Raw genomic sequence first — 115,343 nt, 5'->3', positions numbered from 1 at the left:
ATGGCCATGTACATTGCCGCGCCAATGCCTTTGCCGGCAACATCCGCCATCAACAACCCGATCCGACCATCTGGTAATTGGATAAAGTCATAGAAATCGCCGGACGCATCACGGGCCGGCTCCAGGGTGACCGTGATCTGCCAGCCGGCAACTTCGGGGATGAAGCGGGGCAAAAAACTCGTCTGAATCTCGCCCGCCAGTTGCAGTTCGTGCCGCACCTGCTGGTAAGCCAGCTTTTGCGCGTAGGCCTCCGCCTTGTAGGATTGGGCAAACACTTCTTGTTGATATACCTGCGCCTGGTATTCGAGGACGCGGCGATGGCTCTGCACGCGGTAGCGGGCGGAGGCGATCTGGGCGGCGACGGATTGCAGTGCAGGCAGCCAGGTGGCCGGGTCTCCCAGGTGGCGGTGCATCACCAGGTAGATGCCGCCCACGCGCTCCGGTTCCTCCACGGCGACGACAATGGGCACGACAATGGCGTTGAGGGCGTCGCGCTGCACCTCGGCGCGGGCAACCATGGGCAGAAGGAGGAAGGGGGCGTGGCTGGCGCGCAGTTTTTGCCACACGTCGTCCTCCACGGGAGGCCAACCGCCTGCCTGCCGATAGAGACGTTCGTCGGGAAAAACGCGGACTTCCAGCCAACTGTGCCCGAAGATGGCGGGTATGTATGCTCTCAAAATAACGGGCAGGTCCGTATAATCGACGGGTGCGTTCAGGAGCGCCTGCGCCAACTGCTCTAGCTGGGAGAGTTTGCGCGACTCCTGGCGGTGCCGCTCCATTACCTGGCCGAGGGCGTAGGCGGCCAGCGTCACCAACCAGGCGCCGGCAACGTAGAAGAGAAAAACGGACGCGCCGCCCGCGCCGTAGAGGGCCGCGCCGGGGAGGGCGAAGGTGTAGGCGGCGACCAGGAAGGCGGTCGCGCCGAGGACGAGCTGCCACCAGACGTCGGTGTGCGGGGGCGTGCCGGCAAAACGACGTAAATAGGCCGTAATGGGGAGCATGTTGAAAATGGGCAACACCGCCATCACGACGGTAGCGGCAAATGCCGGCATCCATCCCCCCAATCGCCACCCAGGCAACGGCAGCCCCCCCCCCAACGCCTGGTACACCGCCAACGCGATCAACCCGGGCAGCACCACTACCGCCAGCGACTGTGACAATGCCCCCAACCGCCCCCACAACCGCTGTCGCGGCAAGTAGATCGGGTAGCGATGGGACCAGCGGAAGTGGAATAAGGGCCAGACAACGGCCAGCCACAGCCCATTGATGCCCACGGCCAATGTCGTGGCCCAAACCACCAGCGGCCACAACGTCACGACCAATTTCAGGCGGGAATCACCCGTTACATCAAGCCAGAAAACGGGCGCATAGCGGGCAAAGAGATAGCCCACCGCAACCAGCAACAGCAGCATACCGCCCTCGACAGAGAGTAAACGCCAATCCGTCGTCAGCAGCAGCCAGACGCCGGCCGCCAGCGCCAATGGCGCGGTGAAGAGCAGGGGCAGCATTTCGCCATACGCCTGCCGCCGTGGTTCTGCCGGCAAAGACGCCAACTCCGGTCGCAATCGCTGCGCCAACCGAAAAAGCCTATCGTGGGGCATGGTCGTCTGGGAATCGTCCATCACGTCCTTCGCGGGTGTCGTTCAAGCCGTAATCGTCATTTTGGCGTACAATTCCCCCACTGTGCGCATTGTACGAGCCTGAGGACAAAGCGGCAAGCCGGCAGCAACCTTCCGCAAGCAGACCTGACGACAACATGAGCAAAACGATGAGAGCAGCCACGCAATATCCTTTCGCCAATCTCGTTCTGACCGGCTTCATGGGCACAGGCAAGACGACGGTGGGGCGTCTGCTGGCGCGGGCGCTGGGCTGGGTGTTTGTGGATACAGATGCGTGGATTGTGGAACGTGCCGGCATTTCCATCGCCGACATGTTTGCTGAAGATGGCGGGGCGCGCTTTCGCCAATGGGAATCGCTGGCGGCGCTGACGTTAAGCCAGGGCGAGCGGCAAGTGATCGCCACCGGCGGGCGCTTGATGTTGGACCCGGCCAACGCCTTCGACCTGGGCCGGCGCGGCCTGACCCTCTGCCTCGCTGCGCCGCCAGCGGAAATCGTGCGCCGCATCAGCCTGGAGGAGGGACGGCGGCCCCTGCTGGACGTGCCAGACCCGGCGGCGCAAGTAGAGCGGCTGCTGCAACAACGCGCGGCGGCTTATGGACGGTTTCCACAAGTGGATACGGCGGGGAAAACGGCAGCCGCCATCGCCGCGGAAATTTTGAACGGCCTGGCGCAAAATCGCTGGTCGCCCACAATAGCCGACACGCACGAACTAACCGTCCACTATCCCGACGGCAGCTACGACGTCGTCGTGGGGCGCGGGCTGCTGCCCCGGCTACGGCAGTGGGTGACGGGACCGGCGGCACTGGTGACGGACAGCAACGTGGGACCGCTGCACGCCGCTCGCTGTGGTCTGGAAACGGTGATCGCGCTGCCGGCAGGCGAGGTGTACAAGCGGTTGGAGACGGTGCGGGGCATTTACGATGCGCTGCTGGCGGCAAACATGGACCGGCACGGCGCGGTGGTAGCCCTGGGCGGCGGTGTGGTGGGGGATATGGCCGGGTTTGCGGCGGCCACGTTCATGCGCGGCATGGGGTTCGCACCTTGCCCGACGACGCTGCTGGCGATGGTGGATGCCAGCGTGGGGGGAAAGACGGGGGTGGATTTGCCGCAGGGGAAGAATCTGGTGGGGGCGTTTAAGCAGCCGAATGTGGTGCTGGCGGATGTGGAGACGTTGGAGACATTGCCGCGGGTGGAGTTTAATGCCGGCATGTCCGAAGTCGTCAAACACGGGCTACTGGCCTCTCCCGCCCTCCTCCAACAAGCCACCCTCATCACCCCTGACAGCCCCGACCTGCCCTCCCTCATCCTGCGCGCCATCCAGGTCAAGCAGCAAATCGTGGAACGCGACCCTTTCGAGTCCGGGCAGCGAGCCATCCTCAACCTGGGCCACACTTTCGGGCACGCCATTGAGCAAGTGAGCCAATACCGCGTGCGCCACGGGGAGGCCGTCGCCATGGGATTGGTGGCCGCCGCAGACCTCTCTGCGCGCCTGGGGCACGCGGACGCGGCCTTGCCCGCGCAGATCGAATCGTTGCTGCGCCGATTGGGGCTGCCCACCCGCATTCCCCCATCGCTGCCCGTGGATGACCTGTTCGCCGCCATGGGGCGCGACAAGAAAAAACGGGGGAACGCGCTCCGCTTCATCCTCCTGCGCGCCATCGGGGATGCCTTCATCACCGACGACGCTCCCGCCACGGCTGTCAAAGAGACACTCCGCATCCTCAGGCGCAGTAATTAAACAGGGCCACAGAGTTGCTTCCTTACGTCTCCTTCCAACTGGCGCAATTCGCATCTTATTTCAGCGCGAATCTTCAACAAGTGGACATGATCGAAAATGGATTATCGAAAGTTGAGCAAGACGATTTCGCGGGCGCTGCGCCATGCGCCGGCAGATTTTGGCCTGGCATTGGACGAGGAAGGCTGGACGCCGGTTGCCGATCTGCTGACGGCGTTGGCACGGATGCGCCACCAGTGGCAGCATCTGACGGAAGCGGACCTGCGGGCAATGATGGCACAGGCGGCTAAACAGCGGTATGAGCTGCGAGATGGGCGGATTCGGGCGCTGTATGGGCATAGTATCTCCCAAAGAATCCAAAAGGAACCCACGCCGCCGCCCGCGCTGCTCTACCACGGCACGGCTCCGGAAACGGCGGTGATCATTCTGCGGGAGGGGTTGAAGCCCATGCGCCGCCAATATGTGCATCTGTCGCAAGATGTGGAAACGGCCCGCATTGTGGGTCGGCGGAAGGCGGCTCATCCCGTGATTCTGACCCTGGACGCGGCCGCGGCGGCGGCGGGCGGGGTGTTATTTTACCGGGAGAACAACGGCATCTGGCTGGCGGACTTTGTCCCCCCCGATTTCATCCACCTCCTTTCTTCGCCCTGAATTGTCAACGCGGCAGCCGCACTTTTATCACGCCATCTTCCTCCTTGACTTCATAGCAAGGAAGGCGGTAGACCTCATCCTCCGGCCACAAAATGCGACCGGTGCGCATGTCGAAGCTGTAGTCGTGCTCCGGGCAGACGATTTTGTGCCGCACCACACTACCCTGGCGCATGTCGCCCGCCGCATGGGGGCAGTAACGACCAAAGGCCAGCAGTTTGCCCTGGTAGCGCGTGAGCAGCAAGTGGCTGCCGTGGATGGTTGCCGGCGTGAGTTTGCCGGCAACAACGGCCGTAGTGGCGGCGACTTCGACAAATCCATCCGCATCGGGCACAGGTTGGGGGCGACGTATGCGCATAAAAACACCTGCCTGGCTTCCCACCAGGCAGGATTATATCCGATCACAAAAGATTGGCCCGCGAACAGGACGCGAACAAACGGGGAAGGACGCGGACAGGACGAACCAGGTGACGTATGCCACGCTCCTGGCAACCGCTATTGCCCGGGATCAGGCTCCGCCATGAGTGCCTCAATCGCCGCCGCCGTTTCGTCATACTGCCCTTCGCCAATGTGGGTGTAGCGCAGGTGGCCGTTTTTGTCGATCAGGTAGCGCGTGGGCCAGTAGCGCTGGTTGTAGGCGGCCCAGGTCTGACGGTCGTTGTCAATGCCCACGGCGTAGGCGATGTCGTGGCGGATGAGCGCCTCTTTTACGTTCTCGATGTCCCGCTCATAGCTGAATTCAGGGTAGTGGATGCTGGCAATGATGAAGTCATCACCCGCGTATTTCGCCTGCCATTCGTTCATGTAGGGAATGACGCGCTGGCAGTTGATGCAGCCAAAGGTCCAGAATTCCACCAGCACCACTTGGCCGCGCAGATCGGCCAGGCGCAGCACCCGACCGTCCGTGTTTAGCCAGACATCGTCGCGCAGTTCGGGCGCGGGGCCGAGGTCTGGCAGATCGGGGGCGGAAACAGCCGCAATTGTGGTTGCTGTAGGGGCTGCCGTCGGCGCGTCGGTTGGCCGGGCCGCCGCAGACGGTTCCGGTGCGTCCGCCGTCGGCGCGCAGGCGGCGACGCTAACGCCCAGTGCGCTGAGTAAGAGGCAGAATAGTAGTTTGAATCGGTTCACGGTTGGTCCTCCGGTCGGAAGTGGTCAGGGGTAGAGGGTAGGGTGAATGCCGGCATTATCCCCTCCACCCCTTACATGAACGTTATTCATTTCTTACAAAAGTGTGACAGGATCGCCTGGACGCAGGCATCACCCCTCCACGCGGCGGGCGCAACAATCGTGGCCCGCCTGCGTACAGGGTGTCAGGTTTGCCGTGGCGATCTGTCCACGGCACGTAACTGGAGCGGACATGATGAGCGATGAAAAGACGTATATGAAGATTGAGATTCCACAGGAAGAGGAAGAGAAGGGATTGCCGGCAGCGCGGACCGCGGAAAAGACGCGCCTGAATGAATTGGGGGATCAGATGGCGGAGGCGACGCGGCAGTTGGGGGACCAGGCGGCGGCCGCGGCACGCCAGGCGTGGCGGGAAAAGGGGCGTCCGGCGGTGCGGAAGGGGTTGCGATGGGGGGGACGCAAGGTGGCGGAGCAGTCGGGCAAAGTGACGACGGCGGTGACGGATCGGGTGACGGCGGAGGTGAAGCGGGAAATGGCGGAAATGCCGGCAAAACTCACGCGCGATAATGTCCAGGAAACAGCCACGACTGCCGCCCGGCATGGCCTGCGCTGGCTGAGCCAGGCGCTGGCCCGTCTGGCAAAGCGCCTGGAGGAATAGACAGTGGGGCGGGCGTAAGACCCGCCCCTTTTGTTTTTACGGGCGCAGGTGGGCGGCAAAGAAATCAACGATAGCGTTGTAACAGCGCACGCGGTTGTCGAACTTGAGCACGTCGTGCCCCTCGTCCGCGAACATGAGGTAATCCACCTCTTTCCCCATTCCGCGCAGTTCTTCCACCAACTCACGCGACTCCTGCTCCCACACGCGGGGGTCATTTTTCCCTTGAATCACCAGCAGCGGACATTGAATCTGGTGAATGTAAGTGCTGGGGGAGCGTTCCCGCATGAAATCCGGTTCGGTGACGGGGTCGCCGACGAGCATGGCGATATACGGCTTCCAGGATTCGGGCACGCGGTCGGCGAAGGTGAGCAGGTTGTAGGGACCAAACATATCCACCGCCGCCGACCACAGTTCAGGATGGCGGCCTGCTTGCGTCAGCGTCATGAAGCCGCCGTAGGAACGGCCTACGACGCCCGCGCGGCTGACATCCAGGCGCGCATCCTGGGGCAAAACCTCGGTCATGGCGTGGACGTGGTCCAGGCGGTCCTGCCCGCCCCAGTCGCGCACCACGCGGTTCATGTATGCGAAGCCGTAGCCGGTGCTGCCGCGCACGTTGGGGACGAATACGGCAAAGCCGCGCAAGGTGAGGAACTGGATCAGGGGCATGGAGAACCAGGCGAAGTCGGGATGTTCCTGGCTCTGGGGGCCGCCGTGGATGTAGTAGACGAGGGGACGGGGGCCGTGGTAGTTGAGGGAAGATGCCGGCATATACAACCGCGCCGAAACCCGTAATCCATCAAACGACGTAAACGACGCATCCTCTCCCGGCGACAGCCAATCCGCCGGAATCCCCAACACCCGCTCCCGCGTCTGGTACGCCAGTTGGTCCCGATCCGCCCCCGCGATCACCACCAACTGCGGTGGGGATACCGCCGTCGTATACGACACCACGTACCGGTCGCTGCCCTTGTCGTAGTGATACCCCTTGAGGACACCCCCATGCAGCGGCGGCTGCCCCACCACTACCTTGTCCAGCGTCATCATCAGCGCGTCTGCGTCAAACACGCCCTCATACAGCCAACTGCACCCGTCAATGTTGTAGCCGATGAGGTAGCGATTCCCCGCCAGGTGCGCAAAATCACTCAACTCCCCCACGCCTTCATGCGCCTGCCCGGTAATGGCCACCGGGCGCGGATGGGCGGGATCGGCGAAGGTGAGCAGTCCCAGGCCATATTTGTCGTCAAAAATGGAGTTGTAGAAGAGTAGCGCCTGGTTATCCTGTACAAAATAGGCGTTGGAGAAGCTGTTTGCCGGCACATGCTGACCAGGCTGACGATCCGCCAGGGGCACGCCATAGAGCAGTTCCCGCTCCTCCACGCCCTTTTGCCAGAGATAGGCCACGTGGTCGCCCGCGCCATACGCTTCCATCACAATCGCCTGACCGTAATCGTCCGTCATGCCCACGGGGAAACCGCCATAGGTCGATTCCATCAACTGCACGATTTCGCCCGTAGCCAGATTGGCCCAGAATGAAACGGACAACGGCTTATCCCGCCACTCCGCCCAAAAAATGGCGACGTTGTCTTCCGGGAAGGCCTCGACCAGGTTTGTCTTGTAAGGGGCAAAGGCATTGGCGAAGGCGGGTTCGGGAAAGCCGCCGGAGAGAGGGATGAGCATGGGCTGGTAGTTTTCATCCCCGTTGTCGTCGATCATCACCATGATCTGGCCCAATTCGGGATACACCTGGAAGGATTTGCCATTCATCAATTCCGGGTTTTGCAGGGCGATGTGCGGCGGCAGCAGCGGTTCGGGCACGCTGCCCCCTTCGTCCATGGCGTAGAGGCTCATCCGCCCGCTAAGATTACTGATGAAATAGAGCCGATGGTCAACAAGCTGCGGCACGAGAAACAGTCGCGCGGATAAAAGGGATTCGATACGGATCATGGAGAACTCCTGTTTGGTATTTTCGTTCAGATTAGACCAATTTCACCAGAGAAAGTGGGTCCAATCTGGCCTGGTAGTTACTCACGGAGAATGAACCAATCTTGGCGCTAACGGAATCGGAGGGCTGAAGATTGGTCGTTTTCAGTTGATGGTTGTCAGTTGGAGGTGTCTAACGTGTCTTGAATCAAATGGACGGGATAAAAACCGACCGTCAGGCCATAGGGTCGCAGTTCCGCGCCGGATGTTTCCTTCTCACGCTCGTTTGCCGCCGCGCATTCTTCGATCTCTTGCAGCAGCGCCGTCAAGCGCCCCAAGTACGCCTGGAACTGCGTGGAGGTGAGCATGAAATTGGCCCGCCCCAGCAGGCGATCTGGCGGCTCGTCGCCGCGCGCCGGGGAGGCCAGGTCAATGAGGCCGGCATTGACACTGCGCCGCACATCTTCCTTTGCCGCGTCAAAAATGACGCTGAGGATGTCGGCCACGGTCTTGTCCGTAAATTCGGTCAGGGCCAGAAGTTGGTCGTCTACGCAAAAGTCGCGGGCGATGGCCTGGTAGGTCTTTTCGATGATGCCGGAGACGACGTTGGTGGTGACGATGGCGATCAGGCCGTGTTTTTCCAGTTGATTGACGTGGTAGTAGAGCCTGGTTGCCGGCATTTCCAACCGCGCCGCCACCTCTTTCACCGTCTTCGGCTTCAGCAGCAGTTGCAACACCTGCATCCGCAGCGGGTCCGCCAACACCTTCAATGTCTCCAGATCAGAAATCACCAACTGCTCCGCCTGGATAAACTCATCAAACATTCGACACCTCTCAACCATTTGAAAATAATTTAACGATGTAAGAGATTCTAATGGAAAACGCACCGCCTGTCAAGAATGATTTTTAGTAAGTGTGCGGGGAACTTCTGTTGATGACCCGCAAGCCAAAATCCTGCAAAGAAATATGAAGGAAAACCAGGGGTTTCTGCCAGGGTCGAGGGCGTCGCCTCGGCACTGTACGCCTGGCAACGCCAGGGAAAATCCTAAAATTCCCCGCGCGGGACAGCGTTCGCCCTCCAAAAACGACGGTGTCAAGAAGAACGCCACGCACCCTTTAGGAACGACTTGGTCCGTTGCCTGAGCCGGTCGAAGGCAACACGGGCTGCGACAAGCTCGCCACGAAAGGGTCAGTAGTCATAAATGTTACTATTCAAAAAATTTCAAACGGGTTGGCAAAAAAAGAACGCCTCCGTAGAGGCGTTCGCGCTGCTTTTTTGCCGGCATCAAGCGCGCCGACCTGATCCCAGTTTTTCTTTCAAGAAGGCTTTCACCACGGGCAAGGGAATTGCCAGCCCCACAAGGGGTCCGGCGATCATGGTATTGATGCCCACGAGTCGCCCGGCGACGTCCACCATGGGGCCACCGGAGTGTCCGGGGCGCAGTTGCAGGCCAACCTGGATCAGGTCACCGTCGTAGCCGGGGATTTCGGGCGGGGGGCCAATGGTGATCACAATGCCGGCACTCACCGCCCCCAACACGCCCCACGGATGCCCCAACGCCACCACCCAATCGCCCGCGCGCAGGTGTCCCGGCGGCGCAAGCTGCACCGTGGGCAAGTCGCGCCCATCAATGGACAACGCCGCCACATCCCGCCGCGGATCCCAGGCGAGCAAGCGCGCGGGAAACATGCGCCCATCCGCCAGCGTCACTGTCAGTTTGCCCGACTGCGCCCCGCCGCGCCCGGCCACAACGTGCGCGTTGGTCACAATGAGGCCATCGGAATGCCAGATCGTGCCCGCGCCCACGCCGCGCCGTCCGTTGCGAATCTGCACCAGGCTCGACCGCGTCGCCGCCACGATAGCGGCCATTTCTTCGTTTGCCGTTTGCAGAGCATTAAGCATGGTTTTATCTCTCAGGCGCGAGGCGCTTCTGAAGCGCCTCGCGCCTCCGGTCTATCAATCGCGCTCGCCGATGAGGACGTCAACGAGCTGCAGCGCACCACCGCGCAGGATTTGCGCGGGAGCCGACTTGCCCACGCGGTCGCCCGTGAGCAGGGAGATGAGGTCATCATGGCTGCGCACGGCCTGGTTGGCAAACTGCACAATCGTATCGCCCAACACCAGCCCGCTCTCGTCGGCGGGGCTACCCGCTTCCACAGACACAATCAACAGCCCCGTTTCCTGCCCCAACTCGTCTTGCAGCGCCTGTGGCAGACGCACCGCCTGGGTGCTGATGCCCAGGTAGCCGCGCTTCACTTTGCCATCGGACACGAGCGATCCCACGACGCGGTTGAGCGTGCCCATGGGGATGGAAACACTGACGCCACGGGCCAGCGCGGAGCTGTTCAATCCCACGACGCGCCCGTTGACGTCTACCAGCGGGCCGCCGGAAAAGCCCGGATACATGACGACGTCGGTCTGCAAATACCGGTCAATCACGCCGCCGCCGCCGGTGCGCCAGCTTTCGCCCAGGGCACTGATGATGCCCAGGGTGGCCTGTATGCTCTTGCCCGGACGCCCCAACGCCAGCACGAAATGGCCGACGCGCAAATCGGCGCTGTCTACGCGCCCCAGCAGGGGCAGATCGCCGGCTGCCGCGCGCAGCACGGCCAGGTCGGTGGTGGGATCGCGCCCGACAAGGGTCGCGCTCACGCTGCGTCCGTCCGCCAGGCCAACCTGGATGCCGCTATCGGCGCGGACGACGTGGTTGCTGGTGACGATCAAACCATCAGCAGACCAGACGAGGCCAGATGCCGGCATTCTCCGCCGCGCATCCACCCGTACCACACCTACGCCCGCCGTCGCCACGGCCCCCGCCAACCCCTCTGAAAATTGCGATAATGTTTCCGACATGAAAAAGCTCCTTACTAATAATTAATGGGTGAATGGGTGAATGGTCAATTTGCCACGTCCACAAGCCGCATTAACCATTCTCCCGCTTTTCCCCATTCTACGCCCCCGCGCACCTCCCCACATCCCCTATCCTGGCAGGCCGCACCTGGAAGAATGGGTAGGCCGGGCAAATTTTCAAGGGGTGAACGGGTTGATTCCTGAATGGTTAAACCGGGGCATCCACCAACCGCATTAACCATTCAACCATTCAACCATTCACGATTCTACAGGGTCAGCATCCCCAGCCGCGTCGCCCGCACCACCGCTTCCGTGCGGCTTTGCGCCCCCAGCTTGCCCATGATGGCCGTGATGTGGAACTTCACCGTATGCTCGCTGATCGCCAGCCGCAGGCCAATGGCGCGGTTGGACAGCCCCTCCGCCACCAGGCGCAGCACCTCCATTTCCCGCGTCGTCAATGCCTCCGCGGGGGCCGGCTCCGGCGGCGACAGCGGCAGCAGGACCTGGGCGAATGCCTCATCCACAACCACCAAACCCTGGCGCAGCGCAAGCAAGGCTGCCGGCATTTTCTCCGCCCCCATCTCCCGCCGCAACACACCACGCGCCCCCGCCGCCCACGCGCCCGCCACCATCTCCTCATCCGCCAGCAGCGCCGCCACCGGCGTCTCCAACTCCGCCACCCCCGCCATCACGTCGAAACGCCCCTCCTCCACCTCCCAGCCCATGTCCCACAGAACCACGTCCGGCTGATACACTTCCAGCGGCGTCGCTTCATCGCCGGCCACCGTCCAGGCCGCTTCCTCCACCTGCCCCACCACCTCTACGCCCGGCTGCTGCCCCAACGTCAGCGCCAGCCCGGCCCGCGCCAGCGGATCATCCGCCACCACCAGCACTCGCACCGTTTCATTTGCGGGAAACATACGCCTTCCTTTTTCGTAACGCCCCGCGTGCGGGGAAGCAGACATCTTTCAAGACGGCTCAGGAATCATTTGGTCAAATGCCGGCAAAAAGAACCCTCAGCAAAGCCCTCAGCAAAGCCCCCAGCAAAGCCCCCAGCAAAGCCCTCATCCATTGGTACTATTAGCTTGTGCCCCGATCAGGAGCCACTTATACTGTTAGCATCATAATTCCGCATGCATCATCATCTCGTATTGTCTCAATTTCCATTAATATCCGTTCCTTATCACATCGTAGGAGGAAACCATGCAATTTGTCAGACGCGAAGAAGGGCAAGGGCTGGTTGAGTACGCACTCATCCTCGTCCTGCTAGCCGTTGTCGTCATCTTGATTTTGACCGCGCTCGGCTCATCCGTCAACCTGGTCTATGCCCGCGTCATGGCCGGTCTGAATGGGCAGACCATCACAGGCGTGGGCGTGGAGCGCGTCGTCCTCGGGTTTGATCTTGAATTGACCGGGGGCGGGCCGCCCATATGCGATATTGTCATATCGAACGCTACCCTGGTCGTCCTGGAAAATGGAGAATTAATGGTCAACAGTCCGGTATCCGTGCCCGTTCTTGTAAACGGAGCAGGCGTCGGTGTGCTTTCCGGGGTAACCAATGCGCACGGCATTGCCACGACGACGAACACCATTTCCCACACAGCCGCATGCCCGGGCACAGTCACGGTCGGGGCCAGGTCGCAAGGCTTCTGAAGCCAACGGTGAGGCCGGGCCGGAGAATCGAATTGGTAACGATTCACGACCACCTTCCCGGAAGCTGTTTTGATGCCAAATGAGCTGAATCATGCGGCGTATTGCGCTTGAAATCGAGCTTCCGGGAAGATCTCTGGGGCCATATACCCTGGAGGCTGAATAGATACTCGAATTGTTTGTTTAGATGAATGAATCTATCGTGCCGGCATTTGGCAAATGCCGGCACGTCCCATGTGGATAGTTGAATGCTGCCGCCTATCTCCGCCAGCGGCCATTTACTTGTGTACCCAATGCCACGGCAAACACCCCATCCACCACCCAGCAACACCCCCGGCTATCCCACCCCTTCACAAGAACATCACGAAATTCGCAGGAACCAAATCGTATGAACAGAACCAGTCCCGTTCACCCCCATTTCCTCGCCTCCCTCCGCCGCCGTCTGGCGCGACGATTAGGCCCGGTCAGCGCCGTCATACTGCCACCGCTGCTCCTGCTGGCCATCCTCATCGGCTGGATGAGTCCCCCGCCATCCCTGGCCCAAACCCGCGCCCACAGCGGCAACATCCTCTACGCCAGCCCCACGGGCACAGGCAGCGCCTGCACCCTCGCCGATCCCTGCGCCCTGCAAACAGCCGTGAACATCGCCGTCGGCGGGGACGCCGTCCACGTCGCCGCCGGCACATACGGCCCGGATGGCGCCGCGCAAACCGTGCTGGTGAACAAAACCATCACCCTCACCGGCGGCTACAACGCCAACTACGACGAACCACCCGACCCCCTGCTCAACGAAACTGCCCTGGACGGCCAGGACGTGGCCCGCGTCGTGCGGATCGAAGGCGCAGTCAGCCCCGTCATCGAAGGGTTCTGGATTCGCCACGGCGCGGCGGACGATGGGGCCGGCATCTACAACGCCGGCGGCGCGCCTACCATCCGCGCCAACCGCATTCACGACAACGCCACCAACGGCGGCGGCAATCGTGGCGGCGGCATCTACGACGGCGGCGCAGCCCTGATCCTGGAAAACGAAATCTACAACAACACCGCCGCCGCCAAGGGCGGCGGCATCTACGTGGAAAACGGCGGCGGCGAGGCCAGCGTCATCCGGCGCAACCAGATTTACGGCAACACCGCCAGCGGCAACATCTCCTTTGGCGGCGCGGTCCTCCTGGAAAACGGCAGCCTCCTGCTAGAAGCCAACATCATCCGCGAGAACAGCGCCAGCTACGGCGGCGGCATGGGTCTCTTCAACACCGCCGCCAACGCCACCATTCAGAGCAACCTCTTTGACGCCAACCACGCCCTCACCGCCTCCGGCGAAGGGGGCGCGCTCTACCTGCGCGGAACCAGCAACATCTGGAACAACACCATCGTCGCCAACACCGCCAACGCCGACGGCGCCGGCATTCAAATCATCACCGGCGCGGTCACCAACATTCGCAACAACATCGTGGCGCACAACGAAGGCGGAACCACGGACGGCATCGCCGACGACGGCGGCACCGTCACCAGCGGCTACAACGATATTTTCGACGACGCCAGCGACGTCAACGACCCTACGGACTACAACCACAATCCAGGCTTCGTCGGCAGCGGCAATTACCACCTCTCCGGCGGCAGCCTGAACATTGACGCCGGCGACCCGGCCACACCGCCCACGGTCAATCTGGATTATGACGGGGACGCGCGCCCCAATGGATCGACGATTGACGTGGGCGCGGACGAGTATTACCCCGATTTCGCGGCCATTGTCTTCACGCCGGCGTTCACCGAGGGGTTCGTGGATCGCAATGACGTGGCGATCTATGAGCATGTAGTGGAAAATGCCGGCAACGTACCCGACACCTACTCCTTCACCTGCGCCAACGACCTCAACTGGAGCATCGGCTGCCCCACCCCCGTCGCCCTTGCCGCCGGCGCATCCGCCATCGTCAACACCGCCGTGCAAGTCCCCGACCTGCCCCCCTACACCACCGGCGTCACCGTCATCACCGCCACCTCCACCCTCGACCCCGACGTCACCGCCCGCGTCGTCGTCCGCGCCATCATCATCCCCATCCCCGGCGTCGCCTTCACCCCCGCCTACTCCCGCACCCTCCTGCCCGGAACCACCATCACCCTCAGCCACGTCCTCACCAACACCGGCGACTACACAGACACCTTCCTCGTGCAACTTCTCGACGACCCCTTTGGCTGGGCCGACCTGCTTCCCGAAAACAGCTTTGAGACGGAACTCGCCAGCGGCGAAAGCGAGACGGTGCGCCTGCGCGTCACCGTGGCCGACAACGCCGCCGCCGGCCTGGCGAATGAAATTCGCCTCGCGGCAACCTCCGGCATAGACCCGGCCCTCACCGCCGCGCTCACGGACACCATCACGGCGAAAGCCACCGCCGGCACGCGCTACGTCGCCCCCGGCGGCAGCAACAGCAACAACAACTGCACCCAATCCGCCACCCCCTGCGCCACCGTGGCCCACGCCGTGGCCCAGGCCACCTTCGGCGACGAAATCCGCATCGCCCGTAGCGAAACGCCCTACAGCGAGCCAACCATTGACCTGAACACCACCCTCTACCTGTCCGGCGGCTGGGACAGCAGCTTCACCACGCAGGGGAATGCCGGCCAGACCACCATCGAACCTGCCGGCAATTCCCTCATCTTCAACATCGCCCCCGGCTTCATCCAACCCACCCTCGGCAACCTCACCCTCAGCGGCGGCAGCGGCCTCAACGGCGGCGCGGTCTTCGTCGGCGCGGGGGCGCAGCCCAAATTCAGCGGCGTCATCTTCCGCAACAATGACGCCTCCCGCGGCGGCGCGCTCTACGTCAGCACCAACGCCATCGTCAACGTCAGCAAAAGCACCTTCAGCGGCAACAACGCCGCCCTACGCGGTGGCGCGGCCTACGTCGCCGGCGGCACGCTGTCCATCAAGCAGAGCCGCTTCATCACCAACACCGCCGGCGGCGGCAACGGGCACGGCGGCGGCGCGCTCTTCCTGGAAAACGGCTGGCTGCAAGCGGAAAACTCGCTCTTCCGGGAAAACAACGCCACCAACAGCGGCGGGGCCATTCACACCGTCTCCGGCCAGGCCACGCTAGGCAACAACACCTTCGTCGCCAACAGCGGTGGCAGCAGCGGCGGCGGCCTCTACAACAACGGAGCCAGCGTCACCCTGGGGAACACGCTCCTCATCAGCAACACGGCCACCGGCGGCGCCGTCTTCCAGCAAGCGGGCACAACCAACCTGGACTACACCCTCACCTGGGCCAACAGCGCCCCGGAAATCGTAGGCGCCACCGGCAACGCCCACCACATCATCGCCGACCCCGCTTTCCGCGACGACGATTTCCGCCTGGCCCCCGGCTCCCCCGCCGTGGACAGTGGTAATCCGGCCACAACGCTGGCCGTGGACTTCGAGGACGACTTCCGCCCCTCCGACCAGGGGTACGACCTGGGGTACGACGAGTTGGCCGGCTGCCGCGCCCGTCGCGGGCTGGATACGTTCGGTAGCATCCAGGCCGCCGTGGACGCCCCCTCCGCTGTGGCCGTGATCCAGGTCACGGGCATCTGTCGCGGCGTGAACGAGGCGGAAATCGGCGGACAAACGGTACGCCAGACGGTCATTATCACGCAGCCGCTGCGCATTGAAGGCGGCTGGAACGCCGACTTCACCGCGCGCAACGCGGACGAGACTATCATTGACGCGGAAGGCGCGGGGCGCGGCATCTATGTCACCGGCGGCGTCTCTGTCACGCTGGAGAAGCTCATCGTCATCAATGGCGCTGCGAACGCGCTCGGCGGCGGCGCGGGCGGACAAGACGCGGGCGGCGGCATTTACAACAACAACGCCAGCCTGCTGCTGCGCCAGGTTTCCGTCTTCACCAGCACGGCAACGTTGGGCGGCGGTTTCTACAACCACGCTGGCGACGTGATCATCACGGCCGTGGATGATAATGAAGTGGATGCGCTGAATGGGCGGAGTCGCTTTGGCGCGAACACGGCTAACATGGGCGGCGCACTCTACCAAAATGGCGGCGATCTGGTGCTGAATGCCGGCATGATCCTCGCAAACAATGCCGGCAGCAACGGCGGCGGCCTCTTCCACCACGGCGGCGGCCTGAACGTGAGCAACAGCGTCTTTTACGAAAACGCGGCACAAACGGGCGGCGGCATCTACAACGAAACAGGCGCGGCCACCTTCCTGCACCTGACCGTCTACAGCAACACAGCCCATAGCGGCAGCGGCGGCGGCTTCTACAACCTGAACGGGGACGCCACCATTCGCAGCAGCATCTTCCAGAGCAACCATGCCGGCAGCGGCCCAGCCATCTACGCCGCCGCCGGCACGCTGGACCTCGATTACAACTACTACCACGACTACGCTACCACGCCCGTGGTCAACGCCGACCCCGGCGCGCACTCCATCAGCAACAACAGCACGCCGCCGGGTCTGCTGGACCCCGCCAACGGTGACTTCCACCTGGCGGACGGCGCAGCCGCCCTGGACGTGGCCGATCCCGCCTCGCCATTGACCGGCGACTACGACGGCGATCTGCGCCCCTCCAACACCGGCTTCGACATCGGCGCGGACGAGTTGGGCGGCTGCCTGGTGCGCCTCAACGGCGTGGTCTACGGCAGTTTGCAGTTGGCGCTGGCCCAGGCGCAAGATGGCGACGTACTGCAAGTCTCCGGCAAGTGCAGCGGTAGCACGCTCTTTGATCCGGGCGGCGGCGGTGGCGGGGATCCCAATAGCTGCGCCGCGGCGGGCGCCGTGCCCACCACGCTTGTCATCCTACAAAACGTGACTATCAGCGGCGGCTGGGACGAGACATTCACAACACAAGACGACGTCACCTGGCTTGATGCGGAAGGAGATGGGCGCGTGGTCTACGTGGGACCGGGCGTGCAAACGACGCTGACGGGCTTCGACATCCTGCGCGGCAGCGTGAACGGCCCCGGCGCGGGCATTTGCGCGGACAACGCCACCCTGACCATCACGCACAACGCGCTCTACAGCCACACGGCGGTCAGCGGCGCGGCCATTTACGCCTACGACAGCAACCTGATCATTGACGGCAACCACATCCACGACAATCAGGCGACCAACGGCGGCGGCGTTTTCCTGTACAACAGCGTCGGCTACACCAGCACCGTCCAGAACAACTTCATCTATGCGAACACGGCCGGCGGCAACGGCGGCGGCTTCGCCAACATGGGCGGCGACCTGCGCCTGTGGCATAACGACTTCGTCACGAACACGGCCGGCAACGGCGGTGGCCTTTACCTGAACAACGGCGTGCTGGACGTGCGCGGCAACAACGTGATCAGCAACAGCAGCGGCATCTTCGCCGCCAACGGCCCCATTCTGACGCTGGACTACAACAACGTCTACGGGGGTGGAATCCATTATGGGGGCACGGCCACGCCCGGCCCGCACGCGCTGAGCGTTGACCCGCTATTCGCGGACATGGGCGAAGGGGATTTCACAATTGACATTGATTCGCCCGTGGTGGACCGGGGCGACCCGCGTCTGCCGCTGCTGTGGGACCATGAGGGGGATATTCGCCCGTCGCATCAGAGCCTGGATATTGGCGCGGATGAGGTCGGCGGATGTTTTGCGCGGATCACGACTGATCCGGAGCAAATTTATGGGAGTGTGCAGCGGGCGGTGGATGTGGCCGATGCCGGCAACACCATCCAACTAGACGGTCTCTGCTACAACGCCAATACCCGCCAGATCGCCCCCGGCCAATTCGTCTCCCAAACCGTGATCATCACCAAATCCCTCACCCTGGACGGCGATTGGGAGGTGGACCCGAACGCCACCGCCACCCTGGACGCCCGCGGCCAGGGGCGCGCCCTCTACGTCGGCAGCGGCGTCGTCGTCACCCTCACGGAAGTAACCCTGCGGAACGGCAGCGCGGCCCAGGCGGGCGGCGTCGCCGGCGGCGGCCTCGTCTACAACACCGGCACGCTCAACCTCTTGCGCGTGGACCTGTTCAACGGCGCGGCAACCAATGGCGCGGCCCTCTTTAACGACGGAACCCTGCTCTACGACCAGGGCAAGGTGGGCGAAAACAGCGCCGCAACCGGCGGCGGCGGCCTCTACAACCAGGGGACGGCCACGGTACGGCACGTTGCGTTCTACAACAACAATGCGAATAATGGTGGCGCGGTCTATCAGGCTGCCGGCATTTTCACCCTGGACGGCAACGAAATCTACGACAACAACGCCTCTCGCGGCGGCGGCATCTACCTGGGCAGCGGCAACAGCGCCACCACCATCAGCAACAACTTCATCTACCGCAACGACGCAGACGACCGCGGCGGCGGCCTCTTCAACCTCAACGGCAGCGCGGAAGCCCACATCTACTACAACACCTTCGTGCGCAACCGCGTCCTGGGGGCTGAGAGCAAAGGGGGCGGCATCTACCACGCCGGCGGCGGCGCCGACCTGCGCGGCAACATCGTGGACCGCAATTTCGGCTCCGGCATCCACGTAGACGGCGGCGCGCCCCTCATTGACTACAACAACGTCGTCGGCAACAACCCAGACTACGACGGCGACATGGCCCCCACCCCCGGTCCACACGACATCTCCGCCTTCCCTCTCTACACCAACCTGGAAGATGGCGATTTCCACCTGCAAGGCGTCTCGCGGGGCATTGATGAAGGCGATCCCGCCGTTCTGGTGCTCACCGACATCGACGGCGACATCCGCCCCACCAACAGCGCCTCGGACATCGGCGCGGATGAGTACAACGGCTGCCTGATCAAGGTCGGCAGCACCCTGTTCGGCGTGCTGCAAACGGCCATTGATTATGCCGAAAGCGAAGGGTACGATACCATCCGCATTGCTCGCGGCGAATGCAGCGGCGCGGAAGAGCGGGCGGGTACGTGGCAAATGGGCTATATCAGCCAGGACCTGACGCTGATTGGCTCCCTGCGGCGCACCGACTTCTCCGACCCGGATGACTACCACAACCACAACGTGGGCACGAACAGCACCATCCTGAACGCGCGCGGCGAAGGGCGCGTGCTACGCATCGCCGCCGGGGCCAACGTCACCATCCGCCACCTGGTGCTGATAAATGGGGACGCCGGGGCCGCCAACGACGCTACGGCTAACGGCGGCGGCATCTACAAGGCGGGAGCCGGTTCGGTGACGTTTGAGGAGTCGCTGGTTTGCGCTAATGTCGGGGAGAATGGGGGCGGGTATTATGCCGGCAGCAGCTCCGACACCCTGCTCAGCGGCGGCAGCACCGGCGCGTGCGTCGCGGCGCGGTTCGAGGGCGACACCGACACCGTCATCGACTTTGAATTCTACGACGGCAACCAGGCCACCAACGGCAACGGCGGCGGCCTGTTCATCAGCGCCGGGGCCACCTTCGAGATTCGCAACCACGGCATCACGGAAAACAGCGCCAGCGGCAACGGCGGTGGCCTGTATCACGCCGCCAGCGGGCCAAGCCAGATCGTCAACGGCATCTTCCTGGGGAATGATGCCCTAAACAACGGCGGCGGCCTCTACAACCTGGGCAGCGTGGCGCTCTATCACAACACGATACGCGGCAACACGGCAGGCGACCGCGGCGCGGGTATCTACAACGGCGTCAGTCCGCTGACGATGGACAGCAGCATCCTCTACCTGAACACGGCCAGCGGTAGCACACCCGGCATTGGCGGCGGCCTGCACTCCGTCAGCAACAATAGCAACGGCCTCTCCTACAACAACTTCAACGACAACACACCCACGGACGCCAATATCGACCGCGGCGCGCCCGTCTTCGAACATGACCCCGGATTGAGCGCATTTGGGGCGATGATTCTGCAGGATTCGGCGAATATCGACATCGCCGACCCGGCATTGCTGGACCCGGATAATGTGCCTTTTGTGGACTTCGATGCCGGCAACACCACGCGCCCCGACGGCAACCCCAACCACAACGGCCTCTACGGCATCGGCGGGGATGTAGGCGCGGACGAATACTTCAAGGACTTCGGCTGCCAGGTGCGCATCTCCGACCCCGCCATTCAAACCGTCACCCCCGGCCAGGCCGTCACCTACACCTTCACCATCGAAAACACCGGCTGGCCGCCCCCACCCACCGACGCCCTCCGCCACGGCTACACCGACACGCTGCAAATCGACCTGCTCAGCGACATCCCCGGCTGGGTCACGTTCGAGGACGGACCATCGCAAATGGTGGAACTGGATTGGCTGGAAAGCATTGCGCGCGTCCTCACCGTCACCGTGCCCATCACGGCAGCCAACGGCATCCAGGAAGTGAGCCGCGTGGCCTGCCACTCCGCCTCACTGGAAGGGACCACGCTCTACGAGTCACGCAGCGACGAAAAGGCCGCCACGACCAACGTCGGCCTCGTCACTTCCGTCCTCGTCTACCCCGACTACACCGCGGACGCTCTGCCCGGTGATGTCCTCACCTTCACGCACTACGTGCAAAACAACGGCAACCAGGTGGACACGCTGCTACTGGTCCCCAACCCCGGCGTGGCCTATGCCAGCGCCGACCTGTTCGACCTGCAAGGGATGAATGTGAACAGCACCACTGTCACGCTGGCGCCGGGCGAGGTGTACACGGTGGCCCTGCGCGTGACCATTCTGGAGACGGCGGCGGCCAATGAGACGGCCACGCCGGGCGTGGTGGCTCTCTCCACCACCGATCCCGGCGTGCAAGGCGCGGCGCTGGACCAGATCGCCATTGGCTTCGTGCCCGGCACGCGCTACGTAGCCACGGTGGGGGCCGGCGACGACAGCAACTGCCGCGATCCCAACTTCCCCTGCGCCACCATCCAGCGGGCCATCAACCAGGCCGTGGCCGGAGACGACATCCTGGTGGCCGGCGGCGTGTACACCGGCGTGGTGACGACGACCATCGGCACGGAGACGGTGACGCACAACATCTTCGTGAACAAGCCCGTGACAATTCGCGGCGGCTATGACGGGGCGGATTTCATGGCGCCGGCGCAGCCGATCACGAATGCGACGATCCTCAGTGGCGAGAATGAGCGCCGGGTGGTGTACGTGACGGCGGGCCTGACGGACACAGTGACGTTGAGCAGCCTGTTTATCCGGGATGGAGACGCGCCGATTGATTCGCAGAACCCGGCGGGATCGGAGTACGGCGGCGGTGTGTATAATGCCGGCAGCAACCTCACGATCACGGCCACCTGGATACTCTCCAATGCGGCCCAGTATGGTGGCGGCCTCTACCAGGTCACGGGCACGCTCTATCTGAACAGCGTCGTGTTCGCCGAAAACCGCAACTTGCCCAACTACGAGGGCGAGCCGGGCGAGGGTGGCGGCCTGTATGTGGTCGATGGCGACGTGCAAATGGAAAACATGACGTTTAGTGACAACCGCGCCGATCTGACGGAGTCACTGGCGGCGCAAACGACAGGCTCCGGCGGCGCGCTCTATCAGGCGCAGGGGACGCTGCGTTTCGTGAATTCCATCTTCCGCAATAATGCCGGCACATCCGTCTACATCGAACCCGGCGTCAGCGTGGAAAATGATTATAACCTGTTCCACTTCGACCCCAACCTGGGCGGCGTTGAGCCGACGAACTTCCCCACAGGCACGCACAGTTTTGCGGCCGAACCATTGTTCAGTGATACGTTCTACCACCTTGACGCCGCGTCGCCCGCGAAAGATGCCGGCACATCCGCCAATGTGCGCCTGGATGTAGACATCGACCTGGAGCCACGCCTCCAGGGCAGCCAGATCGACATCGGCGCGGACGAACGCTTGCAGCGGGCGGAATTCACCTTCACCCCCGCCGCGCAGGCCGCCACCATCGACACGGGCGCGCCGCACGTCTACACACACACGCTGCGCAACACCGGCGACTTCAGCGACACCTTCACCCTTTCCGCCAACCACGAATCCATCCCGCCCGGCGGCGGCTTCAACTACGATGTCCAGCCCGCCGCTCCCATTGACCTGGCCCCCGGCGAATCCGCCCTCGTCAGCTTCACCATCAGCGGCGGCCTGCCCGGCTACGTGGACGAAACCACCATCAGCGCCACTTCCGCCGCCAACGGCGCCAGCCGCGCCGTGGTGGACACAACGACCATCTCGCAGACGGCGGGCGTGGCTATCGGCCCGGCGCAGTCCGGCGTGGGCATCCCCGGCGGCATGATTCAGTACCACCATACGCTGACGAACACGGGCAACGGGGTGGACACCTTCACGCTGGCGGCGCAGGATGGCAACCCCGCCGATTGGAACGTGAGCGTCTCGCCGGCGGAAACGGGCTTTGTGCAGCCGGGAGCCAGCCTGCCCTTCACGGTGACGGTGGTGCTTCCGGTGGACGCCCTCAGCGGCACGGTGCATACGGTGGGCATTGTGGCGCAGGCGCACGACCCGGACGCCAGCGCCACACTCACGGACACGACCACGGCGGGCGTCTCCTCCGGCCTCAGCCTGACGCCGGACAACGAGAGCACGGTGATGGAACCGGGGCCGGTGGTGTACGCGCATACGCTGACGAACCTGGGCAACGGCGCGGACCTGGTGACGCTCTCCAGTGAATCGAACCCCGCCTGGGATGTGGTGGTCGCGCCGGAGGAGGTGCTGCTGCCGGCATTTGGCAGCGCCACGATTCTGGTCACGGTCACGGTTCCCGATGGCAGCGGCGGCACGGTGCATACCGCGCTGATCACGGCGGCCTCCAGCACGCCGGGCATCTCGGCCACGGCGGTGGACACGACGACGGTGACGGCGGACCTGGCGGTGACGCTGACGCCGGATAACGAAAGCACGGTAGAGGCGGGCGCGGTTGTCAGTTACGCGCACGTTTTGCAAAATGCCGGCAATCTCGCCGACAGCTACACCTTATCCGCCACGAGCACCGCCGGTTGGGAACTGGCGTATGACGCGGGGCCGATTGCCCTGGACCCCGGCGAGAGCGCCACGGTGATGCTCACCGTGACCGTGCCCGCCGATGCCGCGCCCGGCGACATGGATGCAGCCACGCTAACGGCCACGTCGGTGAGCGATACGGCGATCAAGGCGAGCGCGACGGATGAGACCACGGTGGCCGGCGGCATCACGCCCGCGCCGGCGGTGACGCTAACGCCCAGCTATGTGCTGACGGTGACGCCGGGCAGCCAGGCATTCTTCAACCATGTGGTGGGAAATGCCGGCAACGTCGCGGATACCATCACCCTCGCCGTCAGCGCCGCGCCCGATTGGCTGCTCATGCTCCCGCCACAGAGCGTCACCCTGGAACCGGGCACGACCGAGAGCCTTACCATCTCCATTGACGTCCCCCTCTCCGCGCCCGTGGGCACGGTTGCCGTGGTCACGGTGACGGCGACCTCCGGCGTGGATGAAAACGTCAACGCCAGCGTGATCAACCAGGCAACCGTCGTCGCGCCGCCGGAGGTGGCCGTTTCGCTGTTGCCGCACTTCCAGTCGGCCAACGCTGTGGCCGGGGCTGTGGTGGCGTATGCGCATGTGGTGACGAACCTGGGCACGGCAGCGGACACGTTCACGATTAACGGCGGCCCGACGAATCTGGGCTGGACGGTGACGGGCGTGCCGCAAACGGTGGCGTTGGCGGCGGGGGCCAGTGAGACGGTGACGGTGTGGGTGGCGGTTCCGGGAAATGCCGGCATAGGCAGCATCTCCCTGGCCACCATCACCGCCCGCTCCAACAATAACCCCGCCGTCTTCGACAGCGCCGTGGACGAAACCGTCGTCACCGGTGAAGCCAACAACACCCTCTACCTGCCCATCACCTTCCACGCGGACAACGGCGCACCGCCCCCCACACCCTCCCCCACGCCCTCCCCGACGCCCACCCCCACGGTCGGCCCCTCCCCCACGCCCACGAACACACCCGTGCCGCCCACGCCCACCCCCACCCCCACGCCCTGCACCCCAACGGGCATTGATCTGGTGGTGACGGACATCATGATTGAACCCGCACAGCCTCTCGTCGGGCAGCCCGTGCGCCTCTCCGTGACCATCCGCAACCAGGGCACGGCCAGCGTCCCCGAAGGCAACAACTTCTATCTGGACTTCTACCTGGACCGCGTGCCGCAACCCATGCTGATCGGCGACGTGGCCTGGGGCGTCCAGGGCACGGACCTGACGGCGGGGGCCAGCGTCACCTTTGTCAAGGAAGACTTCGTCTTCGGGATAGCAGGGCCGCATCAACTGTGGGCGCAGGTGGACACGGACAATACGGTTAATGAGTGCCCGCAGGAGAGCAACAACATCTTCGGGCCGACGAACATCCTCGTCAACGCCAGCGGGCAGCCGGAAGCAACCCCGCCGGCGCATAAACCCGCCGGGCTGGAGCCGCGCGTGACACCCACGCCAGACAGTCCCTAACTGCCACACACAAAAGGGCGGGTCGCATGACCCGTCCTTTTGTTTTTACGCCAGTCTGGCGAAAGCCACATAGGGGGATTGGCGGCGCGGCTTTAGCCAGGTCAAACGGCCATATGTGGGCCGGCTGAAGCCTCCGCGCCCCAAACGCCGGTTTCCTGTTTCGGTTGTTTCACTTGAGCATGATTGACGGCGTTCGCCAGGGAGCTTGTCGGGCGAGTGTCTCATGCGCCCGAAAGAGGCTAACCGTCTTGCCCGAAACTGCCCAGGCGCTTGCGGCGGTATGCTATAATCTAAACATATCGGCCAACAAGCAGCACAAGGAGGAAGCTGTCATGAAAAGCATCCTGGGATTGTTCGTGTGTTTCGTCTGTCTGTTTCTGTTCGCCGCTCCTGCGTCGGCCAACGAAGGCTGCCAGGAGACCGTCGTCGTCACCAACGTGGGTGATAGCGGGCCTGGCTCGCTGCGCGACGCGCTCATCCAGGTCTGCCTGGGTGGAGAGGTGGCATTCGATGTACCCGTCCCATCGGCCATTGTCCTCACCAGTGGCCCTCTTGTAGTCAGTTATGAAATGAATATCAATGGTCCCGGAGCCGATAATCTGACGGTAGATGGCTTTGACGCCGACCGCGTTTTCTACATTGCGGGCGACAATGTGACGCTGCGCGGCCTGACGGTGCGGCGCGGCTATGATGACAGTACGGGTGGTGCCGGCATCTACAACATCGGGCAAAACGTCACGCTGGAGAACATGGTGGTTACGGATAATGCCGGCACCCTTGCCGGCGGCGGTGTTCGCAACAGCGGCAGCATGACGATAAGCAACAGCCAGATCGAGAACAACACAGTCCTTGTCGGATCGGGGGGCGGCATCGCCAACACGGGGACGCTGACCCTGGCGGGCAGCCGCGTGCGCAACAACTTCAGCGGGGCGGAGGGTGGCGGCATTGCCAACTATAGCTTGCTCATCATGACGGTCAGCGAATTAACCGGCAACACGGCGGACGAAAAAGGGGGTGGCATTTACAATTACGCGACCGGCGTGGCGCTCTTTGGCTCCGCCAGTTTGAGCAACAACCAATCCCTCAACAGTTCTGGCGGTTTTGCCTTCAACGAGGGCCTGCTGGTGGTGAGAAAGTCGGCGATTGCCGGCAACATCGCCCTGAACAAAGGAGCAGCCCTGCGCAATTATGGGGATGGGGGCAGGATGATATTGCACGAGGCGCGCATTGTTCAGAACACCAGCGTCAACTACAACATTATCCAGAATGACGGCAATCAACTGATCATCAGCCGCAGCCTGATAGCGCACAACACAAGCGCGGGCTACACTATCTTCAACGGGACCCCGGGCTTCGCGGCAGAGATGTTGATTGAAAACAGCACGATTTCCGGCAATGAAACGACGCCCGGACAGGCTGTGATGAAACTGGACAGCGGCAGCCACGCTTCTTTCCAGTTCAGCACATTTGTGGACAATCAAACTTCGGGCAACATTGTCACGGGGGGCGGATCAACCGTCGAATTCCTGGCGACGATTCTGAAGAATCCGGCGTTCGATTGCACGGGCAGTGGCTACCAGTCCGCCGGCTACAACATCGGCAGCGACAGCAGTTGTCTGTTGTATGCGCCCACCGACCTGCCGAATACGGACGCCCTGCTGGGGCCGCTGTTCAACTACGGCGGCAACACACTGACGCATAAGCCGCTGCCGGGCAGCCCGGCGCTTGATGGCGGGCCGACGACGTGCGTGGACACCGACCAGCGCGGTGTTTCCCGTCCGCAGGGCAATTCTTGTGATATTGGCGCGATGGAAGTGGTAAATTAAGATTGGTTCATTCTTAAAAGAGGGAAGCGCTTACGAGGTTAGGCTTTTTCGGAATTTGAATGATCCTATTCCATACTGAAAAAGCCTCAAGCCAATCCAGAAAATCGCGCCTATTCCGCATCGGTATTTTTCTGGATTGGCCTTAATTGCTGAATGCCGGCATCGACATCCCCCCCCACCTCAAACCGAATCACGCGGCGGGGGGGCGTCGCGCCGCGCAATGCCTCATAATCACCCAACGCCTGCGCCTGCTTGAGTACGTCAAACGTCATGCCGGCATCCGGCAGCCCCGCCGCATCAGGGATAGGCACATCCGCCTCCGGACTGGACGTAAACTGAATAAAGAGGCCATTCCCCCGGTCACCTTTGTGCAGTTGCCCTGTGGAGTGCAAAAAGCGCGGCCCATAGCCGAGCGTCGTCGCCAGCCGCGTGCGATTACGCAGGTGTCGCCGCAACGTTTGCAGCGCCGCCTCCGTGGTCGGCGTGGCCGGAACGTAAGCCTGCAAAGCAATGTAGTCGCCCGCGTGGGCCTGCGCCAGAAACGCCGACAGCGCCGCCGCCGACAGGGGGGCCGTCTCCGCTTCGGGGAGTTTGCCCGTCTCCTGGAAAGCAGCCACCATCTTGCGCGCCAATTTCTTCGCCGACTCCACGTTGGGCTGGTCAAACGGGTGAATGCCCAGGTGATGCCCGGCCACCGCCGTCGCCATCTCCCAGAGGAAATAGTGCGCGCCCAGGTCGTACTTGTCCGCCAGGGTGAAGCGCACGACGGGATACCCGGCGTCCGCGAGGGCGTCCAGCGCGGCGACATGGCTCTCATCTCCCGCCAGTTGCAGGTGAACAAAGAGGCGATCCTGTCCGTAGACGGCTGGCCCGCCTACCAGTTCACCCACGACGGGGAGGATGCCCGTGCCGTTTTTGCCCGTGCTTTCGGCGATGAGTTGCTCCACCCAATCACCAAAGCTGGCGATGGGGGCGGAGGTGACGAGGGTGATTTTGTCGCGTCCCTGGCGCGCGGCCTCCCCCATGACGGTTCCCAACCAGAGGCCGAGATTATCCTGCCCGGCGCGCATGTTGTTGGACATCATGTCGCGGGCGCGTTGCAGGAGCAGGGGAACGTCTACGCCTACGAGAAATGCCGGCACTAATCCAAAATAAGACAGCGCCGAATAACGTCCACCAATGTTCGGGTCATTCTCAAACACCGCGCGAAAACCGAACTGCGCCGCGGTCCGCGCCAGTTTGCTGCCCGGGTCCGTGATCGCCACGAAATGCGCCCCCGCCGCCTCCGGCCCCAACGCGACGGCAGTCCAATTGTAAAAATACTTAAAGAAAGACAGGGTCTCCACCGTCGTGCCCGACTTGGTGGAAACGATAAACAGCGTGCGCGCCGGGTCGAGGCGGTCCGCCAGGGCGCGCACCACGTCCGCGTCGGTGCTGTCCAACACGGCCAGATCGAGATGCCCCGGCGCGACGCCAAACGTGAGGCGGAATACTTCGGGGGCCAGGCTGGAGCCGCCCATGCCCAACAGCACGGCGTGGGTGTAGCCATCCGCCCGCACGCCGGCGACCAGCGCCTGGATCGGTTCCAGCTTATCCGCCAGGCGGCTGGCAATATCCAACCAGCCCAGACGGTTGCTGATTTCCGTGGGATCGGGCTGCCAGACCGTGTGATCATGCGCCCAGATGCGGCGCATAAGTCCCCGGTCGGCAGCGCGCGCCAGGGTGTCGTTCAAGGTGGGTTGGAGGGCGTCCAGGCGGACGAGAGTACGGGGGTCCGTTTTTTCGTTCATGAGAGAATTCCTTATTGCAAACCTTCCCGGAAGCTGACTTCACGCCAACAGCCGCTCCCAAACAGCTTCCGGGAAGATCATTTTCTCCAGGTTCAACCAACAATTAACGGGAACAGCCACCCCATTAACCATTCACCAATTAATTTTTCACCCCACTCGCCGCGGCCGCATCTACAAGCCATGTAAGCTGCCCATCGTGGGGTTGGATGAGAGATGCCGGCATTTCCGCCCCATCTCCTCGCCACACCCGCGCTAATGCCACCGCCTTCTCCGCCCCGGCCACCAGGAACACCACCTGCCGCGCCGCGTTCAGCACCGGCGGCGTCAGCGTAACGCGGTCGGCGGGCCGCCCCTCATAATGGGCCGTCACCGCCAGCGTCGGGGAGGCATCCGCCGCCCCGCGGTCGAAGCCGGGGAAGAGCGAAGCCGTATGTCCATCGCCGCCCATGCCCAACAGCACCAGATCGAAGCGGGGATAATTCAGCCCGGCGGCGGCGAAAGTCGCCAACTGTTGGGCGTATTCGGCGGCGGCAGCGGGGGGTGATAATTCTCCAGATACGCGGTGTACGTTGGCCGGCGGCACAGGCGCATGGATCAGAATTGCTTCCCGCACCTGGCGGTAGTTGCTGCCGTCCGCATCCGGCGGCACGCATCGCTCATCCGCCCAGAAAAAATGCGTTTGCGCCCAGGGAATTTGCGCCAGGCGCGGCAACTGCGCCAGCAGTTCGTAGAGCCGTTGCGGCGTGCCGCCGCCGGAGAGCGCGGCCAGAAACCGGCCGCGCCGCGCCACGGCATCCCGCGCCACGCGCACGAACAAATCCGCCGCATACTGGCTCAACGTCTCCAGGTTCTCAAAAACCGGGTTTTTGCGAAAAACCCGGTTTTTAGGGTTGCCCACTTTCCGCCACCTCCAACAGCAAGCCGAGCTGCGTGGTCATCTGCTGCAATTTCCGCCAGTCGGTGACGACCACGGCCAGGTCGCCCAGGCTTTCGCCCAGGTAGGGCTGCGTTTTGGGGTTGGCGCGTAGTTTGTCCAGAATAGCCGGCTGGCTAACGCGCAGGATGGTGACGTGTTGCAGGCGCGCTTCCGTGCCCTGTTCCCCCCAGCGTTCTACGGCCCGTCTCAGGCCGGGGGGCAGGTCCTGGCCGCTCACTTGGGTCAGGAATTCGAGGACTCGTGCCGGCATTATCCCCTGATTTTGCGCCTCTTGCAGCGAAACCGGCGTCAACCGATACAGATACGGGCGATCTGGCCCGGCAACCGGCTGCGCTTCCGCCACCCGCGCCACCTGGAACCGCTCATAACGGCTGGCATTTTGCGGAACCAGCAGCGTCCCTTCCGGCATCACCAACAGCGGTGCGCCCCCATCTGCCGCCGTCGGCGGCGGAGCCAGCCGCAACCAGGCCAGCATCCGCTCCGTCGGGCGGAACAGTTCTCCCGCCGCGTCCAGGTCGCACAAACCCAACCAGTGCAGCGGCCCCGTGATCAGGAACGCCAACAGCCGCCCTTCCACCAGGTCCCAACTATCAAAACCCGTGAGAAACTGGTTCGTGGCCACATCGCGGATATACCAGGTGTCATAATTGCCATCGAGCCGCTGAAAATCAGGCGTATGTTCTTTGATACCGGCGATCACGTCCGCCAGCCGCAGCCAGCCGACGTCGCGCGGCAGCCCATCCAACAGCGCCGTGCGCGCCAGCAGCGCGTCATTCTCCCAACCGCTCCCTTCGCAAACCAGACCGGGCGTGTATCGCAGTTCATTCCAACTGCTGCCGCTCCACGCCTCCGCCAGATCACGCAACTGCGCCTCGCGCCCCTTTTGCAGCCAGGTCACGCCCGCGCGCGTCGGCTTGAAGCCGTTATCCGTCTGCCGCAGCATCTTCATATCCCAGGCCAGCGTCAGCAGCAGGCCGCGCCGCCGGGCGTCGGAATTGAGCAGGAGGTAATCCAACCGATCCAGATTGTCTTCTTGCAACGGTATCGTCTGCGCCGCGGCCAGAATAGTCGTCAGGTCGTCCACGGCATCGACCGGGGCGGCGACGGGGGCAGCGGGGGCCGTGGGGGGCGGCAAGACATCTAGTGAGGCCAGGGTGGGGCGGGGTTCGCTCACCCGGATGGGCGCGCGCGCCGGAGGTGGCGACGGCGCGGGCGTCAAGCCTAACTGGCGGTACAGTTCATCGGGCAGGTAGAAGAACTCAACCATGCCGTCGGCGGTCTTGTCGAAACCGCGATAAAGGAAACCGCGATACCAGAGTCCTTCGGCGGGGCTGACGGGATCCAACCACGGCTCTTCCTGCTCCATGCGCCCCGGTCCCATCTGGCGCACCTCGCCAAACTTGCGGCTATAAATGGAGACGGGGATTCGTCCCCCTTGTTGCGCCAGGGCCTGGAGGGCTTCTGCTTCTTCCGGCGGCAGGTAGCTGATTTCTTCCTGCAAGTCGAGCTGCGCCAAAGCCTGGGTTAATGCCGGCACGCACGCCCCCTTATCCGCTCCCGACAAATCCATCTCCCACCACTCGCCAATGACGCGCAGCACAATCAATTCGTGATCGGCCAAAGCCTGCGAAAGAGAGCGCATAAAGTTCGGTTCCTTGAGTCCTTGAAAGTCTAGGAATTGTGTTAGGCTTTTTCGGAAGTAACTATTCACGTCTCCGAGAGATTGGACCAATTTTGTAGACATCAATAAGATTCAACCAGAGCAAATTGGTCCAATCTGGGCAGATGACCTGTATAGTCACTTTCGGAATTTGAATGATCCTGTTCCATACCGAAAAGCCTCAAGCCCATCCAGAAAATCCCGCCTTTTCCGGATCGATATTTTTCTGGATTAGCCTTAACCGTGATCAATCATAATTATACCAGCGTCCCGGTCACAAGCGACAAGGCCCGACCCGCCACGTTCCCCGTTTGCGCCCGTAGGAGCGGAAATTAAATAAGACAACGAAGTTGTTTCCTTACCGCCCCATCAAACTGGCGCTGCCATTCGAGTTGTATTTCAGCGCCAGTCCTTATGACAGAAGTCCTGTTGCCTGCCAGGCGGGGGTCCGGTACTGTAGCTTTACATGCCTACGTAAACGTGTTATACTTTCGCCCATATTATGTCATGTATGGGTAACAGCCAAGATGATGACTCAGCCAGCCGATTCACAACTGGCCTTTATGGAGCGACTGACGGAGACGTTGTGCCGGCATAACCTGCGCCAGCCCGCCCGCATCTTCTTGCAAGCTGGCCGTCCCCTGGCCCTCCTGATCGCGCAGTTCATCTGGATTGCCCAGCCCGTGCTGGGGCTTCTCTACCCCCGCCAGGCCATTAACCAGTTCGCCCACCTGCTCGAAGAACCCGAACTGCTCAATCAATTCCTGATTTCCCTGGAAACCGAGGCTGACTGATGGACTTCCTCACCGCCTCACTCGTGCTGATTATCACCCTGATCATGGGCCTGCTCATGATTCTGTTTGCGCGCCTGCGCCGCGACCGCCCCCCCGACCTGCGTCCCCTGCGCGGCTACCGCGCCCTCGTCAACCAGGTTGGGCGTGCCGTGGAAAGTGGTCGGCAAATCCACTTCGGCCTGGGGCACGGCGGGCTGCACCAGAGCAGCAGCGCCACCAGCCTCGCCGCCCTCACCACCCTTGACCACCTCGCCGCCCGCTCCAGCGCCAGCACCGCCCCCCCCTTCGTCACGGTCAACGAAAGCACGCTCCTGCTGGCCGGGCAGGATAGCGTACGCCAGGCGTATCGCCAATCGGGGCGGGCGGGCGAAATAGCCGCCGCCCCCGTGCAATTTCTGGCCGACAGCGCCTACCCCATGACCTACGCCGCCGCCGCAAACGACCTCATCCACAGCGCACACATCGGCAGCAGCATCTTGCTCGGCCGTTTTGGCCCGGAGATCGCCATCATCACGGAAGCCGGCAGCCGGCGGCAAGTGGCGCAAATCATTGGCAGCGACGATCCGCAAGCCATTGCCCTGGCTACCACGGTGACGGAGGACGTACTGGTAGGCGAGGAGATGCTGGCGGCAGGCGCATACCTGGAGGGCAAACCGGCGCAGGTTGCCAGCTTGCAGGCGCAAGACGTGATGCGCTGGCTGGCGGCGTTGGCGGTCCTGGGCAGCGCCCTGGTTGGATTGTGGGGAGGCGGCTGATGCAACGCTGGGGACACCACGCGAACTGGTTGCTGGCGGCGGTTGTTTTTCTGGCGACGCTGGCGGGACTGCTGCTGAATGTAGATGTCGGCAATCTCCTCCTCTCCTGGGCTGCTTTTCTCGCCGCCGCCGCCCTGATTTTGGGCGTACTCAACCTGCTGCTCGTCCATCTGCGCCGTCTCTTCAAAGGCAACGTCTACAGCGGAGCGCTCGTCCTCAGCCTCCTCGCCGTGCTGCTCATGCCCCTCACCGACTATCTTGGTCTGACGCAAGATGGCGCAGCCCAAATCTTCGCCTGGGTACAGGCCCCACTGGAGGCGGCATTGGGGGCGATGCTGGCTTTCTTTTTATTGTTTGCCGGCATTCGTCTCCTGCAGCGCGGTCAACGGAGATGGACAGCCCTCTTCTTGCTCGCGGCCATCCTCGTTTTACTGGCCGCCGCGCCCCTGCCCGCCTCCGTCAGCACGCTATTTGTCACGGTGCAGACCGTGATTTCCGACGTGATCGTGAATGCCGGCATTCGCGGCATCCTCATCGGTGTCGCCCTGGGAACCATTACCATGAGCCTGCGTCTGCTGGCCGGTTCAGAACGCCCCTACAACAAATGAGCGCCATCCTTTGTCCCGAATGCGGCGGCCACAACCCGTCCGGCAGCAAATTCTGCAACAACTGCGGTTCTCCGCTACCGCCAGAAACGCACATCGTTTGTCCCAACTGCCGTCAGCACAACCCGCTCAACCTGCTCTACTGCGACTTCTGCGGCTCCCGGCTGGTTGAAGATGACGTCGCCGAATCGCCACACACGCCAGATCGCGAACTCCCCGCGCCCCCCAAAGCCTTCAATTTGCCCAGCCGCGCCCGCGGCGACACCGACGACCTGGCAATTCCCTCCCTGCATCCACACGCCATTCCCGATTGGCTCAAAGAGAGCGACGCCATAGACATGTCGCCCCCATCTCCACCCGTCGCCCCCACGCCCCCCCCCACATCGCCCGCCGACACACCCGCCGCGCCGCCCGCCGACCCGGCCCTCGCCGATTTCGCCCGATGGCTGGAAGACCTGAGCGAGGACACAGTCGCCGCACCCGGCGACGCACAACCATCCACCCCCTTCCCCGCCACCGACGAATTGAACGCCTGGCTGGATGCGGACGACGAGACCGTTTCTCCCCGCGATGACCTCCCCGATTGGCTGCGCGCCGCCGCCCCGCGCGGCACGGGCATCCTCTCCACCCAGCCGCCTCCCCCCCGCCGCGATGACGCCCGCCCCGCCGACCTCGATCCCGCTGCCAACATTCCCGACTGGCTCACGGAGTTTGCCCCCCCTGGCACGGGCATCCTCGGAAAACAGGCGCCGCAGGACGAAGATGAATTGTACGCGGCGCTCGCGGCGGACGTGGAACTCCCCGATTGGCTGCGCGACCTGGACGTGCCCCCGATAATCGCGGAGAGCAAAATTGGCGCGCCGCCCGGGCAAACGCCCCCCCCACCGCCGCCACCCGCGCAAGAAAAGCCCACGCCGCCTAAACCACAGCCCGAAGAATCCTTCGACTGGCTGGCGGAACTGGCCGCGGACGACATCACCATCCTGCCCCCTGAGCCGGACAGCGCCGCCGCCGAAACACCCGCCTGGTTGGCGGAGATGAAACCGGAGACGCAAGATTTGCTTCCTCAAGAGCCACCCGAGGCGGCTCTTCCCGACTGGCTTGCTGATGCGGAAGCGCCGGCGGAGGAGGCGGGCGAATGGGCGTCCGCGGCAGCGTCTCAGCTCGAGCAGATGCCGGCATTCACCGAAGATGCCGGCACGTTGCCCGACGAACAACCCACAGCCGCCGACGCGGAACTGCCCGATTGGCTGCAAGCATTTGCCATGCCCCCCGCCGCGGCGGAAGCCCCCACCACGGCGGCGGACGACGCCACGTTTTTCGTCATGGACGATGACGAAGACGCCCTCCTCAGGGAGAATGAGTCGCCACTGCCGGCGGAACAAGGCGATTGGTCATCGGAAGACGAAGAATTCGACGACACCAACCTGCAGCAGTGGCTTGCGGAATTGGACGCGCTGCCCGCCGACTCCCCAGACACGGAAGTCGCGGCGGCGAAACAGCGGGCGACAGGCGACCTCTCCGATTGGCTGGCGGAGCTATCAGAGGAAGACGCGGAAGACGAAGCCTTCACCGATATTCCTGATTGGATGAGCGTGGCCGAAGCCCCCTCCCAGGCGGAAGGGGCGGACGAGGACGCCCCTCTCGTCCTTGCGCCCGATGCCGTGGATTCAGACTTGCCGGACTGGCTGGACCTGTTCACAGCGGAAACGGAAACACCCGCCGAATCCGCCACACAGGGCGCGGGGGCCATGCCCGACTGGTTGGCGGAGTTTGCCGACACCGACCTGGAAGAGGAAGAAGCAGAAGCCGCCCTGTTTGCCCTGGAGGAAGGCGCGTCGCTCCCTGATTGGCTGCGACAAATCCCCCTGGCGGAGCAGAGCGAAAGCGAGGACGTGCCGGCAGAAAGCGAACCGGCGCCGCTGGAAGAATCATGGATGGTCGCCGAGGAACTGCCGCCATCGGATACAGGCCGTCTGGCCGATGTGCCGGAAGAACTCGCCAGCGCCGAACTGCCAGAATGGTTGCAGGATAGCCTTAGCCGCTCCCCGGCGCGCGGCGGCACATCCTCCCTGGCCGATCTCTTCGCGCCGGCGGTAGAAGAACGACCCGCCGCGGACGCCGAATTACCCACGTGGCTCCAACCCGCCGACGCCGGCGATTTCGATGCCGCTCTGCTGGCGGCGCTGACCACGTCGGCGGAGCCGGGCAACCTGGACCTGAGCGCCGGGGATGAGTGGAGCGACATACTCGGAGAGATGCCCCCGGCCACGCCCACCGATTTGGAACTGCCGCCGGCCAGGGAATTTGCCGGCATGAGCGCGGACGAAGACGCACTGGCAGCCGCCGAGATTCCCGCCTGGCTGCAACCGTTCAAACCGCGCGAACTGCGCGGCGCGGGCGAAACCTACGAACCGGAAGAACCTATCCAGGAAAGCGGCCCCCTTGCCGGCATGCGCGGCGTCATCGACATCGAGCCGATTGTGGCGCAGCCACGGGAAACCAACGGCGACCTACCCCAATTCACCGTCTCCCCCGCGCAACGGCAGCAGGCCAGCCTCCTGCGGCAAATCACCCAGAACGCGCCCGCGCCGACAGTGGCCGCGTCCGCGGCCCAACCCGCCGCGCTGCCTACCTGGAGCCGCCTGTTACTGGCGCTCCTCCTGCTGGCCGCCCTCATCGGCGGCGCACTGCTGCCCGATCTGGCCGGCAGTCTGGTAGGAGCCGCGGAACCGCCGCTGCCCGCCGCCGCCGCCGCCGCCCTGGACACCGTGCAAGCCGCCGCCGGGCAGCCGGTGCTGGTCGCTTTTGATTACACGCCCGCCATGAGCGGCGAACTGGAACCACAGGCGCGGCTGCTGCTACGCCAGTTGGCGGACAATGGCAGCCCGGTGCTGACCATCAGCCAATCGGCGGCGGGCATGACGCTGGCGGCGCGGGCCGCGGCGGAAACGGAGGGGCTGGAAAGCGTGAATCTGGGCTATTTGCCGGGCGAGGCTGTGGGGCTGCGCTTGTTGGGGAAATGCCTCACAACGACCGTGGTTTGCCAGACAACTGCCGGCATTCCCCTCACCCTCAGCCACAATGGCGAACCCGTGCGCCTGGCCATTTTGCTCACCGCCGACCGCCAGAGCCTCGTCAACTGGGTAGAACAGGTCGGCGCTGCCGGTGACACGCCTCTGCTCGCCGCCGTCACCCAGTCGCTCAGCCCCAATGCCGGCCCCTATTACGCCAGCGGGCAGCTCAAAGGCCTCATCGCCGGTCTGCCGGCCGCCGCTGCCTACGAAAACCGGCTCACCGGTGCGGCTGGCCCACTTACCACCCGTTTCCGCGCGCAAGGACTGGCTTACTGGCTCGTCATTGTCCTGCTCATTGGCGGCAGCCTCTACTATCTGGCAACTGGCCTCACGCGCCGGTCACGTCATTAACACGGACGCCTCACACCCTTTCGATTATGGACGTTTTGGTCGGCTTCATCCTCACGCTTCTCATCTTCAGCTACTTGTGGCGCGATAATCCCGCCTACCGCCTGGCCGTACACATCCTCGTCGGCGTCAGCGCCGGGTATGCCGCCGTGATCGTCGCGCGGGAAGTCATCTGGCCCGTCTATGAGCAGATGCGGGCCGTCGGTGGCGGCGCGCTCTGGCTCATCCCCGTCCTGTTCGCCACCTTGCTGCTCTTCAAACTGGCGCCCCGGCTGTCCTGGATGGGCAGCAGCAGCATGGCCATCCTCGTCGGCGTTGGCGGCGCGGTGGCTCTCGTAGGCGCGGTCAGCGGCACATTGCTGCCGCAAGTGCTGCACACGGGCACGGGATTGGCGGGATTGCTCAGCGCCATCCTCACCGTCTTCATGCTCCTCTACTTCCGATTCACGCGGCCCGCGCAGCCCGCCGGCGATGCCTGGGCCACGCTGCCTCGCTGGCAGCAAGTCGTCAACGGTATCGGCCAGGGTGTCCTCATGATCACGTTGGGCGCGATTTTCGCGGGCGTTCTCAGCACCAGTCTTGTTTTACTCACCGACCGTATCCTCACTTTCATCAACGCCATCAGCGGCACTCTCAGCAACCTGTTGTCATGACACCCGACCCGGAAACCCTGCACATCAGCGAGTCGTTCCTGGTGGCCGACATCGGCCACACGAACACCAACGTGGCTCTGTTCGACGTCGTGGAGAACAGCTATCGTCTCATTGGCTGCGCCCAGGCGGCCACAACCACGGACAGCCCATGGCACGACGCCACCACGGGTGTGCAGCAAGCCATCGCCCGCCTGACAAACCTGGTGCAGCGCCCCCTACTTGACCGCCAGGGCTGGCTCATCAATCCAGCCACCAACACCGGCGCGGGCGTGGACATTTTCGCGGCGGCGGTCAGCGCCGCCGCGCCGCTGCGCACGATCCTGGTCGGGCTGCTGGATGACGTGAGCCTGACCAGCGCCCGTCGCGCCTTGCAAACCGTTTACGCGCAGGAAGTGGACCATCTCAGTCTGGCGGACACGCGCAGCGAGGCGGAGCAGATCGACGCGATTATTCAGCACCGACCGGACTTGATTCTTATTGCCGGCGGGACTGATGGCGGGGATGTGACGCAGCTTACGCGCAGCGTGGAAACCGTGGCCACGGCGTTGGAACTGCTGGCCCAGACAGATGTGCATCGTCCGGAGGTGGTTTTTGCCGGCAATCGCCAGATGCGGGCCACCGTAGCCAGTCGGTTGAGCGGGATCGCCAGCCTGCATACAGTGGATAATGTACGCCCGCGGCTGGAAGCGGAGCAACTGCACGAAGCCAGCCAGACGGCCGCCAGTCTCTACGACGACCTGAAAGTAAGTACCTTGCCCGGATTTGACGACGTGGCCGCCTGGTGTCGTTATCCCGTCGTCCCCACCGCGCAGGCATTTGCCGGCATCACGCGATACTTTGCCGCCGTCAGCCGCGGGCGCGTGCTGGGCGTGGATGTGGGCAGCAACACCGTCACCTTTGTCGCCGCCACGCCGGAGCACGCCAACCTGTTGGTGCGCTCCGATTTGGGGCTGGGGCGACCATTGAGCCAACTGCCACGGATGTTGGATAGTGAGAGCGTGCGGCAGTGGCTGCCGGCCAACGGCGTTGACGACACGGCGCTGCAAGATTTCATTATGAACAAGGCGCTGTATCCGTTCTCGTTGCCCATGACGGAATCGGAGATGCGTCTGGAGCAGGCGATCACGCGCGAGATGCTGCGGCAGACGGTGGCGCAAGCTGGCGCAAGCTGGGGGTGGGCGCAGGATCGGATGCCGCCGTTTAATCTGCTGCTGCTGCGTGGGGGGATATTCCGCCATACGCCGCGCCCCGGGCAAATTGCGCTGATGGTGCTGGATGCGCTACAACCCACGGGTGTGTTTGCATTGACCGTGGACCGTTATGGCGTTTTGCCGGCATTGGGCGTCCTGGCCCCACACAAACCCCTGGTGGCCGTGCAGGCGCTGGAAGGGGGCGTGCTGGTAGACCTGGGCTGGGTGATTGCCCTGGCCGGGCGCGGACAACCGGGGCAGAAGGCGCTGGAACTGCGCATGGAAGCGGAAGGGCAGGGCGCACTGGAGGTTGAAGTGGCATTTGGCGCGCTGGAAGTGCTGCCTCTGCCATTAGGCCAGACGGCCCGGCTGACGCTTAAGCTGGCGTCGCGCCAGTTTGACATTGGCTATGGACCGGGCGTTGGGCACAGCGTGACGGTGCAGGGCGGTCTGGTGGGAGTGATTGTGGATGCCAGAGGGCGTCCGCTGACGCTGCCGACGGAGACAATGGCGCGCGCCGAGCGGCTGCGCCAATGGTTATGGGACATGGGAGGATAGGCGGCCTGATTGCGTCGCGGATTATTGAATATGTTGTTTTATGCCGGCATTACCCACGTCAAACTCCTCACCACCATTCTGCGCGAGCGGCTGCTGCCTACGCCCGGCGAGGTCACCGTTCGCCGCGGTCAGGAGGTCACCCCCGTTCAAGTGATCGCCCGTACCCCCCGTCAGGCAAGTTTTACGCTCATCTACGGCAGCAAAGTCCTGGGGGTTCCGCCCGCGGAAGTGGGCCAATACTTGCTGGTTCAGCCGGGAGATGTTGTTGAACAAGGGACCCCCTTGCTGCGGAAAAAAGGCAGCCTGGGCAGCGCCAAAGTCGTCAAGTCCCCCGTGGACGGCATCCTCTACCAGGTGAACAACGGGCGGCTCATTTTGCAGAAGCGCACCCTTCTGTTTGAACTTCGCGCCCTGATGGCGGGGGAAGTGGCCCAGGTATTCCCCAATCAGGGCGTGCTGCTGGAGACGCAGGGGTCCTTAATCCAGGCCGTTTGGGATTCGGGCAAAGACGGTACGGGCAAGATTCATATGGCCGTGGACACGCCGGAAGCACCATTGACGATGCAGCATGTGGGTGCGGATGCGCGTGGCTTGGTGCTGGTGGCGGGGCATGTGGACAATGTGGAGGTACTGCGGCAATTGGAAGATAATGGCGGGCGTGGGGTGATTGTGGGGAGTATGCCGGCAGCATTATGCCGGCAAGCACACACCTATTCGTTCCCCATTCTGGTCACGGACGGTATTGGCCGCTATCCTATGGCGGCTCCCATCTTCGACCTGCTGCAACAATCCACCGAACGTGTGTCCGCGCTGTTTTGCCGGCAACCCACCCGCCACCACAGCCGCCCCGAAATAATCATTCCCTTGCCCACCGCCAACATATCCAATAAAAACACGGGTATTGGAGAAACAATCGACGTGGGGCAGAAAGTACGCATTTTGCGCCCGCCTTTTCAGGGGCAGGTGGGCGAGGTAGAAAACATCTATTTGCACACGCGCGTGACCGATCTAGGCGCGCGCGTGCCCGGAGCGGACGTACGCCTGCCCGATGGGCAAGTCATCTTTGTCCCCCACACCAATCTGGACCTGATATGCGGCTAGTTTCCCCGCACCCCGGGGCGCGACACGAAACAAGCACCGGTCGTCACTACTTGGCCCGTTGCCTGAGCCTACAGTCCGTTGCTTGAGCGCAGGGCGGACACGGGCTTCGACAAGCTCAGCCCACGAGAGGGTGAGCAGTTACCAACCGTCAACAAACAATCGAAAACCACCAACTGGCGACGATGCCCGCCCCTGCTAAGGGTGCATCCGTTAATAAAGGCTTCGCTCGGGAATGGACGGATGCGCGGGAAGGGTTCTCATTTGATGGATAGTCCAAAGTTGATTTTGGGCGAACCCTTAGTGGCTGTCCGCAATTAAATTAGCGGAAATGTGCGGACAGCTTGTCAGTAACCGTCCGTAAAAAGTGCGCAGTTATTTTTGGGCGGTTACTTAGCAATGAAAACAGCATCGCGGATTTCGTAAATAACAAGGATTCTTGTATGATCCGCGTCTTCCACGGTCATCCGTGCCCTACTTTCAAGGAGTTCCCCATGAGCGGGGCGTACTACGCTGGATGAAAACAATCAGGATTTCGCGGATTTATGTTTTGTCCACGTTTTTCCGCGTCCTATTTTCGAAAGGAGAGCGAAGATGTCTGATGATTTTTCTGATGAATTTCTGGTAGAAGAAGAAGGGGGATCCTCCAACAGGCCTTTCCTCTATGCTGTCGCCGGGCTGGTTATCATCTTGCTGTTGGCCATCGCCTGCACGGCCGTTTATGCGTCGCGCAACCGGAATACGCTAGATGCCACCCGCGTGGCTATTGAAGCCACCAACGAGGCCATTTCCACGCAGAACGCCTTTGTCACGCTGACCATAGAGGCGCGGGCTACGGAAGCGGCGCGTCCGACGCAAACGCCGCGCCCGACGCAGACGCCACGTCCGACCGACACGCCGCAACCGACGGCCACGAACACACCTGAGCCGACGGAGACGCCCGTCGTGGTGGTTGATCTGTTCGCCACCCCCACGCCGGATTTCTCCGGCACGGTCACTGCCGGCAACGGCACGGGAACCGGCAGCGACACGGGCAGCGCCGGCGACAATTCCGTTGGCGGTGGCACCGCGAGCGGCGGCACTGCCGGCGGTGGCGTGGTGGTCACGCCCACACCCATCACCGGGACCACGGCGGGCACGGGCACGCTACCCACAACGGGAATCGGCGTGTGGAGCGCCATCGGCCTGGCTTTTGTGTCCATCTTTGTGCTGGCGTTGGCCCGCCGTTTGCGTACAAGCCTGTAGCAATGAATGCCCACTCGCAGAACGCGGCAAGAGATTCGTGCGACGTGCCAATTCCGGTACGTCGCACGACTTGTTCGTTCGGCTGGATGTAGATCATGTTTGACTGATTGCCGCGCGGGGGAGTGCGGCGCATAGGAAGGCCAGGGGATGATGCCGGCACGGGGCATTAAACAACGTCGGGTCCGAATAATTTTGGCATGATTATGCTATAATGCCGCTTGTTCTGACGACGGCAAGCGTTTGCGTGAATGATTGAGGAGCGGAACTTGCGGAGGACAACGCAACGGTTTCCTTTTCGATCCCGCAACCTGACGATGACTTTCCGCATCCTTTTTATGAAGTAACTGCTAAGCCAGATTGGACCAATTTTCTCTGGTGAAAATGGCCATTGAGCGCGTGAGATTGGTCCAATCTCCAGACCCGGAGATATGCGCCCCTTTGCACGATCCTGGCGATAGATTATGGTTGTTTCCGCAAGAATCCTGTTAATCGAAGACGACTTGTACCTTCTAGAAGGGACGGCGGATCTGTTAGAGTTGGCAGAGTTTGGGTATAACGTGGAGGTTATCCGGGCTACCAACGGCCTGGAGGGGTTGGAGCAAATGTCCACCCACGCGCCGGACCTGATTATTTCGGACATTATGATGCCGTTGATGAATGGGTTGGAGTTTCTCGTGCGTGTGCGACAGCATCCAGAGTGGCTGCATATCCCTCTCATCTTCCTCACGGCCAAGGGGGACAAGCAAGATATTCTGCGCGGGCGCACGCTGGGGGCGGAACTGTACATTTCCAAGCCATTCGAGGCGGCGGATTTGCTTTCGTTGGTGAAGAGTCAGCTTGCGCGCACATTTCAACTGCGACAGGCGCGGGAGAAAAACCTGGCGGAATTGAAGGATAGCATTTTGTTGGTGCTGAATCATGAATTTCGCACGCCCCTGACTTATGTGACGGCGTATAATGAGTTGCTGGCGGAGGGGGTGAACCGGTGGGAAAGTACGGAGGCGTTGCAGGCGTATTTACAGGGGATTCAGGAGGGCTGCCAGCGCCTGATTCGTCTGGTAGACGATCTGATTGCGATTATTGAACTGCGCACGGGGGAGGCTGCCAGCCTATTTCAAGAGCGGGCCGGCCCCGTGAGGAATGCGGAGGAACAGTTGAGGAATGCCGGCATTGTCCATGAGGGCAACGCGCGCGGGCGGCAGGTTACGCTCTATTATGACCTGCCGCACAACCTACCTCCCGTATGGGGTGTGCCGGAAGACCTGTTCGATGTGTTCAACCGCCTGATCGACAACGCTGTGCGCTTCACCGCCTACAGCCAGCGCCCGGACAGGTCCGTGACCCTGACGGCAAGGGCTACGGATGATCAGGTCAGGTTTTCGGTGAGCGACAACGGCATTGGGTTGCCCGGCCATGTGCATACTAAGGTTTTTGACCTGTTCTACCAATACAACCGGCAGATGTTGGAGCAGCAGGGAACGGGCGTGGGGCTGGCTATTGTTAAAGGGGTGGTGGAGATGCACGGGGGGCGGGTGGAGGTGGAAAGCACGGAAAATGCCGGCACAACCTTCACCGTCATCCTCCCCACCCACCAGAACAACCAACCCGGCATAACACACCTCTCTCCCCCGGCCCGCGCCCAGGTTACTATCCTCATCGTCGAGGATGATTACTACCTGCTGCAAGGTCTGCGCGACCTGCTGGAGTTCTTTTACAACGGTCCTTACCAATTCAACGTCCTCACGGCCACCAACGGACAACACGCGCTGGACGTCCTCGCCCGCAACACGCCTCAATTGATCATCTCTGATGTCATGATGCCCAAAATGGACGGCTTCCAGCTTTTGGAACACGTGCGGGCCAACCCCGACTGGGTGGAAATCCCCTTCATTTTCCTCACTGCTCGCGGCGACAAACAAGACATACAGCACGGGCGCAGCATCGGTGCGGAAGAGTACATCCCTAAACCGTACAATACGAATGACCTGCTGACACTGGTGACGACACAGCTCAATCGGTATTTTCAGGTGCAGGACGTTCTCACGCAAAACTTCATTGCTTTCAAGCGCAGTATTCTTAACCTCCTGCAACCTGATTTGCGCCTGCCACTGGATCAGGTCAACGTCTATTCGCGGCAGTTGACGGAGAATCTGCAAAACGCCAATTCAGATTTCACGCTTAAAGCCTCGCTGCAAGGGCTGCAATCCGCCAGCCAACACCTGACCCGGCTGGTGGAGAATTTCATCACGCTGGTAGAAATCAAAACGGGCGAGGCCTCCAGTGCCTTTGAGTACCGCGCCGGTCCGCTGGAGGGCATTGGGGCGCTGTTTCACCTCATTGTCGATACCTATCACAGCCTTCCTGAAAACGCGCGAATTCATTTTTTCGTAGAGATAGCGTCACAATTGCCGGCAATCTTCGGTGACAGCGAAGCATTGGGAAACGGGCTGGAGCAGTTCGTGTACAGCGGTTGCGAAGCGTGCCGGCAAGTCGGCGGAAAGGAGATGTATTTCGCTATCCGGGCCCACAAAACGGAAGTACACATCTCCATGCGTATCCCCGCCCTGGTGTTTTCCCCGCCAGAAGCAGACCGGTTACGGGCTTTGTTTGCCAACAATGATGACGGCATCGTCACCGTGCCACTCTACGGCCCAGCCTTGACGGTGGTGAAAGGCATTATCGACTTGCACAAAGGGCGTGTTGAGATGGATAATGATAAGGAGCGCGGGTGTACGATGACCATTGTCTTGCCGGCAAGCGCCCCCTGACCACCCGCGCAGACTCCTGTCGCCCGCGCCGCAGATGGCCAGAAGCAATCCGGCAATCTTCCCCTAGCGACAAACCATCTATCAACCTGCGCCAGGTTCTCAGCAACCGTCCGAAAATAACTTCACACTTTTTTGCGGACGGTTACTGACAAGCTATCCTGGATAGTCGTAGTCCGCACATTTCCGCTAACTCAATTGCGGACAGCCACTAAGGAACGGAATTTAAATAGGACAACGACGTTGTTTCCTTACCGTTCCTTCAAACTGACGATGCAATTCCGCACTTTATTTCGTCATCAGTCCTAAGGAGAGAAAATGGCATCCCTGCTTGAAAAGACCCAAACCCTCATATCCGCCAACCTGCACGCGATGGTTGATCGCGCCCTGGAAGCAAATTCCGTCGCCGTTCTCAAACAGTATATCCGCGACGCCGAACAAAACCTGGACGAACTGGAAGACGCTGCCGCCACCGTCGGTGGTGAGGTGAAGACGCTAGAACGCAAATACCAGCAGTATAAGAAAGAAGCCGACCGCCTCGACCGTAACATCGACACCTTCCTGATGCAAGGCAAAAGCGACCTGGCACGCGCGGCGCAAAACGAGCTAAACACAGCCCGTGGCCTGCAAGAACGGTATCACGCCCAATGGGTGCAGCAGCAGCGCGAATATGAGTCGCTGCTAAATGCACGCCTGAAGTTACAGGCCAAGTTGAACACAATTCGCCAGGAACAGCGCGAACTAGAAGCCGTTATTGCCCTGGCGGAATCGAAAGAAAAGACGGTGGCCGCCATCAAGAAAGTGGACGACGTTGCCGGCATGGGCGACAGCGACATCGCCCGTCTCCGCGAAAACATCTACGCCCGCCTCGACAAAGCCTCCGCCCAATCGGAAATGTACGCCGGTCGGCTTGACCAACAGATGGACGACGTGCTGGGCAAAGCGGAAATCGATTTGCAGTTGGAAGAGCGCAAGCGCCGCCTGGGTCTGAGCGAAGCGCCAACGCTGGCAGAAGAAGACACGGACGAAAGCAGCGCCGCCGCCGCTCAATGAGAGCGACGGCTCGCCCCGCTCCACCTCAGCAACCGCTTGCTTCTAATCTCAACAAGTCCAAAATCCGACGTAACTGCTAACGCTCTCAGGAGATTGGACCAATTTCACCAGAGAAAATTGGTCTAATCGGGCTTAGCAGTTACAATCCGACGCGAATTTCACGAATTCGGTCGTGGATGAAACGGCAAGTGAACATTAAGACACCTACATTGTTGCCAGAAACAGGTCTACACGACTGCTTGCGCTGCATCAATGTTGGTCTCATGTGTGTTATTTGCGCCGTTCGTGTCAAGTAAAATTGATCGGCTAAATCTGAAACAAGGGGCGAAATTCAGCAAAAGGACTTTGCCCCCACACCACTGACCACCCCCATGACTAGCAGCGCTCGTGAAGCCCTGGAAAAACGTGTCCAGAAGGCAATCTTCCAATATGCCATTTTTCGCTGGGAGAGCGCCATGACCATTGCCCTCACCCTGATCCTGACCGCGGCCAGTACTTTTCCCGGCGTAGCGATTGGCCCCGCCTGGGCATGGCTGCTCGGCGGCGCCATCAGCGAAGCAGCCCTCATCTACGTCAGCATCAAAGACCCCAAAACCGGAGAAAAAGTCGTCGCCGACCTGTTGCAGAGCGAATTCAAACCAGAACGCCTGCGCAGCAAAACCCTGCAAAACCAGATACAAAAAGGGCTGGACTATCGCCGCCGCATCACTGCCGCCATACACACCCAAGCAGACGGCATGCTCAAAGACAACCTGGTCGCCACGGCCCAGGTTATCGACGAATGGCTGGAAAACATTTACAGCCTGGCGCAGCGGCTGGACCGGTACGAGCAGCAACAAAAAATGCTCCAGGACGACCGCCAGAACGCCTACAACCGCGTCATGGACCTGAACACACGCTTAAAACAGGAGCAGGACGAAGGCGTGCGCCGCCAGATGCAGGTGACCATGGAAAGTATGCAGCGGCAAATTGACACCATTGAAGCGCTGGAAAACACCATGAAGCGGGCGCGCCTGCAGCTCGAACACACCCTCAGTGCCCTGGGCACAATCTACTCCCAATCGATGCTGGTGGACGCTAAAGACATAGACAGCGGGCGCGCCCGCCGTCTGCAACACGAAATTGCCGAAGAGGTGCATCAACTCAGCGACATTCTCAGCGCCATGGACGAGGTCTACCAGGCCAACGCCTGACACCCACCGGCCATTTTCGGTAGGGAACCCATCTGGCGTAGGGGTGGGACAGGCAGGCCGCCACCTGTGCAATTCATCACCACCTCGTCACCCGCCTATCTCGCCCTATTTGGCGCGACATTGGCGCAACATCGGGCGAGACGGCGCGGAGACAAGATGGTTTGTTTTCCCCGACGTCTTTCCGCGCCATCCCGTCCCTATGATTGGGCAGGTGTCTATTCAGGCGCAACCCGTTTTTTGGGCGGAGGTCAATTCGATTTTGAGGGGATGACGCCAATAATGGGGATATCCAGGTAGCGGTCTATGTCGTCCGGGCGGCGGACGACGCCGGAAGCGAGCCATTCCAGAACGAAAATGAGGATGAGGCCCAGGAGGGCGCCGAACACGCCACCCGCGGCGGTGTTGATGGTCGTTTTCGGTTTGTCCTGGCTATAAGTAGGCATGTCGATTGGTTCAATGCCGATGCGGTCTTCCTTGCGCAGGGTGGCGTTGATCTCTTCCTGCCGTTGAATCAGCAGGTTCCCCCAGGTACGGGCGATGTCGTTTGCCAGGTCGCCGTTGCTGTTTTTGACCTCAAACTGGATGATGAAGCGGGAGTCGTCGGAGGAGACGGCTGCGTCTCCGAGCAGTTGGCGCGGGGTCATGTCGAGTTGCAACTCGTTGATGACGAGTTCGGCGCGCAGGCTGCTCAACATCCAGGATTCGTAGCCGCGCAGGAGGACTTTGGCGGCCTGCGCCTGCCCAAAGTCGGTGCGGGAGGGGCTGACGAGGAGGTTAAGCGTGCTTTTGTAGACGGGGGTTTGCATTTTGCTGAAGCCAAAGGCGGCGGCGGCGGTGAGAAGGGCGAGGAGGAGGATAAGCCAGCCGCGTTGGCGGAGGATGCGGATATAGTCGCCTAGTTCCATGAGGGGGGATTTCCTTTGCGGTGTCCTTTGAATAAGGAAAAATAAATGGTGAAAAGCTAATGGGGTGGTTTGTGGCGGGGGATTTCGCCGAGGATGGGAAGAGAGAGGGCTTCGATTTCTTGCCGCCGGCGCAGGGTAGGGTCGAGGTATTCGACGAGGAAGGCGAGACCGAGGCCGGCGCCGAGGGCGAGGAGGATGCGGAGGGGGAGGTCGAGTTGGCTGCGAATGCCGGCATTCACCCCATTCACCACCGGATCATCCAACACCAACAACGTAGCCGGCTGTCCATACAACTGCGGCAGGGCGGCGCCGTTTTCCGTTTGCAGCACGGCAATCACCGCCAGCATCATCTGGCGCAGCGTCTCCGGGTCGCCGCCGGAGGTGAGCGACACTTGCATCAGGCTGCGCGTGTTGTCCGCGTGCATACTGCCCATGATGGCAAATGCCGGCACATCAATCCCCTGCGTCGCCAACCGTTCACTCACCTGCTGCGCGAACCGGAGACCGCGCACCCAATCCGCAAGCCCATTGACAACGTATTCCGACGTTTGCCAGTTCGCCAGCCGCTCCTCATCCTCCAGCGCCGCGGCTTCCGTAGGCGGCTGCCCCACAATGAAGCGAACGCCGACGTTATAAAGCGGCGGCGGCGGCGAATACGTGAGCAAAGCCGCCAGCAGCACAACGGCAGCGGGAATGAGAATTAACAACCAGCGTCGTTTAATGATGTTCCAGTAAGCGTGAAGTTCCATAAGCATTGTGAGTAGGCAAGTGACACGTGAGCGAAACAGATGCTGCCTTGATCCTTCATTCGTAACGACTAACGTTCTCTGGAAATTGGTCCAATCTGGCTTAGTAACCGTCCGAAAACAACTTCATACTTTTTACGGACGGTTACTGACAAGCTGTCCGCACATTTCCGCTAACTTAATTGCGAACAGCCAGTTAGGGTCTGCGCGGAATCAACTTTGGACTTTCCAATACACAAGAACCCTTCGAGCGCATCCGTTAATTTCCGAGCGAAGCCTTTATGAACGGATGCGCCCTTAGCTGTTACCTTCATCCTTTGTCCTGCCACCATCCACCTTTTGCGCCACGAAATCGGTGATACGCCGGCGGAAAACGTCCACGTCATAGCGGCGGGCCTGGGCGCGCAGGGTGGCGACGGCGATCTCTTGCGGCGCGAAGGCGCGCACGGTTTCCATGATGGCTGCCGCGGTCTGTTCGGTAAACAGGGCGCCGGTCTGGCCGGGAATGACGGTATCCAGCGCGCCGCCGGCAGCGTAGGCGATGACGGGACGACCGGCGGCCATGGCCTGGATGGGGGCGATGCCAAAATCCTCTTCGCCGGGAAAGATGAAGGCGCGGCAGCGAGCCATCAGGTCGGGCAGATCGGCGTCGGGTACGTAGCCGAGGAAGGTAATGTCAGGGCCGGCGAGGGCCGCCAGTCGCTCGTGGTCGCGGCCTGTGCCGGCAATGACCAACGGAAGTCGCAGCCGGTTAAATGCCTCAATCAACACATCCAGCCGCCGGTAGGGAACCAACCGCCCCACGAACAAATAGTAATCATCGACATGGGCGGATGGCATAAACCGGCTGGTGTCCACGGGTGGGTAAATGATAGTCGCCTCGCGGTGATAAATCTTGGCGATTCGGCGACGTACAACCTCTGAGATGGCAATAAAGTCGTCCACGCGGTCCGCCGCCAACCGGTCCCACTGGCGCAACTGCGTCAAAAACGGCGGCAGCAGGCGGCGCACCAGCGGACTCAGGTTTTCCTGTTCCGCGTACTGGTGGTAGCGCCAGACGTAGCGCGTCGGTGTGAGGCAGTAGCACAGGTGCAGGGTGTTGGTGTCGGTGATGATGCCGTGGCAAAAGCCGCTTTTGTTGCTGATGACCAGGTCGTAGCCGCGGAAGTCGAACTGTTCAAAGGCGAAGGGATAAAATGGGAAGTAGAGTTGCTGTTTGCGGTGGGCAAAGGGGAGGCGGTCAATGATGGAGGTGCGAATGTCCCAGGTTTGCCAGGATGCCGGCATTTTATCTCGCGCATACAAGGAAGTGTAGACCGGCGCATCGGGGAACAAGTCCACCAGCGCCGCCAGCACGTCCTCGGCCCCGCCCATCTGGTTCATCCAGTCGTGTACGAGTGCGACTTTCATAGCTGCTCAGGGTAGACATTCACACGGGCGTCAGGGAACGAACTCACTGCTTCGTTTGATTCCCGTTGCGGAGAAAATGCCGGCATACCAACCCCAACCCCGCTCATTGAATGCCCAACCGCTCCATGCGCGCCGCCAGTTCCGCCTCCACCTCCAGGCTCTGCATCGCGTCATCAAGTTGATTATCCAGCCGACCCGCCTGCACCTCCCAGGCCGCGTCCGCATGATCCAACCGCCGCCGGATATTCTCCGCCGCCTGCGCCACCTCACTGTCCCCCACCCCCATCAAAGAATCCAGAGACTTCATCGCCTGCGCCGACATCTCCTTCGACTTCGCCAGTTGCAGCAAAAAGCCCAACTCCTCCCGCTCCTGCCGCACCAGATCAAGACGCCCCTCCAACTTCACGCGCACATCCTCCAGCATCTCCGCCGCGGCCACCTGCCGCTCCAGCGACGCATTGTACGTCTGGATCAGCTTCATCGCCGAAGACAACTGCTTCTGTGTCACCATCGCCTCCGTGCGCTTACCCTGAAGCAAAAAAGCATCCACCGCCGCATCCAGGCGCGCCGCCTTGTTCGCCAGGTCCTCCCGGCGGCGGCTCGTCGTCTTCACCTGCGCGTACATCGGCTCAATCGTGCGCACAAACTGCGCCAGTTCGCGCTCCGCCTGCCGGATATACTCGTCATAAACGGCCAGATCGCTCTTTTGCACGGCGCGGTCGGCCATCTCGTGTAAATTTGCCTTGATCAGGGTGTTGAGTTTTTGCAGTAAGGAAGCCATGCGGCAGATTATAAAGCGTTACACGTCCTCTGGCGAGTAAGGCTCCCACGAAAAAGAAACGGCGGCCACGCGAAGGGTATCACGTGACCGCCGCCTGTCGCTCTGGCCTTTTGTCAGGAGAGAACCAGAGGTAAACAGCTATTTGGGGACCGCGCGCCAGACAAACACTGCTTTGTCGTGTTCACGCGGCAATCAGGATGGCGCGGCGTCGTATCAGACCGCGTCGTTGATGATGATTTCTTCCTCATCAAACGGCTGCGCCTTGGCCACCGGCGCGCCCTCTTCCGGCATAACCAGGGCCAGGAGGAGATAAAGCAACGCCCCCTTGCCCAGAGAAGCCAATGTCAGCAGCACAAAGCCAATGCGAATGAAGACGGGATCGATGTTGAAGTAATTACCGAGACCGCCGGCGACGCCAAGGATCATGCGGTCATCTTTGGAACGAATCATTTTGCCTTTCATGAAAAAAACTCCTTCGAAAACACCTCGTAGTCCGATTTAGCGAATCGCAACATTTCCTGTCGTCCGATTTTCCCAATCGGACACCGACTCCTGACAACAACGTAACTGCTAAGGACTGACGATGAAATAAAGTACGGAATGGCATCGTCAGTTTGAAGGAACGGTAAGGAAACAACTTCGTTGTCTTATTTAATTTCCGTTCCTAAGCCAGCTTGGACCAATTTTCTCTGGTAAAATGGGGCCAATCGCCAGAGCGCGTTAGTAGTTGCCAACAACAACCCAAAAAGCCAAAAACACCCATGGGTTTGTGGTTGTTCCCGCAACTATTGGCTCTACGCAGACATGGGTGAAAGGTTGCGACAAGCGGCGCGGTCAATCTGTCCCCCTCATGGCTTTGTGATAGACTTATCCTCGAATCATGGTCAACCGCCATGCAACCGCCCGACAGGAAATGATGAGTCAACTCACGCCCACGATCCCCCTGCGCGAGCAAGTGGAACAGCTTCAGGAAGAATTGAACACGGCGCGGCGGGCGCTGCAAGAAGCCGAAGCCATCCTGTCCGCCGAGCAGGCGGCGGTCAATGCGTTTCGGATGCACTGCCGCCTGAAAATCGGCGACCTGGTCGAGGTGCTGCTGGAAATGCAGGCGCAAAAGCAGGCGCTGCTGACGCGCCTGGAACTGCGTCATCAGGCGGCGGAGCGAGGCATTCCCTACGACCCGGACGATCCATTCTGGCAAGAGGAGACCCTGACGGCGGCGCGGGATGGTCCATTGCTGCCCACGCCTACGCCGCATGATAAGGAAGCGGAAAAGCGGCTCTACCGGCAGTTGGCGCGCCGTTTTCATCCTGACCTGGCGGCCAATACGGTGGAGCGTGCCTACTGCACCAGCATTATGGCCGCCGTCAACGTGGCCTATGAGCGGGGGGATGTGCAGGCGCTGCGCAATCTGGCGGGGGAATTGGACCCGGACGTGGCGGCGGCGTTGAGCGGCGGCGAAACGGCGGAGATCCGCCGGCTGCGGAAGCTGCTGCTGAGCTGCAAACGGCGCCGGCGGAAGGTGGCGGAGCAGGCGCGGGCGCTGCGAGAGGAAAACACGGCACGGCTCTGGCGCAAGGCGCGGCAACTGGAGGATGCGGGATTGAACTGGTGGGATGAGGTGCGTCTGGAGTTGGATGGGGAGATTGAGCGCCTGCACGGGGAGTTGGCGGCGCTGGAAAAACGGGCTGAGTTGCTTGATCCCGCCTGAGGGGTTATTCGGTGAGGGTGAGCCAGGCGCGGTGGTACTTTTGCAGCCGCTCCAGGTCTTTTGGTTCCAGGTGGGGCAGGCGGCGGATGTCCATGTTGTGTTGCAGGTCGGCCAGTTTGACTTTGCGCGCGAGGGGGTGGGGCTTAATGCCGGCAACATACGCCTCATAAGACACCCTTTCCCGATCATGCGTCAACAGGCTCACCGCCTCCAAAACCTCCGCCGGGAACCCCGCCGCCTGGAGGTCAGCCAACGTCACCTCCGTGTCCTCCACCACATCATGCAGCACCGCCACCATACGCGCCGCCGGCGAATCCATCTGCATCATCAGGTGCAGCGGGTGCAAAATATACGGCTGTCCGTAACGGTCCACGTGCCCCGCGTGCGCCCGCACGGCGATGGCGATGGCCTTTTCCAGCAAAGCGTTTGTTTTCTCGTTCATTTCGGAGTTACCTTTCGGGTGCGGAATCATTCCCGGATGTGGCCGTCGCCAAAGCCAATCCATTTGTAGGTGGTCAGTTCCTCCAGCCCCATGGGGCCGCGGGCGTGCAGCTTTTCCGTACTCACGGCAACTTCCGCGCCCAGCCCGAATTGCCCGCCATCGGTGAAGCGGGTGCTGGCGTTGACGTATACGGCGGCGGAGTTGATTTCGTTGACAAAGCGGTTGGCGTGGTTCCAGTTTTGCGTGAGAATGCTGTCGGAGTGTTCGGTGCTGTGCTGTTGGATGTGGGCGATGGCCTCGTCCAGGTCGTCTACCAGTTTCACGCCCAGGATGAGGGCCAACCACTCCTGGTCGAAATCGTCAGGACCGGCGGGCAGGACCACGGCGTCGTGGTCTCCGGCACGCAAGATGGCGAGGGCGTCGTCGGTCGCCCGCAGTTCTACTTTGGAGCGAGCAAGACGGGTGGCTAATGCCGGCAAAAACGCCTCCGCCACCCCCCGATTCACCAACACCGTATCCAACGCATTACACACACTGGGCCGCTGCACCTTCGCATTCTCCACAACATCCACCGCCCGCGCCAGGTCCGCGCTCTCATCCACATAAATGTGGCAAATACCAATCCCCCCCGTAATCACCGGAATCGTACTCTGCTCCTTGCACAACTGATGCAAACCGGCCCCACCACGCGGAATAATCATATCCACATACTGATTCAAACGCAGCAGCGCCGCCACATGCCGCCGATCCGGGTCGCCAACCACCTGCACCGCGCCCAACGGCACGCCACTGCGCGCCAGCGCCGCCTGGACCACCCGCACCAACGCCATATTACTGCGCTGCGTCTCGCTGCCGCCACGCAAAATCACCGCGTTACTCGTCTTCAGGCACAACGCGGCAATATCAATCGTCACATTGGGGCGCGCCTCATAAATCGCCCCAATCACGCCAATGGGAATGCGCCGCTTGCTCAGGCGCAAGCCATTGGGCAACACCCGCCCCGAAATCTCCATACCCACGGGGTCCGGCAGGCCGGCAACGCCGCGCACATCTGCGGCCAGGCCGGCAACGCGCTTCTCCGTCAGCAGCAGGCGGTCCACCAGCGCCTCACTCAGCCCCCTCGCGCGCGCATCGGCAATATCCAGGCTGTTTTGTGCCAGGATCGTGGTCGCATTCGCCTCCAATTCATCCGCAATCGCCAACAGCGCCGCGTTTTTCCGCGCCGTATTCAGCTTCATCATGGCCCGGCTGGCTTGACGCGCCGCCCGCCCCATCTCTTCCAGGTTTATCATGCTCATTCTCCGTCATGTAGGGCGATTGTGACCATACACGCCATCTGCCCAGATTGGACCAATTTGCTCTGGTCAAATCCTATCAATGTCTACAAAATTGGTCCAATCACTCGGAGACGCGAATAGTCACGGACGATTTTCCCCAATCGCCCGCCCGATTGGGGAAAATCGGGCTACGGCACATTCTTCTCATTCATCGCGGTACGCCCGCGGCACGACGAACCTTCCCGCCCGTGTACATCATTCGCGGATTTCGTACTTGTAGATCATTTCTGTGTTGCTGGCCGCATAGAGTGCACCCGCCTGGTCGAAGGCCAACCCAAAAGCCACGCCGGAAACGGGAAACTGATACAAGTAACGCCCGGCGTTGTCGAAAACCTGCACGCCGACCCAACTATCCGCCACAAAAATGCGTCCCTGACCATCGACGACCAAATCGTTGGTCGAACCGAACAGCCCTTCCCCCTCGCCGCTGTCGCCGAACTGCCCCAAAAACTGCCCGGTAGCGGATAGTTTGAAAATGCGCTGGTGGAAACCCTGGAAGTCGCTCGTGGTTCCCAACAAGTAGAGATTGCCCGCGCCGTCTACGTCTACCCGGTCCACGCCAGACAGTCGCGGAATCAGTTCCTCCGTCAGATCAATCGTCTGCCGCGGCTGCCCCTGACCGTCGAAGCGCACCAACAAATCAGCCGTGTCGCTGAGTGCCCAAATGCCACCTTCGGCGGTCACGGCCACGTCGTCAAAATAGGCGGAACGGTCGGCGGGATAGCGGAACTCGGCTAACATCTGCCCGTCCGGTCCCCGGTAGTCGAAAAGTTGACCACGCCGCACAATGTATAGGTGACCGTCGTAGCTGGCGCTGATGCCGGCAATATACGCCTCCTCACCCAGCAACCACAAAGATTGAAAACCGCCCGATTCATCGAACACCTGCAAACGCCCGCTGCCATAATCGGCGGCATAAATGCGCCCATCCCCATCCACAGCCACACTGCGGACATCATAGAACATCCCCTGCCCCAACCCTTCCTCACCAAAACTGAGCACCAGGCTCACCGGAGAAGTAGGATTGACCCGCTGCCAGAGGGAAAACAAGGGCGCGCCGGGTCGGGTCAGGCCCAAAAGAAGAGGGACAACCGTCACCAGCAGAATGAAAAGCGCGAAGGCAAAGCAGCCGCAACTGGCGGGGGAACGAACCGCGCGCGCGGGAGCCTCGGCGGCATCGTCGCTGGCGATGCCGGTCGGGCGCAGCGCCGCCAGCGCCGCCTGAATCGCCAACTGACTCTCACCACGCCCCAGCATCTCCACGGCTTTGGCCGCGCCTGTCTGGCTAACGTCAAACGTCTGGCGGTAGAGGCGTATCGCCTCCTCCTGGTTGCCCGCCTGGAACAGCGACATGATGCGGGCCAGCGCCGCCGCCTGATCGTGGGGCGCGGATGGCGTCACGGTCTCGCCGCGCTCAATTTGCTCCACGGCGACCTTCGCTTCCGCCAGCCCCACGTCAAATGCCTGTCGGTACGCCTTGATCGCTTCGATTTTGCGCCCGCCCGCCAGGTGGGCGCGCACGTCGCGCAGCACGGCGTCGGTATCCGGCGGCGCCACGACGGTCGCCCGGCCAAAAGCGGCGCTCTTGCCTTGCGCCAACTGCTCTACGGCGGCTTTGGCCTCCGCCAGCCCCACGTTGAAGGTTTCCCGATACAGTTTGATGGCGGCGATTTTTTTGTCGCCGCGAACCAGGGCCGTGATTTCGCGCACGGCGGCAACCATGTCGCCCATTTCCGCGGGCGCGGTTCCGCCCACGTGCGGGCGCAGTTCCTCGGGGACAATGACGGAACTGTTGCAATAGGAACAGCGCACGATAATGCTTGCGCCGTCGTAGTCGAGGGGTGCCTGGCAGGCAGGGCAGTGGAATGTTTGCGGCATAGCATCCTTTCCTGGTACGGTGCGCTGTATCGGCGACGCTATTCGCCGCCGGCGCAAGGCATCACAATAGTATCAAATCGTTACGATGCACGACAACTGGACCATAGGTGTAGCCGAGGCGGGTGACGATCTGGTCGGAGTGGCAACCGACAATACGGGCTACGTCGGCGCTGGCGTAGCGGATGATGGCGCGACCGAGGGGGGCGCGATCGGCGGTGAGGATGGTGATGGTGTCGCCGCGTTCAAAGTCGCCCTCAACGGAGAGAATGCCGGCAGGAAGCAAACTCCTCCCACCTACCCGCAAAGCCCGCGCCGCGCCCGCATCGATGATCACGCAGCCTGCCGGCATTGGCCCGGCCAAAATCCACCGTTTCCGCGACTCCAACGGCGTTTCCAGCGCGGGAAAGCGCGTGCCCACCGCCTCCCCCGCGGCAATCCGCGAGATCACGTTGGCGGCGCGCCCGGCGGCGATCACCACATCCGCCCCCGACCGTCGCGCCACATCCGCCGCTTGCAGCTTTGTGGCCATGCCCCCCACGCCCAGGCCGCCGCGGCTGTTGCCGGCCAAAGCCCGCAACGATGCATCAATATCGCGCACTTCGGGAATGAGCGCCGCGTCGGGATGCAGGCGCGGGTCGGCGGTGAACAGGCCCGGCTGATCCGTGAGCAACATCAGCAGGTCGGCATCCGCCAGGATCGTCACCAGCGCTGAGAGATTGTCATTGTCCCCGACCTTGATTTCCTCCGTAGCCACGGCGTCGTTTTCATTGATAATGGGCACGATCCGGTTTTGCAGCAGCGCCAGCAGCATGTCGCGGGCGTTGAGGAAGCGGCGGCGGCTTTCCACGTCGGCACGGGTGAGCAGCATCTGGCCCACATGCAGGTTAAACAGCTCAAAGAGCCGCTCCCACACGAGCATGAGGCGGCTTTGTCCCACGGCGGCGAAGAGTTGTTTGGTGGTGACGGTTGCCGGCATTTCCGGAAACCCCAACCGCTCTCGCCCCGCCGCAATCGCCCCCGACGTACAAATAATCACCTCCCGCCCCGCCGCGTGCAGCGCCGCGCACTGGCGCACCAACTCCACCATATGCGCCCGATCCAACCGCGGCGTCCCTCCCGTCAACACACTCGTTCCCAACTTAATCACAATCCGCTGATACATACCTCACACCTCATACCTCATACCTCATACCTCATACCTCACACCTCATACCTCACACCTCATACCTCACACCTCATACCTCATACCTCATACCTCATACCTCATACCTCATACCTCATACCTCATACCTCACATGACTTTCCCCCCTGAACCGATTATAATTGAACTATTGGTAGCGCAAACCATTTGGCCGCCGCCAGATTCTTCCCAGGCTATTTCCGTTGTCGCAAAAGACACGCCGACGTGCCCGCCCGCAAGAGTGTGGTTGCAACGCGGCAGCCAACCCTTTTTGTAGGAGTTCCCCATAAATGAAGACATCTTCCCGGAAGCCGTTACCCAGGGCCATCATCCGTGACCAAGCTTCCGGGAAGGTCATCTTCAGAGGAATTCCCCATGAATGAGGACATCTTCCCGGAAGCTGTTACCCAGGGCCATCATCCGTGACCAAGCTTCCGGGAAGGTCATCTTCAGAGGAGTTCCCCATAAATGAAGACATCTTCCCGGAAGCTGTTACCCAGGGCCATCATCCGTGACCAAGCTTCCGGGAAGGTCATCTTCAGAGGAGTTCCCCATAAATGAAGACATCTTCCCGGAAGCTGTTACCCAGGGCCATCATCCGTGACCAAGCTTCCGGGAAGATTATTTTCGCAGGAGAAAATGCAATGAAATTTAGCAAAGAAAAAGAGATGCTCGACGCTCTGGTTGGCATTGTCAACGTAACGGGCGATCAGGTGACGGTCGTGAATGAAGCAGGATTGCCGGCAATAATGGATGACCTGGTCTACACGGCTGTATTTGGCGACGGGCTGGTGCGCGATACCGCTCGCTGGCTCATCTGGCACATTGCCCAGGCCGTAGACATATTCCCCGCCTCCATTCACGAGATTTATATGGCGGTGGGGCACGGGCATTTGCCGGCAAACTTCACCGTCCCCGCCGTCAACGTCCGCGCCGCCAACTACTACACCTCGCGCGCCGTATTCCGCGCCGCCAACAGCCAGGACGTGGGGACCTTCATCTTCGAAATCGCCCGCTCAGAAATGGGTTACACGGATCAGCGCCCCGCCGAATACGTCAGTTGTATCCTGGGCGCGGCCATCCGCGAAGGCTTCCGCGGTCCCGTATTCATCCAGGGGGACCATTTCCAGATTTCGGCAAAGAATTTCGCCGCCAATCGAGACAAGGAAGTGCAGGCGGTAAAAGATTTGATAGCGGAAGCCATGACCGCCGGCTTCTACAACATCGACATTGACACCTCCACCCTGGTTGACCTGGAACCGGAGACGCTGGACGAACAACAACGACTCAACTACGAGGTCTGCGCTGAGCTTACCGCCTATGCGCGCTCACTGCAACCGGAAGGCGTAACCGTTTCTCTTGGCGGCGAAATCGGCGAAGTGGGCGGCCACAACTCCAACCCCGCCGAACTGCGCGCCTTTATGGATGGATATTTACGGGCATTGCCGGCAAACATGGCCGGCATTTCCAAGATTTCCGTACAGACGGGAACCAGCCACGGCGGCGTCGTCCTCCCTGATGGCACACTGGCCGACGTGAAAGTAGACTTCGACACGCTACGCGAACTGGGACGCCTGGCGCGCACGGAATATGGCACGGGGGGAGCGGTGCAGCACGGCGCTTCCACGCTGCCACCGGAAGCCTTCAACAAATTCCCCCAGATCGGCACGCTGGAAATTCACCTGGCGACCAACTTCCAAAACATGTTCTTCGACCTGGCCCCCCAATTCTTTGTAGACACCGCCTACAACTACGTCCTCAGCAACCTCAAAAATGAGTGGAAGTCCGGGCAAACCGAGGAACAGTTCCTCTACTCGACGCGCAAGAAGGCGATTGGTCCCCTCAAGCAAATGATGTGGGATTTGGAGACCGCGGCCATGGACCGCATCAGCCAGGCGTTGGAAGACCAGTTTTCCTTCCTCTTCCGCCAACTGGGCGTCTACAACACCCGCGCCGCCGCGCAACATTGGACCACGCCCGTTGCCGTCTCCCGCCCGCGTCCCACCACCGCCGTCACCGAAGACGAACTGGAAATCGCCGACGACCTGGCGGATTAGTCACTGCCTTCGTATCTTCTCAATAAAGTAGGGCAAAGTTGGTTGAGCCTGTCGAAACCAACGGCCTTCGACAAGCTCAGGCTGCGGTTTCCCCGAAATATCGAGAAGGTACCTGCCTTCCCTATCAAGATCAATCATGTACTTAACATAACGACAAACCCTCTCGCCGACTGAACCTGTCGCAGCCTTATGGAGGCCGCGACAGGCTCCGGCAATAGGCCAGTCATTACGACGACAAAAGGTAATCGCGCACAAATGGCAAATAAGCTCACCTCATTTTTCTCCAAACTCATCGGCAGCGTCAAAAGCGACGACGAACCGCCCTACCCGATCAATCCGCAAACCAACCGTATCATCCTCCCCAGCGGGGTCAAGCAGGAAATTGCCGACCTCGTCAAGGCAGGGAACACGCAAGATGCCACCAGGCGCGTGCGTGGCCTCACGGGTGCGGACGAGAAAACGGCCGCGGCTTTTGTGTCGCGCATGGCGCAGCAAAACAAGAAGAAAAAACGCAGCTACCGCCGCTCTTGATGCTAACCGGCGCGGCGTGCCGGCATTCCGCATGCCGCGCCCTCTCCCCACAAACCGCCATTTGCTATGCCAAAACGTTTCTGATAGGTTTTGACAAAAAAGCCGCCCCATAATGCCATCATGATTTTGCCCAAACAACACACCATGGAGAATGATTATGCGTGAAGTTGCCATTCTCGGCGTGGGGCAGGTTCCCGTGCGCGAACATTGGGACCTGGCTCTGCATCACCTGGCTGTGGCGGCGGGGCGGGCGGCGTTGGAAGATGCCGGCATTTCCCACATAGACGCCCTTTTCGTCGGCAACATGACCAGTGGAACCCTCAACCAACAACGACACCTGGGCGCGCTCATTGCCGAACGCATGGGGCAGCGCGGCGTGGAAGCCGTGAAAGTCGAAGCCGCCTGTGGCTCCGCCGGCTCCGCCATGCGCCAGGGCATCATCGGCGTCGCCAGTGGCGAAATGGACGCCGTCCTCGTCGTCGGCGTGGAAAAAATGACAGAGACCAAAGGCAAAGAGACAACCGCCGCCCTGACGACCGCCGCCGACGCCGACTTTGAAGTCTCCCAGGGCGTTACCTTCGTCGGCCTCAATGCCCTGATCATGCGCCGCTACATGTACCAGTACGGCTACCAGCACAGCGATTTCGCCCCCTTTGCCCTCAACGCCCACGCCAACGGGGCCAAAAACCCCAACGCCCTCTTCCAGGAACCGATTACGCGCCGCACCTACGAAAATGGGCGCGTCGTAGCCGACCCCATCACGCTCTATGACGCTTCTCCCATCGGGGATGGGGCGGCGGCGCTGCTGCTGGTTCCCGCGACCAACGCGCCGCAAGCGGTGCGCGTGGTCGGTTCGGCGATGGCCACGGACACGGTCGCCATTCATGACCGCGAAGACCCGTTGTGGCTGCTGGCGGCGGAACAATCGGCTCGTCGCGCTTACGCGGATGCCGGCATCACCCCCGCCGACGTAGACCTCTTCGAACTGCACGACGCCTTCAGCATCATGGCCGCGCTCTCGCTAGAAGCGTGCGGCTTCGCCGAACCGGGGCAGGGCGTGCGCCTGGCGCAAGAGGGGGACATCTTCCCCGATGGCCGCATCCCCATCAGCACCCTCGGCGGCCTCAAGGCACGCGGCCATCCCGTGGGCGCAACGGGGCTGTACCAACTGGCGGAGGCCACGCTCCAGCTTCGCGGTCAGGCCGGCGCGGCCCAACTGGACAATCCACGCATCGCCATGACGCAAAACATCGGCGGCAGTGGGGCCACCATCGTCACCCACATCCTGCGACAAATATGATGCTTACCGAACTAGCCCGCAAATTCCGCGACCAGGAACGATTCGCCACGGATTATGCCCCCCTCTATGCCCGTTACTTTGGCACGGTTGCCGGCTGGCTGGAAGCGGACGACGCGGCGCAAGACCCGCTGGCGCAGTGGCTGCTACAAGCCAGCGCGGGTCGCAGCCCATTTTCGGTCACGAACACACTGGCGGCGGGGCTGCACCGTGATGTGCTGGCGCAAGAACCCGCCGCGCTCCCCCTGGCCCGCTTTTATCCCACGGCGGGCGGCAACATAGACGCCCCTGGCTTCGCCGACGCGCTACGCCAGGTGATCCTGGCGCGCCAAGAGACGCTGGCCGCCTTCATCCAGACCGCCAATGTGCAAACGAATGAAACGGGACGCGGTCTCGCCTGGTTGCTGCCGCTGCGCCTGACGGGCTGGGAGGCGGTGCATCTGGTAGACCTGGGGGCCAGCGCCGGGCTTAATCTGCTGGCGGACAGGCGGCATTTCCGCCTGGTGAACGCGCAAAGCGGCGCGCCGCTGCTGGATTTAGGCGCGGGTGAACCTGAGCAGTTTCGGGTACAGGTTGAAGGTTCGTCCTCGGGATGGCTGCATCCAGGGCTTAATCTGCCGCCACTGCCGCGTATTCTCAGCCGCCTGGGAGGGGATATGCACCCTTTCCACCTGCGTTCGCGCGCCGACGAACTGCGGTTAATGTCGTTTGTGTGGGCGGACCATGTGCCCCGCCTGCAGCGGCTGCAAGAGGGAATTGCGGCGCGGCAGGCGTTTGGGGGCGATTTCCGGTTGGAGAGTTTGGAAATGCCGGCACAACTCCCCCACTTCCTCGCCACACACATCACCGCCCGCCACCCACACCACCCCGTCGTCCTCTACAACACCTACATGACCACCTACCTGTCGGACAAAGGGGCATCCCTGCGCCAAATCATCGGCGATTGGGCCGGTGACCAACCCCACCCCGTCCTCTGGCTGCAATGGGAACCCCCACCGCCGCCCATCGAACCGCCCGCCTTTGGCTGGTGCGCCTGGACCGCCGACTACTGGCAACAACAGACACACCACCACCACCAATTTGGCTGGGTCCACCCCCACGGCGCGCACATTATCGTAGAGAGTGGCGAGTGGCAAGTGGGGCGTAGCAAGGGGCGAGGGGCAAGTGGCGAGTAGAGAGGGGCAAGAGGCGAGGGGCAGGTGGCGAGTAGCAGGTCCAACCCGCCCACCCGCAGACCCGCCACTCGCAAACTCGCACACTCGCCACTCGCAAACTCACCACACACTCGCCACTCGCAAACTCACCACACACTCGCCACTCGCAAACTCGCCACACACTCGCCACTCGCAAACTCTCAAACACATGAACCAACGTTTTAGCCTGCCCCTCATCCTTCGTCTCAGCAGCTTCCACATTGGCTCCGCCATGGTGGACATCCTCGTTGCCAGCGTGTGGAACCAGGTGATGATCGCCGACTTCCGCGCCCCCGCCTGGAGCGTGGGCTTGCTGCTGGCCCTGCGCTATTTTCTCTCCCCCCTGAGCATCTGGGCCGGGTTCCGCTCCGACTCCCGCCCCTTGTGGGGGCTGCGCCGCACGCCCTACATCTGGTTGGGGCGGCTGATGATCGTCTTTGCGCTACCCCTGTTGGGGCTGAGTATGAGCCGCTTCGCCGCCCAGCCGGGCGACCCGTTGGGCTGGGTGCTGGCGACGCTCTGCTTTCTCATCTACGGCATGGGCACGCTCCTCAGCGGCAGCACCTACCTCGCCCTGGTGCGGGACACCGCGCCCCTGGAAAAACAAGGGCTGGCCATCAGCATCGTGCAGACCGTCCTCATCGTCTTCTTCCCCATTTCCGCCATCATTTACAGCCGCTGGATGGAAACCTTCGATCTGGCGGTCTTTGAGCAAATGGTGCTGGGGACCGCCCTCATCGGCGCGTTTTTCTGGTTTTTTGCCATTGTGGGCGTCGAACGGCGGCAATCGGAGCCGACCACAACGCCCTCAGCCGGTCATGGCAACTTCACCATCACCTTCAAGAAAGTGTGGCAGGACACACGCACGCGCCGCTTCCTTATCTTTTTTGGCCTGGCGACACTGGCCGCCTGGACACAGGACGCCATTTTGGAAGCGTATGGGCGGGATGTCTTTGGATTGAGCGTGGGACGCGCCACCGATTTTAATCGCGTCTGGTTGGGCATGACGGTGATCACCCTGGTGGGCAGCGCCATTATCTGGCGCAAGCGCGCCCCCGAACGGCAAACGAACATCGCCCTCGGCGGACTCGTGGTGATGGTGATAGGCATGGGCCTGCTGGCCGTCGCCGCCCTGACGACGCAAGTCCATCTGGTGGAGGTGGCGCTGGCTCTCTTTGGCGCGGGATTTGGCGTGTATACATTTGGCGGCCTCAACCTGATGGCCGTGATGACCACGACGCGCGAGGCAGGCGCTTATCTGGGCATGTGGACCGTGGTGGAGTTGTTATGCAAAGGGAGCGGCACGTTCCTGGGGGGATTGCTGCGCGATGCTTTCCTGGCCATCACGGGCCAGCCGGGGTTCAGCTACGGGTTGATCTTCGCACTGGAGACGGTCGGATTGATGGCGGCGGTAGTCGTGCTGCTGCGCATTGACGTCATCGGCTGGGCGCGGGAAACGGGGCGCGTCGGGCAGCGCGGGTTGGAGTCGCTCGGCGGCGTGGATTAAGCCGCCTGTTGCGCGGCGCACGCGCCGACCTTACATTTCGGGGAGGGGGCCAATGGCCGCGCGGCCAATCATCTCCAGTGCCGTATCCCCCGACGGGGGTTGCATGGAGCCGGCGCGCACGTCGCGGAAGTAACGCTCCAGGGGCAGCGCGCGGGTGATGCTGGTTCCGCCGGCGATTTGCAGCGCCTTCTCCGTGGCTTTGTTCGCCATTTCGTTGACCATCAGCTTGGCGGCGGCGATGCGCGGCATCATGGCCGCCCTATCCTCATCCCGCCCGCGCCATTCCTCCGCCACTTCAAACAAAAGCGCCCGCGCCGCCTGCAATGAGAGGTCCATGTCGCCGATCTGGCGCTGGATTTTGGGCAGCGTGGCAATGGGTTTGCCCAAAGCCGTGGGCACGCGCTCCAGGGCAAACTGGATCACGGTGTGGCGCGCCGCCAGGGCCGCACCCAGGTAGATGGCGGACATAACGAGGGGGAACCAGACGTTGGGGCGGGAACGATGGCTGGATTCGATCAGGTTGCCGTAGGGCACAACCACGTCGTGCAGGAGGAGGTCGTGGCTGTCGCTGGCGCGCAGGCTGAGCGATTCGCTCCAGGTTTCGCGCCATTCGATGCCGGGCAGCCCTTGCGGGATGAGCATGACGCCGTTGCTGCCCTGGAGGCTGAGACGGACGAGCATGTGCGTAAGGTGGCGGCCACCGGTGGTCCAGGTTTTGTGGCCGTTGACGATCCAGTTGGCGCCGTCGGGGGTGGGGTCGGCGTGGGTCTGGAAGGAGCCGCCGCGCGAGGGGCTGCCCAGCGCCGGTTCGCTGGCGACGGAGTTGAACAACGCGCCTTCGTGGACGGCAAGGCGACAGAAGTTGGCGAAATCAGCTTCGCGCCAGGCGCGTACTTCTCGTTCGTGACCAAAGACGTGCATTTGCATGCCGGCAACCAGCGCGGTCGAGGGGCTGCCCTGGGCGAGTTCAAGCTGCGCCGCCAGGCAGTCCGCCAGTGAAAGCCCCTGCCCTCCCTGTTCCCGAGGAATGCTCAGCGTGAGATAGCCGGAACGGCGCAGCGCCGCGACATCCTGCGGCGGCAGGCGTCCGGCGCGGTCGGCTTCGTCGGCGCGGGCGGCAAATTCGCGGGCCAGTTCGCGGGCGACTGGCAGGAAGGGGGTGTCTGATACGTGCATGTTGGTTGCTCCAGTGCGGGGTGAGGGCGTTGTGGTTTGTGTCACGATTCGCTGTCGAAATTGAACGTTAGCTGCTGCATGGCGGGCGCGGCCAGTTTGGCGGCGGCGACACCGAGGAGGCGGGTGGGTTGGCCGGGGGGCCAATGTTCTTGCCAGATGGCGTGGGCCAGGCGCAGGAGATCGTCGTCGGTGGAAATGCCGGCAGAAACCGTCTTCTGCCGCGTGAAAGTTGTAAAATCATCCCAGCGGAACTTCACCACCACGGTATGGGCCACCAGGTTTTCGGCGCGCAGCGACGCGCCCACCTGCGCGCACATCAGGGCAAGCTGCTCTTGCAGCACCGCCGCGCTGCGCACGTCCTGGTCAAAGGTGCGTTCGGCGCTGATGGATTTGGCCGGACCGCGGTCGGGGATGACGGCGCGCTGGTCCATGCCGCGGGCGCGCGCCTGGAGTTCTTCCGCGTGGCGACCGACGGCGGCGCGCAGCAGGTCCAGATCGGCTCCGGCCAGGTCGCCGCAGGTGTGAATCGCCAGTTGCGCCAGCCGCTCGGCGGTGCGCGGGCCAATGCCCCAGATGACGCGCGCGGGCAGTGGGGCCAGGAAGGCGGCTTCGCCGCCGGGGAGGACGATGGTGCGGCCTTCCGGTTTGTTCTGGTCGGAGGCGACTTTTGCCACGAGTTTGCTGGTTGCCAGGCCGACGGATGCCGGCAATCCCGTTTCCCCCTTCACGCGCTGGCGGATAGATTCGCACAGGCGCACGGGCGTGGGCTGCTGGCTGAGATCAATGTACGCCTCATCCACGCTCATTTGCTCCAGGGGGCCATATTCCGCCAGGATCGCCATGATCTGGGCGGAGCAGTCGCGCACCCGCTGGCGATTGACGCCCACGATTTTCAGTTCGGGGCAAAGCTGGAGCGCCTGGCCGGTGGGCATGGCAGAGCGGACGCCAAAGGCGCGCGCTTCGTAGCTGGCGGAGGCAACGACACCGCGCTGATGCGGCCGCCCCCCGACGACGAGGGGAATGCCGGCATCCTCCGGGTGGTCCAGCAGATGCACGTTCACGTAAAACGCATCCATGTCTACATGCAAAATCGCGCGCGGCCAACCAGGAACTCTTCGCATTCATCGTCACCCGGGTTAACTGTACCTAATTCGAGGAGATGGGCAAGTCGTGGAGAGTTGGTGGTTGGTGGTGGTGCTCGCCGCTCGCCACCGTTTGCCCTGTTCACAAACCATGCTACAATTCGTCTAATTGAAAATGGTTTTCAATTTCAGGTGTGTGTCGGATGACGATGACGCAGGAGTGGTTGCAGGTGTTGAACAGCGCGGGGTTCCGTGTGACCCGCCCGCTGCGGGCCGTGGTCGAGGTGCTGACGGCGGCAGAGCGGGCGTTGACGCCCACGGATGTGTATGACCTGGCGCGCCGGACGTATGCGCGCATTGGCCTGACGACCGTTTACCGTTCGCTAGACAAGCTGGAGGATGCGGGGCTGATTGAACGGGTGCATCAGCCGGATGGCTGCCATGCGTATGTGGCGGCGGTAGAAGGGCATCAACATTTGTTGATATGCCGGCATTGCCAGCGTACCCAATACTTCCACGGCGACGACCTGGAACCCCTCATGCGCCTCGTCAGCCAGGAAAGCGGCTACGACATCCACACCCATTGGCTGCAATTCTTCGGCCTCTGCCCCGAATGCCGGCCATCCACCTGACCACACCCACCCAATAGCAACACAAATCCATGCAAACGCACATTCACCCCCCTGGTTCCGCTCGCCTCATTCCACTTCTGCTAATCCTTCTGCTCACCCTGCCCGCCTGCCGCGCGCCGCAACCCGCTACAAACCCGGACACGCTCAACGTCGTCGCCACCAGCACCCTCGTCGCCGACGTGGTGCGCCAGGTGGGGGGCGACGCCATCAACCTGACCACCCTCATGCCCATCGGCAGCGATCCGCACAACTACCAGCCCGTTCCCCAGGACATTTCCGCCGTCGCCAGGGCGGATCTCGTTTTTGTCAATGGCCTCGGCTTCGAGGCGTTTCTGGATGACCTGATCGCCAATGCCGGCGGACAGGCGCGCGTCGTCGTCGTTTCCGACGGCATCACGCCGCTGACCCTGGCCGACGAAACGCATCAGGAGGCGGCGGCGGATCACGATCACGGTGAAACCGACCCGCACGTCTGGTTTGACCCGCAAAACGTGATTATCTGGACGCAAAACGTGGCGGCGGCGCTCTCCGGCATGGACGCGGCGCACGCGGACGTCTACCAGCAGAATGCCGCCGCCTACGAGCGGCAATTGCGGGAACTGGATGCGTGGATAGACACGCAGGTAGCCCTGATTCCGGCGGCGCAGCGCGTGATCGTCACGGATCATGACGCGCTGGGCTACTTCATCCATCGCTATGGCTTCCAACTGGCGGGCGCGGTCATCCCCGCTTTCAGCACCGCCGCCGCGCCCTCGGCGCAAGAGCTGGCGGCGCTGCAAACGGCCATCGGCGCGCGCGATGTCCGTGCCATCTTCGTGAACGTGACGGTGAACAGCAACGTGGCGGCGCAAATCGCCGCCGATACGGGCATTCAACTTGTGCCGATTTATACGGGATCACTGAGCGATGGGGAGGGGAATGCCGGCACTTACCTCGACTTCATGCGCTACGACGTGACCCAAATCGTGCGGACACTGCAACCCTGAGCAACACCATGACAACACGAGGCGAAGGGCGGTCCCGCAAAACCGTTCACCATCCAGATATGCCGCTGCTACAGGTCGATCACGTGACCTACGCCTACAATGGCAAAGCGGCGCTGGCGGACGTGTCATTTGCCTTGAACGTGGGCGAACGGGTGGCCGTTGTCGGGCCAAATGGAGCGGGGAAGAGTACTTTGTTTCGGGTGATTGCCGGCATTCTCAAACCCACCCACGGCAGCGTCACCATCGCCGGTTCCGGCCCCGGCCACCACATCTGCATCGCCTACGTGCCGCAGCGCACCCAGGTTGACTGGCAGTTCCCCGTCAACGTCGCCGACGTCGTCATGATGGGCCGCATCGGGCAGATTGGCCTGTTTCGCCGCCCCAGAGCCGCCGACTGGGCCTACGTCCACCAATGCCTGACCGTCGTCGGCATGCGCGACTTCGCCCAGCGACAAATTGGCGAGCTTTCTGGCGGGCAGCAGCAGCGCGTCTTCATCGCCCGCGCCCTGGCCCAGGAAGCGGAGCTAATGCTCATGGACGAACCGCTCACCGGCCTGGACGTGACCTCCCAGGACGACATCTTCGACATCCTGGACGAACTGCGGCAGCGGCGCGTCACCGTCATGGTCGCCACGCACGACCTGGAACTGGCCGCCGCCCGCTTTGACCGCCTCATGCTGTTGCAGCACCACCTGGTCGGTTTCGGCCAGGCCGCCGACGTCCTCACGCCGACGCATTTGCGGGACGCCTACGGCGGCCACCTGCGCCTGATCCACACGGAAGACGGCGACTTGATTATCGGGGACACATGCTGTGATCAGGGAGATAACCAATAATGGCTCTTCAAGATTTGCTGGGGTCTTGTCATTCTGAGCGCAGCGAAGCACCCCGACGCCTCTGGGATGCTTCACTTCAGCCTGCCCTGGGCGCAGCCGAAGGGGCTTTATCGGTTAGACGGCTAACCTTAGTCTCAGCGGAGGTCAATTTGAGCAAGTCACCTTCTAAAAATCAAGCGCGTATCAAAGCAGGTATACCTTCATTTGTTGAGGTCAAGTATTCGCGCATTTGTGTTTATTCATCCCTTGATGGCAAAGTGAGTATTGATATTTTGATGAAGGATGAATTAGAATTAGATGACTGAGGCAATTACGCAAACAAGGATCAGCTAATGGCAAAAATAACGATTACAAAAGATAATCTGCTCACTCTTGCCGAGTTCAAAGCATTGCTGGAGCAAACGGAAACACGAAGTTCAACAATGGATTACATATTTCGCCTGCTGCGGGAATTAGTTTCTTTTGAAGAGAAATTTCACATGGCAACAGATGTTTTTTATGCTCGTTTTATGCGTGGTGAAATGGGCGACGATTTACCCTTCATTAAGTGGGCGGGGCGATATGAGTTATATCTTGAAGCCAGACAAGAAATTGACAGTCAGTTAGCCAAAGCGCCTGTGACCGTCTGATGCTAAATCGGTACCTGCATCGGCTCTATGATACAATTCTCTCTCGTGGATATGTCGAAATTGAGCGTTTGGATTTTGATGAGTTGCCAGGTCGTCAAGGCATTGTTGAAGGGCGGCTAAAGTTTCACGATGGGTCGTTGCTTGAATTTGATGAGGTTATCATCTTCCGCAATGAACAGATTTTGAAGTTGCGTTATGTCTACCATTATCAAAATGAATCGGCCGAGGTCATCTTCCGTTACGATAATGCGCCACATTATCCCAACATCTTGATTTATCCTCACCATAAGCATGTTGGTTCTGCTGTTGAGCCTGCTCAAGTTCCCGATCTCAGCGAAGTTCTCAGTGAAATTGAGCAGATGATTTTTAATAGTGATTGAATTCCGGGTATGAAGTCGCGTTCTCCAATCACCGTCTAATTATGGTCGGCGGGGCCGTCACCTGCCCCACCGCCACTTCCGAACCCGTCGTGCGCCCCTTCGACCTTGCTCAGGGCAGGCTTTTCAACGCAATAGGCCCTTCGACTATCAGGGCTGTTGTCATCAGCACTTCATGCTGTGCGTCTGGTCGTAACAATTACCATGTAGGAGCGCCAGGTGTCATCTCATTACGGCCACCGGCTAAATCAAATGCCAAATAGACAACTGACTCCCTCTCCCCACCGGCTTCGTTCAACAGGATTCATACAGCGGCTTACCCGCTATTCCTTGAAGGCTCCTTTTGGTCGCGCCGTATGAATCCTTATTCGTTAGCCTACTCAACGTGGTGGGCAAAATCACATCAAGGAGAAGTTTGAATGAGTTCAACCAGTTATAAACATCGTAGCAGTCGCAAAGGAAAAGCCAAAAAGGGATCAGCCCGTTTAGTTTACCTAATCATTGCCTTGGCTTTAACCAGTTTGGTCGTTGGCGGGTTTGCGCTCCGTTCACCTCAAACGACGCAAGCATCCACAAGCCAATATGCAGGTATTCCAGGCCCGAATGATTGGACGGAGGAAACGGCCGTTCAAATCTACAATCGTCGTAATGGACAATGGGAGCCAATGACGTATGGGGATGTGGGGCCAGACATGGAGTTTATCGTTGGCGATTATCTCTATGCCACCACACCTGAAAACGGTTCTCTGTTTTTGAAACCAGAAATTGACATCACCAAATTAGCGGAAACAGACCAAGCCTTTGACCCGGATAACTGGCGGATGCCAAAGCCGGATGATGTTGTCTTTCTGTTCCGAAGTTCCACGAATCAACAAAAAGGTCATTGGTTGTTGAAGCATGTCCAGCCCGATAGCGAAGTTGTCTTTCAGGGCAAGGTCTGGACATGGGAGCTGGATGTAGAGAATCAGCGGTTTGTAGTGAGCGATACGGGGAATGTGTTTGCGCGGGTAACTGAAACTCACGTCAATGTCCATGAGGATGACGTGTTAGCTCTAACCGTCAAATACAATTCATGTGGGAAAACGGGGATCATTACTGGCTCAGAAGAACACCCTTTCTTTGTCGTGGAAAAAGACGGATACATCCCAATGGAGCAACTTGAACCAGGTATGGCCCTAAAAACAGATAATGGAGCGGGCGCAGTTGTCATGGATATCCAACCATTATCTGAAACCATGGAGATGTATAACCTGACGGTAGAGCATGTTCACAACTATTACGTTTTTGCAGATGAAAATGACCCTGGCATTCTCGTTCACAATGCCAATTGTGGCGTGGGTTTTAATGCAAGACAATTGCAGAGCAAATTCAAGCATGCGTCAGACTTTGGTGTGCCAGGAAACTACAACCCGCAAAATGCTCAAGCGTTTCAAAATGCTCTTGAGACGCATATTCAAAGTCCAGGTACACAACAAATTGTAGGGACATATCGGGGAACACAGAACGTTATCCATTACTACGACCCGTCTACAGGGCTAAACGTGATAGTGGATGCAACTACAAATGAATTTATTAGTGGGTGGAAATTATTTCCAAGTCAGACAACTAATTTGTTGACCAACGGCAATGTGCGATGAGTTATTGGAAAAACCGATACAAATACCATCAGTTGATGGATGAGTTTATCAATGCACGCATCAGCGGTGTTGAGTTTGAAAAAGAGTTTTTTCGGATGATGAGGAAAGATCGCGACAGCAAATCATATCCTCAACAAGAACAGCCTGAGTTAGAAAGTGTATTATCCAGAGTATTTACAGCATGTGACGTATTCAACCCTGATGCTGATTTTCGTTCCGAGTATGAATATGATGAAACAGAATTGCGGGATTTTGTTCGTAACATACTCGCCGAGAACTTAAGCCTTTTCATGTAACACTATCGGATGAGTTTTCATGCCCGGTAGACAGGCTAACAAGGCTTGGGTGCGCCGTGACACGGCGTTGTGAATCGCGCACAAAGTGCGCTGGAGGATATATATCGAGCAGTATCTCCAACCCCACCCAACTTACCTTAATCGGAAACGAAGCGGGGAAAATAGCATGTTGGGAAAGCAACTAAGTCACGCCGACCAGTGGCAAGATGGGTTGCAAGGGGTTCTGCATAAGGCAAAAGCTAAACTGCCTGAATCTTAGTCTAGCGAGTTTATGTTGCTACAGGGAAGAACGGCTGTCACTCAGAAGCAAAGCGATGAGCGAAAAAACCCTGTTCCTATCCTTTATTTGTTCAACATCAATATGCCAGAGCAAAATCAAGGGACAATTGTTGAGTTGTCCCTTGATTTTGAGAAGCAAACTGTAATTAGTACACGATTTCATAAATTCTTCGACTTTAGTTTCTTGAGCCAAGCGTTAAGCTCATCACGACCAAACTTCCAGTTGAAAGGCTTGGCGTATTGATTGTAGTGCGCTTGATGTCAACTTTCGGTCGGACGCTGACGCCGCCGACCGAACGTCGCGCTCCCTCTGGCGCAGGCGGGCGGCTACCGCCGCCGAACAATGCCTGCACCCGACCCCGACCTGCCGGCACGGGGCAAGGTGAGCGCGGCATTCGGCAGGGAAACGTAAATTCCCCGGTCTCTCACCTCATTTTTCTAACAGTAGGGCATCAAACTCTTGTGATGCTTCAATGAGTAATCCGCGGGGAGTGGTTAAACTAAACATGGCCCACTGTTCATCATGGGGGAATCCATCCATAAACCAACCGAGCATCCTAATTTGCGGCTCTTGGTTAATGGCTTCTAAGGCATTGCTTAACCAGTCTTCGGGATAATTTTCGGCGGGAAAGCGTCCTTTTTCACTGTCGAATGTATTGCTGGCGTTAATGTACACAGGTTTTCCAGACGTGTACTCATACTGGTTGATAATATCCAGCCAATCCTGATAGACGCGAAAACCTGCCTGCGCCTCTCCCCATTCGTCTCGACGCAGATCGATGAACGGTTCCTGCGCTCGTTGTTCAGGAGATAATTCTGGTGCATCTACACGGCCAAATGCCTGAACGGCATATCCATCAGGCGCAGTATCACTGATTCCGCGTTCAATTTTGGCGCTGGCGGCGGTGTTGATATAAATGACGACACTATTCATGTAGTTGAGCCAGGGAACGTCAATTTGATAGGCGACTTCTCCGGTCTGGTCACTGTTCCAGGGGTTCACTGGCCCAACAATAACTCGCGCTTGCTCGTTTTCATTTCTGATAACTTCAATGGCATTGTTGTGGATAGTGGGGTCAGCCCCATATCCGTTGAAAACCCGTGCATACCATTCTGGCGTAACCGGATTTTCTGGTGATTGAGCATTTGCGCCAACGGTATTGAAATTACTGCCGATGATAAAGCCATGAATATCCGCCAGCCGTTCATCTCGTGCCAATCGCCGTAAATAACGCAAGTATGAATCTAAAGCAACCTGAGCATCGGGCGGGGGAATACTTTGACCCTGATCGTATTCAACTCTGACCAATACGCGCAGTCCGTTTTTGTTGGCTTGCTGAACACGCTGCACCAAATCGTCAATGCCCCAAAACTGTTCTTCTGCCAATTGAGAATAGGTGATTTCTATATCCCAGCCCTGCCTGTCATGCCAATCCCGTTCTGGGTTTGCAAAAACGAGGCCTAATTTGGTAGGAATAAGCTCATTGGGGTTGGGAATGGGCGTGGCTACGGCCGTTTCCGCCTTTGTCCAGAGTTGACACCCAGTGTCGCAGTTATGGTACAAGTTGATTGTTGTAGAATCAGGCGTTCCGCGCACAAGCCATTGCCATTGCCATATGCCGTCTTCATTTTGTGAACCATGTTCTGTTAGTGTTATTTCTGTACCCGCTAATTCCAAGCGTACAAAAACCCAGGGGGTTACATCCTGAACAATGATCTCAAGTTCGTTATCTGTTTTGTTGACGACGCTGATTTGCGGCCATGTATTTGTTTGGGGCAATGAATCGGGGATATAAGCTAATTTGCCACTGATGGGCAGAAGCCAATAGAGGCCGCTGACAATAGCAATAAGTGTAAATACAGTTAAATAGGTGCGAAGTGGTTTATTCATCGTCATTTTATTAGTTCTGGAAGCATAGGCAGGGTGAATGTGATGCTTGTACCTGTTTGGTTGCCTTCGGTGTTGCTTTCAATAAATAAATTCCCGTCATGCTGACGCACAATCTCATCCACAATAGCTAACCCTAATCCACTTCCCGGTACATCCCGATTTGCCCGATAAAATTGTTGGGTAAGATGCGGTAAATGTTCAGCGGGAATCCCCGCGCCCGTATCGGCAATCTGGCATTGAACGCTATCTTTGACAGCCGTCAGCGAAACCGTAACCGAATCGCTGGATTGACAATACTTGATAGCATTGTCCAACAAATTGATAAACAGTTGTTTCAATTTATCAGGATTGCCTAAAACGGGTGGGATAGGCGGGTCAAAGTGAAAATTCAGGCTAATGCCTTCTGCTTCAGCCAGCAAAATCAACTCTGCAATCGCCTCCTCTGCCACTAAAATGATGTCTACGCTAAATTTGGGTAAATGGGTAACGGCCTTTAGCCTCCCCAAATCCAATGTACCGCTAATCAGGTTATTCAGACGATGGGTTTGCTGGTGAACTATGTCCAAAGAATGTTTTTGAACTTCTTTCGGCACACTTTCCGAGCGGGAAACTTCCAGATGAGATAAAACAGAGGTGAGCGGTGTTCTCAGTTCATGGGAAACGTTGCTCCAATAGAGGTGCATTTCCATTTCGCGTTGTCTCTGTTCGCTAACATCGCGCAGGACAATCAGATTGAATGCGTCAAAGCGTCCAACCCAGACATCCAATGTTGATTCCGGCGAAGGGGACAAGGGGAATTGCTGTACGGCCGTATCCTGTTTTATTTTTTGCAGGAGATAGACGTAGACGGCCGTTGTCGTAATATCCTGCTCCACCTGCAACAAACGGTAGGCATTCCGATTGGCAAATCGCAGAGTGTCAGACGAAGACAACAAAACAATCCCGAATGGAAAAGATTGCCAAACCGCATATTGTTTATCATCAAACAAGGCACGTTGGCGGGCTATTATCCAGGTCAGCCAGAATAAGCCAAACAACAGCAACAGGAACAGAAAAAGCACCAGTTTGAGATCAACAATCAACATAGCGGCAACTATCACCCATCTGGACAAACAAGACGATAGCCAAACCCCCGTATCGTTATCAACAATTCAGGATTTTTAGGGTCTTCTTCAATTTTTGCGCGAAGCCGTTGCATATGAACATCAATAGTACGTGTATTGACATGACATCCTTCATTTCCCCAAATGGTACGCAATAACGTTTCTCGTCCAAACACCTGCCCTTGACGCTGCATTAGTAAAGATAGCAATTCAAATTCCGTTGTCGTTAACGCTATTTCATTCCCGTTGTGCCGCACAGTTTTTTCGTCAATCCAAAGTTCAATCGGGCCGCAAACCAGCTTTGCACGTTCCTGTTGTTTGACAAGGCGAAACAATGCCCGTACTTGAGCCAACAATTCTTGCGGATTGTAAGGTTTAGTCAAATACGCATCTGCCCCCAAATCAAGACCAATCACTTTTTCTTGCATGGTATCTTTAGCCGTAAGCATTAAAATGGGCGTATAGTATGGCTGTTCACGGATATGTTGGCAAATTTGGTATCCATCAATATCGGGTAGCATAATGTCCAAAACGACCAGGTCGGGATTAAGGGCGAGCTTTTCCAACGCTTCACGACCAGTATGCGCCAGGATCGTTTTATAGCCGGCTTGAACAAAGTAGTAATTCAACGCTGAGGTGATGGTAGGTTCATCGTCTACAATTAAAATGTGATAATCTGACACAAGCTTTCTCCAAGCCTTTGTAAAAGGCCGCTGTCTACGGTAGGACTTTCAACTGACCGGACGGACCGCTTCCCATTGAAATAAGTACTGGACAAGCCACAATGCCATAACTCCAAGATGTGTATTGTAACACGGCCGTGTCGCCATCCGTATAAGTTACATGAATAATAAAATCGTAGCTATAAGTGGGATCATCATCAAAAATCGTGTTGAAACTGCTATTGATTACTGATGAAGTATCAATAGCCCACTCATTAACGGAATAAACTGGCGGCATCCCATCGGCATCCACTAAATTCTGTGCCTCATAAACATCTATGTCCACCTTCGGCAACCCGCCTAGTTCGGAAACAAGTCTGCTAGTAATCGCTTCTGGTTGATTGTCTTTACTCCGAACAAAAAGAATGATTGGCGATTCACAAACCGGATTACGGATTTTTTGCACCACGAAAAACGCAATAAACAATAAAAGAACAGGCAGAATAATTAGAATAACTTTTTTCGCGATTTTCATATTGACACCTCAAAAGGATGTGCAGTCAACCCCACTAATAGGGTTGACTGCACACAACGTTAATTGACAAATACGAGTTGAATTGGAATTCCCACCTGTTTTATTCTGTTGCGTTTACGTTGCTAGCGTAAATTAGCCATGCAGGATTAGGAATAGCAAACTGTTCCAATTCCACAACTTCTTTTAGATCGCTTATTTCAGACTGAATCTTATTAGCCGTCAAATCTAACAAGGTTACACCCTGGTATTCATCTAATATCTGTATCCTTTCACTATCAACAAAACCTGTTATGGTCATAATACCGTACATATTGATAGTAAGTGGTTGTCGTATTCAAAGAATATGGGTTTATTTTCAGTTCAGTTTCTTCTTTCCAACTTGCATTGTCACAATCATTGTATGTGGAAAAACCGTAGTTTGGAATGTTCGTGGAAGAAGCTGTTGCATGAAGCCGATCTCCACCTGGGCTATCATTTGTGCAATCCGCTGTTTGATCAAGCCACTCATTGTTTCCATCCCACTTCATATCGTTGATGGCACTTTGCGTCCATTTCATATTATATGCGTATGACGTTACACCTAATCCATAGGTAGTCCAGTATGTGTAACTGCCTTGATAGGGTGCCTCATTCCCCCCATATCCCCAAGCTGCATATACTGATAAAACGATGCCAAACAGAAAAACAAAAATACCGACAAAAATTGTTGCGAACTTTTTTGTAACCATGATTCTCTCCTTAAATTTTTTTTACATTCAACTTCTAAATTCAGTTTGACTAAACCGGAGAAACTGTATCACATGAATGTAACAACCATGCCACAGTTACGTTACAGTTGTGTAACAATCCAAAACCTTGAAATGATACCTGTTGTTAACGTAAGTTTTGTGCAACCAGAGCCAAAATGGCTCAAAAATGTAAAAAATGAACATCTTGAAAAAGCGGCAGAGGTAATTGAATAACACCTCTACCAATGGGTGTGTTTCATTTCAGTTGAATGTCGCTTGCTGTAGGACAATTCGCTGAATTGTCCTCCGCCGTGAAGGGACAATTTAGGCAAATTGTCCTACGGCGCGGGCAGCCTGAGCAGCCCATTTGAAACACACCGTCTACCAATTCGCAGGGAGTGCCCTGCGTAGCAACTCTGCTCAGTGAACCTTAACAACCAAACATCACCCTGACGACATACCCAAGCCGAAGTATGGGCGCCAACTTGAACCATCTGTTTGACAGATTGGGTCGGAATCGTGGCTGGCTGTGCTTCTGATGCCAGCCAATGTGTGGCAAACCGCACAAAATTAGCGGCAAAACAAGCCATATGCTCTTGTAAGAGAAGTGCTGGTGGCGAACGCACTTTGAGATGGTGCATCTGAAAGACATTTTTACCCTCTTTGATGCCCGCTTCGATGGTCTGACGGCCGTTATACATATGAAACCAACCATCCAAATCCGCAGTAACATCTTTTTGACCGTAATGTAGCAAGACGGCTCGACGAATTGAGTTACCAGTCTGGTAGTTTGCCAAAGCGACATCCATTGGATAGGCAAAATAATCATTGACCGTTGTGTTAGCCCAAGCGGTCAAAGAAGCGTTGCCGCCAACTCGTTCCCAGGTCGTCTCTGGTGTAACAGCAGCACGCAAAGCGTCGCTCGGGTTTATTTTGAGAACCTGAGCGACGTGGAGTTGGGTGCATTGCAATGGACCTTGCAGCTACCGGATACAGGGCAGGCGTATTGCCACGCTTTGGGGATGGGCAAACCATTGGGAATGGGATCTGTGAAGCTTCAGCCATGCCTGCACCTGACTAGCCGCCAGCAACGGTATGAAAAGCTGTTTGCCGGCAATCAATGGCAGACAGGCGAAGATGGAAGTGATTCACAGCAAGATTTTTGCGCTGCATTTGAACAGTCTGTTTTGGGTAAATTGCCGGCAGAAGCAAGAAACAAGGCTACCAAACTGACAGATGTCCCCCGCATCCAGATGTTGCTGAAAATGCTGGAATGGCAACAGCAAGACTCCATGTTGGTTAGCAAACAGCCGATAGATGGCCTGACAAATCTTTGTAGCCGTTGGGTGTTGCCCGATCCACTTCATATTGGGCCATTTTCAAGTAGTGACCAGCAAGGAGATGGCAAAAACAGAGGTTCTCCCCCTCAAGACCGGAGTAACCGTGGCCGACAGACAGGTAGAAGTCAAAGAGGTGGTCAAGGGGTACAGAAACAACACCCAACACCCCGTACTCCCACCACATCTCGCTCAACCTTACAACAACCGACCCGAAATGTGCCTGCTAAACAAACAACGCCGCCACCAACATCGCCACCCCAACCCGCTACCAAATCCAAACCAGCCGCTGCGCCTCGGTCGCTACCAGACCTTCACCGTGCGCGATGTGCGGCAAATGCCGGCATCCTCCTTCTCCACTTCCTCTCCCCCACCTCCTTCAAGCAAGGCCCCGGCGACCTCCCCCTCCCTCTACCCGCCAACGTCTACAGCAGCCTCCGGCGCGCCTGGAACGCCTTCGCTTTGCCCGTCTTACACCTTGAGGAAGCGTGGCTCGGCTGGTGCGCGCAAAACATCTTCATCACCGCCCACGACATCCACACCGTCGTCGTCCCCTTCAATCGTCACGCCGACTTCACCGGTTTCGTCGGCCACCTTCCGCGCCCATCAAGGCGGCGATAGCTACCGGAGCATCTGGCACGCCCTCAGCCAATTTGCCGCTTATGCCGGCATTGGTCGCAAAACCGCCATGGGCATCGCCGCCTGTGAACCAGTCCAACCATGATCGTCATCAACTTCACCCACCCCCTTACCCCCAACCAGCAAGACCAACTGGCGCGCCTGGCCATCGCCGAAATCCGCGACATCCCCTGCCAGTTTGACAACGCCTAACCCTTCGCTGCCCAGGTCGCCGCGCGCGTTGACGCCGCCGGCCTCATCCCCCACGGGAATAGCCGCTCGCAAATAGTGGTTTACTGCCGGCACGATGCCTCCGCCTGATTCGATGAAGTAGCCACAAAACAGCGCACTGACCATATCGCACAATCCTAAATCTGTTCCGTTGGGGCAAAGAGGAAACCATTTGCCCAATTGCTTGTTGCACCTGATAATTCATTTTCGCGGGTGTATTGGTGTTGGCTTTCTTCACACCCTAATCATGCCCCAATATACCCACATTTTCATCGCGTGTTGAGCTTGAAATCGAGCTTCCAGGAAGATCTCTAGGACCATATACCCTAGAGGCTGAATAGATACATCCATTTTGTGACTATACAGGTCATCTGCCCAGATTGGACCAATTTGCTCTGGTTAAATCCTGTTAATGTCTACAAAATTGGTCCCATTTTTACCCATTCACCATTCCTATGTTCCACACACTTGCTGATCCTCTCACTTATCCGTTCATGATTCGGGGCCTCATTGCCGTGGCGCTGGTGGGGGTTGTTTGCGCCACGGTGGGCACGTATGTGGTGCTGCGGGGGATGGCCTTCTTTGGCGATGCCCTGGCGCACACGATTTTGCCGGGGGTGGCGGTGGGCTACCTCGTGGGGGGCGGGGCGCGGGGACCGCTGTTTCTGGGGGGGATGGCGGCGGCGATTCTGGCTTCGTTGGGAATTGGGGCGATCAGTCAGGGCAGCCGCGTGAAGGAGGATACGGCGATTGGTATTATTTTTGCCGGCATGTTCGCCCTCGGCATCGCGCTCATATCCACCGTGCGCAGCTACGCCGTAGACCTCAGCCATTTCCTCTTTGGGGATGTTCTTGGCGTCTCCAACGGGGACCTGATCCTCACCGCCGCGCTGGGGTTGCTCGTCCTCCTCACTATTGTCGCCTTCTACAAGGAATTCATGGTCATTTCCTTCGACCCCGTGCTGGCGACGACCCTGCGCCTGCCGGTGCGGCTGCTGCACAACCTGCTGCTCATTCTCGTGGCCGTGGCTATTGTCGTCGCCCTGCAAACGGTGGGGGTGGCCCTCACGGTGGCCATGCTGGTCACACCCGCGGCCACGGCGTCGCTGCTCACAAATCGGCTCTGGCGGGTGATGGTGCTGGCGGCGGTGATTGGGGTGAGTGCCGGCATTACCGGCCTCTACATCTCCTTCTACTTCAGCATCGCCTCCGGCGCGGCCATCGTCCTCGCCTGCACCTTCCTCTTCGTCCTCGTCTGGGGAGGCCAAACGATCCGTCGCCTGCTTAACCATTCAACCATTCAGGAATTCACCCGTTAATTGTCCCCCTCTCCAACCGGCGCGGCCTTCGCCATTGTAAATTCCTGGTAGGCCAGGGTGAACGCGGTGGAACGAAGGGCACGCAGAATAGAGAGGATCACGGCGCTGATCAGGGCCGCGCCGAGGAAAGTGACGAAGCTGAGGATGATCTGGCCGGAGGTGATGATGCCGGTGTTGATGATATCGCGTAATGCCGGCAGCATCGCCACCAAAGCTAAGGGCAGCGTCACCAAACCCGCCACCACGCCCACGACAAAACCAATCACCAGGAACAGCAACGCCAGCAGCAAAATATCGCCCAGGTTCGCCCGCAAAACGCCCCAGCCATCCCGAATCCCCTCCACGACGCCCAGTTTCCTCAAAATAATGCTCCGCTGCGCAAACGGGTAGATAAACGTCATCACCAATGTGTACAGACCTCCCAGGCAGGCCACCGGCAGCAGGCACACCCCAACAATACCCATTCCCAGCAATGGCCTCGCTGTTTGCGCGCCAAGCGCGGCGGCGGCAAAAACCACGCCCGCTATCGCCATGAGCGCGCCCACCAGCCAGACAGGCCCATACAAAACGAGGCTCAGCCCCAACATACGCGCCAGGTGACTCATACCCTGACGCAAACTTCCCCCCAACGTGGCGCGCTCGCCCGCCTCAATCCGGTACACCGACTCAATCATGCCCGCTTCGGCCGTCAGGCGCACCAGCCAGGCGCACAGCCCCAACACCAGCGCCAACGCCGCCAGCCCCAGCACCAGCCCGCCATGCTGATTCCAAAATTGCGCCAACTCGCGCAGGAACCACTCCCCTCCCCTCCCCCCTGGCGACGACGGCGCGGAAAACTGGTAGCTGTACTGCGGCGACTGGCCGCTGCCTCCCAAAGCCGCGAGAAAACCCAACACAAACAAGAATTTGTTGCGCCAAACAATAGACCAGGCCCGAGAAACTAGTTTACCGTAATCCATGTCAGACTCCTTCGAGAATAGTGGTCAGTAGATAGTTGACAGTTGGTAGTTGGCAGTTGGTAGTTGGCAGTTAACTTTTGCCCCGTTCTCTACTCCCATTCAATCGTGCCCGGCGGCTTGGAAGTGATGTCCAACACCACCCGGTTGACGCCGGGGACTTCGTTCACAATACGGCGGCTGACGCGGGCCAGCAAATCATAAGGCAGTCGCGCCCAGTCCGCCGTCATGAAATCCTCCGTGGTCACGGCGCGCAGGGCAATCACCTCCTCATAGGTGCGCCCATCCCCCATCACGCCCACGCTTTTCACCGGCAGCAACACGCAAAAAGCCTGCTGCGTATCACCGCGCAACATCCCCTCCGCCGCCAATTCGTCCACAAAAATCGCGTCCGCCGCCCGCAGCCGCTCCAACCGCGCCCACGTCACTTCCCCCAGGCAGCGAATCGCCAGCCCCGGTCCGGGGAACGGCTGCCGCCAGATGAGGCTGTCCGGCAGCCCCAGGGCCACGCCGATGCGCCGCACCTCGTCCTTAAACAGCAGTCGCAACGGTTCCACCAGCGCAAACTGCATGTCCGGCGGCAATCCGCCCACGTTGTGGTGCGTCTTGATCGTATGCGCCTCCGATTTTCCCCGTGCCGCGCTCTCAATCACGTCCGGGTAAATCGTCCCTTGCGCCAGGAAATCAATCCGCCCCAGTTTCGCCGCCTCGCGCTCAAAAATCCGCACGAACTTCTCCCCGATAATGCGCCGCTTCCGCTCCGGATCGGTGACCTGCATCAGCGCCTCCATCACCTCCTCGACCGCGTTCACGGCGACCAGTCGCATCCCCTGCTCCTGGCGGAATGTGCTGACCACCTGCGCCGCCTCCCCCTGGCGCAGCAATCCATGGTCCACAAAAATGCACGTCAACTGCTCTCCGACGGCCCGATGCACCAGCGCCGCCGCCACGGCGGAATCCACGCCGCCGCTCAAGCCCAGCACCACCTGCCCCGCGCCAATTTGCGCCCGCAACGCCGACGTCGTTTCCGCGATAAAGTTGGCGGGGGTCCAGTCGGAGCGGCAGCCGCAGATGTGATGCACGAAATTGCTGAGTAGCTGGCGGCCTTGCGGCGTGTGCGTCACTTCCGGGTGGAATTGCACGGCGTAGTAGCCACGAGCGACATCGGCGGCGGCGGCGTAAGGGGCGTTCGCGCTGCCGGCAAGGGGGACGAATCCCGGCGGCAATGTGGTAACTTTGTCGCCGTGGCTCATCCACACGTTCAGGATGGAAGGCTCGGGGCTGAAGGAGTCCTGACCGTGGACGATAGGCTCCAAATGGGCAAAGAGGGGGTTGTCGCCGGCGGTGACGGTGATGCCGGCAGGACCATATTCGCGTTGGGTTGTGCCGGCAACTTCGCCCCCCAAATGATGTACGAGAAGCTGCATCCCATAACAAATCCCCAGCACGGGCAAACCACTCTCCAGCACGTATCGGGGCAGCGTCGGCGCACCTGTCTCGTAGACACTGTTTGGTCCCCCACTGAGGATGAACCCCTTCGGCTGCCAGGCCATCACCTCCGCTGCGCTGGCCCGCCAGGAAACCAGGCGGCAAAAAACATTCGCCTCCCGCACCCGCCGCGCAATCAACTGCGCGTATTGTGAACCATAATCGAGTACCACCACTGTATCATGCTTTGTCATGCCGCCATTATACAACAACACCCGTCGCCTCAGGCACGAGAGAACAAAAGTCTGGGATGACTATACAGGCCATCTGCCCAGATTGGACCAATTTAATGTCTACAAAATTGGTCCAATCTCGACGTGAAGAGTTACAGTCTGGGAGACTTTTGTATTCCCCGCGCTCCCCGCTCTTTCCTTGACACCCACCAGTTTGTATCCTATAATTCGTTCAAAATGTTTTGAAAGTTAAGAACAATGAGGTAGCGTACAGATGACGATGATTCAAAAAGGCCTTACCGCTGTAGAAGCGAAATTACAGGAAGCCGCGAATTCTCACGTTCCTCTGCTGCAAGATGCCGGCACGCACACCATCACCGCGGGTGGCAAACGACTGCGCCCGCAAATCGCCCTGCTCTCCTACCTGGCGGCGGGCGGACAAAACCTGACCGAAGTCGTGCCCATCGCCGCAGCCATTGAATTAGTCCACACCGCCACCCTCGTCCACGACGACATCAACGACCACAGCCTCACGCGGCGGGGCAAAGTCACCATTCACGCCCGTTGGGGGCGCACTTTTGCCCTGCTCACGGGCGACTTCCTCTTTGCCCGCGTCTACGAAATGATGGCCCCCTACGGCGCGGATTTCAACGCCATCATGTCAACGGCGTGCGTGCAACTGGTAGAAGGGGAAACGCTGCAAGCAGCGGCGGCCAAAGCAGGGCGGATGGATCGGGAAACGTACAAGCAAATCATCACGCTGAAGACAGCCAGCCTGTTTGCGGCGGCGGCGGAGATGGGCGGCATGCGCGGCGGCGGGTCGCCCGCCGTCGTCGCCGCGCTGCGCCGCTATGGTCACAACCTGGGCCTGGCGTTCCAGATCGTCGACGACGTACTGGACATTGTTGGCGACGCGGCAGCGATGGGTAAGCCCACAGGCCTGGACGCGGGGCAAGGAATGGGCGTGATGATGGCGCAAGGCAATGGGCACGCGCAGGCGGGAGCGGCCACGGCGGTCGCCGCGGACCCAGTGCAAGCGCTGATGGCGCGGCTGCGCGGCTCAGGCGCGGTGGAGGCAGCGCGATTGCAGGCCCGGGAAATGGCGCAGCGGGCGCGGGCCGCCCTGACAGAGGTTCCCCCCTCGCCCGCCCGAGACGAACTGGAGCACTTGATTACGCTCGTGACGGATCGAGATCGCTAGCAGCCTGTCGGAAAAAGAGAGATAGAACGCGGATTTCGCGGATTTTCACGGCCAAACGAGCCTGAATCCGCGTTAATCCGTGTCCTCAAGAGAAGCAGAATGACTTCTCCGACAGCCTGCCAGCAGTAGCCATTCGCTCACCGGGCGGCGAGGCGCGCCGCACTTGCGCAGTGCGGCGCGCCTGGCGTGTCAGGGAATGGAATAGCCATCAAAGGCCACCAGGCCGCCGCCATTGGCCTTGATCTGCACCGTGTGGGAGCCGGCGACCAGTCCGCTGACGACTTGCTCCACCTGGAACTGCCAGGAAGCATTGTACAGATTGACCGTGGCCGCCAGGTTGCCGTCCACGAACACCTGCGCCGCGCCGCAGGTGGGGCAGCGAGCCGTGAGCCAGGTAAACTGCGTCCCCGTTATGGCAAAAGTGAGGGTGTTGTTGGCGCTGGTGGTAGCGTGGGCGCCACCATTGTGGAAGGGGGCGGCGCTGAGGCCGAGCCATCCTTTGTAGATGACGGCAGGGTCATGGTCATCAATGGACGCGCCGTTAACCTGGAAGCCATCCACGCGCACGGCTACGCCGCTGGAGGCGGGGTTTTTCTGTCCGTTGGGGATGATGACGAGGGTGTGCGTGCCATTGCCGAGGCCGCCAAAGCTCTCCACGGCCTGGTAAGTGGGCGCGGCGGCGTAGAGGTCCAGCGTGCCCTGGTACACGCCGTCCACCAGCACCCAGGCGCGTCCCTGGTCCGGGCCGCGATAGGTGATCAGGCTCATGGCGGTGGTAGGCGCGGCGCTGCTGTAGGCCAGCCATTCGTTGACGGCGCCGGCGGTGCGGTAGCCGCCACCGTAGGCCGCGGCATCCACCGCGCCAGACCAACCGGCGTATTGCACGCCGTAGTCGGCGTCGTCCACAATTTGCGGCGGGGCGTCGTCCACGAGGATCCCGGCGGCGGCGCAGATCAGGGCGGCGCGCACGTTTGCGTCTGTCACTGTTTCTAGGGGGAAACCCACATTGACCACTTTGAAGTCCGCGCCATCGTAAACGATGGCCGCGCCGTCTCCGGTGCCGCCACTGTAGGTGAGGGCCACGGTGGAGCCGCCATTAGCCCCCAGGCGGTCCGGGTAGCGGACGTCGTAGTAGCCGCCGCTGCTGTCGTCGAAATGGCCGTTGATGCCGGCAAAAATACTGCCGGCATTTCCCACAAAATCATAACTGCTCCCATCATCCCCCACATACGTCGCCTTCAAATAATCGTGATAGAAAGTCGGGTCCGCGCCCGAGGTCGGGCGGGCCAGATCGTACCCAATTTCCGCCCCCGAGATCAGCAGATGGCCGCCGCCATCCAGATAACTCGCCAGCAGCGCCCGTTCCCCGCCGTTGAGCGAGGCATCCGCCGTGGAATCCTCACCCACGAACCAATCGAGCGCCACGTAATCCCCCAGCCCCACCACCTGATCTATCACCGCCTCATTCACCGCCCCATCAAACGCCACACCGCAACTTGCCAGCGCCCCCGCATGTTCTACCGCGTAATCGTACCGATTCATGCGCTCCAGGAACATGCGCTCCGTATTGCCCAGCGTGGGGCCGTCATCCTGCGTGATCATCGCGCTCTTGTCCAGGCGGTCGAAGCCATCCACGATTAGCAGTGGCGCGGCAGCCCCACCGGTGGGGGCACGCACGGCCACCACCGGCGTGGGGAAGGACTCGCCACCCGCGTTCAAGGCCGTGACGCGGAAGAAGCGCAGCTCGCCCGGCTGCACGCCCGTCAGCGTCAGGCTGGTGGCGTTGGCGACCGTGCCATTGTCGAAACCGCGCCCATTGCTGCTCTGGTACACCTTGTAGCTGACGGCGGCATCCCCGCCTGCGCCTCCCGCCGGCGGCGCGTTCCAACTTACCGTCACCTGGCCGGGGGCCGTGGTGCGCGCCAGCAGCGTCGTCGGTGGCTCCGGCAGCAAGTCCACGCCCGTGCCGTCGCGGTCGGCGAAGTAGCGCACAATGCCCTGGTAAGCGGCGCGGGCGGCAATCTGGCGGAAGTGCGGCTCCTTCAGATCATCCGCGTCGCCGGGATTCTCCGTATCATGGAAGGCGACCTCCACCAGCGTGCCCGGCATCGTAGAAAGCTCGCGCAGTTCGCCAAAGTTGGCCGAAAGCAAGCCACGGTCCACCCAATTGGGATTCCAATCGGCGCGCAGGTCGCCCACGATTTCCGCGTGGATGAAGTTACGCAGGTCGGCGCTGCCGGGGGTGGCGCCGCCATCATAGATGTAAGAACTGGTGCCGCTGGCGTTGCAGCAGTTGGTGTGCCAGGAAAGATAGACACCATCCTCGTTGGCGTACCCTTTCGCCAGCTCCCATTCGGCGTAGAGGGGGCGGGCGACCACGTCGTTGGGCGCGCCCGTGTACCCCTGGAAGGCGACGTAGGAGAGGGCGGCTTCCTCGAAACGGGGTTCGCCGCTGTCGCCCACGCCACCGCCGAAGCGCACGGCGTCGGCGATGACCACCTGGCCCAGGTCACTGGACTGATTCAGGAGGGTGACGGAAGCGGAACTGCCCTGCTCGAAGTAATACTCGCCGAGGAAGCGCCACGTCTGCCCGTGTACTTCCTGCGAGATGCTCACCGTGGTATCGCCGCCGGCGTGGTGAATGCGGAAGCGGGCGTCCACGGCGCGGTTGCCGCTGTGCAAGTACCAGACGTAGACGGGATACCAGCCGGCGGCCGGGAGGGTGGGCGTCCAGGTGGCCGTGGCCGTGGCGGCGCCGTCGGTGTTGGCGTAGCGATAGGTGAGGCCGCCATAGCCGGGGGAGGCGCTGGTGAACCAACTGCCCGTTTCCGTATAGGTGGGCGCGCCATCGTCGTTGTCCACGATGACTTCGGCGGGGTTGGTGGACCGCTCGCGCACCAGCCAGACGTTTGCGCCGGCATTCCATAGGTAGTGGGCGAGATAATAGAGTACGGCTTCGGCGTTGGAGAAATCCTCGACGATGCCGTAGGTGTTGGGGCGCTGTGTGAGCCAACTGCTGCCGCTCCAGAGCCAGCCGTGCCCGGGGCTGAGCCAGACGGTTTTGCCGCTGAGCGCGCCGGTGGGCTGCCCCTGCCCGGGGGCGGGGAAGTTATCCGGGCCGGGGCGGTCGGGAGCGGGATCGGTGTTGGTGGGCAGTTGGGGGGAGAGGCGCGGCACGGGGGGGAGGAAGTCGGAGATGGGACGGAAGACGCCGTGGGGGTCGGCGGCGCGCACGTGGATGTCGCGCAGGCCATAGGGTTGGAGGGTTTGGACAATGCCGGCAACAATCGCATCACTGGCATAAGCATCAAACGTAACCGCCAGGTACGCGGCGGGCAAGCGCAGGTCCACCGTGGCCTCGCGGCCATGGATGGTCAGGCGGGCCAGTTCGGTCCCCGGTGGCAGCGGGGAGCGGGGGGCATGGATGAGGGCGCGCAGTTGATCGGCGGGGGTGGCGGAGGATTGCGAAAAGACGGGCGCGGTCAGGGAGACCACCGCCAATGACAAGAGCAGGAGGGCGAGGCGTTTCAGGGTGGGCATGGGTACTTCCTTGTGAAAAGGTAACTACTGACGCTTTCTGGAGATTGGGCCAATTTCACCAGAGAAAATTGGTCCAATCTAGCCAAGATTGGTTCATTCTTGACTCTACTGAAAAAAGGCCCAAAACCGGGTTTTTACACGTGAACCACTCTGGTAATTTCAGTCGGACAATCGAAAAACCCGGTTTTTTCAGTGAATCTGTTCAGAGAGGAGCCAATTGTATGCGGGAGCGAGGCGCTCGCGCAAGCGTGTTGTACGTGTGGTAAACTACTGTCAAGAATCTTCCTGGAAGCGGTGAGCTTCCAGGAAGGTGGCTCAAATCGTGGAAGCTGTGAGCTTCCAGAAAGATGCGTATTTGTTATGTCCGAATTCCTGCACCTCATTCCCCCACCGGAGGCGCTGGCTCGCTTGCTGGCAGCCACGCCCATAAGCCCGCGATGGGAAATGATTCCTGCCGGAGCGGCGCTGGGGCGCGTGGCGGCGGCGGATGTGCTGGCTCCGTTTTCGCTGCCTTCTTTTCCGCGCTCGACGGTTGATGGGTACGCGGTGCGCGCGGCGGAGACGCACGGGGCCAGCGAGAGCCTGCCGGCATATCTGCGGCTGACGGGCGAAGTGTTGATGGGGAGCACGCCGACGGAGGCGCTGGAACCAGGTGCGTGCGTCCTGATCCACACGGGCGGGATGCTGCCTGAGGGGGCGGACGCCGTGGTGATGGTGGAGCAGACGCAATCGCCGCGAAACGATGAGGTGGAGATATGGCGGGCGGTGGCGCATGGGGAGAACGTGATCCGCGTGGGGGAGGATGTGGCCGCGGGCGCGGTGGTGGTGGCCGCGGGAACGCGCATCCGGGCGGCGGAGTTGGGTGGTTTGATGGCATTGGGGATCGGGGAAATGCCGGCATCGCGCCCCCCCCGCGTCGGCATTCTTTCCAGTGGCGATGAAGTCGTCGCCCCCGGAACACCCCTGCAACCCGGCCAGGTATACGACGTGAATACATACACCCTGAGCGCCCTGGTGATGCAGGCGGGCGGTCAGCCCGTCCCTTACGGCATCATTCCCGACCGCCCGGACGCCTTCCACGCCACCGCCCGCCGCGCCCGGGACGAGTGCGACGTGGTCGTGTTTACGGCGGGGTCGTCGGTGAGCGCACGCGACCTGACGGCGCGGACCATCGCCGAATTGGGACCGCCGGGCGTCCTCGTGCATGGGGTGAATGTGCGACCGGGCAAGCCAACGATCCTGGCCGTTTGCGGCGGCAAGGCCGTTATCGGGCTGCCGGGCAATCCGGTGAGCGCGTTGGTCATTGGCCGCCTCTTTTTGACGCCGCTGATTGCGGCGCACCTGGGGTTACAACAGACGCGGCCTGGCCCATCCGTGCCGGCATTTTTGGGGCTGAACCTGGCCTCGCAAACGGGACGGGAGGACTGGGTGGCCGTGCGCCTGGAGGAGACAGACGCGGGGTTTGTGGCGCAGCCCATTTTTGGCAAGAGCAATTTGATCTTCACCCTGGCGCGGGCGGATGGTTTGATCTGTATTCCCGCCGATGCCAATGGGATAGATGCCGGCACGCCCGTAACAGTAATACCACTGTAAGAATTGCCGGATACAATGTAACGAATAACGCTATCTGGAGATTGGACCAATTTTAAGAGGGTAGTTACGGGAAAAGCAATGAAAAAGCTACGATTGAGTACAGGTTTGCTAATCGGCCTCTGCCTAAGTGCCCCGCTGATCGCCATCATGTATCTGGCAAACGTCCTGTTTGCCCTCCCCTTTGTCCCCTTTGACCTGTTCGATTGGGTCTCCCGCGTCCTCCCCGGCCCGGTGATCACGTTTGGGATTGACCGCATGATCGACGCCTTCATCCTGCTCAACATCAACGTCGCCGACAACGCCAAAACGGCGGAGCGGTCGATTGCCCTGCTGCAATTCCTGGGCATCGGCGTGGTCACGGCAGCCATTTTCTACGCCGTTCTCTCCTGGCGTCGCCTCAAAGGAGACACATTGACAGGGCTGGTGTTGGGCGCATTATTTGGCTTTCCCCTCGTCGCCATCAGCGCCGCCATCAGCCAATCCCCCGTCAGCCCGCTGCCGCGGCTGGCCTGGCTGACACTGCTTTTTCTTGGTTGGGGGCTGGCCCTCGCCTACAGCTATCGCCGCCTCACGGGCATGGAAGCGGTAACGCCGCCGCCTCTCGAATCCGCGGCGGTGGAAAAAATCGGGCGACGCCAGTTCCTCATCCGCCTGGGGGCGACAACGGCCAGCATCACCGTCATTGGCGGCGGCGTGGGCGCGGTGCTGGCCGCCGCCGAACGCCGCCAACTGGCCGCGGCCCTCGATGCTTCCATGGCGCACCAGGCGGAAGGCAGCTCGGAAATGCCCTTCCCCAACGCCAACGATCCCGTCGTGCCCGTGCCGGGAACGCGCCCGGAATACACGCCCATCAAGGACCATTACAAGGTGTTCCTGCGCACCGAACCAACCGTGATTGAGGGTTCCACCTACATTCTGCCGATCACGGGGCTGGTGGACAACCCCCTCATGCTCACCCTGGACGACATCCGCAACAACTACCCCTCGCGCGACCAGTACGTGACGCTGCGCTGCATTTCTGGACGCATCGGCACGACCCTGGTCAGCACAACCTTGTGGACGGGCGTCAGTCTGCAAAAGATCCTCGCCGACGCGGGCGTGCAGGATAGCGCCCACTACCTGTACATCACGTCCGGCGACGGCTTCTACGAAACCTTGTCGTTGGATTTGATCAACCAGGATGAGCGTATCCTGCTCTGCTACGGCTGGGATGGCAACACGTTGCCCGTGGACCACGGCTTCCCCCTGCGCATTTGGATTCCCGACCGGTATGGCATGAAGCAGCCGAAGTGGATCACGGGTATTGAGGTCGTGGCCGACGACGAAGATGGTTACTGGGTAACGCGCGGATGGGATAAAATAGCCCGCGCGAAGGCCACGTCGGTGGTGGACACGGTGGCCGTGAACAACATCATCACGGATGGCGACCAGCGGCGCGTGCCCGTAGGGGGCATCGCCTACGCCGGCGCGCGCGGCATCTCCAAAGTGGAGGTGCGTGTTGATGGCGGTCCGTGGCAAGAGGCGCAACTGCGCGCCCCCTTGTCCGAGACGACGTGGGTCATCTGGCGATATGAGTGGCCGTTCCAGGCGGGCGACCACACCTTTGAGGTGCGCTGCGTGGATGGTCAGGGCAATCGCCAGATCGAGGAAGAGAAAAGCGCGCGCCCGGACGGGGCCAGCGGCATCCACAGCCGCACGGCCACATTGAACGGGTGAGGGAGGGTTGCGTGGCGAGTCATACGACCAACCACCAACTGCCCCTCTATCCTTGGAGAGTTTTGTGAGCGCGGAATTGAGTGATAATCAAAATCGCACGCGGGTGGTGCGCTGGCAGGATCCGGCGCGGATGCTTGCCGCAGGGCAGGATTTGAGTGGATTGGCCTATATTCGGCAGATACGGGATGGTTTGCTGCCGGCGCCGCCGATTGCGGCTTTGATGGGGATGCAGTTTGATGAGGTGGAAGAGGGGCGTGTGGTGATGTCGGTTATGCCGGCAGAATACCACTACAACCCCCTCGGAACCGTCCACGGCGGGCTGGCGGCCACCATTTGCGACTCCGCCATGGCCTGCGCCGTCCACACCATGTTGCCGGCCGGCAAAGCGTACACCACCCTCGAACTACACATCAACTACATCCGCCCCATCACCCAGGAAACGGGCCAACTCCGCTGCATCGGCAGCGTCATCCACGTCGGGCGGCGCATGGCAACCGCCGAAGCCCGCCTCATCGACGCCGGCGACAAACTGTACTGCCACAGCACGACAACGTGCATCGTTTTGTAGTTGGTGGTTGACGGTTGACGGTTGATCGTTGGTAGTTGGTCGTGCCACACACCATGCCCATGTCTATTTATTTGCACGACATCCCTCTTGATCAGGCCCAGGCTCGTTTCACGCAGGCGCTGCGTGAGGTGGGGCTGGATGGGCTACTGGGCGCGGAGCCTATTCCGCTGGATGAAGCAGCCCTGGGGCGGGTGCTGGCGGCCCCGGTGTGGGCGCGGCTGTCGTCTCCCCATTATCACGCGGCGGCGATGGATGGTTTTGCCGTACGCGCCGGGGATACGGAGGGGGCAACGCTGACGCGCCCGCTGACGCTGGTTTACGGGACGCAGGCGTTGTATGTGGATACGGGGGATGCGTTGCCGGCATTTGCCAATGCCGTCATCCCCATCGAAGAAATCGAACCCCTAGCCGCCACGGGCGACCGCGCCCCCGACCCCCGCCGCCCGCACGCTATCCGCCTGCGCGCCGCCCTCCCCCCGTGGAAACACGTGCGCCCCATGGGGGAGGATATGGTTGCGTCGCAGTTGGTTTTGCCGGCAGGCCACACCCTGCGCCCCGTGGATTTAGGCGCGATTGCCGGCAGCGGCCATGACCACATCCTCGTCGCCCGCCGCCCCCGCGTCGCCGTCCTGCCCACCGGAACCGAACTCAAGCCCATCGGCGAACCCGTGCAGTCCGGCGACATCATCGAATACAACTCCCTGGTCCTGTCCACACAGATTAACGACTGGGGCGGCCAGGCCACTCGCCTGCCCATCATCCCTGACGACCGCGCCCGCCTCCGCGAGCAAACGGAACTGGCCGCCAGCGATCACGATCTCATCCTCCTCAACGCCGGTTCTTCTGCCGGTTCCGAAGATTATACGGCCGGCATTGTCGCCGAACTGGGCCAGCTTCTCGTACACGGCGTTGCCGTGCGACCGGGGCATCCCGTCATTTTGGGGCTGCTCCCGCGCCCACGGCCAACAGAAGGTCAGGCGGCGTGGGTTCCCATCATTGGCGTGCCCGGCTACCCCGTTTCCGCCGCCCTCACGGCGGAGATATTCGTGCGCCCGCTGCTGGCGCGCTGGCTGGGATGTTCCCCTGTGCCGCCGCCAACAATGCCGGCAACCTTGACGCGCAAAATCGTCTCACCCGCCGGCGATGACGACTACGTGCGCGTGGCCGTGGGGCGCGTGGAAGACAAATGGCTGGCCGCCCCCCTCACGCGCGGCGCGGGCGTCATTTCCTCGCTGGTGCGCGCAGACGGCTTGCTGATCATTCCGCGAGGGACGCAGGGCATGGCCGCCGGAACCGAAGTCACCATCCAGCTTTACCGTTCGCCGCGGGAATTGGCGCGCACCATCCTGGCAATTGGCTCCCACGACATGACCCTGGACCGGATCGCCCAGTTTCTGGCGCGGCAAGGGCGGCGGCTAGCCTCCGCCAACGTAGGCAGCCAGGCAGGGCTGGTGGCCCTGCGGCGCGGCGAAGCCCACCTGGCCGGCTCGCACTTGTTGGACCCGAAAACGGGCACATACAATCTGACGGCCATCCGCCACTATCTGCCCGACCTGCCCGTGAACCTGGTGGCGCTGGTGGGGCGGGAACAAGGCCTGCTGGTGCGGCGCGGCAACCCGCTGCGCATCCGCGACCTGGCGGACCTGGCGCGGCCCGATGTGCGTTTTGTGAACCGGCAGCGGGGCGCGGGCACGCGCGTGCTGCTCGATTACCACCTGGGTCGGCAAGGACTGTCCGCCGACCAAATCGCCGGGTACGACACGGAGGAGTACACGCACCTGGCCGTGGCCGCGGCGGTGGCCTCCGGGCGCGCCGACTGCGGTCTGGGCATTGCGGCGGCGGCGCAGGCGTTGGAACTGGATTTCATCCCCTTGTTTCAGGAGCGATACGATCTGGTGATTCCCCAGGCGCATTACGACACCCCGCTGTTAGCGCCGCTGCTGGATTTGCTGCACGGCGGCGACCTGCGGGAAGCCATTGCCGCCTTGCCCGGCTACGATGTCAGCCCCATGGGGACGCTGGTGGCGCGGTTGCCGTAGGGGCGAGGTGTCTCATAATCCTCAAATAGCAACTACTAACGCTCTGTGGAGATTGGACCCATTTTATGCGCTCAATGACCATTCTCACCAGAGAAAATTGGTCCAATCTGGCTTGACAGTTACCTCAAATAAACCTCGAAGGTCTTTGAGACGTTTGAGGTTTGGTACTACCACCTGCCCCATTCCCTCAAGTATAATGGTCTTTGACAAAAGACGGTTGCGGTATCCCGTGCCGATGCGCGAGAACATCGGTGGCGTTGGAGAGACACCAGGATGTCCCAGGATATTGATAGGATACAAGAGACGGTGGTTGGAATGCCGGCATCGCCCGAAGATCGCCGGTCACAAAGCTTCATGGCGCAGGCGGTGCAGGCGGAGCAGCGGGGGGAGTGGGAGAAAGCTGCCGGCTACTACCGGCATGTCTTGGACCAGCGCGCCGTGGAACTGGCCCTGATCAACAGTGTCCAGCAGGGACTGTCATCCAAGTACGAAATGCAGGCTATCTACGATCTGGTGGGGGACCAACTCCGTGACACCTTCAACGCACAAGTCGTGATGATTTCGCAATATGATGCGCAGACCGAACGCATCTACCACCACTACGCGATTGAGCGCGGACAGCATCTGCAAATACCCGGCTGGCATCCCATTGATGTCTCCCGCGCGCGCGTGGTCCGCACCAAAAAACCGCTGATGATCAACCAGGCGGAGATCAACGATCTCCTCGGCACGCAAAAAATGGCCGTCGTGCCGGGCACGGAAGTACCCAAGACCTGGTTGGGCGTGCCGCTGATGGTCGGCGACGAAGCCCGCGGCATTGTCAGCCTGCAAAATCTGGACATCGAAAACGCCTTCTCACCATCGGACATTGCCCTCTTGATGGCGCTCACGAACAGCATGAGCCAGTCGTTGGAAAACGCCCGCCTTTTTAACGAGACGCAACGTTTGCTCAACCAGATGGAAAGCGAAATGGAGCTGGCACGGCAGGCGCAAAAAAGCATCCTGCCGACGCTTTGGCCGCGGCATCCGGGCTATGATTTCGGTTCGCTGATCATTCCCGCCCGTGCCGTGGGAGGCGATTTCTACGACGTAATCCCCCTGGATAATCAGCGTCTCTGTATTGTTATCGGCGATGTATCGGACAAGGGATTGCCGGCAGCTTTGTTCATGGCGGTCACATTTAGCCTGGTGCGCGTCGAAACAGGGCGGACAAGCGACCAACGTGAGCTTTTGCAGAACGTCAATCGATTTCTGCTGCGCATGAACGCGCAGATGTTCGTAACGCTGTTGTACTGCGTGCTGGATTATGAAACGGGGCGCATGTCCTATTCCCGCGCCGGGCACTTACCGCCTATCGTGCTGGAACAGCAGGGAAAGTTCGTGAAAATCCCTGTTGAGACGGGGCAGCCGTTGGGCCTGTTCGACAATCCGCGCATTGACCAGCAACAATGTACGATACCGAAAGGGGGTCTGGCGCTGCTGTTCAGCGATGGCTTATACGAAGCAGTGGATGCCGCCGAGCGTCAATTTGGCCTGGATCGCGTCGGAAGTTTGCTCATGGCTCATCGCCACGAAAACGCGGAGGCGATCTGTGATCGGCTGTGGTTGGCGGTGCAAGCGTACAGCGGGGAAGCTGTGCATCAAGACGATTTTACGACGGTGATCGTGAAACGAACGGAAACGCCATCCGCTTGATTGGGGTAACTGACTGCTTGATGAGGATTCACGCGTGTATCTGGTTCTCCCCACATCCGCAAGTATAATGGGCGGGTATGGTAAGAAGGGAACGCGGATGGAGAAGTGTCGGCGAAATCCGCGCAACGAGACAAAGGGCGGTTATGAAACTGAAAATCAAGTTGAATGAGGCCGAGGAAACGGTGGAAGTGGTGCGTAAGGGGGATTTGCTGCACGTGACGCGGGGGGCGGAGACGACGACAGTGCGGCTGCTGCAAGAAGAGGGCGCAGCTTTTTTGTTGGAACGGGTGGGGGTGGAGAATAATTCGGCGGCGCGGGTGCGGGCTGCCGGCATTTCCCTCGACAACGGCCGCCGCCAACTATGGGTCAATGGCCAACTCTTCGCCTACGAACGCATCCCCGAACGCGCCGCCCCCCCCGAACAGGGAGCCGACACCTCCCTTTCCGCCACGATTCCCGCCATCGTCGCCCAGGTTCTCGTGGACGTTGGCCGCGAAGTGCGCGCCGGCGACAAACTCATCCTGCTGGAATCCATGAAAATGGTCATCCCCATCGAAGCCCCTTACGATGGCATAGTCACTGCCGTCAACTGCGCTGCCGGCGAGTCCGTGCAGCCAGGCGTGCCACTGGCCGTGCTGGAGCGGGCGGCGAGGGACGAAGATGGTCACGGTCACGGATGAGGAAGATGGTCACAGATTACGCAGATTTCGCAGATGAAGCAGAGAGTGGCAGATTTCGCAGTTGAAGCGGATAGTTGCGGATGGCGCGGATTTAGTTTTGTGCGCGGGTTTCGTGTTCATCCACGTTCCGGTTTTGGAGGAGAATCGGTATGAAGCAAGAACGCCTGGAGCGGCTGACGGAAGAAGTTCTGGACAATGGCCTGGATGGGATCGCCCTGGTCCCCGGTCCGAATATGGTGTATGTGAGTGGCATTCACAGTCATTTGAGCGAGCGGCCTATTGTGCTGTTTTTGCCGGCAGATGACGACCCGGCCATCATTATTCCCAATCTGGAGGCGATGAAGGCGAGAGATGCCGGCATTCCCGACCACCGCATCTTTGGTTGGAGCGACGAAGAAGGCTACACCGGCGCCTTCCAACAAGCGTGCGCCTACCTGGAACTCTCCGACTACCTCCTCGGCGTCGAGTCCCTCTACATGCGCGTCCTCGAATACGAACTACTCAAACGGTATGCCCCCGGCGTCAACATCACCCACGCCGACCCCGTGATGACGGCCCTCCGCCTCAGCAAAGACGAAAACGAAATCGCCGCCATGGAGCGAGCCACCGCCGTGGCCGAAACCGCCATGCAGCGCCTCATCCCCCGCATCCAGGTCGGCCAGACGGAAAAGCAAATCGCCGCCATGCTCAGCCAGGAATTGATTGATGCCGGCGCGGATGCCGTGGCCTTTGGCCCCATCGTCGTTTGTGGCCCCAATGGCGCCTCCCCGCACGCCGTCCCCACCGACCGCCCCATTCAAGCGGGCGAACTGCTGACCATCGACTGGGGCGCACTCGTGGACGACTATCCATCAGACATCACGCGCACCTTCGCCGTCGGTCCCATTGACGCGGAACTGCGCCGCATCTACGAAGTGGTGAGGGCGGCCAATGAGATGGGTAAACGGGCCGCCGGTCCGGGCGTGGCCTGCCAGGAGGTGGACCGGGCCGCGCGCGGCGTGATTGACGATGCCGGCTATGGCGCGTATTTCATCCACCGCACGGGCCACGGCCTGGGGCTGGAGATCCACGAACCCCCCTTCATGATGGAAGGGAATGAGCAGCCGCTGCCGGTGGGCAGTGTGTTCACCGTGGAACCAGGGATTTATGTGCCCGGACGCGGTGGCGTGCGTATTGAGGACAATGTGGTGGTTACGCCCACGGGCGCTCGTTCGCTCACGACGTTCACGCGCGACCTGCTCCAGGTTGGGTAATGGCGTGAAAGCCTACACGGAAAATTGGGGAGGGGGGCGGTGGTGGATGCCGGCATTTTTCCTTATTAGTGCCGGCATTTTCTCCCTCACCGCCTGCCTGAACATCCCCCCCACACCCACGCCCGCCACCCACACCCCAACCGCCATCACGCCCGTCACCCTCCCCTACCCACAACCCGCGGCCACCGCCACCCCCCGCGCCTACCCTCCCGCCACATCCCCGCCCACCGCCACCCCCCACGCTTATCCGGCAGCCACCAACACCCCCCGCCCCGCGCCCACCACCACCCCACCGCCACATACCCCCGCCCCCTTCGTCGCCTACTTCGCCTTCTTCCCCGGTCCGCCCCTGCCCACCGCCACGGCCACCCCCGCCCCCACCAACACGCCCGTCCCCACCCCCACGCCCACCATTGACTTCCAGGCCGTGCGCGCCCAACTGCAAGCCGGCGGGCAGGACCTCGGCTTCGTCAAAATCGGTTTCCACGTCGGGCTGGGGGGGAACATGATCGGGCTTTCCGACTGGATGCGCGGCCTGGATGCCGCCGGCGTGCCCTTCTTCCTCAAAAGCGTAGACAACGCCGGGCCGCTGGTGGACGCGCAGGCCATCGCCCAGGCCAGCGGCGTGCCCCACACGCTCGTTTTTCGACGCGCGGGCGACAACTACGACACGCCCAACTACGATCTGCCGCCGGCTGAGGCAGCGAACCAGCACTGGGCGCTGCACAAAGCCGCTCTTCCGCCGGAACTGGACCCCAATCTGGTATGGATAGAAACGATTAACGAGGTAGACAAGGGGCGCTCCGCCTGGCTGGCCGAATTCGCGCTGGAGACAGCCCGGTTGGCCCTGGCCGATGGCTACCGTTGGGCCGCCTTTGGCTGGTCCTCCGGGGAGCCGGAAATCAGCGATTGGCAGTCGCCGGCCATGCTCCGGTTCCTGCGCCTGGCGGGCGAACACCCTGATCGTATTGCCATTGCCCTGCACGAATACAGCTTCAAGGCGGATGAGATCGGGCACGATTACCCATTCAAGCTGGGCCGCTTCCAATTGTTGTATCAGGTGTGCGACCAGGTTGGCATTCCCCGCCCCACGGTGTTGATTACGGAGTGGGGATGGGAGTATGATAATGTTCCGGGATTGGATGAGGCGATGCGGGACATCGCCTGGGCGTCGGCACTGTACGCGCCCTACCCGGAGGTAAAAGGAGCGGCGTTGTGGTATCTGGGGCCGGGCTACAACAACATCGCCGACAAGGCGCATATCTTCATGATCCCGCTGCGCGACTATGCGCTGGGGCATTACTTCGCCGTTCCCCTGCGGCCCGCGCAGGCGCCCATCAACCCGGAGCAGTATAGACCGTGAAGTGCGCCACCCCTGACGAGGAGAAAAATGAAACGATGGATCTTTTTCGGGATTATGGCTCTGTTGGGCCTGAGCCTGGCGGCGTGCCAGGGCAGCGCGCCGGCGACGACGGCAACGCCCGCGGCGATGATGCCGGGCAGGGATCAAGGAATGATGGCGCGGCATATGGCTCCGATTCCTGAGGAGTATGCCGGCATTTCCAACCCCATCCCCGCCGACGCCACCTCCCTCCAAAAAGGCCAGGCCCTGTTCACCACCAACTGCTCCCCCTGCCACGGCGACCGTGGCATGGGCGACGGCGTCGCCAGCCCCGTCCTCACCCCCCCACCCGCCCCCGTTGCCCGCACCAGCCGCATGATGGGCGATGATTACCTCTACTGGCGCATCAGCGAAGGCGGCGCGCAGCCCCCCTTCAACTCCGCCATGCCTGCGTGGAAAGCAGCCTTCTCCAGTGAAGAAATCTGGGACGTGATCAACTACATTCACACGTTAGCCACCAATTAGCACCGTATCCGTGAAATTCTTGTCAAGAAGGCAAAAAATCATCAAAGATTACGCAGATTCCGCAGTTTTTTTCTTTTATCTGCGTAATCTTTGAAGCAGAACCCTTTTGGTCGTGGCTTGTCCACGTTAGGCACTTTTAATCGCCCACAGCGACAGAAATCGTTAATGGGACCTTATCAGCAAATGCCTTGCATTTCTGCCACAAATGCCACCAATGCCACCCAAAATGCCATTCGTGCAATTCGTGGCAAATCTTTTCTGACTTACCCAGGCTAGGCGCTTCATTCTTCGTCCCTCGTAGGAGACAACCATGCTCAAGAAAATCTCCCTCCCCCTGCTGCTGTCCCTCGCCCTCTTAACCGCCGGATGGCTGTTTTTGTCTCGTCTGGCGCGCGCGGATGTGAACAACGACCAATATCTGCCTCTCCTCAGCGATGGCCGCCCGCTGCCACCGCTGCCGCCGCCCGTGCCGTTGACGAGTACGCTGCCGCTAGATGTGCCGGCATTAACAACCGAACTGGCGGCGCAAGGACAAGTTTTGGCATTGGGCAAAATCGGGTTCCACGTGGGCATTCCGGGTAATCTGACCGGGTTGGAAGATTGGATGGTGGCGATGGATAATGCCGGCATTCCCTTCTTCCTCAAAAGCGTGGACTACCCCGACCCCCTCGTCACTGCCCAAACCCTGGCCCAAACCAGCGGCATCTCCCACACCCTCGTCTTCCGTCGCAGCGGCCTCGGCTACGACCTCCCCGACTACAACCTGCCCCCCGCCACCGCCGCCCAGCTACACTGGCTGCACCACAAACTCGCCTTCCCCGCCCAACTCGACCCCAGCCTCGTCTGGCTAGAAACCATCAACGAAGTGGACAAAAACCGCGCCGAATGGCTGGGCGAATTCGCCCTGGAGACGGCCCAACTCGCCCTCGCCGACGGCTACCGCTGGGCCGCCTTTGGCTGGTCCTCCGGCGAACCGGAACCGGAACATTGGGAATCCCCCGCCGTGATCCAGTTCCTACAATTGGCCGCCGAACACCCCGACCAACTGGCAATCGCCATCCACGAATACAGCTACCTCCGGGACGACATCGCCAACCTCTACCCCTACCTCGTCGGTCGCTTCCAATCCCTCTTCCAAATCTGCGACCGCTACGGCATCCCCCGCCCCACCATCCTCATTACGGAATGGGGCTGGGAATACCAGGACGTGCCCACTCCCACGGACGCCCTGGCCGACATCGCCTGGGCTTCCTGGCTCTACGCCGCCTACCCCGAAGTGCGCGGCGCGGCCATCTGGTACCTGGGCTACGGCTACGGCAACATTGCCGACCAGGCGCAGCAGCTCATCGCCCCCCTCACCGAATACAACCTGCACAACTACTTCAGCCGCACCCCCGGCGTCGGCTCCGTTGACCCCGCCCTGTTCACGCCCTGACACACCCCCACCGGATTCCATCCGCGTCCTTCCCTCCACGCCGCCACCCGTTTGCGCGTTTGCCCGGCCCTCCTTACAATTCTCCTGTGTTCTCGCTTCCTTCCCCGACAAACGACGCCTGGAGCGTCACGGAACTGACGCGGTATATCCGCGAGTTGTTCGAGATTGATTTTCGCCTGCAAGATGTAACCGTCAACGGCGAAATCTCGAATTTTACGCGCGCGCGTTCGGGTCATCTCTATTTCACGCTGAAAGATGGCGGGGCGCAGTTGAAATGCGTCATGTGGCGGTCGGCGGCGGAGCGGCTGCGCTTTGCGCCGCAGGATGGGGACGCGGTGGTGACGCAGGGGCGGGTTTCGGTGTATGAGAGCGGCGGGGTGTATCAACTGTATGCGGAGAGGATGTGGAATGCCGGCATCGGCAACCTCGCCGCCGCCTTTGAACAACTCAAACAAAAACTGGCCGCCGCCGGCCTTTTCGACCCCACCCACAAACAACCCATCCCCCCCCTCCCCCGCAAAATCGGCATCGTCACCTCCCCCGACGCCGCCGCCCTGCGCGACATCCTCAACGTCCTCCGCCGTCGCTATCCCCTCGCCTCCGTCCTCATCGCCCCCACCCTCGTCCAGGGAGCCGAAGCCCCCGCCCAGATCGTGCGCGCCTTACGTTGGCTCGATGGCCGCGACGACCTGGACACCATCATCCTCGCTCGCGGTGGCGGCTCCATCGAAGACCTGTGGGCCTTCAACGACGAACAAGTCGCGCAAACCATCTTCGCCGCCCGCCACCCCATCATCTGCGGCGTCGGCCACGAAACAGACTTCACCATCGCCGATTTCGTCGCCGACCTGCGCGCCCCTACTCCTTCCGCCGCTGCCGAACTGGCCGTACCCGATGTAGCCGAACTGCTACCCCTCGTCCACGATCAGCGGCAAAGCCTGCAGCAACATGTGATGGGCATCATGCAGCAATCCCGCTGGCAACTGGACCATCTCGTCCGCTCCCTACGCCACCTCAGCCCCCGAACGCGGCTGCAAAGCAACTGGCAGCAACTCGACAGCCTCACCCTCCGCCTGGAACGCGGCATAGACCAGCGGCTAAGCCAATACCGCGCCGACCTGGTCCTGGCTCAGACCCAACTCCACGCCGTCAGCCCTCTGGCAACCCTTGCCCGCGGCTATGCCATCGTCCGCCGCGCCGATGGTCGCCTGGTGTATCACGTCCGGGACGTAACGCCCGGCGACCCCGTGCAAATTCAGGTAGCCGACGGCGTGATCCGCGCCACTGTGGCGTCTGCCAAACCCTAGGTGGCCGTCCGCAATTAAGTTGGCGGAAATGTGCGGACAACTTGTCAGTAACCGTCCGTAAAAAAGGAAACACCTATGATCGATCCCGCGGAATTGACATTTGAGGCCGCCTTACAAGAACTGACGGAAACCGTCACCCGCCTGGAAGCCGGAGAACTATCGCTAGAAGAATCGCTGGCGCTATTCGAGCGCGGGCAGGCATTAGCCAGCCAGTGTCAAAAGCTGCTGGAAACCGCCACCCTGCGCGTCGAACAATTGACGGCGGATGGCGAAATCGTGGAGATGACGCTAGAATAATTCTCACATCCCCCATCACGGGGCTATCGGAATAGAAGAGAATCACAGACACTGCTTTATCCGCGTTTTCCCGTAACTGCTAAGAACCGGCGATGAAACAAGATGTGGATTGCATCGCCAGTTTGAAGGAGCGGTAGCCCGATTGGACCAATTTTCTCTGGTGAAAATGGCCATTGAGCGCCTCAAATTGCTCCAATCTCCAAAAAGCGTTAGTAGTTACGTTTTTCCGCGCTAATCCGTGTCCCCCAAATTCTGGGAGGTAATTCAGTTTGTTCAAAAGTATTCGTGAGTCGCTGACCCGCACACGGCAAACCGTCTTTGGTCAAATAGCCAACGTCCTGGGAACAGCCGAAATTGACGAAACAACCTGGGAAGACCTGGAAGCCCTGTTAATCCAGGCGGATATGGGCGTCGAAACCAGCCTGGCGCTGGTGGAAGCCATGCGCGAACGGGTGCGGCGCGAGGGCCTCTACCGCGCCGACCAACTCATGCAGGCGCTCAAGGCGGAAATGCGCAACATGCTCACCGATCCGCCCCCGTTTAGCATGGAGACACCCCGCCTGCTAACCGTCGCTATGGTCGTCGGCGTGAATGGCTCCGGCAAAACCACCAGCATCGGCAAGCTGGCCTATTACTACAGAAACAAAGGACGCAAAGTCACGCTGGTGGCCGGCGACACCTTCCGCGCCGCGGCCATTGACCAGCTAACCATCTGGAGCGAGCGCGCCGGCGTGCCCATCATCGCCGGGCAGCCGGGCGGCGACCCCGGAGCCATTACCTATGATGGCATTCGCGCCAGCCGCGCCCGCGGCTCCGACCTGGTGCTGGTAGACACCGCCGGACGCCTGCACACCAAGTACAACCTGATGAAGGAGTTGGAAAAGGTGTATAGCATCTGCCAGCGCAGCGTCCATCAGGCCCCCCATGAGGTGCTTCTGGTACTGGACGCGCCCACGGGCCAAAATGCCCTGATTCAAGCGGCAAAATTCAAGGAATCCGTCAAAGTAACCGGCGTTATCCTCACCAAGTTGGACAGCACCGCCAAAGGGGGCATGGTGTTTGCCATCTACCACGATCTGGGTCTGCCGGTGCGCTTTGTGGGCACGGGCGAAAAGCTCGAAGACCTGGCCCCGTTCGACCCGGATCAATTCATCAATGGTCTCTTTGACTGATTTTGGACCACATGGGAACGGAATTGAATAAGACAACGAAGTTGTTTCCTTACCGTTCCCGCAAACTGACGATGCAATTCCGTACCTTTTTCATCGTCAGTCCTTAGAGGCTCTCCGCAATTAAGTTAGCGGAATTGCGCGAACAGCTTGTCAGTAGCCGTCCGCAAAAAGTGCGAAGTTGTTTTCGGACGGTTACTTAGTAGTCGCCAACATCTTGAAAATGGGCGGCAGTCGTGGCCGTTTTTGCACTTTGAGCAAACCATCGGATAATCGCGCCCCTACCACGCTCCTGCCCAACGGGGCGGGGCAATGATAGACTAAATTACACAGGAGTAACTATTCACGTCTCCGAGAGATTGGACCAATTTTGTAGACATCAATAAGATTCAACCAGAGCAAATTGGTCCAATCTGGGCAGATGACCTGTATAGTCACACACAGGAAAGGCTTCAGCATCATGGAAGAAATCACAACACAACTCGAGGAAATCAACACAACCGTCTCTATTCTGCGGAGGCGTCTTTGACGTAGCCGGCAAATTAGTGAAGATTGCCCAACTGGAAGAGCTGACAGCGGGGCCAGGTTTCTGGAACGATCCGCGGCAGGCGCAGCAGGTGATGCGCGAATTGACGCGGCTGCGAGAACAGGCCGTGATCTGGGACAGGTTAAGCCACCAAATTGAGGACGCGCTGCTTCTGTCCGGTCTGGATGACGCGGAAATGGAAGCGGAATTGACGCATGAGGTAGAGCGGCTGCAAGAAGAAGTCAACAAACTGGAATTCCAGACGCTCTTTTCCGGGCGGTATGATGATCGAGACGCGATATTCGCCATTCATGCGGGCGCCGGCGGCACGGAGGCCCAGGATTGGGCGCTGATGTTGCAGCGCATGGTTATCCGTTGGGCGGAATCGCATGGATTCTCCGTGGATATTCTGGACCAAAGCGACGGGGATGAAGCGGGCATCAAAAGTACGCTGATGTCCATTCGGGGAGAATATGCGTATGGCTGGCTTAGATCGGAGCGCGGCGTCCACCGACTGGTGCGCATTTCCCCCTTCGATGCTTCCAGCCGCCGCCATACCTCCTTCGCCAAGATGGAAGTGTGGCCGGATGTCGCGGAAGAGATAGAAATCGACATCGACGAAAAAGATTTGCGTATTGATCGTTTTCGGGCCAGCGGCGCGGGTGGGCAGCATGTGCAAAAGAATGAAACGGCGGTGCGGATCACGCATCTGCCAACGGGCATTGTCGTTTCCTGCCAGAATCAGCGTTCTTTGACGCAAAATCTGGACACGGCAATGAAGATTTTGAAGGCGCAGCTTTTCGATCTGGCGCAGCAAAAGCAAGATGCGGCGATTGCGGAGCTGAAAGGCGAAGATGTGGATGCGGGCTGGGGCAATCAGATTCGCTCCTATGTGCTGCATCCCTACAAGATGGTCAAGGACCATCGCACCGGTCACGAGACCGGAAATACGCAGCCTGTGTTAGATGGTCGGCTGGATGGTTTTATGGAAGCGTACTTACGTTTTTCGCTGGACCAGCCGACCGGTCACCAGATGGGAGAAAACAATGGCTCAAGGTAAATTTGCCGGCAGCAAAGGGAAAGCAGGTAGTACGCAAAAAAGCGCGACCCGGCAGTCCACTCCGCGCCCACGAATGAACCAGAAACAGCCCAAACCCGCCAACCGTCCCGCGCCCGCGACCGCGCCACGTCCGCGCGTGCCCACTATGCAGCAGCGCATTGCGGCGCGTCAGCGTCTGCGGCAGCGTGCGGCGCGCGGATTTACGCCTATTCCGCCGCCACCGGCGCGACGCCCGGCCGTGGCCGCGCCGGTCGTGGCGGCTACGGCGGCCACGGCGGCCAGCGTTGCGGTCACGGAGCGTGAGCAGCTACAAATGGAACTGAGCATGGTGCGGCAGCGTTTTTCGTCGCTGGAGGCGGCGGCGCAGTTGAGCGACCTGTACCAGGCGATTGGGCATCTGGATTCTCGCCTGACGCAACTTCCCCTGGAGTTGAATGAACTGCGCAATCGCGGCTACATACATGCGGGGCAGCTTGAGGACCAGATCGCGGCCGTCGATGAGCAGTGGGATTCGGTGCGACCACAGGTGGAAGCAGCTTTGCGGCAGCAAGTCGGCCAACTCAATCAGGAGCTGCGGCAAGTTAGTTTGCAGGTGGCGCGGGTGTCGGTGGCGAATCGTGCCGGCATTTCCGCCGCCAACACCGCCGTCTCCGCCCTATCCCAACGCATCAACGCCGCCCGCAACACCGTCCGTGGCCTCTTCAGCAGCCTGGACAACAACATCGACCAGATCGACGACAACATGGACCGCCTCGATTGGATGCTCGACCAGTTCGAAAGCAGCAAGATCGACCTGCGCAACACCGAAGCCCCCCTCGCCGCCGCCGACGCCGAATGGCATCAAAACGGCGAGTCCGGCCCGGTCGGCTTCCTTTTCCTCACCGACCAACGCCTCCTGTTTGAGCACCGCGAAGAAGTCGCCACCAAGAAACTACTGGGACTCTTTGCCACGGAAACGGAGAAAATACAAGAACTCGCCCTGGAAATCGAAGTCGCCCATGTGGATCAGGTCGAAGACCTGGAAGAAAAAAGCGGCTTCCTCGGCATGGGCAAAGATGAGATACTGGAACTAGTGCTGAGCGCGGCGGCTCCCGTATCACGGGCGCGCTTCCACCTGAAAGAGCAGGATTCCACAGCCTGGGCCGGCCTGTTAAAACGGGTGAAGAACGGCGACATTGACGACGACCGCGCCGAAGAGTACATTGACGAAGCGGAGGAAGCAGCGGCTGCCGCCATCGCCTTCCCCACGCAGTGTCCCAACTGCTTTGCCCCCGTGCCCACGCCCCCGCGCGGCGTCACCAGCGTCACCTGCGAATACTGCTCTTCGGTGATCGTGGCCGTCGCCGGCCCAGGCGCGGCGCAGTAGGCGCGGTTGATACCCAAACCGGACAGGTCTTCTACTGACCACCACCCACCGTTCACTGAATCAATGGAGGTGACATCTGGAAATTTTAGAACTGGCGCATCTGCTCGTAGAATCCATTCTCGACAAAAAAGGCGCTGACATTTTATTGCTGGATATCCGAGGCGAGAGCATCTTTACAGATTATTTTCTCCTTTGCAGCGGCGATAACCCGCGTCAGTTGAAGGCGTTGGCCAACGCTATCACCGCCGACGCCAAAGAAAAAGCGGAAACCCTTCCCTGGGGTGTTGAAGGTGACCCGGAAAGTGGCTGGGTGCTGGTCGATTTCGGCGACCTGATCATCCACATCTTTTCCCCGGACCGTCGCGCATACTATGGCCTGGAAGATTTGTGGAATACCGGGCAGGTTTTGCTGCGAATGCCGTAAATACAGCCACGCACCGTTCATCGTGCCAACTTTTGACGCTACCGAAAAAAGAAGCGACCCACCAAAATGGGCGCTGCGAATAAAACAGATACAAAAAAAGTAACTGCCAAGCCCGATTGGACCAATCTCCAGAGAGCGTTGGTAGTCACCCAAAAAAAGAGCGATCCCGTTGGGGGATCGCTCTTTTCATTTTTCCAGATGAAGCGCGGCGGCTTCTATTCACGAATCCAGGGGTCCGTATTACGCGCCCAGGCAACCAGTTCTTCTTCGGCAAAGAAAAGATTGACTTCCTTGATCGCATTGTCGGCGCTGTCGGAACCATGCACCAGGTTGCGCCCAATTTCCATGCCCAGGTCGCCGCGAATCGTGCCCGGCTCGGCGGCCACGGGGTTGGTCGCGCCCATTGTCTTACGGGCGGCGGCGATGGCGTCCTTGCCTTCCCAGGCCATGGCTACCACCGGGCCTGACGTGATGTATTCGACCAGGCTGTTGTAGAAGGGACGTTCTTTGTGTATTTCGTAGTGCCGGGCGGCCAGTTCGGGGGAGATTTGCATGAACTTCATGCCCACCAGTTTCAGGCCACGGCGCTCAAAACGGTCAATGATGGTTCCCATCAATCCACGCTGCACGCCGTCAGGTTTGATCAAGATTAACGTTCTCTCCATGTGGTACTCCTGTAAGGCCAATCCAGAAAAATATCGATCCGGAAAAGGCGCGATTTTCTGGACTGGCTTGAGGCTTTTCCGGTATGGAATAGGACCATTCAAATTCCGAAAAAGCCTAAGCAAATTGTTAGAGGTCGTCCATGACCTCGCGGTAGATGTTTAACGCTTTTTGCAGGTTGCCCTGCTGTACGTAGGCATCGCCGAGGAGGCGGCGCAGCAGCGGGCGACGACGAAAGCGGGTTGAGGCGGCTTCCAGGTCGGAGACAATTGCGTCCAGTCCGGCTCCGGCGTCCACGAGGGATTGGTAGAGGGTGAGGGCTTCGTCGATATTGCCGGCATCTACCGCCGCGCGCGCCTGATTCAACCTATCCACGTCCAAACCGGCTCCTGCTGCTTCTTCCACAGATGGCCGCTCCGCCATCAGGGGTGTTTCCGCTTCGACTTCCTCTTCCGTCGTGGCATGCGACGCCAACGATTCCAGCGTCAGCAGCGCACCCGTTTCCGGCAGTGTAAACTCCGCCGCTTCCGCCGCCGCTTCTTCGGCAATGAGCCAGTCATCCAGGTCCGCTTCATCCAGCCCCGCCAGCCAATCCGGCCCTTCCGTCGGCGTCTCCGCGGAGAGCCAATCGGGGAGCGACTCGGCCACTTCCAGTTCGCTCATTGCCTCCCAATCAAAAGCAGGCTCCACGGCAGCCGTTGCCTCCGCTTCCACCTCGTCCGCCACCAACCAATCAAGATCAATCTCTTCGGTCGGAGCCGCGGCGGGAGGGGTTTCCAACTCCCATTCCTCTTGCGCCATATCGGCCAGGGCCAGACGCACCAGCCAATCCAGCGCCGCCACTGAATCTTCGGGCACTTCTTCGTCCCAAACGGCAGCATCGGCGGAGACAACTTCCACCGGCGGCGGGGCGACCGGTTCGGGTATTGGCGCAGTTTCCGGTTCTGTGGGTACGCTGATAGACAAGTCGTCTGCTGCCGGCATTTCCGCCACTTCTTCCACCGGTATCGGAGGTTGTTCCGCCACCGGGGGACGTTCCGTCACCGGGGGACGTTCCGTCACCGTTGGCAGTTCGTCCAGCGATGCGCCCTGGCGCGCCGCCAACTGCTCCAGCCAGGCCATCGCCGCTTCTAGATCGTCCGGCACAACATCCGCCACGGCCATTTCCGCTTCCGCTTCCACCGTTTCCGCTTCGGGCGCTGCCGCCTCCACGGCCGGCGGCTCCGGCGCGGGCGCTTCCTCTGTTGTAGGCGATTCCGTCACCGGGTAACGTTCCGCCACCGTGGGCAACTCGTCCAACGGCGCGCCCTGACGCGCCGCCAACTGCTCCAGCCAGGCCATTGCCGCCTCCGGATCATCAGGAATCTGGGCGGCAAAATCCTCAGCCGACAACGATTCGTCAAGCCAACTCTCCAACTCCGCTGCTGCGGATCGTTCCGCTGGCGGCGCTGCCGGCATTTCCTCTTGTTCCACCGCCGCGACAACGTCATCAGGGGCAGCCTCGCTGATCGTTGGCAGTTCCTCCAACGGCGCACCCTGGCGCGCCGCCAACTGCTCCAGCCAGGCCATCGCCGCTTCCGGGTCCTCCGGCATCTCCGCCGCCAGCGCTTCCGCGGCGGCTGGCGTGGCTTCCACTTCTTCCTCCGGCTCCAATGCCGGCACTTCCTCCGGCTCCGAGACAAGAGCAGGAAGCTCGACAGCCGGTTCCGCCTCCGCCGCCACAGCAGCAACCGGCGGTTCCGTCGTCGGGGGACGTTCCGTCACCGTCGGCAACTCGTCCAACGGCGCACCCTGGCGCGCCGCCAACTGTTCTAGCCAGGCCATCGCCGCTTCCGGGTCTTCCGGCATTTCCAGAGCCAGCGCCCCAACCTCCGTCAGTTCGGCGGCGGGGAATTGGTCCGCGGCAGCCGGCTCTGGCTCCGCGCCAATGACGTCCGCGTACTTTTCCGCGGATACCGCCTCGTCGATCGTTGGCAGTTCCTCCAACGGCGCACCCTGACGCGCCGCCAACTGCTCCAGCCAGGCCATCGCCGCCTCCGGGTCCTCCGGCACATTGGCGAAAATGTCGTCCTCATCGCCATCGTCGGCGGCCATGGTGAGCGCATCGCCGCTCAGATCGCTCCCCGCGGCCATCTGCCCCAGCCAGTCATACGCCTCGCCCGCTTCATCTGGCAAAACCGCCTCATCGCTCACATCGTCCCCTTCACTGAGCCGGGCAAGCCAATCCAGGTCGGCGTCGGGCACGGCGGCATCTTCAGGCCAGGTAAGCGTCGGCGGTTCCTCCAAAGCGGCCCCCTGTCCGGCGGCAATCTGATCCAGCCAGGTAAGGTCAGCGTCAGCCAACTGGGCATCATCCGGGGAGGCATCCTCGGTTGCGGCGGCAGGCGGCGTGGGTGTCTTCAGCCAACTGGGGAGTTCCGCGTCCTCCAAACGGGACTCGGATGAGGGGGGTTGCAACCAGTCGGGAAGCGCACCAACATCATCTCCACTGTCCAGGTCCATTTGCAACCAGTCAGGAATCTCATCCAGCGCCGCTTCTTGCGCCGCTTCTTGCGCCGCTTCCTGCGCCGCTTCCTGCGCCGCTTCCTGCGCCGCTTCTTGCGCCGCTTCTTGCGCCGCTTCTTGCGCCGCTTCCTGCGCCGCTTCTTGCGCCGCTTTCTGCGCCGCTTCTTGCGCCGCTTTCTGCGCCGCTTCCTCATGCGGGACTGGCTTCATGGCGGCAGAGGCTTCTTCTTCCTCCGGTGCGTCCAGTTGGTCGTTTCTGGAGTCGTCGATTTCGCTCATGGCTTGAACCTCGAATTGTAGCGCTGGCGGGAGCACCTGGCCTGATTCCGGGTCGTCCGTGTGCTCCACAGCCAAATCTTGCATCATTTCATCCAGCCATGTGGTCAGATCGCCCGAATCCGTCATGGCTACGGTGACGTTTTCCACGTTGGCGCTGAACGGGTCCGCGTCGGTATTTTCCCGGTCGGCCAGAGTAGCGAACCAGGTTTGCAGGTCTTCGTCGTCCGTATTCGGCGCGTCAGATTGGTCGTCGGCGAGAAAACCACTTAAAGCCCCGGTATGAACCGCCGCGGGAAAGGGGTCGGGGTCTTCGGCTTGCCAGGCGGGAAACTCCCCTTCGTCATCGGGAGCGGCGTCAATGCCGGCACGTACCCAGTCAGGCAGCTCTCCTGTAGGAACCTCGTCTAGCGTCATCATCAGCCGCGCCTCCGCCGCAGGGGCATCGTCGGCGTCATCATCTTCCTCGTCGGCAGCCAGCAGCGCCAGTTCGTCCAGCAGATTAGATGCCGGCACAGATTCCTCATCCCCATCCGCTTCATCGTCACGCAGCCAGTCGGGCAGATTCGCCACCAACCGCGGGTCTGGCATGACCGGCGGCGACACAGCCGCAACAGGTTCCGGTGGGGCATCGCCATGTTCAACCAACGTCTGGTCCAGCCAGTCGGCAAAATCGGCATCGGCGGCGGCGAAGGCCTCATCCATGTCCACCAGATCAAGCGCCGGGGACGTTTCCATGCCGTCGTCATCCTCCAGGATGGGTAAGGCGTCGTCAGCCGCTGCGTCCATAGGCGCGACATCTTCTTCCGATTCGTCTTCGACCATCAGCGTCGGCGATTCGCCTGTAGGCAGCGGTTCAGCGGCAGCGTCGAAAAGGTCCATCCCCGTCTCATCGCTAATCTCACGCAACCAGTCCGGCACGTCATCGACGATGGCGGTGGGTTCTTGCGGCGGGGCTTTGAACCAGTCCAGGTCGGGCGTGTCGTCAAACCAGTTTACGTCCACGGCATCGTCGGATTCGTCGAGGCGGGTGAGTTCGCTGACCCAATCCGCCGCGGGTTCGGCGACTTCTTCGTGCAGCAGTTCGGCGTCATCCAGTTCGTCCACCCATTGTTCCGGCGGCACGGGCAAAGCCCCTTCCGTGCGGAAAGCGCTGCCAACGGGCGTTTCCAACGCCGCGTATTGATGATCCAGCAGTGTCAGCGGCTGCAATCGCTGCATGTAATGATGCGCTTCACTGATGCGCCCTGTTTGCAGCCAGACCTCTGCCAGAATAGCGTTTGCCTTGATGCAATTAGGCAGCGTTTGCAGCAAGTTCAGGCAAATAGCCACGGCATCCACGCGCTGGTCATCGCGCCAGAGCGCTTCGGCCAGCAATGTTTGCAGGTCCACGCGACCGGGGTCGGCGGCCAGCAGTTCGCGGGTGGCGGCAATCGCTTGCGGATAAAGACCGCTGCGATAGTGCAGGCGGGCCAGCGCGCCTTGCGTAAGAATGAGGCGCTCCGGGGCGATGCCATCTCGCTGGGCGTAGAGGGCTTTCAACTCGTCCTGGATAACGGCGTTGTAGGGATCGATCTCGAAGGCGCGCTCCATGTGCCAGATAGCCTGTGTCTGGAGTTGTTCCGCTTTGTAGGCAATGGAAAGACCAATGTGGGCGATAAAATCTTCTGGATCGGCACTGAGGACGCGCTGGAAGAGATCCACGGCGCTGCTGTACTGCTGCTGCTCCAGGAAGGCCTTACCCAGGAGGCGATAGGTGGCGATATGGCGAGGATGCTGGTTGAGAATATGCCGGCAGTGCGTCACGGCTTCCGCGAGGCGGCTTTCCTCAATCAGTTTTTCGATCCGTTCATGGTAGGCGTGTATGGAAATCTCGCTCATGTTGCTCTGCGTCACCACACCCCGGGTCAACTGCCCGTATTCAGCTGCCGTCTTGGATAGCTTGTCAGTAACCGTCCACAAAGCGCGAGCATTTGCTGTTCGACGGTCACTTATGGTCAACCTGGGCGTATTATGCGGAATTCCCCTCAGAAAGCAAATGTCGATGGCGCAGATCCGCAATCAGGTCGGACACATCCGCTTCGGGGTGTGGCAAGGGACCGAGCGGGTCGCGCACCTCCTGCCGCCCGGTGAGCGCGGTGAGCAAATTGAGGACGCCATAGGTCAAGGCTTTTTGCAAATAGCCGCCTTCGAGGATAAACAAGATGCGCCCCTGGCACTGCTCCGTAGCAACACGCAGCAGCGTGCGTACAATCTGGGCGTAGCCTGTGAGTGTAAGGCCAGAGGCGGAGAGGGGATCGGCCCAATGGGCGTCGAATCCGATGGAAACGAGGACGAATTCGGGGCGGAAGGCGGCGATCTTGGGGCAAATGACTTCGGCAAAAAGCCGCCGGTAGCCGTTGTCGCCGACGTAGGCGGGCACGGGAACGTTCAACGTGAAGCCGCGCCCTGGACCGCGACCCGTTTCGTGCGCCGCGCCGGAACCAGGGTAGAAGTAAAGCGGCAGGTAGAGATGACTGGTGATGAACAGGACGGTAGGGTCGTCGTAGAATATGTCTTGTGTGCCATTGCCATGATGAACGTCTACGTCTATGACGAGGATGCGGCGCAGACCATAGACGGCCTGGAGGTGGCGGGCGGCAACGGCGATGTTGTTGATGAGACAGAAGCCGCTGACCTGGGATTTGCCGGCATGATGCCCCGGTGGACGCACAATAGCCAGACCATTGCCGCTGTGGCCGCGCATGATGTGGTCGGCGGCGGCGCAGCAACCGCCGGCGGCGAGCCGGGCCAGGTCGTAGCTGGCTTCGGTGACGTACGTATCACCGCCGATGAAGCCGCCGCCTTCGCCGGCCATTTGGCGCAAGGCGCGCAGGAGGCGCGGGCTATGGACGCTGATGAGTTGTTCGTCCGATGCCGGCACGGGAGGCACATGCGCCACCCGCCCCCAAATCCCATCGGCGCGCAAAAGATCGCGGATCGCCTGTGTCCGTTCCGCGTTTTCCGGATGATCGGGCCAGGTGTGGGCGAGGGCGGGCGCATAAACGAGGCAAGTCGGCAATTGCTGGTTCACACTATCATTTTACCCCAATTTTGCCGGCAACGTAGAATGCATGAAACTGACATAAGTCCTAAGTGGCTGTCCGCGATTAATTTAGCGGAAATGTGCGGACAGCGGCTATCATGGACAGCGGCTATCCATGATAGCCTGGCAGTAAGCGTCCGTAAAAAGTATGAAGTTGTTTTCGGACGGTTACTGAGGGCACATCCGTCAATAAAGGCTTCGCTCGGGAATTGACGGATGCGCTTGCAGGGTTCTAAAGTGACCGCCTATAATCGTCGCGGCACTGCCCGTTTCCCGTTGCCCGCTCAATACGCGAACGGCTAATGGAAATGATCGTCCATTAGCCGTTCGCTCTTTCATCTCCCCCAAACCGGGTCATCGGGCGGTGACTACTTGCCCAACGCCTCCAGCAGCATCCCCACCAGCCCGCTGCTGCCAAAGGAGACGACAAGGCCGGCAAATACGACGGAGACCATGGACATCAGCTTGATCAAGATGTTCAGCGAGGGACCGGAGGTGTCCTTGAACGGATCGCCCACGGTATCGCCAACGACGGCGGCCTTGTGGGCGATGGAGCCTTTGCCGCCATGCGCGCCGGCTTCGATGTACTTTTTGGCGTTGTCCCAGGCCCCGCCGGCGTTGGACATCATCACCGCTAATGAGAAGCCCGTGGTCAGGCCGCCGACAAGCAGGCCCAACACGCCCGCTGGGCCAAAGAGGACGCCAATAACCACGGGGACGGCAATCGCCAAGACGGAGGGGGCGATCATCTCTTTTTGCGCGGAGGCGGTGCTGATTTCCACGCAGCGGGCGTAGTCTGGTTTGTCCGTGCCCTGGAGGATGCCGGGGAGTTCGCGGAATTGCCGCCGCACTTCTTCCACCATGCCGCCGGCGGCGCGCCCTACGGCGCGCATGGTCATGGCCGAGAAGTAGAAGGCGGTGGCCGCGCCGGCAAAGATGCCGATGAGGACGGCGGGGTTGAGCAGGGTGACGTTGAAGTAGGTCATGAAATCGGGAATGGTCATCTGCTGCACGGCAATGGTTTTGCCGGCAATTTCCAACTGCTCCACGCCGCGAAACTCAATCAAACCCAGGCGCAATTCCTCCAGATACGCGGCCAGCAAAGCCATTGACGTGAGCGCGGCGGAGCCAATGGCGAACCCTTTGCCCGTGGCCGCCGTGGTGTTGCCGACGGCGTCCAACTGATCGGTGCGCTCGCGCACATGCGGGGGCAGGCCGGCCATCTCCGCGTTGCCGCCGGCGTTGTCCGCGATAGGGCCGTAGGCGTCGGTAGCCAGGGTAAAGCCAAGCGTGGAGAGCATCCCCACGGCGGCGATGCCGACACCATAAAGCCCCATGAGCATGTTACCGGTTCCACCGGCGGCGTAGAAGCTGATGGCGATGCCGATGGCAACCACGGCCACGGGCAGGCCGCCGGATTCCATACCTACGGCTAACCCTTCGATGAGGGCGGTGGCGGAGCTGGTTTCCGCCTGGACGGCGATGCCGCGCGTGGGGTCATAGGCGTGGGAGGTGTAGTATTCGGTGGATTTGCCGACGATGATGCCCACGACCAGGCCGGTGACGATGGCGATCCAGATGGCGAAGGCGTTGGGCAATTCGAGCAGGTAGACGACGCCGAGGCCGAGGATGGCGATGCCGAGGGAGCTGCCATAGAGGCCGCGGCTGAGAGCGGAGATAAGTTTCTGTTGGCTGGCTCCTTCATCGGCACGTACGAAGTAAATGCCGGCAATGGACAGGAACACGCCCACCGCCGCCAACACCATCGGCGCGGAAAGATAGCGAAGCTGCATGACGATCCGGTCTACGCCGCCGAGGAAGTCGGCGGAGGCCGTGGCGACGGCGGCGACACCTAGCGCGGCGGTTGCCAGAATGGAACCGGCATAAGATTCGTAGAGGTCCGCGCCCATGCCGGCAACGTCGCCCACGTTATCGCCCACATTATCCGCAATCGTCGCCGGGTTGCGCGGGTCGTCCTCAGGAATACCCGCCTCCACCTTGCCCACCAGGTCCGCGCCCACGTCCGCCGCCTTGGTGTAGATGCCGCCGCCCACGCGCGCAAACAGCGCCTGGGTGGACGCCCCCATGCCGAAGCTGAGCATGGTGGCCGTGATCTGCGGCAGCGGATTGGCCCCGCTGAGGAAGCTGTCGGGGAACAGCGCCGGGAACACATAGTAGAGAATGAGGAACCAGACGGCAATGTCCAACAGGGCGAAGCCGACGACAACCAGCCCCATGACGGCTCCGGCACGCAGCGCGACCTGGAGACCACCATTCAGGCTTTCGCTGGCCGCCTGGGCGGTGCGCGCCGAGGCGTTGGTGGCGGTGCGCATGCCGATGAAGCCGCACAGGCCGGAAAACAGGCCGCCGGTGAGAAAAGCGACGGGAATGATGGGGTTTTGCACGCCGACAAGGGCCAGAATGGCGAAGATGAGGAAGAGCGCGGCAAAAGCCAGGGCCACGATGCGATATTGTTGGCGCAGATAGGCCATGGCTCCTTCGCGTACCGCCTGGGCGATTTCGATCATGCGCGCGTTTCCTTCGCTGCGCTCCATGACGGAGCGGTAGAAGTAGACGGCAAAGATCAGGGCTACGATTGCCCCAATAGGAGCCAGCCACCAGGCCAGAGGCAAGGGGGCGCGCCCTGCGGATTGGGGCAAAATGCTGCTGTAGATGTTGGCGATATTCATTTGCGGGACCTCCGAGATTCGTCTGGACTCGTCCCCTGTTGGGCAGCAAACAGCTTGAAGAAGGTGAGCCGTTTGTAGGACCAGGTGGCGGCGGTGGGCGAGGGGCCAGGGCCGCGCAGTCACTGTCGGTGTGGCGGCGCACCAGAGAAAAGGGGCACGCCGCGACTCACAGTCTGGCTTCCGGGTGATGCACACATCGCGGCGGTCAGGCTAGCGCCAGGCAGTGACGAGTCAATCTGTTTTAATGTCTGCCAGGCGTTCGTGCTGTCCGCGAGCGGCTGGTAGGCGATAATGACGTGCCGGCATTTTTACAAACATCGGCGTTAA

86 protein-coding genes and 1 pseudogene (1 of these 87 cut by a window edge) are annotated in these 115,343 nt (G+C 60.6%); 51 read left to right on the top strand and 36 right to left on the bottom strand.

Annotated elements, in window-relative coordinates:
• Positions 1-1,622, bottom strand: partial view of a SpoIIE family protein phosphatase gene (locus tag H6650_18675; GenBank protein ID MCB8954036.1) — the 5' portion only. 526 nt of this gene lie to the left of the window's left edge; only the first 1,622 of its 2,148 coding nucleotides appear in the window; the start codon lies at positions 1,620-1,622; the stop codon falls past the left edge of the window.
• Positions 1,623-1,756: 134 nt separating this feature from the next.
• Between H6650_18675 and aroB the strand changes: the two genes are divergently transcribed.
• Both aroB and H6650_18665 read left to right on the top strand, forming a co-directional pair.
• Positions 1,757-3,358, top strand: a complete 1,602-nt coding sequence (aroB, locus tag H6650_18670) for a 3-dehydroquinate synthase (protein MCB8954035.1) — start codon at positions 1,757-1,759, stop codon at positions 3,356-3,358.
• A 96-nt stretch (positions 3,359-3,454) separates the two neighbouring features.
• Positions 3,455-4,006, top strand: coding sequence for an RNA 2'-phosphotransferase (locus tag H6650_18665; GenBank protein ID MCB8954034.1), 552 nt, complete (start codon positions 3,455-3,457; stop codon positions 4,004-4,006).
• 4 nt (positions 4,007-4,010) lie between these two features.
• Here the strand turns inward: H6650_18665 and H6650_18660 are convergent, their stop codons facing one another.
• Both H6650_18660 and H6650_18655 read right to left on the bottom strand, forming a co-directional pair.
• Positions 4,011-4,361 (bottom strand): Rieske (2Fe-2S) protein, encoded by a 351-nt coding sequence (locus H6650_18660; protein ID MCB8954033.1) that lies wholly within the window; start codon positions 4,359-4,361, stop codon positions 4,011-4,013.
• A 137-nt stretch (positions 4,362-4,498) separates the two neighbouring features.
• The gene (locus H6650_18655; GenBank protein ID MCB8954032.1) at positions 4,499-5,131 is read right to left on the bottom strand and encodes a redoxin domain-containing protein; all 633 of its coding nucleotides are present in this window, start codon (positions 5,129-5,131) and stop codon (positions 4,499-4,501) included.
• Between the two features lie 229 nt (positions 5,132-5,360).
• Here H6650_18655 and H6650_18650 point away from each other — a divergent pair, with 229 nt between their 5' ends.
• Positions 5,361-5,786 carry a hypothetical protein gene (locus H6650_18650; protein MCB8954031.1) on the top strand — a complete coding sequence of 142 codons (426 nt, stop codon included), beginning with the start codon at positions 5,361-5,363 and terminating at the stop codon, positions 5,784-5,786.
• Positions 5,787-5,822: 36 nt separating this feature from the next.
• Here the strand turns inward: H6650_18650 and H6650_18645 are convergent, their stop codons facing one another.
• From H6650_18645 to H6650_18625, 5 genes are all read right to left on the bottom strand, one after another.
• Positions 5,823-7,730: a S9 family peptidase gene (locus H6650_18645; GenBank protein MCB8954030.1), complete on the bottom strand. Its 1,908-nt coding sequence runs from the start codon at positions 7,728-7,730 to the stop codon at positions 5,823-5,825.
• 155 nt (positions 7,731-7,885) lie between these two features.
• A complete protein-coding gene (locus H6650_18640) occupies positions 7,886-8,530 on the bottom strand; it encodes a helix-turn-helix transcriptional regulator (protein ID MCB8954029.1) in 645 nt (214 codons plus the stop codon).
• A 461-nt stretch (positions 8,531-8,991) separates the two neighbouring features.
• Positions 8,992-9,609, bottom strand: coding sequence for a trypsin-like peptidase domain-containing protein (locus tag H6650_18635; GenBank protein ID MCB8954028.1), 618 nt, complete (start codon positions 9,607-9,609; stop codon positions 8,992-8,994).
• Between the two features lie 54 nt (positions 9,610-9,663).
• Positions 9,664-10,560, bottom strand: a complete 897-nt coding sequence (locus H6650_18630) for a trypsin-like peptidase domain-containing protein (GenBank protein MCB8954027.1) — start codon at positions 10,558-10,560, stop codon at positions 9,664-9,666.
• Positions 10,561-10,823: 263 nt separating this feature from the next.
• Positions 10,824-11,477: a response regulator transcription factor gene (locus H6650_18625; protein MCB8954026.1), complete on the bottom strand. Its 654-nt coding sequence runs from the start codon at positions 11,475-11,477 to the stop codon at positions 10,824-10,826.
• Between the two features lie 283 nt (positions 11,478-11,760).
• Here H6650_18625 and H6650_18620 point away from each other — a divergent pair.
• The 3 genes and pseudogenes from H6650_18620 to H6650_18610 all read left to right on the top strand — a co-directional run bounded on the left by H6650_18620 (position 11,761) and on the right by H6650_18610 (position 26,394).
• Positions 11,761-11,892 (top strand): annotated as a pseudogene (locus H6650_18620) (Flp family type IVb pilin).
• A 703-nt stretch (positions 11,893-12,595) separates the two neighbouring features.
• On the top strand, positions 12,596-24,568 hold the full coding sequence (locus H6650_18615) for a right-handed parallel beta-helix repeat-containing protein (GenBank protein ID MCB8954025.1): 11,973 nt from the start codon (positions 12,596-12,598) through the stop codon (positions 24,566-24,568).
• A 332-nt stretch (positions 24,569-24,900) separates the two neighbouring features.
• Positions 24,901-26,394 (top strand): hypothetical protein, encoded by a 1,494-nt coding sequence (locus H6650_18610; GenBank protein ID MCB8954024.1) that lies wholly within the window; start codon positions 24,901-24,903, stop codon positions 26,392-26,394.
• A 110-nt stretch (positions 26,395-26,504) separates the two neighbouring features.
• On the opposite strand, the gene H6650_18605 is transcribed toward H6650_18610, so the two are convergent.
• The 3 genes from H6650_18605 to H6650_18595 all read right to left on the bottom strand — a co-directional run bounded on the left by H6650_18605 (position 26,505) and on the right by H6650_18595 (position 30,763).
• Positions 26,505-28,184, bottom strand: coding sequence for a glucose-6-phosphate isomerase (locus tag H6650_18605; GenBank protein MCB8954023.1), 1,680 nt, complete (start codon positions 28,182-28,184; stop codon positions 26,505-26,507).
• A 139-nt stretch (positions 28,185-28,323) separates the two neighbouring features.
• The gene (gene pgl, locus H6650_18600; protein MCB8954022.1) at positions 28,324-29,082 is read right to left on the bottom strand and encodes a 6-phosphogluconolactonase; all 759 of its coding nucleotides are present in this window, start codon (positions 29,080-29,082) and stop codon (positions 28,324-28,326) included.
• Positions 29,069-30,763 (bottom strand): helicase-associated domain-containing protein, encoded by a 1,695-nt coding sequence (locus tag H6650_18595; protein ID MCB8954021.1) that lies wholly within the window; start codon positions 30,761-30,763, stop codon positions 29,069-29,071. The genes pgl and H6650_18595 overlap by 14 nt, the downstream gene beginning before the upstream one ends.
• A gap of 545 nt (positions 30,764-31,308) precedes the next feature.
• Between H6650_18595 and H6650_18590 the strand changes: the two genes are divergently transcribed.
• The 11 genes from H6650_18590 to H6650_18540 all read left to right on the top strand — a co-directional run bounded on the left by H6650_18590 (position 31,309) and on the right by H6650_18540 (position 46,115).
• Positions 31,309-31,575: a hypothetical protein gene (locus tag H6650_18590; protein MCB8954020.1), complete on the top strand. Its 267-nt coding sequence runs from the start codon at positions 31,309-31,311 to the stop codon at positions 31,573-31,575.
• Positions 31,575-32,330: a hypothetical protein gene (locus tag H6650_18585; protein MCB8954019.1), complete on the top strand. Its 756-nt coding sequence runs from the start codon at positions 31,575-31,577 to the stop codon at positions 32,328-32,330. The genes H6650_18590 and H6650_18585 overlap by 1 nt, the downstream gene beginning before the upstream one ends.
• Positions 32,330-32,938: a hypothetical protein gene (locus H6650_18580; protein MCB8954018.1), complete on the top strand. Its 609-nt coding sequence runs from the start codon at positions 32,330-32,332 to the stop codon at positions 32,936-32,938. The genes H6650_18585 and H6650_18580 overlap by 1 nt, the downstream gene beginning before the upstream one ends.
• Positions 32,935-36,363, top strand: a complete 3,429-nt coding sequence (locus tag H6650_18575) for a zinc ribbon domain-containing protein (GenBank protein ID MCB8954017.1) — start codon at positions 32,935-32,937, stop codon at positions 36,361-36,363. Before H6650_18580 ends, H6650_18575 begins: the two co-directional genes overlap by 4 nt.
• Positions 36,364-36,389: 26 nt before the next feature.
• Entirely contained in the window at positions 36,390-37,013 is a 624-nt protein-coding gene (locus H6650_18570) for a hypothetical protein (protein MCB8954016.1), read from the top strand.
• Complete coding sequence (locus tag H6650_18565) at positions 37,010-38,761, top strand: glutamate mutase L (protein MCB8954015.1); 1,752 nt, start codon at positions 37,010-37,012, stop codon at positions 38,759-38,761. Before H6650_18570 ends, H6650_18565 begins: the two co-directional genes overlap by 4 nt.
• Positions 38,762-38,791: 30 nt before the next feature.
• A complete protein-coding gene (locus H6650_18560; GenBank protein MCB8954014.1) occupies positions 38,792-39,862 on the top strand; it encodes a hypothetical protein in 1,071 nt (356 codons plus the stop codon).
• Between the two features lie 591 nt (positions 39,863-40,453).
• A complete protein-coding gene (locus H6650_18555) occupies positions 40,454-41,104 on the top strand; it encodes a hypothetical protein (GenBank protein MCB8954013.1) in 651 nt (216 codons plus the stop codon).
• Between the two features lie 461 nt (positions 41,105-41,565).
• Entirely contained in the window at positions 41,566-43,872 is a 2,307-nt protein-coding gene (locus tag H6650_18550) for a response regulator (GenBank protein MCB8954012.1), read from the top strand.
• A 315-nt stretch (positions 43,873-44,187) separates the two neighbouring features.
• A complete protein-coding gene (locus tag H6650_18545; GenBank protein ID MCB8954011.1) occupies positions 44,188-44,922 on the top strand; it encodes a PspA/IM30 family protein in 735 nt (244 codons plus the stop codon).
• Positions 44,923-45,293: 371 nt separating this feature from the next.
• On the top strand, positions 45,294-46,115 hold the full coding sequence (locus tag H6650_18540; protein MCB8954010.1) for a hypothetical protein: 822 nt from the start codon (positions 45,294-45,296) through the stop codon (positions 46,113-46,115).
• Between the two features lie 248 nt (positions 46,116-46,363).
• Here the strand turns inward: H6650_18540 and H6650_18535 are convergent, their stop codons facing one another.
• The 5 genes from H6650_18535 to H6650_18515 all read right to left on the bottom strand — a co-directional run bounded on the left by H6650_18535 (position 46,364) and on the right by H6650_18515 (position 50,419).
• Positions 46,364-47,020 (bottom strand): hypothetical protein, encoded by a 657-nt coding sequence (locus H6650_18535; GenBank protein ID MCB8954009.1) that lies wholly within the window; start codon positions 47,018-47,020, stop codon positions 46,364-46,366.
• Positions 47,021-47,076: 56 nt separating this feature from the next.
• Positions 47,077-47,775 (bottom strand): hypothetical protein, encoded by a 699-nt coding sequence (locus H6650_18530; protein ID MCB8954008.1) that lies wholly within the window; start codon positions 47,773-47,775, stop codon positions 47,077-47,079.
• A gap of 288 nt (positions 47,776-48,063) precedes the next feature.
• Entirely contained in the window at positions 48,064-49,176 is a 1,113-nt protein-coding gene (locus H6650_18525) for a glycosyltransferase (GenBank protein MCB8954007.1), read from the bottom strand.
• Between the two features lie 103 nt (positions 49,177-49,279).
• Positions 49,280-49,957: a PspA/IM30 family protein gene (locus H6650_18520; protein MCB8954006.1), complete on the bottom strand. Its 678-nt coding sequence runs from the start codon at positions 49,955-49,957 to the stop codon at positions 49,280-49,282.
• A gap of 213 nt (positions 49,958-50,170) precedes the next feature.
• A complete protein-coding gene (locus H6650_18515) occupies positions 50,171-50,419 on the bottom strand; it encodes a PspC domain-containing protein (GenBank protein MCB8954005.1) in 249 nt (82 codons plus the stop codon).
• A 451-nt stretch (positions 50,420-50,870) separates the two neighbouring features.
• Between H6650_18515 and H6650_18510 the strand changes: the two genes are divergently transcribed.
• A complete protein-coding gene (locus H6650_18510) occupies positions 50,871-51,668 on the top strand; it encodes a hypothetical protein (GenBank protein MCB8954004.1) in 798 nt (265 codons plus the stop codon).
• Between the two features lie 4 nt (positions 51,669-51,672).
• Here H6650_18510 and H6650_18505 read toward each other — a convergent pair whose 3' ends face one another.
• The 4 genes from H6650_18505 to proB all read right to left on the bottom strand — a co-directional run bounded on the left by H6650_18505 (position 51,673) and on the right by proB (position 56,487).
• The gene (locus H6650_18505; GenBank protein ID MCB8954003.1) at positions 51,673-52,110 is read right to left on the bottom strand and encodes a bifunctional (p)ppGpp synthetase/guanosine-3',5'-bis(diphosphate) 3'-pyrophosphohydrolase; all 438 of its coding nucleotides are present in this window, start codon (positions 52,108-52,110) and stop codon (positions 51,673-51,675) included.
• Positions 52,111-52,136: 26 nt separating this feature from the next.
• Positions 52,137-53,402: a glutamate-5-semialdehyde dehydrogenase gene (locus tag H6650_18500; protein ID MCB8954002.1), complete on the bottom strand. Its 1,266-nt coding sequence runs from the start codon at positions 53,400-53,402 to the stop codon at positions 52,137-52,139.
• A 240-nt stretch (positions 53,403-53,642) separates the two neighbouring features.
• Entirely contained in the window at positions 53,643-55,325 is a 1,683-nt protein-coding gene (locus H6650_18495; protein ID MCB8954001.1) for a hypothetical protein, read from the bottom strand.
• 61 nt (positions 55,326-55,386) lie between these two features.
• Positions 55,387-56,487, bottom strand: a complete 1,101-nt coding sequence (gene proB / locus H6650_18490) for a glutamate 5-kinase (GenBank protein ID MCB8954000.1) — start codon at positions 56,485-56,487, stop codon at positions 55,387-55,389.
• 662 nt (positions 56,488-57,149) lie between these two features.
• Between proB and H6650_18485 the strand changes: the two genes are divergently transcribed.
• The 5 genes from H6650_18485 to H6650_18465 all read left to right on the top strand — a co-directional run bounded on the left by H6650_18485 (position 57,150) and on the right by H6650_18465 (position 63,090).
• A complete protein-coding gene (locus H6650_18485) occupies positions 57,150-58,562 on the top strand; it encodes a class II fructose-bisphosphate aldolase (protein ID MCB8953999.1) in 1,413 nt (470 codons plus the stop codon).
• 255 nt (positions 58,563-58,817) lie between these two features.
• A complete protein-coding gene (locus H6650_18480) occupies positions 58,818-59,093 on the top strand; it encodes a hypothetical protein (GenBank protein ID MCB8953998.1) in 276 nt (91 codons plus the stop codon).
• A 157-nt stretch (positions 59,094-59,250) separates the two neighbouring features.
• On the top strand, positions 59,251-60,393 hold the full coding sequence (locus H6650_18475) for a thiolase domain-containing protein (GenBank protein ID MCB8953997.1): 1,143 nt from the start codon (positions 59,251-59,253) through the stop codon (positions 60,391-60,393).
• Complete coding sequence (locus tag H6650_18470; protein ID MCB8953996.1) at positions 60,390-61,565, top strand: DUF2332 domain-containing protein; 1,176 nt, start codon at positions 60,390-60,392, stop codon at positions 61,563-61,565. The genes H6650_18475 and H6650_18470 overlap by 4 nt, the downstream gene beginning before the upstream one ends.
• A 187-nt stretch (positions 61,566-61,752) precedes the next feature.
• Complete coding sequence (locus tag H6650_18465) at positions 61,753-63,090, top strand: BCD family MFS transporter (GenBank protein MCB8953995.1); 1,338 nt, start codon at positions 61,753-61,755, stop codon at positions 63,088-63,090.
• 30 nt (positions 63,091-63,120) lie between these two features.
• Here H6650_18465 and H6650_18460 read toward each other — a convergent pair whose 3' ends face one another.
• Entirely contained in the window at positions 63,121-64,266 is a 1,146-nt protein-coding gene (locus H6650_18460) for an acyl-CoA/acyl-ACP dehydrogenase (GenBank protein MCB8953994.1), read from the bottom strand.
• Positions 64,267-64,307: 41 nt separating this feature from the next.
• On the bottom strand, positions 64,308-65,387 hold the full coding sequence (dinB, locus tag H6650_18455) for a DNA polymerase IV (GenBank protein ID MCB8953993.1): 1,080 nt from the start codon (positions 65,385-65,387) through the stop codon (positions 64,308-64,310).
• A gap of 164 nt (positions 65,388-65,551) precedes the next feature.
• Between dinB and H6650_18450 the strand changes: the two genes are divergently transcribed.
• The 8 genes from H6650_18450 to H6650_18415 all read left to right on the top strand — a co-directional run bounded on the left by H6650_18450 (position 65,552) and on the right by H6650_18415 (position 70,741).
• Entirely contained in the window at positions 65,552-65,980 is a 429-nt protein-coding gene (locus H6650_18450; protein MCB8953992.1) for a transcriptional repressor, read from the top strand.
• A gap of 29 nt (positions 65,981-66,009) precedes the next feature.
• Positions 66,010-66,966 carry a zinc ABC transporter substrate-binding protein gene (locus H6650_18445; protein ID MCB8953991.1) on the top strand — a complete coding sequence of 319 codons (957 nt, stop codon included), beginning with the start codon at positions 66,010-66,012 and terminating at the stop codon, positions 66,964-66,966.
• Positions 66,967-66,974: 8 nt separating this feature from the next.
• Positions 66,975-67,802, top strand: a complete 828-nt coding sequence (locus tag H6650_18440; protein ID MCB8953990.1) for a metal ABC transporter ATP-binding protein — start codon at positions 66,975-66,977, stop codon at positions 67,800-67,802.
• Complete coding sequence (locus H6650_18435; protein MCB8953989.1) at positions 67,802-68,107, top strand: hypothetical protein; 306 nt, start codon at positions 67,802-67,804, stop codon at positions 68,105-68,107. Before H6650_18440 ends, H6650_18435 begins: the two co-directional genes overlap by 1 nt.
• 27 nt (positions 68,108-68,134) lie before the next feature.
• Positions 68,135-68,431, top strand: coding sequence for a hypothetical protein (locus tag H6650_18430; GenBank protein ID MCB8953988.1), 297 nt, complete (start codon positions 68,135-68,137; stop codon positions 68,429-68,431).
• A complete protein-coding gene (locus H6650_18425; GenBank protein ID MCB8953987.1) occupies positions 68,431-68,811 on the top strand; it encodes a hypothetical protein in 381 nt (126 codons plus the stop codon). The genes H6650_18430 and H6650_18425 overlap by 1 nt, the downstream gene beginning before the upstream one ends.
• 1,238 nt (positions 68,812-70,049) lie before the next feature.
• The gene (locus tag H6650_18420; GenBank protein ID MCB8953986.1) at positions 70,050-70,445 is read left to right on the top strand and encodes a hypothetical protein; all 396 of its coding nucleotides are present in this window, start codon (positions 70,050-70,052) and stop codon (positions 70,443-70,445) included.
• The gene (locus H6650_18415) at positions 70,442-70,741 is read left to right on the top strand and encodes a hypothetical protein (protein ID MCB8953985.1); all 300 of its coding nucleotides are present in this window, start codon (positions 70,442-70,444) and stop codon (positions 70,739-70,741) included. Before H6650_18420 ends, H6650_18415 begins: the two co-directional genes overlap by 4 nt.
• A gap of 709 nt (positions 70,742-71,450) precedes the next feature.
• Here H6650_18415 and H6650_18410 read toward each other — a convergent pair.
• From H6650_18410 to H6650_18390, 5 genes are all read right to left on the bottom strand, one after another.
• A complete protein-coding gene (locus H6650_18410) occupies positions 71,451-72,911 on the bottom strand; it encodes a hypothetical protein (protein ID MCB8953984.1) in 1,461 nt (486 codons plus the stop codon).
• 2 nt (positions 72,912-72,913) lie between these two features.
• Positions 72,914-73,996 (bottom strand): GHKL domain-containing protein, encoded by a 1,083-nt coding sequence (locus tag H6650_18405; protein MCB8953983.1) that lies wholly within the window; start codon positions 73,994-73,996, stop codon positions 72,914-72,916.
• Positions 73,997-74,007: 11 nt separating this feature from the next.
• Positions 74,008-74,697, bottom strand: coding sequence for a response regulator transcription factor (locus tag H6650_18400; GenBank protein ID MCB8953982.1), 690 nt, complete (start codon positions 74,695-74,697; stop codon positions 74,008-74,010).
• Between the two features lie 34 nt (positions 74,698-74,731).
• Positions 74,732-75,211 (bottom strand): hypothetical protein, encoded by a 480-nt coding sequence (locus H6650_18395; GenBank protein MCB8953981.1) that lies wholly within the window; start codon positions 75,209-75,211, stop codon positions 74,732-74,734.
• Positions 75,212-75,486: 275 nt separating this feature from the next.
• Positions 75,487-75,939, bottom strand: a complete 453-nt coding sequence (locus H6650_18390) for a hypothetical protein (protein ID MCB8953980.1) — start codon at positions 75,937-75,939, stop codon at positions 75,487-75,489.
• A 72-nt stretch (positions 75,940-76,011) separates the two neighbouring features.
• Between H6650_18390 and H6650_18385 the strand changes: the two genes are divergently transcribed.
• Positions 76,012-76,173 (top strand): hypothetical protein, encoded by a 162-nt coding sequence (locus H6650_18385; protein ID MCB8953979.1) that lies wholly within the window; start codon positions 76,012-76,014, stop codon positions 76,171-76,173.
• A 104-nt stretch (positions 76,174-76,277) separates the two neighbouring features.
• Here the strand turns inward: H6650_18385 and H6650_18380 are convergent, their stop codons facing one another.
• Entirely contained in the window at positions 76,278-76,853 is a 576-nt protein-coding gene (locus tag H6650_18380) for a hypothetical protein (GenBank protein MCB8953978.1), read from the bottom strand.
• 642 nt (positions 76,854-77,495) lie between these two features.
• Here H6650_18380 and cas6 point away from each other — a divergent pair.
• Positions 77,496-77,897, top strand: coding sequence for a CRISPR system precrRNA processing endoribonuclease RAMP protein Cas6 (cas6, locus tag H6650_18375; protein MCB8953977.1), 402 nt, complete (start codon positions 77,496-77,498; stop codon positions 77,895-77,897).
• 39 nt (positions 77,898-77,936) lie between these two features.
• On the opposite strand, the gene H6650_18370 is transcribed toward cas6, so the two are convergent.
• Positions 77,937-78,251, bottom strand: coding sequence for a hypothetical protein (locus H6650_18370; GenBank protein MCB8953976.1), 315 nt, complete (start codon positions 78,249-78,251; stop codon positions 77,937-77,939).
• A 329-nt stretch (positions 78,252-78,580) separates the two neighbouring features.
• On the opposite strand from H6650_18370, the gene H6650_18365 reads away from it, so the two are divergent.
• Positions 78,581-79,444, top strand: coding sequence for a metal ABC transporter permease (locus H6650_18365; GenBank protein ID MCB8953975.1), 864 nt, complete (start codon positions 78,581-78,583; stop codon positions 79,442-79,444).
• Here H6650_18365 and H6650_18360 read toward each other — a convergent pair.
• Both H6650_18360 and guaA read right to left on the bottom strand, forming a co-directional pair.
• Positions 79,441-80,403: a hypothetical protein gene (locus H6650_18360; protein MCB8953974.1), complete on the bottom strand. Its 963-nt coding sequence runs from the start codon at positions 80,401-80,403 to the stop codon at positions 79,441-79,443. The two genes, H6650_18365 and H6650_18360, sit on opposite strands and share 4 nt — an antisense overlap.
• Positions 80,404-80,492: 89 nt before the next feature.
• The gene (gene guaA / locus H6650_18355) at positions 80,493-82,082 is read right to left on the bottom strand and encodes a glutamine-hydrolyzing GMP synthase (GenBank protein MCB8953973.1); all 1,590 of its coding nucleotides are present in this window, start codon (positions 82,080-82,082) and stop codon (positions 80,493-80,495) included.
• Positions 82,083-82,335: 253 nt separating this feature from the next.
• Here guaA and H6650_18350 point away from each other — a divergent pair, with 253 nt between their 5' ends.
• A complete protein-coding gene (locus tag H6650_18350) occupies positions 82,336-83,262 on the top strand; it encodes a polyprenyl synthetase family protein (protein ID MCB8953972.1) in 927 nt (308 codons plus the stop codon).
• Positions 83,263-83,451: 189 nt separating this feature from the next.
• On the opposite strand, the gene H6650_18345 is transcribed toward H6650_18350, so the two are convergent.
• Positions 83,452-86,802: an N-acetylmuramoyl-L-alanine amidase gene (locus H6650_18345; protein MCB8953971.1), complete on the bottom strand. Its 3,351-nt coding sequence runs from the start codon at positions 86,800-86,802 to the stop codon at positions 83,452-83,454.
• 360 nt (positions 86,803-87,162) lie between these two features.
• Between H6650_18345 and H6650_18340 the strand changes: the two genes are divergently transcribed.
• The 16 genes from H6650_18340 to rsfS all read left to right on the top strand — a co-directional run bounded on the left by H6650_18340 (position 87,163) and on the right by rsfS (position 105,797).
• Entirely contained in the window at positions 87,163-88,395 is a 1,233-nt protein-coding gene (locus H6650_18340; GenBank protein ID MCB8953970.1) for a molybdopterin molybdenumtransferase MoeA, read from the top strand.
• Positions 88,396-88,473: 78 nt separating this feature from the next.
• Positions 88,474-90,111 carry a molybdopterin-dependent oxidoreductase gene (locus tag H6650_18335; GenBank protein ID MCB8953969.1) on the top strand — a complete coding sequence of 546 codons (1,638 nt, stop codon included), beginning with the start codon at positions 88,474-88,476 and terminating at the stop codon, positions 90,109-90,111.
• Positions 90,112-90,241: 130 nt separating this feature from the next.
• Positions 90,242-90,679, top strand: coding sequence for a PaaI family thioesterase (locus H6650_18330; GenBank protein MCB8953968.1), 438 nt, complete (start codon positions 90,242-90,244; stop codon positions 90,677-90,679).
• A 59-nt stretch (positions 90,680-90,738) separates the two neighbouring features.
• Entirely contained in the window at positions 90,739-92,718 is a 1,980-nt protein-coding gene (locus H6650_18325) for a molybdopterin biosynthesis protein (GenBank protein MCB8953967.1), read from the top strand.
• A gap of 273 nt (positions 92,719-92,991) precedes the next feature.
• Complete coding sequence (locus tag H6650_18320) at positions 92,992-94,413, top strand: SpoIIE family protein phosphatase (GenBank protein MCB8953966.1); 1,422 nt, start codon at positions 92,992-92,994, stop codon at positions 94,411-94,413.
• Positions 94,414-94,556: 143 nt separating this feature from the next.
• Complete coding sequence (locus H6650_18315; GenBank protein MCB8953965.1) at positions 94,557-95,093, top strand: biotin/lipoyl-binding protein; 537 nt, start codon at positions 94,557-94,559, stop codon at positions 95,091-95,093.
• A 149-nt stretch (positions 95,094-95,242) separates the two neighbouring features.
• Positions 95,243-96,346 (top strand): aminopeptidase P family protein, encoded by a 1,104-nt coding sequence (locus H6650_18310; GenBank protein MCB8953964.1) that lies wholly within the window; start codon positions 95,243-95,245, stop codon positions 96,344-96,346.
• 4 nt (positions 96,347-96,350) lie between these two features.
• Complete coding sequence (locus H6650_18305) at positions 96,351-97,709, top strand: hypothetical protein (protein ID MCB8953963.1); 1,359 nt, start codon at positions 96,351-96,353, stop codon at positions 97,707-97,709.
• A 27-nt stretch (positions 97,710-97,736) separates the two neighbouring features.
• Entirely contained in the window at positions 97,737-98,213 is a 477-nt protein-coding gene (locus H6650_18300) for a cytochrome c (GenBank protein ID MCB8953962.1), read from the top strand.
• A 310-nt stretch (positions 98,214-98,523) separates the two neighbouring features.
• Complete coding sequence (locus H6650_18295; protein MCB8953961.1) at positions 98,524-99,648, top strand: hypothetical protein; 1,125 nt, start codon at positions 98,524-98,526, stop codon at positions 99,646-99,648.
• 86 nt (positions 99,649-99,734) lie between these two features.
• Complete coding sequence (gene xseA, locus H6650_18290) at positions 99,735-100,955, top strand: exodeoxyribonuclease VII large subunit (protein MCB8953960.1); 1,221 nt, start codon at positions 99,735-99,737, stop codon at positions 100,953-100,955.
• Positions 100,956-101,030: 75 nt separating this feature from the next.
• Positions 101,031-101,252, top strand: coding sequence for an exodeoxyribonuclease VII small subunit (locus H6650_18285; protein ID MCB8953959.1), 222 nt, complete (start codon positions 101,031-101,033; stop codon positions 101,250-101,252).
• Positions 101,253-101,521: 269 nt separating this feature from the next.
• A complete protein-coding gene (gene ftsY / locus H6650_18280; GenBank protein MCB8953958.1) occupies positions 101,522-102,424 on the top strand; it encodes a signal recognition particle-docking protein FtsY in 903 nt (300 codons plus the stop codon).
• Between the two features lie 457 nt (positions 102,425-102,881).
• Positions 102,882-104,007, top strand: a protein-coding gene (gene prfB / locus H6650_18275; GenBank protein ID MCB8953957.1) for a peptide chain release factor 2 whose coding sequence is annotated in 2 segments (ribosomal slippage) — positions 102,882-102,947 and positions 102,949-104,007 — 1,125 coding nt in all. Because the reading frame shifts where the segments join, the coding sequence is not laid out codon by codon here.
• Entirely contained in the window at positions 103,994-105,373 is a 1,380-nt protein-coding gene (locus H6650_18270; protein MCB8953956.1) for a hypothetical protein, read from the top strand. Before prfB ends, H6650_18270 begins: the two co-directional genes overlap by 14 nt.
• A 76-nt stretch (positions 105,374-105,449) precedes the next feature.
• Positions 105,450-105,797 (top strand): ribosome silencing factor, encoded by a 348-nt coding sequence (rsfS, locus tag H6650_18265; protein ID MCB8953955.1) that lies wholly within the window; start codon positions 105,450-105,452, stop codon positions 105,795-105,797.
• A 215-nt stretch (positions 105,798-106,012) separates the two neighbouring features.
• Here the strand turns inward: rsfS and ndk are convergent, their stop codons facing one another.
• The 4 genes from ndk to H6650_18245 form a co-directional block, all read right to left on the bottom strand.
• The gene (gene ndk / locus H6650_18260) at positions 106,013-106,462 is read right to left on the bottom strand and encodes a nucleoside-diphosphate kinase (GenBank protein ID MCB8953954.1); all 450 of its coding nucleotides are present in this window, start codon (positions 106,460-106,462) and stop codon (positions 106,013-106,015) included.
• Between the two features lie 127 nt (positions 106,463-106,589).
• Entirely contained in the window at positions 106,590-111,122 is a 4,533-nt protein-coding gene (locus tag H6650_18255) for a tetratricopeptide repeat protein (protein MCB8953953.1), read from the bottom strand.
• Positions 111,123-111,252: 130 nt separating this feature from the next.
• A complete protein-coding gene (locus H6650_18250; protein MCB8953952.1) occupies positions 111,253-112,314 on the bottom strand; it encodes a histone deacetylase in 1,062 nt (353 codons plus the stop codon).
• Positions 112,315-112,694: 380 nt separating this feature from the next.
• Complete coding sequence (locus H6650_18245; protein MCB8953951.1) at positions 112,695-115,016, bottom strand: sodium-translocating pyrophosphatase; 2,322 nt, start codon at positions 115,014-115,016, stop codon at positions 112,695-112,697.
• Positions 115,017-115,343: the final 327 nt, after the last annotated feature.

The organism is Ardenticatenales bacterium (assembly GCA_020634515.1).
Taxonomy (GTDB): Bacteria; Chloroflexota; Anaerolineae; order Promineifilales; family Promineifilaceae; genus JAGVTM01.
The sequence above is the reverse complement of the archived record's forward strand: the minus strand, read 5'-3'. Positions and strand labels throughout refer to the sequence as shown.

Coding starts and splice junctions, on each gene's coding strand:
- aroB (MCB8954035.1), top strand. CDS start 1,757: ATGAGCAAAACGATGAGAGCAGCCACGCAATATCCTTTCGCCAATCTC.
- H6650_18665 (MCB8954034.1), top strand. CDS start 3,455: ATGGATTATCGAAAGTTGAGCAAGACGATTTCGCGGGCGCTGCGCCAT.
- H6650_18660 (MCB8954033.1), bottom strand. CDS start 4,361: ATGCGCATACGTCGCCCCCAACCTGTGCCCGATGCGGATGGATTTGTC.
- H6650_18650 (MCB8954031.1), top strand. CDS start 5,361: ATGATGAGCGATGAAAAGACGTATATGAAGATTGAGATTCCACAGGAA.
- H6650_18645 (MCB8954030.1), bottom strand. CDS start 7,730: ATGATCCGTATCGAATCCCTTTTATCCGCGCGACTGTTTCTCGTGCCG.
- H6650_18640 (MCB8954029.1), bottom strand. CDS start 8,530: ATGTTTGATGAGTTTATCCAGGCGGAGCAGTTGGTGATTTCTGATCTG.
- H6650_18635 (MCB8954028.1), bottom strand. CDS start 9,609: ATGCTTAATGCTCTGCAAACGGCAAACGAAGAAATGGCCGCTATCGTG.
- H6650_18630 (MCB8954027.1), bottom strand. CDS start 10,560: ATGTCGGAAACATTATCGCAATTTTCAGAGGGGTTGGCGGGGGCCGTG.
- H6650_18625 (MCB8954026.1), bottom strand. CDS start 11,477: ATGTTTCCCGCAAATGAAACGGTGCGAGTGCTGGTGGTGGCGGATGAT.
- H6650_18615 (MCB8954025.1), top strand. CDS start 12,596: ATGAACAGAACCAGTCCCGTTCACCCCCATTTCCTCGCCTCCCTCCGC.
- H6650_18610 (MCB8954024.1), top strand. CDS start 24,901: ATGAAAAGCATCCTGGGATTGTTCGTGTGTTTCGTCTGTCTGTTTCTG.
- H6650_18605 (MCB8954023.1), bottom strand. CDS start 28,184: ATGAACGAAAAAACGGACCCCCGTACTCTCGTCCGCCTGGACGCCCTC.
- H6650_18595 (MCB8954021.1), bottom strand. CDS start 30,763: ATGCGCTCTCTTTCGCAGGCTTTGGCCGATCACGAATTGATTGTGCTG.
- H6650_18590 (MCB8954020.1), top strand. CDS start 31,309: ATGATGACTCAGCCAGCCGATTCACAACTGGCCTTTATGGAGCGACTG.
- H6650_18585 (MCB8954019.1), top strand. CDS start 31,575: ATGGACTTCCTCACCGCCTCACTCGTGCTGATTATCACCCTGATCATG.
- H6650_18580 (MCB8954018.1), top strand. CDS start 32,330: ATGCAACGCTGGGGACACCACGCGAACTGGTTGCTGGCGGCGGTTGTT.
- H6650_18575 (MCB8954017.1), top strand. CDS start 32,935: ATGAGCGCCATCCTTTGTCCCGAATGCGGCGGCCACAACCCGTCCGGC.
- H6650_18570 (MCB8954016.1), top strand. CDS start 36,390: ATGGACGTTTTGGTCGGCTTCATCCTCACGCTTCTCATCTTCAGCTAC.
- H6650_18565 (MCB8954015.1), top strand. CDS start 37,010: ATGACACCCGACCCGGAAACCCTGCACATCAGCGAGTCGTTCCTGGTG.
- H6650_18560 (MCB8954014.1), top strand. CDS start 38,792: ATGTTGTTTTATGCCGGCATTACCCACGTCAAACTCCTCACCACCATT.
- H6650_18555 (MCB8954013.1), top strand. CDS start 40,454: ATGTCTGATGATTTTTCTGATGAATTTCTGGTAGAAGAAGAAGGGGGA.
- H6650_18550 (MCB8954012.1), top strand. CDS start 41,566: ATGGTTGTTTCCGCAAGAATCCTGTTAATCGAAGACGACTTGTACCTT.
- H6650_18545 (MCB8954011.1), top strand. CDS start 44,188: ATGGCATCCCTGCTTGAAAAGACCCAAACCCTCATATCCGCCAACCTG.
- H6650_18540 (MCB8954010.1), top strand. CDS start 45,294: ATGACTAGCAGCGCTCGTGAAGCCCTGGAAAAACGTGTCCAGAAGGCA.
- H6650_18535 (MCB8954009.1), bottom strand. CDS start 47,020: ATGGAACTAGGCGACTATATCCGCATCCTCCGCCAACGCGGCTGGCTT.
- H6650_18530 (MCB8954008.1), bottom strand. CDS start 47,775: ATGCTTATGGAACTTCACGCTTACTGGAACATCATTAAACGACGCTGG.
- H6650_18525 (MCB8954007.1), bottom strand. CDS start 49,176: ATGAAAGTCGCACTCGTACACGACTGGATGAACCAGATGGGCGGGGCC.
- H6650_18520 (MCB8954006.1), bottom strand. CDS start 49,957: ATGGCTTCCTTACTGCAAAAACTCAACACCCTGATCAAGGCAAATTTA.
- H6650_18515 (MCB8954005.1), bottom strand. CDS start 50,419: ATGAAAGGCAAAATGATTCGTTCCAAAGATGACCGCATGATCCTTGGC.
- H6650_18510 (MCB8954004.1), top strand. CDS start 50,871: ATGATGAGTCAACTCACGCCCACGATCCCCCTGCGCGAGCAAGTGGAA.
- H6650_18505 (MCB8954003.1), bottom strand. CDS start 52,110: ATGAACGAGAAAACAAACGCTTTGCTGGAAAAGGCCATCGCCATCGCC.
- H6650_18500 (MCB8954002.1), bottom strand. CDS start 53,402: ATGATAAACCTGGAAGAGATGGGGCGGGCGGCGCGTCAAGCCAGCCGG.
- H6650_18495 (MCB8954001.1), bottom strand. CDS start 55,325: ATGCCGCAAACATTCCACTGCCCTGCCTGCCAGGCACCCCTCGACTAC.
- proB (MCB8954000.1), bottom strand. CDS start 56,487: ATGTATCAGCGGATTGTGATTAAGTTGGGAACGAGTGTGTTGACGGGA.
- H6650_18485 (MCB8953999.1), top strand. CDS start 57,150: ATGAAATTTAGCAAAGAAAAAGAGATGCTCGACGCTCTGGTTGGCATT.
- H6650_18480 (MCB8953998.1), top strand. CDS start 58,818: ATGGCAAATAAGCTCACCTCATTTTTCTCCAAACTCATCGGCAGCGTC.
- H6650_18475 (MCB8953997.1), top strand. CDS start 59,251: ATGCGTGAAGTTGCCATTCTCGGCGTGGGGCAGGTTCCCGTGCGCGAA.
- H6650_18470 (MCB8953996.1), top strand. CDS start 60,390: ATGATGCTTACCGAACTAGCCCGCAAATTCCGCGACCAGGAACGATTC.
- H6650_18465 (MCB8953995.1), top strand. CDS start 61,753: ATGAACCAACGTTTTAGCCTGCCCCTCATCCTTCGTCTCAGCAGCTTC.
- H6650_18460 (MCB8953994.1), bottom strand. CDS start 64,266: ATGCACGTATCAGACACCCCCTTCCTGCCAGTCGCCCGCGAACTGGCC.
- dinB (MCB8953993.1), bottom strand. CDS start 65,387: ATGCGAAGAGTTCCTGGTTGGCCGCGCGCGATTTTGCATGTAGACATG.
- H6650_18450 (MCB8953992.1), top strand. CDS start 65,552: ATGACGATGACGCAGGAGTGGTTGCAGGTGTTGAACAGCGCGGGGTTC.
- H6650_18445 (MCB8953991.1), top strand. CDS start 66,010: ATGCAAACGCACATTCACCCCCCTGGTTCCGCTCGCCTCATTCCACTT.
- H6650_18440 (MCB8953990.1), top strand. CDS start 66,975: ATGACAACACGAGGCGAAGGGCGGTCCCGCAAAACCGTTCACCATCCA.
- H6650_18435 (MCB8953989.1), top strand. CDS start 67,802: ATGGCTCTTCAAGATTTGCTGGGGTCTTGTCATTCTGAGCGCAGCGAA.
- H6650_18430 (MCB8953988.1), top strand. CDS start 68,135: ATGGCAAAAATAACGATTACAAAAGATAATCTGCTCACTCTTGCCGAG.
- H6650_18425 (MCB8953987.1), top strand. CDS start 68,431: ATGCTAAATCGGTACCTGCATCGGCTCTATGATACAATTCTCTCTCGT.
- H6650_18420 (MCB8953986.1), top strand. CDS start 70,050: ATGTATAACCTGACGGTAGAGCATGTTCACAACTATTACGTTTTTGCA.
- H6650_18415 (MCB8953985.1), top strand. CDS start 70,442: ATGAGTTATTGGAAAAACCGATACAAATACCATCAGTTGATGGATGAG.
- H6650_18410 (MCB8953984.1), bottom strand. CDS start 72,911: ATGAATAAACCACTTCGCACCTATTTAACTGTATTTACACTTATTGCT.
- H6650_18405 (MCB8953983.1), bottom strand. CDS start 73,996: ATGTTGATTGTTGATCTCAAACTGGTGCTTTTTCTGTTCCTGTTGCTG.
- H6650_18395 (MCB8953981.1), bottom strand. CDS start 75,211: ATGAAAATCGCGAAAAAAGTTATTCTAATTATTCTGCCTGTTCTTTTA.
- H6650_18390 (MCB8953980.1), bottom strand. CDS start 75,939: ATGGTTACAAAAAAGTTCGCAACAATTTTTGTCGGTATTTTTGTTTTT.
- H6650_18385 (MCB8953979.1), top strand. CDS start 76,012: ATGAATGTAACAACCATGCCACAGTTACGTTACAGTTGTGTAACAATC.
- H6650_18370 (MCB8953976.1), bottom strand. CDS start 78,251: ATGGTCAGTGCGCTGTTTTGTGGCTACTTCATCGAATCAGGCGGAGGC.
- H6650_18365 (MCB8953975.1), top strand. CDS start 78,581: ATGTTCCACACACTTGCTGATCCTCTCACTTATCCGTTCATGATTCGG.
- H6650_18360 (MCB8953974.1), bottom strand. CDS start 80,403: ATGGATTACGGTAAACTAGTTTCTCGGGCCTGGTCTATTGTTTGGCGC.
- guaA (MCB8953973.1), bottom strand. CDS start 82,082: ATGACAAAGCATGATACAGTGGTGGTACTCGATTATGGTTCACAATAC.
- H6650_18350 (MCB8953972.1), top strand. CDS start 82,336: ATGACGATGATTCAAAAAGGCCTTACCGCTGTAGAAGCGAAATTACAG.
- H6650_18345 (MCB8953971.1), bottom strand. CDS start 86,802: ATGCCCACCCTGAAACGCCTCGCCCTCCTGCTCTTGTCATTGGCGGTG.
- H6650_18340 (MCB8953970.1), top strand. CDS start 87,163: ATGTCCGAATTCCTGCACCTCATTCCCCCACCGGAGGCGCTGGCTCGC.
- H6650_18335 (MCB8953969.1), top strand. CDS start 88,474: ATGAAAAAGCTACGATTGAGTACAGGTTTGCTAATCGGCCTCTGCCTA.
- H6650_18330 (MCB8953968.1), top strand. CDS start 90,242: ATGCTTGCCGCAGGGCAGGATTTGAGTGGATTGGCCTATATTCGGCAG.
- H6650_18325 (MCB8953967.1), top strand. CDS start 90,739: ATGTCTATTTATTTGCACGACATCCCTCTTGATCAGGCCCAGGCTCGT.
- H6650_18320 (MCB8953966.1), top strand. CDS start 92,992: ATGTCCCAGGATATTGATAGGATACAAGAGACGGTGGTTGGAATGCCG.
- H6650_18315 (MCB8953965.1), top strand. CDS start 94,557: ATGAAACTGAAAATCAAGTTGAATGAGGCCGAGGAAACGGTGGAAGTG.
- H6650_18310 (MCB8953964.1), top strand. CDS start 95,243: ATGAAGCAAGAACGCCTGGAGCGGCTGACGGAAGAAGTTCTGGACAAT.
- H6650_18300 (MCB8953962.1), top strand. CDS start 97,737: ATGAAACGATGGATCTTTTTCGGGATTATGGCTCTGTTGGGCCTGAGC.
- H6650_18295 (MCB8953961.1), top strand. CDS start 98,524: ATGCTCAAGAAAATCTCCCTCCCCCTGCTGCTGTCCCTCGCCCTCTTA.
- H6650_18285 (MCB8953959.1), top strand. CDS start 101,031: ATGATCGATCCCGCGGAATTGACATTTGAGGCCGCCTTACAAGAACTG.
- H6650_18270 (MCB8953956.1), top strand. CDS start 103,994: ATGGCTCAAGGTAAATTTGCCGGCAGCAAAGGGAAAGCAGGTAGTACG.
- ndk (MCB8953954.1), bottom strand. CDS start 106,462: ATGGAGAGAACGTTAATCTTGATCAAACCTGACGGCGTGCAGCGTGGA.
- H6650_18255 (MCB8953953.1), bottom strand. CDS start 111,122: ATGAGCGAGATTTCCATACACGCCTACCATGAACGGATCGAAAAACTG.
- H6650_18245 (MCB8953951.1), bottom strand. CDS start 115,016: ATGAATATCGCCAACATCTACAGCAGCATTTTGCCCCAATCCGCAGGG.